At 30.6% G+C, this 115,343-nt stretch carries 122 protein-coding genes, 4 tRNA genes and 3 pseudogenes (1 of these 129 running past the window's edge); 77 read left to right on the top strand and 52 right to left on the bottom strand.

Annotation, left to right across the window (positions count from 1 at the left end; all coding sequences use genetic code 11):
• Window positions 1–265: the 3' portion of an Nre family DNA repair protein gene (locus CALAG_RS06540; protein WP_015232945.1), read on the top strand. The gene continues 974 nt to the left of window position 1, outside the view; 265 of the gene's 1,239 nt are visible here — the last part of the coding sequence; its start codon lies beyond the left edge, outside the window; it ends in the stop codon at window positions 263–265.
• A gap of 85 nt (window positions 266–350) precedes the next feature.
• Entirely contained in the window at window positions 351–581 is a 231-nt protein-coding gene (locus CALAG_RS06535) for a hypothetical protein (RefSeq protein ID WP_015232944.1), read from the top strand.
• A gap of 62 nt (window positions 582–643) precedes the next feature.
• Here CALAG_RS06535 and arcC read toward each other — a convergent pair whose 3' ends face one another.
• Window positions 644–1,564: a carbamate kinase gene (gene arcC, locus CALAG_RS06530; RefSeq protein WP_015232943.1), complete on the bottom strand. Its 921-nt coding sequence runs from the start codon at window positions 1,562–1,564 to the stop codon at window positions 644–646.
• Between the two features lie 340 nt (window positions 1,565–1,904).
• Here arcC and CALAG_RS06525 point away from each other — a divergent pair, with 340 nt between their 5' ends.
• The 3 genes from CALAG_RS06525 to CALAG_RS08095 all read left to right on the top strand — a co-directional run bounded on the left by CALAG_RS06525 (window position 1,905) and on the right by CALAG_RS08095 (window position 6,090).
• Window positions 1,905–4,319 carry an STT3 domain-containing protein gene (locus tag CALAG_RS06525; protein WP_015232942.1) on the top strand — a complete coding sequence of 805 codons (2,415 nt, stop codon included), beginning with the start codon at window positions 1,905–1,907 and terminating at the stop codon, window positions 4,317–4,319.
• Window positions 4,320–4,433: 114 nt separating this feature from the next.
• Complete coding sequence (gene serS, locus CALAG_RS06520) at window positions 4,434–5,807, top strand: serine--tRNA ligase (RefSeq protein ID WP_048816818.1); 1,374 nt, start codon at window positions 4,434–4,436, stop codon at window positions 5,805–5,807.
• A gap of 160 nt (window positions 5,808–5,967) precedes the next feature.
• Complete coding sequence (locus CALAG_RS08095) at window positions 5,968–6,090, top strand: hypothetical protein (RefSeq protein WP_281086579.1); 123 nt, start codon at window positions 5,968–5,970, stop codon at window positions 6,088–6,090.
• A 14-nt stretch (window positions 6,091–6,104) separates the two neighbouring features.
• Here CALAG_RS08095 and CALAG_RS06515 read toward each other — a convergent pair whose 3' ends face one another.
• Both CALAG_RS06515 and CALAG_RS06510 read right to left on the bottom strand, forming a co-directional pair.
• Window positions 6,105–7,310 (bottom strand): ABC transporter permease, encoded by a 1,206-nt coding sequence (locus CALAG_RS06515; RefSeq protein ID WP_245529232.1) that lies wholly within the window; start codon window positions 7,308–7,310, stop codon window positions 6,105–6,107.
• Window positions 7,300–8,079 (bottom strand): ABC transporter ATP-binding protein, encoded by a 780-nt coding sequence (locus tag CALAG_RS06510; protein WP_157463220.1) that lies wholly within the window; start codon window positions 8,077–8,079, stop codon window positions 7,300–7,302. Before CALAG_RS06510 ends, CALAG_RS06515 begins: the two co-directional genes overlap by 11 nt.
• 70 nt (window positions 8,080–8,149) lie before the next feature.
• On the opposite strand from CALAG_RS06510, the gene CALAG_RS06505 reads away from it, so the two are divergent.
• Window positions 8,150–8,794, top strand: a complete 645-nt coding sequence (locus tag CALAG_RS06505; protein ID WP_015232938.1) for a hypothetical protein — start codon at window positions 8,150–8,152, stop codon at window positions 8,792–8,794.
• On the opposite strand, the gene CALAG_RS06500 is transcribed toward CALAG_RS06505, so the two are convergent.
• From CALAG_RS06500 to rimI, 3 genes are all read right to left on the bottom strand, one after another.
• Complete coding sequence (locus CALAG_RS06500) at window positions 8,791–9,615, bottom strand: NAD+ synthase (RefSeq protein WP_015232937.1); 825 nt, start codon at window positions 9,613–9,615, stop codon at window positions 8,791–8,793. The two genes, CALAG_RS06505 and CALAG_RS06500, sit on opposite strands and share 4 nt — an antisense overlap.
• A complete protein-coding gene (coaBC, locus tag CALAG_RS06495; RefSeq protein ID WP_015232936.1) occupies window positions 9,616–10,860 on the bottom strand; it encodes a bifunctional phosphopantothenoylcysteine decarboxylase/phosphopantothenate--cysteine ligase CoaBC in 1,245 nt (414 codons plus the stop codon). It abuts the gene before it with no gap.
• Window positions 10,861–10,930: 70 nt separating this feature from the next.
• Window positions 10,931–11,500: a ribosomal protein S18-alanine N-acetyltransferase gene (rimI, locus tag CALAG_RS06490; protein WP_015232935.1), complete on the bottom strand. Its 570-nt coding sequence runs from the start codon at window positions 11,498–11,500 to the stop codon at window positions 10,931–10,933.
• A 190-nt stretch (window positions 11,501–11,690) separates the two neighbouring features.
• Between rimI and CALAG_RS06485 the strand changes: the two genes are divergently transcribed.
• The 3 genes and pseudogenes from CALAG_RS06485 to CALAG_RS08055 all read left to right on the top strand — a co-directional run bounded on the left by CALAG_RS06485 (window position 11,691) and on the right by CALAG_RS08055 (window position 12,658).
• Window positions 11,691–12,026 (top strand): NAD-binding protein, encoded by a 336-nt coding sequence (locus tag CALAG_RS06485; RefSeq protein WP_048816817.1) that lies wholly within the window; start codon window positions 11,691–11,693, stop codon window positions 12,024–12,026.
• Window positions 12,002–12,280, top strand: a pseudogene (locus CALAG_RS08125) (NAD-dependent epimerase/dehydratase family protein); the annotation flags it as partial. The gene CALAG_RS06485 and the pseudogene CALAG_RS08125, both read left to right, overlap by 25 nt.
• Before the next feature lie 45 nt (window positions 12,281–12,325).
• Entirely contained in the window at window positions 12,326–12,658 is a 333-nt protein-coding gene (locus CALAG_RS08055) for a hypothetical protein (RefSeq protein ID WP_048816816.1), read from the top strand.
• A gap of 1 nt (window position 12,659) precedes the next feature.
• Here the strand turns inward: CALAG_RS08055 and CALAG_RS06475 are convergent, their stop codons facing one another.
• Window positions 12,660–13,721 carry a TIGR04084 family radical SAM/SPASM domain-containing protein gene (locus CALAG_RS06475; protein WP_015232934.1) on the bottom strand — a complete coding sequence of 354 codons (1,062 nt, stop codon included), beginning with the start codon at window positions 13,719–13,721 and terminating at the stop codon, window positions 12,660–12,662.
• Window positions 13,722–14,062: 341 nt separating this feature from the next.
• Window positions 14,063–14,136, bottom strand: a tRNA-Ala gene (locus tag CALAG_RS06470).
• Between the two features lie 118 nt (window positions 14,137–14,254).
• Here CALAG_RS06470 and CALAG_RS06465 point away from each other — a divergent pair.
• From CALAG_RS06465 to CALAG_RS06440, 6 genes are all read left to right on the top strand, one after another.
• Complete coding sequence (locus tag CALAG_RS06465) at window positions 14,255–14,683, top strand: translation initiation factor IF-2 subunit beta (RefSeq protein WP_015232933.1); 429 nt, start codon at window positions 14,255–14,257, stop codon at window positions 14,681–14,683.
• 134 nt (window positions 14,684–14,817) lie between these two features.
• The gene (locus CALAG_RS06460) at window positions 14,818–16,128 is read left to right on the top strand and encodes an FAD-dependent oxidoreductase (RefSeq protein WP_015232932.1); all 1,311 of its coding nucleotides are present in this window, start codon (window positions 14,818–14,820) and stop codon (window positions 16,126–16,128) included.
• Window positions 16,125–16,436: a ferredoxin family protein gene (locus CALAG_RS06455; RefSeq protein ID WP_015232931.1), complete on the top strand. Its 312-nt coding sequence runs from the start codon at window positions 16,125–16,127 to the stop codon at window positions 16,434–16,436. Before CALAG_RS06460 ends, CALAG_RS06455 begins: the two co-directional genes overlap by 4 nt.
• Before the next feature lie 12 nt (window positions 16,437–16,448).
• Window positions 16,449–17,297 (top strand): electron transfer flavoprotein subunit beta/FixA family protein, encoded by an 849-nt coding sequence (locus CALAG_RS06450; RefSeq protein WP_015232930.1) that lies wholly within the window; start codon window positions 16,449–16,451, stop codon window positions 17,295–17,297.
• Window positions 17,297–18,355 carry an electron transfer flavoprotein subunit alpha/FixB family protein gene (locus CALAG_RS06445; RefSeq protein ID WP_015232929.1) on the top strand — a complete coding sequence of 353 codons (1,059 nt, stop codon included), beginning with the start codon at window positions 17,297–17,299 and terminating at the stop codon, window positions 18,353–18,355. The genes CALAG_RS06450 and CALAG_RS06445 overlap by 1 nt, the downstream gene beginning before the upstream one ends.
• Before the next feature lie 14 nt (window positions 18,356–18,369).
• On the top strand, window positions 18,370–19,086 hold the full coding sequence (locus CALAG_RS06440) for a formate dehydrogenase accessory protein FdhE domain-containing protein (protein WP_015232928.1): 717 nt from the start codon (window positions 18,370–18,372) through the stop codon (window positions 19,084–19,086).
• Here CALAG_RS06440 and CALAG_RS06435 read toward each other — a convergent pair whose 3' ends face one another.
• The 6 genes from CALAG_RS06435 to CALAG_RS06410 form a co-directional block, all read right to left on the bottom strand.
• Window positions 19,087–19,635 carry a hypothetical protein gene (locus CALAG_RS06435; RefSeq protein WP_015232927.1) on the bottom strand — a complete coding sequence of 183 codons (549 nt, stop codon included), beginning with the start codon at window positions 19,633–19,635 and terminating at the stop codon, window positions 19,087–19,089.
• A 42-nt stretch (window positions 19,636–19,677) separates the two neighbouring features.
• Complete coding sequence (locus CALAG_RS06430; protein ID WP_015232926.1) at window positions 19,678–20,661, bottom strand: MBL fold metallo-hydrolase; 984 nt, start codon at window positions 20,659–20,661, stop codon at window positions 19,678–19,680.
• Window positions 20,662–20,682: 21 nt separating this feature from the next.
• Complete coding sequence (gene udp / locus CALAG_RS06425) at window positions 20,683–21,522, bottom strand: uridine phosphorylase (RefSeq protein ID WP_015232925.1); 840 nt, start codon at window positions 21,520–21,522, stop codon at window positions 20,683–20,685.
• Window positions 21,523–21,628: 106 nt separating this feature from the next.
• Window positions 21,629–21,738: transfer RNA gene (locus tag CALAG_RS06420), tRNA-Tyr, on the bottom strand.
• Between the two features lie 32 nt (window positions 21,739–21,770).
• Entirely contained in the window at window positions 21,771–22,109 is a 339-nt protein-coding gene (locus tag CALAG_RS06415) for a hypothetical protein (protein ID WP_048816815.1), read from the bottom strand.
• A 17-nt stretch (window positions 22,110–22,126) separates the two neighbouring features.
• Window positions 22,127–22,387: a hypothetical protein gene (locus tag CALAG_RS06410; protein WP_015232923.1), complete on the bottom strand. Its 261-nt coding sequence runs from the start codon at window positions 22,385–22,387 to the stop codon at window positions 22,127–22,129.
• Window positions 22,388–22,512: 125 nt separating this feature from the next.
• Between CALAG_RS06410 and CALAG_RS06405 the strand changes: the two genes are divergently transcribed.
• Entirely contained in the window at window positions 22,513–23,283 is a 771-nt protein-coding gene (locus tag CALAG_RS06405) for a hypothetical protein (protein ID WP_015232922.1), read from the top strand.
• Here the strand turns inward: CALAG_RS06405 and CALAG_RS06400 are convergent.
• The 7 genes from CALAG_RS06400 to CALAG_RS06370 all read right to left on the bottom strand — a co-directional run bounded on the left by CALAG_RS06400 (window position 23,241) and on the right by CALAG_RS06370 (window position 28,545).
• Window positions 23,241–23,576 (bottom strand): hypothetical protein, encoded by a 336-nt coding sequence (locus CALAG_RS06400; protein WP_048816813.1) that lies wholly within the window; start codon window positions 23,574–23,576, stop codon window positions 23,241–23,243. The genes CALAG_RS06405 and CALAG_RS06400 overlap by 43 nt on opposite strands.
• 55 nt (window positions 23,577–23,631) lie before the next feature.
• Window positions 23,632–24,675, bottom strand: a complete 1,044-nt coding sequence (twy1, locus tag CALAG_RS06395) for a 4-demethylwyosine synthase TYW1 (protein ID WP_015232920.1) — start codon at window positions 24,673–24,675, stop codon at window positions 23,632–23,634.
• Between the two features lie 4 nt (window positions 24,676–24,679).
• Window positions 24,680–25,666: a thioredoxin-disulfide reductase gene (trxB, locus tag CALAG_RS06390; protein WP_048816812.1), complete on the bottom strand. Its 987-nt coding sequence runs from the start codon at window positions 25,664–25,666 to the stop codon at window positions 24,680–24,682.
• Between the two features lie 56 nt (window positions 25,667–25,722).
• The gene (locus CALAG_RS06385; RefSeq protein ID WP_015232918.1) at window positions 25,723–26,388 is read right to left on the bottom strand and encodes a GntR family transcriptional regulator; all 666 of its coding nucleotides are present in this window, start codon (window positions 26,386–26,388) and stop codon (window positions 25,723–25,725) included.
• 83 nt (window positions 26,389–26,471) lie between these two features.
• The gene (locus tag CALAG_RS06380; RefSeq protein ID WP_015232917.1) at window positions 26,472–26,870 is read right to left on the bottom strand and encodes a hypothetical protein; all 399 of its coding nucleotides are present in this window, start codon (window positions 26,868–26,870) and stop codon (window positions 26,472–26,474) included.
• Window positions 26,871–26,872: 2 nt separating this feature from the next.
• Entirely contained in the window at window positions 26,873–27,889 is a 1,017-nt protein-coding gene (locus tag CALAG_RS06375) for a 50S ribosomal protein L10 (RefSeq protein ID WP_015232916.1), read from the bottom strand.
• Window positions 27,890–27,894: 5 nt separating this feature from the next.
• Entirely contained in the window at window positions 27,895–28,545 is a 651-nt protein-coding gene (locus CALAG_RS06370; protein WP_157463217.1) for a 50S ribosomal protein L1, read from the bottom strand.
• Window positions 28,546–28,746: 201 nt separating this feature from the next.
• Between CALAG_RS06370 and CALAG_RS06365 the strand changes: the two genes are divergently transcribed.
• Window positions 28,747–28,824, top strand: a tRNA-Arg gene (locus CALAG_RS06365).
• Between the two features lie 43 nt (window positions 28,825–28,867).
• Here CALAG_RS06365 and CALAG_RS06360 read toward each other — a convergent pair.
• Window positions 28,868–29,269: a CBS domain-containing protein gene (locus tag CALAG_RS06360; RefSeq protein WP_015232914.1), complete on the bottom strand. Its 402-nt coding sequence runs from the start codon at window positions 29,267–29,269 to the stop codon at window positions 28,868–28,870.
• A 258-nt stretch (window positions 29,270–29,527) separates the two neighbouring features.
• Here CALAG_RS06360 and rpl12p point away from each other — a divergent pair, with 258 nt between their 5' ends.
• Entirely contained in the window at window positions 29,528–29,860 is a 333-nt protein-coding gene (gene rpl12p, locus CALAG_RS06355) for a 50S ribosomal protein L12 (protein ID WP_015232913.1), read from the top strand.
• A 61-nt stretch (window positions 29,861–29,921) separates the two neighbouring features.
• Window positions 29,922–32,642, top strand: coding sequence for an alanine--tRNA ligase (alaS, locus tag CALAG_RS06350; protein WP_015232912.1), 2,721 nt, complete (start codon window positions 29,922–29,924; stop codon window positions 32,640–32,642).
• Here the strand turns inward: alaS and CALAG_RS06345 are convergent, their stop codons facing one another.
• Entirely contained in the window at window positions 32,643–34,589 is a 1,947-nt protein-coding gene (locus CALAG_RS06345; protein ID WP_015232911.1) for an aldehyde ferredoxin oxidoreductase N-terminal domain-containing protein, read from the bottom strand.
• Window positions 34,590–34,691: 102 nt separating this feature from the next.
• Between CALAG_RS06345 and CALAG_RS06340 the strand changes: the two genes are divergently transcribed.
• The 5 genes from CALAG_RS06340 (at window position 34,692) to CALAG_RS06325 (ending at window position 37,472) form a co-directional block, all read left to right on the top strand.
• Complete coding sequence (locus CALAG_RS06340; protein WP_048816811.1) at window positions 34,692–35,081, top strand: CBS domain-containing protein; 390 nt, start codon at window positions 34,692–34,694, stop codon at window positions 35,079–35,081.
• Between the two features lie 184 nt (window positions 35,082–35,265).
• Window positions 35,266–35,400, top strand: a complete 135-nt coding sequence (locus CALAG_RS08090) for a hypothetical protein (protein WP_281086578.1) — start codon at window positions 35,266–35,268, stop codon at window positions 35,398–35,400.
• Between the two features lie 422 nt (window positions 35,401–35,822).
• The gene (locus CALAG_RS06335) at window positions 35,823–36,329 is read left to right on the top strand and encodes a 50S ribosomal protein L11 (protein ID WP_015232908.1); all 507 of its coding nucleotides are present in this window, start codon (window positions 35,823–35,825) and stop codon (window positions 36,327–36,329) included.
• Between the two features lie 5 nt (window positions 36,330–36,334).
• Window positions 36,335–36,910: a hypothetical protein gene (locus CALAG_RS06330; RefSeq protein WP_048816810.1), complete on the top strand. Its 576-nt coding sequence runs from the start codon at window positions 36,335–36,337 to the stop codon at window positions 36,908–36,910.
• A gap of 283 nt (window positions 36,911–37,193) precedes the next feature.
• Window positions 37,194–37,472, top strand: a complete 279-nt coding sequence (locus tag CALAG_RS06325) for a hypothetical protein (protein ID WP_015232906.1) — start codon at window positions 37,194–37,196, stop codon at window positions 37,470–37,472.
• A 442-nt stretch (window positions 37,473–37,914) separates the two neighbouring features.
• On the opposite strand, the gene CALAG_RS06320 is transcribed toward CALAG_RS06325, so the two are convergent.
• Complete coding sequence (locus CALAG_RS06320; protein WP_015232905.1) at window positions 37,915–38,160, bottom strand: hypothetical protein; 246 nt, start codon at window positions 38,158–38,160, stop codon at window positions 37,915–37,917.
• 137 nt (window positions 38,161–38,297) lie between these two features.
• Here CALAG_RS06320 and hsp20 point away from each other — a divergent pair, with 137 nt between their 5' ends.
• The 3 genes from hsp20 to CALAG_RS06305 all read left to right on the top strand — a co-directional run bounded on the left by hsp20 (window position 38,298) and on the right by CALAG_RS06305 (window position 40,778).
• The gene (hsp20, locus tag CALAG_RS06315; protein ID WP_015232904.1) at window positions 38,298–38,822 is read left to right on the top strand and encodes an archaeal heat shock protein Hsp20; all 525 of its coding nucleotides are present in this window, start codon (window positions 38,298–38,300) and stop codon (window positions 38,820–38,822) included.
• Window positions 38,823–38,835: 13 nt separating this feature from the next.
• Complete coding sequence (locus CALAG_RS06310; RefSeq protein WP_015232903.1) at window positions 38,836–39,177, top strand: hypothetical protein; 342 nt, start codon at window positions 38,836–38,838, stop codon at window positions 39,175–39,177.
• Window positions 39,178–39,410: 233 nt separating this feature from the next.
• Window positions 39,411–40,778 (top strand): digeranylgeranylglycerophospholipid reductase, encoded by a 1,368-nt coding sequence (locus tag CALAG_RS06305; protein ID WP_015232902.1) that lies wholly within the window; start codon window positions 39,411–39,413, stop codon window positions 40,776–40,778.
• On the opposite strand, the gene CALAG_RS06300 is transcribed toward CALAG_RS06305, so the two are convergent.
• Window positions 40,775–41,677 carry a prenyltransferase gene (locus CALAG_RS06300; protein WP_048816808.1) on the bottom strand — a complete coding sequence of 301 codons (903 nt, stop codon included), beginning with the start codon at window positions 41,675–41,677 and terminating at the stop codon, window positions 40,775–40,777. The genes CALAG_RS06305 and CALAG_RS06300 overlap by 4 nt on opposite strands.
• A 106-nt stretch (window positions 41,678–41,783) precedes the next feature.
• Between CALAG_RS06300 and cysS the strand changes: the two genes are divergently transcribed.
• From cysS to CALAG_RS06255, 9 genes are all read left to right on the top strand, one after another.
• Window positions 41,784–43,214, top strand: coding sequence for a cysteine--tRNA ligase (gene cysS, locus CALAG_RS06295; protein WP_015232900.1), 1,431 nt, complete (start codon window positions 41,784–41,786; stop codon window positions 43,212–43,214).
• A 186-nt stretch (window positions 43,215–43,400) separates the two neighbouring features.
• Window positions 43,401–43,637 carry a 30S ribosomal protein S17e gene (locus CALAG_RS06290; RefSeq protein WP_015232899.1) on the top strand — a complete coding sequence of 79 codons (237 nt, stop codon included), beginning with the start codon at window positions 43,401–43,403 and terminating at the stop codon, window positions 43,635–43,637.
• Window positions 43,638–43,652: 15 nt separating this feature from the next.
• Window positions 43,653–44,414, top strand: coding sequence for a phosphoribosyltransferase family protein (locus tag CALAG_RS06285; protein WP_015232898.1), 762 nt, complete (start codon window positions 43,653–43,655; stop codon window positions 44,412–44,414).
• Window positions 44,415–44,496: 82 nt separating this feature from the next.
• Complete coding sequence (locus CALAG_RS06280; RefSeq protein WP_015232897.1) at window positions 44,497–44,988, top strand: multiprotein bridging factor aMBF1; 492 nt, start codon at window positions 44,497–44,499, stop codon at window positions 44,986–44,988.
• Entirely contained in the window at window positions 44,989–46,071 is a 1,083-nt protein-coding gene (gene hflX / locus CALAG_RS06275; RefSeq protein ID WP_015232896.1) for a GTPase HflX, read from the top strand.
• Between the two features lie 24 nt (window positions 46,072–46,095).
• Complete coding sequence (locus tag CALAG_RS06270; protein ID WP_015232895.1) at window positions 46,096–46,656, top strand: hypothetical protein; 561 nt, start codon at window positions 46,096–46,098, stop codon at window positions 46,654–46,656.
• Window positions 46,643–47,239 carry a transcription initiation factor IIE subunit alpha gene (locus CALAG_RS06265; RefSeq protein WP_015232894.1) on the top strand — a complete coding sequence of 199 codons (597 nt, stop codon included), beginning with the start codon at window positions 46,643–46,645 and terminating at the stop codon, window positions 47,237–47,239. The genes CALAG_RS06270 and CALAG_RS06265 overlap by 14 nt, the downstream gene beginning before the upstream one ends.
• On the top strand, window positions 47,214–48,182 hold the full coding sequence (locus CALAG_RS06260; RefSeq protein WP_015232893.1) for a DNA cytosine methyltransferase: 969 nt from the start codon (window positions 47,214–47,216) through the stop codon (window positions 48,180–48,182). The genes CALAG_RS06265 and CALAG_RS06260 overlap by 26 nt, the downstream gene beginning before the upstream one ends.
• Window positions 48,183–48,383: 201 nt before the next feature.
• Window positions 48,384–49,550: a proteasome-activating nucleotidase gene (locus CALAG_RS06255; RefSeq protein WP_048816807.1), complete on the top strand. Its 1,167-nt coding sequence runs from the start codon at window positions 48,384–48,386 to the stop codon at window positions 49,548–49,550.
• 201 nt (window positions 49,551–49,751) lie between these two features.
• On the opposite strand, the gene CALAG_RS06250 is transcribed toward CALAG_RS06255, so the two are convergent.
• The 3 genes from CALAG_RS06250 to CALAG_RS06240 form a co-directional block, all read right to left on the bottom strand.
• Window positions 49,752–50,477 (bottom strand): hypothetical protein, encoded by a 726-nt coding sequence (locus tag CALAG_RS06250; RefSeq protein ID WP_015232891.1) that lies wholly within the window; start codon window positions 50,475–50,477, stop codon window positions 49,752–49,754.
• A 73-nt stretch (window positions 50,478–50,550) separates the two neighbouring features.
• A complete protein-coding gene (locus CALAG_RS06245; RefSeq protein ID WP_157463216.1) occupies window positions 50,551–51,195 on the bottom strand; it encodes a helix-turn-helix domain-containing protein in 645 nt (214 codons plus the stop codon).
• Window positions 51,119–51,421, bottom strand: a complete 303-nt coding sequence (locus tag CALAG_RS06240) for a hypothetical protein (protein WP_015232889.1) — start codon at window positions 51,419–51,421, stop codon at window positions 51,119–51,121. The genes CALAG_RS06245 and CALAG_RS06240 overlap by 77 nt, the downstream gene beginning before the upstream one ends.
• Window positions 51,422–51,587: 166 nt before the next feature.
• Between CALAG_RS06240 and CALAG_RS06235 the strand changes: the two genes are divergently transcribed.
• The 5 genes and pseudogenes from CALAG_RS06235 to prf1 all read left to right on the top strand — a co-directional run bounded on the left by CALAG_RS06235 (window position 51,588) and on the right by prf1 (window position 55,337).
• Window positions 51,588–51,956, top strand: coding sequence for a hypothetical protein (locus tag CALAG_RS06235; RefSeq protein WP_216475964.1), 369 nt, complete (start codon window positions 51,588–51,590; stop codon window positions 51,954–51,956).
• A 222-nt stretch (window positions 51,957–52,178) separates the two neighbouring features.
• On the top strand, window positions 52,179–52,388 hold the full coding sequence (locus CALAG_RS08110; protein ID WP_342662589.1) for a transposase: 210 nt from the start codon (window positions 52,179–52,181) through the stop codon (window positions 52,386–52,388).
• Window position 52,389: 1 nt separating this feature from the next.
• Window positions 52,390–53,594: pseudogene (locus CALAG_RS06230) on the top strand (RNA-guided endonuclease InsQ/TnpB family protein).
• Between the two features lie 49 nt (window positions 53,595–53,643).
• Entirely contained in the window at window positions 53,644–54,033 is a 390-nt protein-coding gene (locus tag CALAG_RS06225) for a hypothetical protein (protein ID WP_015232887.1), read from the top strand.
• Window positions 54,034–54,230: 197 nt separating this feature from the next.
• Window positions 54,231–55,337, top strand: coding sequence for a peptide chain release factor aRF-1 (gene prf1, locus CALAG_RS06220; protein ID WP_015232886.1), 1,107 nt, complete (start codon window positions 54,231–54,233; stop codon window positions 55,335–55,337).
• On the opposite strand, the gene CALAG_RS06215 is transcribed toward prf1, so the two are convergent.
• Window positions 55,334–55,858, bottom strand: coding sequence for a nicotinamide-nucleotide adenylyltransferase (locus CALAG_RS06215; RefSeq protein ID WP_245529229.1), 525 nt, complete (start codon window positions 55,856–55,858; stop codon window positions 55,334–55,336). The two genes, prf1 and CALAG_RS06215, sit on opposite strands and share 4 nt — an antisense overlap.
• Before the next feature lie 135 nt (window positions 55,859–55,993).
• Between CALAG_RS06215 and CALAG_RS06210 the strand changes: the two genes are divergently transcribed.
• The 4 genes from CALAG_RS06210 to CALAG_RS06195 all read left to right on the top strand — a co-directional run bounded on the left by CALAG_RS06210 (window position 55,994) and on the right by CALAG_RS06195 (window position 59,198).
• A complete protein-coding gene (locus tag CALAG_RS06210; protein ID WP_015232884.1) occupies window positions 55,994–56,581 on the top strand; it encodes a zinc metalloprotease in 588 nt (195 codons plus the stop codon).
• A 301-nt stretch (window positions 56,582–56,882) separates the two neighbouring features.
• Complete coding sequence (locus tag CALAG_RS06205; RefSeq protein ID WP_015232883.1) at window positions 56,883–57,176, top strand: hypothetical protein; 294 nt, start codon at window positions 56,883–56,885, stop codon at window positions 57,174–57,176.
• A 277-nt stretch (window positions 57,177–57,453) separates the two neighbouring features.
• A complete protein-coding gene (locus CALAG_RS06200; protein WP_015232882.1) occupies window positions 57,454–57,732 on the top strand; it encodes a hypothetical protein in 279 nt (92 codons plus the stop codon).
• Between the two features lie 143 nt (window positions 57,733–57,875).
• The gene (locus CALAG_RS06195; protein WP_015232881.1) at window positions 57,876–59,198 is read left to right on the top strand and encodes an RAD55 family ATPase; all 1,323 of its coding nucleotides are present in this window, start codon (window positions 57,876–57,878) and stop codon (window positions 59,196–59,198) included.
• A 255-nt stretch (window positions 59,199–59,453) separates the two neighbouring features.
• Here the strand turns inward: CALAG_RS06195 and argF are convergent, their stop codons facing one another.
• The gene (gene argF / locus CALAG_RS06190) at window positions 59,454–60,398 is read right to left on the bottom strand and encodes an ornithine carbamoyltransferase (protein WP_172633884.1); all 945 of its coding nucleotides are present in this window, start codon (window positions 60,396–60,398) and stop codon (window positions 59,454–59,456) included.
• A 68-nt stretch (window positions 60,399–60,466) separates the two neighbouring features.
• Between argF and CALAG_RS06185 the strand changes: the two genes are divergently transcribed.
• From CALAG_RS06185 to CALAG_RS06175, 3 genes are read left to right on the top strand one after another with little or no spacing between them, the layout of a single operon-like run.
• Window positions 60,467–61,093, top strand: a complete 627-nt coding sequence (locus CALAG_RS06185; protein ID WP_015232879.1) for an L-threonylcarbamoyladenylate synthase — start codon at window positions 60,467–60,469, stop codon at window positions 61,091–61,093.
• 2 nt (window positions 61,094–61,095) lie between these two features.
• Window positions 61,096–61,572 carry a PUA domain-containing protein gene (locus CALAG_RS06180; RefSeq protein ID WP_015232878.1) on the top strand — a complete coding sequence of 159 codons (477 nt, stop codon included), beginning with the start codon at window positions 61,096–61,098 and terminating at the stop codon, window positions 61,570–61,572.
• A complete protein-coding gene (locus tag CALAG_RS06175; RefSeq protein ID WP_015232877.1) occupies window positions 61,556–62,287 on the top strand; it encodes a proteasome assembly chaperone family protein in 732 nt (243 codons plus the stop codon). The genes CALAG_RS06180 and CALAG_RS06175 overlap by 17 nt, the downstream gene beginning before the upstream one ends.
• A gap of 343 nt (window positions 62,288–62,630) precedes the next feature.
• Here CALAG_RS06175 and CALAG_RS06170 read toward each other — a convergent pair whose 3' ends face one another.
• The 3 genes from CALAG_RS06170 to CALAG_RS06160 form a co-directional block, all read right to left on the bottom strand.
• Window positions 62,631–63,767 (bottom strand): hypothetical protein, encoded by a 1,137-nt coding sequence (locus CALAG_RS06170; protein WP_015232876.1) that lies wholly within the window; start codon window positions 63,765–63,767, stop codon window positions 62,631–62,633.
• Window positions 63,768–63,851: 84 nt separating this feature from the next.
• Entirely contained in the window at window positions 63,852–65,390 is a 1,539-nt protein-coding gene (gene gapN, locus CALAG_RS06165; RefSeq protein WP_048816806.1) for an NADP-dependent glyceraldehyde-3-phosphate dehydrogenase, read from the bottom strand.
• Window positions 65,391–65,457: 67 nt separating this feature from the next.
• Complete coding sequence (locus CALAG_RS06160) at window positions 65,458–66,459, bottom strand: molybdopterin-dependent oxidoreductase (protein ID WP_015232874.1); 1,002 nt, start codon at window positions 66,457–66,459, stop codon at window positions 65,458–65,460.
• Window positions 66,460–66,559: 100 nt separating this feature from the next.
• Here CALAG_RS06160 and CALAG_RS06155 point away from each other — a divergent pair.
• Window positions 66,560–68,011: pseudogene (locus CALAG_RS06155) on the top strand (ATP-binding protein); the annotation flags it as partial.
• A gap of 18 nt (window positions 68,012–68,029) precedes the next feature.
• Here the strand turns inward: CALAG_RS06155 and CALAG_RS08050 are convergent.
• From CALAG_RS08050 to CALAG_RS06140, 4 genes are read right to left on the bottom strand one after another with little or no spacing between them, the layout of a single operon-like run.
• Window positions 68,030–68,641: an adenylate kinase family protein gene (locus CALAG_RS08050; protein WP_015232872.1), complete on the bottom strand. Its 612-nt coding sequence runs from the start codon at window positions 68,639–68,641 to the stop codon at window positions 68,030–68,032.
• The gene (locus tag CALAG_RS06150; RefSeq protein ID WP_015232871.1) at window positions 68,634–69,659 is read right to left on the bottom strand and encodes an AIR synthase family protein; all 1,026 of its coding nucleotides are present in this window, start codon (window positions 69,657–69,659) and stop codon (window positions 68,634–68,636) included. The genes CALAG_RS08050 and CALAG_RS06150 overlap by 8 nt, the downstream gene beginning before the upstream one ends.
• A 10-nt stretch (window positions 69,660–69,669) precedes the next feature.
• Window positions 69,670–70,662, bottom strand: a complete 993-nt coding sequence (locus CALAG_RS06145; protein ID WP_015232870.1) for a methionine synthase — start codon at window positions 70,660–70,662, stop codon at window positions 69,670–69,672.
• Entirely contained in the window at window positions 70,662–71,681 is a 1,020-nt protein-coding gene (locus tag CALAG_RS06140; protein ID WP_015232869.1) for a uroporphyrinogen decarboxylase/cobalamine-independent methonine synthase family protein, read from the bottom strand. The genes CALAG_RS06145 and CALAG_RS06140 overlap by 1 nt, the downstream gene beginning before the upstream one ends.
• A 125-nt stretch (window positions 71,682–71,806) precedes the next feature.
• Between CALAG_RS06140 and CALAG_RS06135 the strand changes: the two genes are divergently transcribed.
• From CALAG_RS06135 to CALAG_RS06105, 7 genes are all read left to right on the top strand, one after another.
• Window positions 71,807–72,997: a thiolase family protein gene (locus tag CALAG_RS06135; protein ID WP_015232868.1), complete on the top strand. Its 1,191-nt coding sequence runs from the start codon at window positions 71,807–71,809 to the stop codon at window positions 72,995–72,997.
• A 276-nt stretch (window positions 72,998–73,273) separates the two neighbouring features.
• Complete coding sequence (locus tag CALAG_RS06130) at window positions 73,274–73,579, top strand: hypothetical protein (RefSeq protein WP_048816805.1); 306 nt, start codon at window positions 73,274–73,276, stop codon at window positions 73,577–73,579.
• A 41-nt stretch (window positions 73,580–73,620) separates the two neighbouring features.
• A complete protein-coding gene (locus tag CALAG_RS06125; protein WP_048816804.1) occupies window positions 73,621–74,871 on the top strand; it encodes a type II/IV secretion system ATPase subunit in 1,251 nt (416 codons plus the stop codon).
• A gap of 100 nt (window positions 74,872–74,971) precedes the next feature.
• Window positions 74,972–75,790 carry a type II secretion system F family protein gene (locus CALAG_RS06120; protein WP_245529228.1) on the top strand — a complete coding sequence of 273 codons (819 nt, stop codon included), beginning with the start codon at window positions 74,972–74,974 and terminating at the stop codon, window positions 75,788–75,790.
• 9 nt (window positions 75,791–75,799) lie between these two features.
• Complete coding sequence (locus CALAG_RS06115) at window positions 75,800–76,702, top strand: type II secretion system F family protein (RefSeq protein WP_015232866.1); 903 nt, start codon at window positions 75,800–75,802, stop codon at window positions 76,700–76,702.
• A 439-nt stretch (window positions 76,703–77,141) separates the two neighbouring features.
• Window positions 77,142–77,582, top strand: coding sequence for a hypothetical protein (locus CALAG_RS06110; RefSeq protein WP_015232865.1), 441 nt, complete (start codon window positions 77,142–77,144; stop codon window positions 77,580–77,582).
• Window positions 77,583–77,730: 148 nt separating this feature from the next.
• Window positions 77,731–78,522 carry a hypothetical protein gene (locus tag CALAG_RS06105; RefSeq protein ID WP_048816802.1) on the top strand — a complete coding sequence of 264 codons (792 nt, stop codon included), beginning with the start codon at window positions 77,731–77,733 and terminating at the stop codon, window positions 78,520–78,522.
• 117 nt (window positions 78,523–78,639) lie between these two features.
• Here CALAG_RS06105 and CALAG_RS06100 read toward each other — a convergent pair whose 3' ends face one another.
• Complete coding sequence (locus CALAG_RS06100) at window positions 78,640–79,062, bottom strand: acyl-CoA thioesterase (RefSeq protein ID WP_015232863.1); 423 nt, start codon at window positions 79,060–79,062, stop codon at window positions 78,640–78,642.
• 101 nt (window positions 79,063–79,163) lie between these two features.
• Here CALAG_RS06100 and CALAG_RS06095 point away from each other — a divergent pair, with 101 nt between their 5' ends.
• Window positions 79,164–79,610: an Lsm family RNA-binding protein gene (locus CALAG_RS06095; RefSeq protein ID WP_015232862.1), complete on the top strand. Its 447-nt coding sequence runs from the start codon at window positions 79,164–79,166 to the stop codon at window positions 79,608–79,610.
• Window positions 79,611–79,624: 14 nt separating this feature from the next.
• Window positions 79,625–81,100 carry a tRNA guanosine(15) transglycosylase TgtA gene (gene tgtA / locus CALAG_RS06090; RefSeq protein WP_157463213.1) on the top strand — a complete coding sequence of 492 codons (1,476 nt, stop codon included), beginning with the start codon at window positions 79,625–79,627 and terminating at the stop codon, window positions 81,098–81,100.
• Here the strand turns inward: tgtA and CALAG_RS06085 are convergent.
• The 5 genes from CALAG_RS06085 to CALAG_RS06065 all read right to left on the bottom strand — a co-directional run bounded on the left by CALAG_RS06085 (window position 81,097) and on the right by CALAG_RS06065 (window position 87,407).
• A complete protein-coding gene (locus tag CALAG_RS06085) occupies window positions 81,097–82,107 on the bottom strand; it encodes an acyl-CoA thioesterase (RefSeq protein WP_015232860.1) in 1,011 nt (336 codons plus the stop codon). The genes tgtA and CALAG_RS06085 overlap by 4 nt on opposite strands.
• Window positions 82,108–82,153: 46 nt before the next feature.
• A complete protein-coding gene (locus tag CALAG_RS06080; protein WP_015232859.1) occupies window positions 82,154–82,579 on the bottom strand; it encodes a Fur family transcriptional regulator in 426 nt (141 codons plus the stop codon).
• Between the two features lie 70 nt (window positions 82,580–82,649).
• On the bottom strand, window positions 82,650–83,576 hold the full coding sequence (locus tag CALAG_RS06075; RefSeq protein ID WP_015232858.1) for a malate dehydrogenase: 927 nt from the start codon (window positions 83,574–83,576) through the stop codon (window positions 82,650–82,652).
• A gap of 84 nt (window positions 83,577–83,660) precedes the next feature.
• Window positions 83,661–84,971, bottom strand: coding sequence for a dihydrolipoyl dehydrogenase (gene lpdA / locus CALAG_RS06070; RefSeq protein WP_015232857.1), 1,311 nt, complete (start codon window positions 84,969–84,971; stop codon window positions 83,661–83,663).
• Window positions 84,972–87,407: a valine--tRNA ligase gene (locus CALAG_RS06065; RefSeq protein WP_015232856.1), complete on the bottom strand. Its 2,436-nt coding sequence runs from the start codon at window positions 87,405–87,407 to the stop codon at window positions 84,972–84,974.
• 136 nt (window positions 87,408–87,543) lie between these two features.
• Here CALAG_RS06065 and CALAG_RS08085 point away from each other — a divergent pair, with 136 nt between their 5' ends.
• Together CALAG_RS08085 and CALAG_RS06060 are read left to right on the top strand one after the other, a co-directional pair.
• Window positions 87,544–87,672, top strand: a complete 129-nt coding sequence (locus tag CALAG_RS08085; RefSeq protein WP_015232855.1) for an archaellin/type IV pilin N-terminal domain-containing protein — start codon at window positions 87,544–87,546, stop codon at window positions 87,670–87,672.
• A gap of 111 nt (window positions 87,673–87,783) precedes the next feature.
• On the top strand, window positions 87,784–88,032 hold the full coding sequence (locus CALAG_RS06060) for a hypothetical protein (RefSeq protein WP_015232854.1): 249 nt from the start codon (window positions 87,784–87,786) through the stop codon (window positions 88,030–88,032).
• Between the two features lie 371 nt (window positions 88,033–88,403).
• On the opposite strand, the gene CALAG_RS06055 is transcribed toward CALAG_RS06060, so the two are convergent.
• A complete protein-coding gene (locus tag CALAG_RS06055; RefSeq protein WP_015232853.1) occupies window positions 88,404–89,792 on the bottom strand; it encodes an aminoacyl--tRNA ligase-related protein in 1,389 nt (462 codons plus the stop codon).
• A gap of 420 nt (window positions 89,793–90,212) precedes the next feature.
• The gene (locus tag CALAG_RS06050) at window positions 90,213–90,776 is read right to left on the bottom strand and encodes a hypothetical protein (RefSeq protein WP_015232852.1); all 564 of its coding nucleotides are present in this window, start codon (window positions 90,774–90,776) and stop codon (window positions 90,213–90,215) included.
• Window positions 90,777–90,889: 113 nt separating this feature from the next.
• Here CALAG_RS06050 and CALAG_RS06045 point away from each other — a divergent pair, with 113 nt between their 5' ends.
• The gene (locus CALAG_RS06045; protein WP_015232851.1) at window positions 90,890–91,348 is read left to right on the top strand and encodes a RecB-family nuclease; all 459 of its coding nucleotides are present in this window, start codon (window positions 90,890–90,892) and stop codon (window positions 91,346–91,348) included.
• Here CALAG_RS06045 and CALAG_RS06040 read toward each other — a convergent pair.
• The gene (locus CALAG_RS06040; RefSeq protein WP_015232850.1) at window positions 91,330–91,773 is read right to left on the bottom strand and encodes a hypothetical protein; all 444 of its coding nucleotides are present in this window, start codon (window positions 91,771–91,773) and stop codon (window positions 91,330–91,332) included. The two genes, CALAG_RS06045 and CALAG_RS06040, sit on opposite strands and share 19 nt — an antisense overlap.
• Window positions 91,774–91,928: 155 nt before the next feature.
• Between CALAG_RS06040 and CALAG_RS06035 the strand changes: the two genes are divergently transcribed.
• Genes CALAG_RS06035 through CALAG_RS06020 form a run of 4 tightly spaced genes read left to right on the top strand, consistent with a single transcriptional unit; the run spans window position 91,929 to window position 95,940 of the window.
• Complete coding sequence (locus CALAG_RS06035; RefSeq protein WP_015232849.1) at window positions 91,929–93,371, top strand: tetratricopeptide repeat protein; 1,443 nt, start codon at window positions 91,929–91,931, stop codon at window positions 93,369–93,371.
• Between the two features lie 13 nt (window positions 93,372–93,384).
• On the top strand, window positions 93,385–94,077 hold the full coding sequence (locus CALAG_RS06030; RefSeq protein WP_015232848.1) for a hypothetical protein: 693 nt from the start codon (window positions 93,385–93,387) through the stop codon (window positions 94,075–94,077).
• 57 nt (window positions 94,078–94,134) lie between these two features.
• Window positions 94,135–94,719: a class I SAM-dependent methyltransferase gene (locus tag CALAG_RS06025; protein ID WP_015232847.1), complete on the top strand. Its 585-nt coding sequence runs from the start codon at window positions 94,135–94,137 to the stop codon at window positions 94,717–94,719.
• Window positions 94,720–94,746: 27 nt separating this feature from the next.
• Window positions 94,747–95,940 carry a M24 family metallopeptidase gene (locus tag CALAG_RS06020; RefSeq protein WP_216475961.1) on the top strand — a complete coding sequence of 398 codons (1,194 nt, stop codon included), beginning with the start codon at window positions 94,747–94,749 and terminating at the stop codon, window positions 95,938–95,940.
• A 3-nt stretch (window positions 95,941–95,943) separates the two neighbouring features.
• Here the strand turns inward: CALAG_RS06020 and CALAG_RS06015 are convergent, their stop codons facing one another.
• The gene (locus CALAG_RS06015) at window positions 95,944–96,375 is read right to left on the bottom strand and encodes a DoxX family protein (protein WP_015232845.1); all 432 of its coding nucleotides are present in this window, start codon (window positions 96,373–96,375) and stop codon (window positions 95,944–95,946) included.
• A 103-nt stretch (window positions 96,376–96,478) separates the two neighbouring features.
• Here CALAG_RS06015 and CALAG_RS06010 point away from each other — a divergent pair, with 103 nt between their 5' ends.
• The 10 genes from CALAG_RS06010 (at window position 96,479) to CALAG_RS05970 (ending at window position 107,336) form a co-directional block, all read left to right on the top strand.
• On the top strand, window positions 96,479–96,817 hold the full coding sequence (locus tag CALAG_RS06010; RefSeq protein WP_015232844.1) for a winged helix-turn-helix transcriptional regulator: 339 nt from the start codon (window positions 96,479–96,481) through the stop codon (window positions 96,815–96,817).
• Window positions 96,818–96,858: 41 nt separating this feature from the next.
• Window positions 96,859–97,212, top strand: a complete 354-nt coding sequence (locus CALAG_RS06005) for a hypothetical protein (protein WP_015232843.1) — start codon at window positions 96,859–96,861, stop codon at window positions 97,210–97,212.
• 4 nt (window positions 97,213–97,216) lie between these two features.
• Entirely contained in the window at window positions 97,217–98,305 is a 1,089-nt protein-coding gene (locus CALAG_RS06000) for an MFS transporter (RefSeq protein WP_015232842.1), read from the top strand.
• Between the two features lie 24 nt (window positions 98,306–98,329).
• Window positions 98,330–99,388 (top strand): single-stranded-DNA-specific exonuclease RecJ family protein, encoded by a 1,059-nt coding sequence (locus CALAG_RS05995; protein ID WP_015232841.1) that lies wholly within the window; start codon window positions 98,330–98,332, stop codon window positions 99,386–99,388.
• Between the two features lie 328 nt (window positions 99,389–99,716).
• Window positions 99,717–101,384, top strand: coding sequence for a thermosome subunit alpha (gene thsA, locus CALAG_RS05990; protein ID WP_015232840.1), 1,668 nt, complete (start codon window positions 99,717–99,719; stop codon window positions 101,382–101,384).
• A gap of 74 nt (window positions 101,385–101,458) precedes the next feature.
• Window positions 101,459–104,284, top strand: coding sequence for a DEAD/DEAH box helicase (locus CALAG_RS05985; RefSeq protein WP_015232839.1), 2,826 nt, complete (start codon window positions 101,459–101,461; stop codon window positions 104,282–104,284).
• 40 nt (window positions 104,285–104,324) lie between these two features.
• Window positions 104,325–104,399, top strand: a tRNA-Glu gene (locus CALAG_RS05980).
• A gap of 627 nt (window positions 104,400–105,026) precedes the next feature.
• The gene (locus CALAG_RS08120; protein WP_083859985.1) at window positions 105,027–105,203 is read left to right on the top strand and encodes a hypothetical protein; all 177 of its coding nucleotides are present in this window, start codon (window positions 105,027–105,029) and stop codon (window positions 105,201–105,203) included.
• A gap of 71 nt (window positions 105,204–105,274) precedes the next feature.
• Entirely contained in the window at window positions 105,275–106,453 is a 1,179-nt protein-coding gene (locus tag CALAG_RS05975; RefSeq protein WP_015232838.1) for a hypothetical protein, read from the top strand.
• 85 nt (window positions 106,454–106,538) lie between these two features.
• Window positions 106,539–107,336, top strand: coding sequence for a hypothetical protein (locus CALAG_RS05970; RefSeq protein ID WP_015232837.1), 798 nt, complete (start codon window positions 106,539–106,541; stop codon window positions 107,334–107,336).
• Here the strand turns inward: CALAG_RS05970 and CALAG_RS05965 are convergent.
• Entirely contained in the window at window positions 107,319–108,167 is an 849-nt protein-coding gene (locus CALAG_RS05965) for a hypothetical protein (protein ID WP_015232836.1), read from the bottom strand. The two genes, CALAG_RS05970 and CALAG_RS05965, sit on opposite strands and share 18 nt — an antisense overlap.
• 284 nt (window positions 108,168–108,451) lie before the next feature.
• Here CALAG_RS05965 and CALAG_RS05960 point away from each other — a divergent pair, with 284 nt between their 5' ends.
• Window positions 108,452–111,448 (top strand): adenosylcobalamin-dependent ribonucleoside-diphosphate reductase, encoded by a 2,997-nt coding sequence (locus CALAG_RS05960; protein WP_015232835.1) that lies wholly within the window; start codon window positions 108,452–108,454, stop codon window positions 111,446–111,448.
• 40 nt (window positions 111,449–111,488) lie between these two features.
• Window positions 111,489–112,001 (top strand): signal peptidase I, encoded by a 513-nt coding sequence (locus tag CALAG_RS05955; protein WP_015232834.1) that lies wholly within the window; start codon window positions 111,489–111,491, stop codon window positions 111,999–112,001.
• Here the strand turns inward: CALAG_RS05955 and CALAG_RS05950 are convergent.
• The 4 genes from CALAG_RS05950 to CALAG_RS05935 form a co-directional block, all read right to left on the bottom strand.
• A complete protein-coding gene (locus CALAG_RS05950) occupies window positions 111,998–114,067 on the bottom strand; it encodes a DNA topoisomerase I (RefSeq protein WP_015232833.1) in 2,070 nt (689 codons plus the stop codon). The genes CALAG_RS05955 and CALAG_RS05950 overlap by 4 nt on opposite strands.
• A 31-nt stretch (window positions 114,068–114,098) precedes the next feature.
• On the bottom strand, window positions 114,099–114,458 hold the full coding sequence (locus tag CALAG_RS05945; protein WP_015232832.1) for a hypothetical protein: 360 nt from the start codon (window positions 114,456–114,458) through the stop codon (window positions 114,099–114,101).
• 12 nt (window positions 114,459–114,470) lie between these two features.
• Complete coding sequence (locus tag CALAG_RS05940; protein WP_015232831.1) at window positions 114,471–114,782, bottom strand: 50S ribosomal protein L21e; 312 nt, start codon at window positions 114,780–114,782, stop codon at window positions 114,471–114,473.
• A 185-nt stretch (window positions 114,783–114,967) separates the two neighbouring features.
• On the bottom strand, window positions 114,968–115,255 hold the full coding sequence (locus CALAG_RS05935) for a DNA-directed RNA polymerase subunit K (RefSeq protein WP_015232830.1): 288 nt from the start codon (window positions 115,253–115,255) through the stop codon (window positions 114,968–114,970).
• Between the last annotated feature and the right edge of the window lie 88 nt (window positions 115,256–115,343).

Here is a 115,343-nt window from a genome sequence, read left to right as displayed (position 1 = left end):
TTTGTATAAAATTAAAAGAAAGGCTAATGTAATTATACTAAGAGAAATATTGCCCACATATTATGCGCCAGTAGGAAATTGGCATATTAGAGAAACAGTTAAGAACTCATTGTTAAAAGATCCTATCATTAAAACTAATGATATAAGAGAAATAATTTTGTATATAAGAAATTGGGTCAGAGCTAATCCAAATGATGTTATAGAAAAAAGTGAATTATTGAATTTAAAAAAGAGAAAATTAACAGAGTTTATGAATAATGATTAATTTATATTAAATTACTTATATTTTATAGAGAAGGTAGGATAACTAGTTATAACTTTTCCAACTTATATTATTATGGGGGAAAGGCTTGTCAAAAGAGTCTATAGAAAAAATAGTTTTTCCAGAAATACATGCTGTTACATATAAACCCAAATCGGAATGTGAATTCTTTAGCGTAATAGAAAAAGAAGGATCGTATTATGCAAAATGTAAGTTTCTAGATTCGATGATAACGAAGAGCAAAATAAGTAAATGCGAAAAAGATTATAAAACATGTCCATATAGAAAACTCGGTTTAAAAACCCTAGAAAATCAATAATAATTTACAACATCAATTTTATCTTTTATTGTAAAGAAATTAATAGTAAATTTAGTAAATTATTAATCTTTATAAATCATGGTTCCAGATTTTTCTTCATATACTTCTCTAGCATTATCTAGGCTTCCTATTATTGCTTTATTACCAGTTGATTCTACGAACTTAATAGCTGCTAGTATCTTTGGTCCCATAGACCCTTCAGGAAACTCATTTTTCTTATATAAATCCTTTAATTCGTCTACACTTATTTTATCAAGCCACTTTTCGTCTTTCTTACCATAATTTATTGCAACCCCTTTTACATCAGTTAATATTATAAACTTATCTGCCTTGATCTTTGTTGCTAATAAGGAACTTGCCAAATCTTTATCTATAACAGCTTCAACTGGAACATAATTATTTCCTTTTTTAATAACTGGAATTCCTCCTCCTCCAACTGATATGACTATATATTTATCTTTTATTAATTTTTCAATTACATCAATTTCTATAATGTCTACTGGCATCGGGCTTGGTACTACTCTCCTGAATCCACCCCTTGGATCTTCTTTAAAAACCCAACCATATTTCTTTGATAAAATTTCTGCTTGATCTTTAGTAAAATAGCTACCTACAAACTTTGTTGGGTGTGAAAATGCCTCATCATTTTCTAATACTAACGTTCTAGTTAAAACTGGAACTGCTTTTCTATCTGGTAAATATAATGAAAATGCATTTTGAAGCATATAGCCTATCCAACCCTCAGTCATTGCATCTGCAATATCAATAGTTAGAGCTTTCTCAGGATTTGATGCTTGCATTACCTCCAATAAATATCCAACCTGAGGACCATTACCATGAGTTAAAATTAGTTCATCATTTTCTTTTATAATACTTGATATTATTTCAGCTGCATCTTTTATATTTCTCCATTGTTCATCTACGGTTCCCTTATCACCTTTCTTTAATATTGCATTGCCTCCTAATGCTATCAGTAGCCTCATTTAATTTCCACCTAATCCTGCTGAAGACGTGATATATCATTTACAGCAGAGTATTAAATTTTTACCAAAACAATTACATCCCACATTAAAGGAAAGTCTTTATATATTATAAGTTATAGTTTAATAAATCAACTTAACATAACTATTTCTTTGTATTATAATATACTCTAATCATTAAATATTAAATATATATCTTTAAGATATTAAAAATTAATAATTTCTTTATATTAATCTAAAAAATATTTTAAATACTTATAATAATATATATAAAAATTAATTTAAATACTTATAACCTGATAGAGTATAATATACTACAAAGAATTAGTAAGTGGGGATAAGGGTGAGTAAAGTTAATAGGAAAAGTGAGCAAGGAAAGGGATCAAAAAATTTTAATATGAAAAATCTTATGGAAATTTTAAATAATAAATTTGGAACTATTATAGCTATAATTTTAGCTGTAGTAATCACAGCAGTAACTGTTTACATTAGGCTAATTCCTGCAAAGCTGTATGGTATAAATGTATTAAATGGAAACGATCCATGGATATTATATTGGCTATCAAACTATTTCTATCATAATGGATTCAATTTGGCAGGACTTAAAGATGTGAAGCTATTCTGGTATCCAGAAGGAAGAAACTTTTTAAGAACAGAATATTTAGGAGGAGCAATGATAATAGCTTTTGTAACGAAATACTTTACCAGTAAATTTGGTCTTACTGTTATTCAAACATTATCTCTTCAGCCAGTTTTTATGGCTGGCTTGAGTACTATTGCCCTATTCTTTGCGATATGGAAATTAACAAATTCAAGGATAGCAGGATTAGTATCTTCATTTGCATTTGCATTCTATCCAGGTGCTTTTTTGTTTAAAGCCTTCGCAGACTATCCGGGAAAAACAAATGCAGGTCTTGCCTTCTTCTCATTATCCTTTTTATTTTTAGCATTAGGATATAAATCTTTCAAAAGAATAAGATCATTGGTCTACTTATTTGTTGGAGGATTAATAGCTGGAGCCGTATCATGGATTTGGGGAGGATATGATTATATAACGCTTTTGATATCTCTAATTTTGGTATTAGACCCCTTCATATCAAAGCCTAATTTTAACAATTGGCTTAAACATCTCTTTTTATCTATAGGATTTGCTATACCAGTCATTTTATCTCCAGCAGCAGGATTACATTATTTTATAAAAAGTCTAGGCCTTGCTATACCAATACTGCTTATAGTTTATTTAATAGAAGCGTATATGGATAAATTGCCATTAAACAAGCTAGGTATAACTAAGAATTTTAGCTATAAAGTTCATATATGGGTTATTATAGCTGGAATTGCAATAATTGGGGCAGCAATTTATTCAGATATCCTATCATTCCCCTCTAGAGTGTTGCTTGCATTAGGAGTTACACCTACTTCATCTGTGGTTGCACTTACTGTTGCTGAGTATTCAGGTACAACTCTATCTTCTATATTTCAATCATATGGACCTGTTATTTTTGTCTCTATAATAGGTTTGTTTGTATTAATTTATTATTTAATTAAAAAGAAAATAGGAATAGCAAGTGAAACACTTATAGTTGCGTTTTTCATAGCAGCGTTCCTATTTTTATATGGTAATGTCAATGAATCTTATTTCTTAGCGTCTGCAAATTATTTCTTTGATATAACAGCAGGAATAACTATTGGTTTGTTATTAGCATTCAAAAAAGAAACCAGTGTTAGAAAAGGAAAACAAATCAAGACTAGTAACGAAATAGATACAACAGCATTAATAATAGCAGTATTTTTGGGAATAATTATCTTAGGTTTTGGGGTCTATTATGCATACCAAGATTATGCATCTATGCAATATATGGCTCCGGCACTGAGCACAGGTTGGATGCAGCCATTTACATTGCAAACAGCTTCTGGAACAAAAATTGTCGTACCTATAAACAATGCATGGGATATGGCATTGAATTACTTAAAGCAAAATACGAGTAATAATTCGCTTGTAATAAGTTGGTGGGATTATGGTTATTGGATAACAGTGAATTCTAATAGAACCACAGTTGCTGATGGTGCTACATTAAATGGTACACAAATACAAGTTTTGGCAAGTATATTAACTGGTAATGAAGATGAGGCATCTGCACTATTAAATTACTTACATGCAAAGCCTAACAATACTTACCTTTTGACATACGATGTATTTGTGGGCATGTATCAAAACTCCACAGGGCAAGTTGTTATGTTTCCATACCCAAATATAATAACTCTTAGCTCAACTTCACAATTCTATGCAATTACATATGGTATGGGAGATATAGCAAAATCTTATCAAATGTTAAGAATTGCATATAAAGTTAATCCATTTTTGTCTTCACCATTATTTACAAACTATACTTCGGAAACAACATATCAAGGTGCAACATTTATTCAATTCCCAGGATTTATAGGAAGTCCTTCCCAAAATGTTACAAATGTATTGAATACATTAATTTATAGCATGATGCTAAATGGAATTGTTGACTTAAAACAATATGGGGTATTTGGACAAGGTGCAGGATTTCTAGAAAATGCAACCAACTTTACTCCTACAGCTATTGCATATGCAACTTCATCAGGCTTTGTTCCACAGCCTATAACTCCAACCCCATTACATCAATTCGCTCCTGTAGCAATTTTTGTTTCAAACCCAGTTAACATAAATAATGGAAACTCTGTTTATTTCTATAGTGTTATAGTATTCTTATACAAATGGATAGGATAATCTTTTCCATCTGATAAATTTTTTCTTTTTTAAGATATTTTTCATTAAGAGAATAATTTATTTCTTTAGATAAACAAAAATAGTACTATTTTTTACATTTCTTTGGTGTGTAAAATGCCCTGGTCAATATTGGAATTACTTAGAAATGATCCAGATAAACTAAAAGAAAGCATTAAAAAAAGGCAAATGGATACAAAAATAATTGATGAAGCATTAGAACTTGATAATAAGTGGAGAAGAGTTTTGACAGAAATCAATGAGTTAAGACATAAACATAACCAGGTAAGCAGTTCAATAGCGAAAGCAAAAAATGATGAAAAAAAGAAGCTTCTTGAAGAAGCAAAAGAATTAAGAAATCAATTGGAAAATGCCGAGAAAGAACTTAATGAAATAGAGGAAAAAAGAGATAAGATGCTGAGAAATCTACCCAATATCGTTTTAGACGATGTCCCTATAGGAGGAGAAGAGGCAACAGTACCAATAAGATTTTGGGGCAGAGCAAAAGTTTACAAAGAATATTTAGATCAATTTAAAGAACAAACTGAAAAATATGGGTTTAAGCCTGATTATGAAATAATCGATTATAAACCTATAGGCCATGCTGATGTTCTTGAAAACGTTTTAAAATTAGGAGATACATTAAAGGCAGGGGAAGTTTCTGGTTCAAGGTTCTATTATCTATTTGATGATATAGTATGGCTTGATTTTGCATTATTGTTTTATGCAATAGATAGGCTCACATCTAAGGGATATACATTAGTATTACCACCTTATATGCTAAGATATGATATAATTAACTCAGTAATAGATTTAGCTACTTTCCAGGATGCTATATATAAAATTGATAACGAAGATTTATACATGATCGCAACTGCTGAACATCCAATAGCAGCTCTATACTATAATGAGGAATTGTATGATGACGAGTTACCTAAAAAATATGTTGGATTTAGTCCAGCATTTAGAAAAGAAGCAGGAGCTGGAAATAGAGATTTAAAAGGTATATTTAGGGTACATCAATTCCATAAAGTTGAACAATTCATATATTCACTTCCAGAAGACAGCAAAAAATATCATGAAGAACTAATTATGAACTCTGAAGAAATCTTCCAAGGATTAGGATTACCATATAGAGTTGTTAACATAGCTTCTGGAGACTTAGGAGCTTGTGCTGTAAAGAAATATGACCTAGAAGTATGGATGCCAGGACAAGGGAAATATAGGGAAATGGTTAGCGGGAGTAATTGTACAGATTGGCAGGCTTATAGACTCAATATTAGGCTTATTAGAAGAAAAGGCATGATTAGAGATTATGTTCATACGCTAAATAGTACCGGCATTGCATCAACAAGAGCTATAACAGCTATCTTAGAGAATTACCAGCAACCTGATGGATCTGTGATAATACCAAAAGTTCTTAGGAAATATTTAGAACCTTTTGAAAAGGCTCCTAAAGACGTTATTATACCTAGAAATAAAAGACCTTAACATTTAATAGTTATTTAATTATTTCTTTATACCCCAAATAAAAATTAATTTATATTTTAATTTTAAATTATTCTAAATTAATACAATAGACAGAAGTCTAACTTTACTAGGGCTCCTCTTTATAAGGCTTAGTCGCATATATATTAAACGGGTGAAAGAAGTGAGCCAAGAAATATATACTGGAAAAGAGTTCAAGAAAAATAAAATAGAATTCAAAATAACCAAAGATGATGAAATAAAACTCGATTGGTATACCGTATCAGTCTTTGCAGAAGGAGCATAAAATAATTTTTAATGCTATTTAGATAAGATTAATCTTTCGCTATCAAAAGTCTTTATGGAAATATATATACCTAGCAATGTAAAACCTATCATAACTAGGAAATTTATACCCATATTTAGATATTGTCCTAACACAAAATTTGAAACAGCAAGCGCTGCATGAGTGAAAGGAATTACTAGCAATATATCCTCTATATAATAAGGTAGTCTTTGGATATCAACAAATAAAGTACTAAAGTAAATACCCAATGCCACCATCATAATTAAATAAGACATAGCCTGTGCAGATCTTACAGAAGAGCTCCTTAACACTATTGGTGTTATTATAGCAGCAGTCATTACTACTAACAATGCACTTACGGAAAAAGTCACCAATATTAAGCCAGCAGTTAATTTCAATTCTCCTTGTGCTATCATTGATAAATAAATAATAACTCCTAAACTATCTGCTATTGCAGTAATTAAGCCTATTATTACTGATGCAATCATTTTACCAATTATTAAACTGGTCTTTGAAGAAGGTGTTGAAATTAGGGTCTCTAAAGTTTTTCTTTCTTTTTCTCCAAGAATACTATCACCCATAAAAACAATAGCTGGATTTGCTACAAAAAACAAAGAAAACTCTAGTAATCTTGCTGAAAGACTTAGCTCTACTTGAGCTGCACTAGCAGGCTTTCCTGATGGCAAATAATAACCTGTAAATATATTGATAGGGTTTAGGAAATTATTTGTATTTATTTTTATTCCTGATATATTTGATAATTTTTGTACCCTATTTGTGACAATATTATTTTCTAATTGAGTTATTATAGATTCTATTATAGATTCAACTTCGCTACTTTGAAGGCTTCCTACTAAACTTTTCAAATAAACTGTGCCTACTCCGTCAATACTTGATATATTTTCATAGAAACCCTTAGGAATAATTAATAACAAGTTATAAACACTACTGGGCGTTTCATTTGAAATTGTAACATTAACTCTTAATCCATTAATCTTAGAATATTGAATCAATTGATATGAAATATATTTAGCAATATTGTTTGAATTGTTATCCAATACTTCTATATAAACTGTTGTTGTTTGAGTTTGTGTTAATCCACTAGCTAGCAAAGCTATTGCTGGTAATCCTATAAATGGTATTAATATCATTGCTGCAAGAGTCTTTCTATCCCTGCTCAAATCTAAGAGTTCCTTCCAAATTATTGCCTTAGATTTCATATTTTTCACCAACAGCTTTAATAAACGCTTCTTCAAGATTTACGGATTTAAATTCCTCAATGGCCGCTTTTACTGATCCTGAATATAGAACAGTTCCATATGCAATAAAGCTCACGTTATCTGCTAACATCTCTGCCTCAGACATGTTATGAGTGGCTATAACAAATGTCGTTCCACTATTAGACATGGTTTTAATCAGTTTTCTTACTTTATATGCAGAAAAAACATCTAAACCATTGGTAGGTTCATCAAGCAAAACAAGCTTAGGATCATGCATCATTGCCCTTGCTATTAACAACCTTTTTTTCATACCATTACTATATTCACTAGCTTTTCTTGATAAATCTTCATAGCTTAATTCAGAAATTTCAGCTCCATGTTTAATATATTTTTCAGCTAAACTCTCATTTCCATTGCTATATATTAAGGCGAATAACTTTAAGTTTTCAAAGCCAGTTAGTCTATCATAAGGAGAGGAGTCTTCTGGAACATAACCTAAATACTTTCTAATTTCATTCTGATTTTTTGATGGATCGAAACCCATTACCAATAATTTTCCTGAGTCATATTTTAATAATCCTGCAAGTATTCTAAAAAGAGTTGTCTTTCCTGCTCCATTATGCCCAGCTATTACATGAATCTCTCCTTTCCTTATTTTTAGATCAATTCCTTTTAATACTTCTTTTTTACCTATTTTTTTATATAATTTTTCTGCAATTATTGAATATTGGGTATTATTGTCTATAGGAACCTCAACTGTTTTACTCATTATGTAATTCACTAATATACTCTGAGAAACCTGAAAATTATTAGTATTAATGAAACAAAGGTGCTATATATTGGAAGGGGAGGGAACCAATTTAAAAGAGTTCTTAGCAAAATATGGAGAAAGAGGGTATTACGTATTAAAGTCCCTCCTCGATGCCTCAAAAACTTATAAAAAAGCAAAATTAGGTGATTTTGATCTAAGGGATGTAAAAGATTTCCTTATAAAATATGGCCTAGATTATAACCCAGTTCCTCTATTAGCAAAACTTGAAAAAGAATATGAAATAATAAGAACTACATATAAATCTGGATCTCAGCACTGGTGGAACATAATAGATAAACAATCTTTAGAAGATGCTTTATATAGCTATGATGGTACATCAACTAATAACGAAGATCCAAAACTTAAGTTGCTTAAAATACAGTTCTACAGCCTAGATCCTGAAAGAATTTTGAACATATTAGAAAAGATGTCAAAAAGAAAAAAGATAACAGAAGATGAAAAAAAGGAGCTTAGAAAAATAGCATTTAATGACCTACCTAGAATTGTTGAATTTCTAACTAAAGCAAAGTCGGAGTATGAAGACGAGCTTATAAGCGAAATTGATATTGCTGAAAAGATAATTGATATTGCTGAAGGCTTAATAATAGGATCAAATAAAAGCTCTGTAAAGAAAAATGTGTTTAAAGAAATAGAATTTGAAAATGAAGGCTAGCTTAAATATTTTATTACCTCATTTGTGCTTAATGATTTGGGGAAAGTTCTTTTATGTTCACTATTTTTATTCATATCAAAAACTTTTTGTATTATGTCTAAACTAATTCCAGTCATTTCTGATGCTTCTTTTAAAGAATACCCCTTATCAATAACTGAATATATTATCAAATCTATCTGATCGTATGAAATACCTAATTCTTTTTCTGCAAGCTGACCAACCCATAATCTAGGACTGCTAGGTTTTAATGCAACATTATCTGGTACTCCTAGTTTTTGGGCTAATTTTCTTACTTGAGATTTAAGCAAAGAAGATATTGGTAATAAATCAACTCCTCCATCTCCATATTTAGTAAAATAACCAACAAAGCTCTCGCTCCTATCTCCAGTACCTAAAACTAACATTGACATTTTGTTAGCATAATAATAAAGTAGAGTCATCCTTATTCTAGCTCTAACATTACCTAATGGTATGTTATCTTCTTCCTGATAAATAGGTATAGTTGATTTGTAAACTTCTACTATCGGAGAAATATCTATAACATTCATTTGACCTTTAAGCCTTTTAACTAAATCCTTAGCATCGTTTACATCTTCCTTAGGAGTAGTAGTTGTATCAGGCATTATTAATGCAAACACTTTCTCTATACCCACAGCCTCAGCTGCCAAGTAATAAGTAAGTGCAGAATCTACTCCCCCGCTAAGTCCTACAACATAACCATTTTTTCTTGAAGATTCTAGTTCATTTTTTATGAATTTTTCTATATTTTTTCTGGCATATTCATAATCAATGTTGGTAACATCATTTATAGTTATTTTCAATTAAATTCCCCCTTTAATTAGACTTAAAGCACTATCTAATATAATTCTAGCTAGGTTTTCTTTTAAAGTTTTCTCAACATCAATTATTTTTCCATTATTAAATATTAGAATCGCTCTATCATAGAGACTTGAAAAACCTATTCCAGATAAATTGGCTGGATTTGCAACAACTATGTCTGAGTTATATTTAGCTATCTTTTCTCTAGCTTTTTCTATTAATTCTTGGTCATTTTTTATTGATTCTGCTGCAAACGATATCAATACCTTGGGCCTTTTAGATATCGATTTTAATGCTTTTTTAGCTGGTACCAAATTTATTTGATAATTAAGTTCACTTTTCATTTTACCCTCATATTTTTCAACATTAAAGTCAACAGGGGCTGCAGCTCCTATTATTATATCATAATCATATTTAGATGTTAACTCACTTATTTTATTTGCCATTTCATTTGTTGTATCTACATGATAAGAATTTACTGTATGTGGAACCTGTACTTCTGTATGGCCATAAACTAGATCTACTGTTGCACCTCTAGAATATGATTCGATGGATAACTCAATGCCCATTCTACCAGAGCTAGGATTTGTTATAAATCTTACATCATCTATCCATGACCTTGTTGCACCTGCAGTTATTAAAATTCTCAATCCTTTCATATCATAACCTCTTAATGTATGAGAAGCGGTAACCCTTGCAACAAATTGAGGATCAGGATATTTTGCAACTTCTTCTGCAACATAAGGACTTATTATGAAAATATTGCTTTGTTTTAGCCTTTTTTCTATTTCTTCGTATTGTATTGTATTTTCCATTTTTTCGTGCATTGCAGGTACCAAAACAATAGGTTTGTTGTATCCCATAGCAGTTATCACTGTTAAGGAAACTGGGTTATCAGTTATTCCATATGCGATTTTTGACATAGTTGAAAAGGTTGCTGGGGCTATTAGCATAGAATCACATTCTTTTGCTAAAGCAACATGTTCTGTTGCACCAGTTAACTTTACAATAGGCTTATTACCGGTTGCCCAATAAAACATATCAGGACTTATTAGATTTGATGCCTCTTCAGTCATTATTACCTTTACCTTAGCACCTCTTCTTAGTAACCATCTTGCTGTATCTAATGATCGGTAAAGGGAAATACTTGCAGTTACAGCTAAAATTATGCACTTATCATAAAGATTATCACTATAACTTTTTATAATAGCAGATGATGGATGAAACTTAGATTCTTCGATATCCAAACCCAAACACCTATTATACCTTTATTTAAAAGATTTAAAAACTAAGCTTTTATATCAAAATGCATTGATTTTATAATATTTTTACCATTACGTATGCATCTTCTCCATCCCTATAATATTCTTTTATAATTCTAACCTCTTCAAATCCCATCTTTTTATATAAACTTATAGCATCATTATTCGATACTCTAACTTCTAAATAAACAGATTCTGCATTATAATTATCTTTCATCCTAGAGATTGCCTCTTTTAATAAAGCAGTTCCAATACCTTTTTTCCTATATTCCGGAAGAACAGCTATTGATATTACATGACCTACTTTATGAGATTCGGAAAAAACATTTTTTAAAGAGGACATTATGTTATCAAAACTTTTTTTCTTTTCCTTATTATGGGAAAGCTCATTTTCTTTGCCTAATAATACTGGATCTCTAGTATCTTCAATTCTATTCATTATATACCCTATAATTTTTCCATTTAGTTCCGCAATTAGAAATATATCACCCCATCTATCTAATACGAACTTATAAAAACCATACCAATAGTTTTCAGGTAAAGTCCTTAGATTTACTTCCATTACTTCTGGTATATCATCTTCATTTGCTACCCTTATTATGAAATCGTTTGAATTGTATTTCAAATTTCCACCTGTCTAGGTATTTTTAAAAAACGAAGAAATATAAAACCCTATATTCAAAACAAATTCTAAATATTCAAAAAGAAACAATTTAGTAATGTTAAGGGATGTATTAAAACTATCTCATTAATTTATTTAATATAAATAAATACTTAAAAAATTAGTTTTCTATAAAATAAATTGTGGATATGATATGAGCAAAAATGCTATAATAGGGGGCGTTGGTTTTGTTGGAGTAAACATCGCAGAAGAATTATCTAAAGATAGTAATGTGGTTATTGTTACCAGAAAATCTTCAATAGAAAAGAGGCCTAATATAACTAAAAGATTAAAAGAATTGGGGGCAGAATTCATTGTTTTAGATAAAATTGATTATAATGGTTTAAAGAATCTAGATGCAGATAATTTTATTTACACAATAGGAATAATTTCAGGGAATCTAAAAGAAATGATGGTTGCCCATGTAAATATTTTAGAAGATGTAATTAAGGTCGCTAAAGAAATATCATCAAGAGTTATATATATATAAGTAGTGTTGGTTCAATAGGTGAAGCTAAGATCAAAGAAGGATCAATTTTATTTGAAGAAGATGATCATTTAAATAAAGAAATTTTCAATCAAAAGTTTCCATACGAAATTTCAAAGGCTGAAGGTGAAAAATTATTAATAAAAAATAAAGATGATCTAAAAAATAAATTTGTAATATTAAGGCCAACTACAGTTTTTGGTCCATATGCGTATGAAACGCAATGGAAATATATTTATAATTTAGCTAAAAGAAATATAAAAATAAAAATTGGGGGAGAAAATCTTGTTTATTCAAAAGATTTGGCTAAAGTAGTAGATATATCAACCAATGGGAAGTTCGATGGTAAATGGATCTATGTTAACTGGCCAGAAAAAATTGATCTTGAAAAGGTCTCTTCTAGAATTTGCGATTATTTTAAAAAGAAAAGATGCATTACCATACCCTTAAGTGGGTTGATCAAATTTTTATATCATATAACTCCATATACTTCACCTGTAAAAATGATTTATAGATCTATTAAAGGATCTTATATTTTCAAAAGTAGATATTTAGAAGATTTTAAGTTTACCCCTTTTGAAGATGCATTTAATGATTTTATAAGTTATGCAGAAAATAGTAATTTCAAGCCATAATCTATGGGATTACTTCTGTTGAATCAAGAGTTGGGTCATAATATAGGCTATCTAAACTTATAATACCATTTTTAATCAAATTATCTACCTCAGGTATTATTGATAAAACCATTTTAATGTATTTTTTATTAATATTATCAACGCTTATAAATCCTTCTTTGCCCCAATAAGGTTCCATATGCATGTATAAACATCTACCGCCGCAATACCTTTTTAAATCACAATTTTTACAATAATCAGGCAAGGGGTCTTTTATTAAATTAAAACCTTTATTTACATAACCAAGAACCGACCAATTTTCTCTTACAGCTATTGGACATGATAAAATTCTTCCATCACTAGAAACTGTTACAGATTTATATCCAGCCCCACATGGATATCCTATAAATCCTTGATGATAATGAGCGCTTAATATACCAAGAAAAGGAATAATTTTTATCAATCTTCCATTTCTTAAACCATCTAAAAAATATTCCATTAATTTCTTAAGACCAGGAAGATAGCTGTTCTCAGCCCATGAATTAAAGTCCCATTTTTCATCCCATATTACATCAAGCTGCCAATGTATTTTATCAAATAATTTTAGTTTTATTAAATGCATAACCTCCTCATATATATCAGAATCCTTTGTTACAGTCATTCTAGCAATTGTCTCTATATTAGGATTTATTTCCTTTAAGTATTTTACAGCATTAATAACTTTATTGTAGGCCCCTTTTCCTCTATGTTTATCATTTATTTCTTCTCTTCCATCTATGGATAACAATGCAACATTAATTCTTTTCCAATATTCTTCTGGTAAAAGTTTAACTAAAAGACCATTTGTTTGTATTCCAAATCTTGCTTTTTTTATGTTATCCATAACATTCATTATATATTTATAATTTAATAACGGTTCTCCTCCATAAAATATAACAGTAGGGAAATTATCCTTTAAAATCAACTCTTTTAATTTTTCTATATCGTATTTTATATTCCAAGGTACAAATTTATTTGGATAAGATCCTCCGCAATAATCACATTTTAAATTGCATTTACCGGTTGTTATTATCAGCCACAGCACCATTAGTTCATCCCTGCATATTCTTCTAATTATACTCATTCTAGCATAGAGTTTAGCTCGTAACTATCCATTTAGATAATCCATTCATCTCATCCAGCTTGGTAAACAACCTTAACATACCTTACTCTTACGCCCTTTTTAACTAGATGGGGGTTAAGTGGACTTTTGCCCCCTTCCATGAGGGCAGGGTAGTTCACCTTGCCAATGTTGGAGATTTTTCGTCAATAATCAACAAAAGCTAAAATTAGGTATAAAAATGTTTCTACTAACATGAGAAAGATAATGCTATACTTCATTTATATTATTTCGTCTAATTACCTCAATAACTTTTTTAATAAAAATGGACCGGCCGGGATTTGAACCCGGGGCCTCTCGGGTGCAAGCCGAGCGCTCTTCCAGTCTGAGCTACCGGCCCACGCGATAATTATCGTTATTCCTAGGATTTAAAAATGATTATAAGAGTTTTCACATTATCTTATTAAAATTGATAATAATTAATAACCTCTGCATTTACAGGAGCATAGGGATAGAGCATGCAAGATGATAAATTATTGCAAGATTATGATAAATTATTAGAAAGGGTCTACAAAAAAATACCTCCAAAAAGCGGTACATCTGATTTACAATTACCAGAACCGCAATTAATAAGAGTTGGAACACAAAGCATAATAAAGAATTTTAGAGACATCTCGCAAAAATTGAAGAGAGATCCTACATTAGTTTCTAGATATTTGTTAAAAGAATTAGCTTCAGCTGGTTCTTATGAAGAAGTATCAGGTCAATTAGTTTTAAACGTTAAGGTTTCTAGAAAAGTTATAGAACAGTTATTAGATATTTTCATAAAATCCTATGTAAAATGTCCAACTTGTGGAAGTATTGATACCAGAATTGAGCATCGTGGCAAAATATGGATTTTAAGATGTGAAGCTTGCGGTGCAGAACAGCCAATAAAGGCTTTTTAAATTAATTATTTCTATATAAAAGCAAAGATTAAATAGAATAATAAATATTCATATAGTTTACGTTTATTATAAGTATTTTAAATTAGTTTTTAACCACTTATTAATAATTTGCTATATTGGAAATATAGATTTGGGTGAATGATTTGCCTGATATACCTACTAAGTTTGATGTTATTATAGTTGGAGCTGGGCCATCGGGGTCTGCGGCTGCGTACATACTAGCAAAAAAAGGGTTTAAAGTTCTTCTTATAGAAAGAGGCAGGGGATTAGGAGACAAAAATCTTTATGGAGGAAGAGTCTATGCACCTCCAATAAGAGAGGTATGGCCAGAACTAGATAAAGAAGCACCAATACAAAGATGGGTAACAAAAGAAAGAATAAGTATGGTTCAAGGTGAAAAAGTCATAACTGTTGAATATAAGGCTGAGAAGAAGATCAGCTTTGTTTCGTATTTAACACAATTAACTCAATGGATGTCAAAAAAGGCTGAGGATGCCGGCGCTTTATTTGTAACTGAAGTTACAATAGATGAAATAGTAATGAAAGATGGAAAAGCTGTTGGAGTGAGAAGCGGTCCGGATTTTATTGAGGCTGATGTAGTAATTGATGCCGAAGGTGTTAATAGACTTTTATTAGAAAGGTTAGGGATTGTTGAAAGATTAAAACCTGATAACATAGCCTTAGGAGTTAAGGAGATTCTAAAAACAGGGGCAAGCAATATAGAATCGAGTTTTAATGTTGGCCCAAATGAAGGGGTTGCATGGGTTATTATGGGAGATATAACTAAAGGAGTTCCAGGTGGAGGATTTATATATACAAACAAAGATTCAATTAGTATGGGGCTTGTATTCCATTTAAAACATGCCATAAACTTTATTGAAAATGGGCAATTAGATGAGCATGTTTCTAAACTAATCGAAGACTTTAGATTCCATCCATATTTTAGACCTTATTGGAAGGATGCAATAATATCAGAATATGGAGCGCATTTAACTATTGAAGGAGCGACACATTTTATGCCAAATAAATTCGCATATCCAGGCTTATTAATTGTAGGCGATGCAGCAGGCCTTCTATTATCTACTGGTTATACGTTTAGAGGAGTAGATTATGCAGTTTACAGTGGAAAACTTGCGGCAGAAGCTGTAGAATATGCTAGAAATAATGGAGGCTTTACATATGAAAACCTAGAGATATATGATAAAAACATCAGAAGAAGCTTTATGTATAATGAGTTGTTTAAGCATAGGGGGGCTGAGATGTTAATGAATAGCCCATTAATGTCAAAGTATCCATCAATACTAATGAAGGTTATGGAAAAAATGTTTGAAGGGGAGTTTACACAAGAAACTATATATGATGCCTTAATGCAGGCATTAAAGGAAGAGAAAGTAGGACCTTTTGATTTAATTTCTCAAGCTTTTGGGATGGTGAAAACTCTATGAGCTCAACTCAAGTAACTGAGAAGAAAGAGGAAAAACCAATGAAATTGGAAGATATTTTACAAAGCGATATATGGAATGTTGATGAAGATCCACACATAATTGTTGATTATAATAAATGCAAAAACTGTCCAGACAAGCCTTGCGTTTACCTATGCCCAGCAGGGTGTTACGTATTATCAGATAATGGCATAGTATTTAGCTATGAAGGTTGTGTAGAATGCGGAACATGCAGAGTCATTTGCCCGATGGAAGCAATAACTTGGAATTATCCAAAAAGTGGAAAGGGTATTTTCTATAGGTTTACATAAGGGGTGATATAAGTGAGAATTGTAGTCGGTATGAAATGGGTTCCTGGAACAACATCAGTTAGGATTGATCCTAAGACAGGTACATTAATTAGAGAAGGCGTACCTAGCATAGTTAATCCTCATGACATGCCAGCAGTAGAATTGGCACTTCAATTAAAAGATGCGTATGGAGGGGAAGTAATAGCATTAACAATGTCTCCTCCTCCAGCCATTAGAGGATTAGAATATTTAATTGGAATGGGAGTAGATAGAGCTATTTTGGTCTCAGATAGAGTCTATGCGGGTGCGGATACATTAGCAACGAGCTATGTATTAGCAAAAGCAATAGAAAAAATTGATAAAGAAATAGGTAAAGTAGATTTAGCAATATTTGGTCAAGAAACAATAGATTCAAGTACTGCACATATAGGTGCACAAACAGCGAGTTGGCTAGATTGGCCTTATATTTATTATGCCCATAGCGTCAAATTGATTGATAACAACAAGGTTTTGGTAGAAAGAGTATTAGAAAATGCCATTGAAGATTGGGAAGTAGAAATGCCTGCAGTTATTGGGACACATATGAAAGCTTTGAAGCCTAGACCCGTTAGACTTATAAATAAAATACGCTATAAGGTTGAGAAGCCAATTGTAACATGGACAAATAATGAAATGAAGCTAGATCCCAGATGCACAGGATTAAAAGGCTCACCAACAATAGTAGCTAAAACAGTTGATGTTCCGGAGGTTCCAAGGAAAAAGATAGTTTACAAACCAAAAGATGGTGAAGATGCAGCAAAATGGCTAATAAAAACACTACTTGAAGATGAAAAAGCTTCTAAGGCTATAATTAAAGCGTTAAAAGAGGGGGGTGGCAAATAATGAGTTCTGAACCTAAAAAAGATTGTAACATATGCCCGGAATGGGATTGCCAAAACGTTAATGATTTCAAAAATGTATGGGTAGTAGGAGAAGTAGATGAAAATGGAATATCTGAGCCTAGTTTACAAATGCTAACTCCAGCAAATAAAATAGCATCAAAATTAAATACCAAAATAGTTGGATTGTTAGTTGGTTATAATGTAAAGAAATATGCAAAAGAGTTTATAGAATATGGAGCTGATGAAGTTATAGTACTAGACGATGAAAGGCTTTCCATGTATTCTCCTCATATCTATGCAAGGACTATAGCTGAGTTAGCCAAAAAATATAAACCTGCTGTTATTTTTATTTCAGCAACAATGAAAGGAAGAGAACTAGGACCTTATGTAGCAAATACTTTAAGAGCAGGAATAACTGCAGACTGTACAGATTTCGATGTCGATGAGAAGACAAAGGATGTACTATTAATAAGACCTCCATTTGGAGCTGTATTGCTAGCTTATATAAAAACACCAACAAGAAGGCCTCAAATAGGAACTGCAAGACCAAATGTTTTCAAATTACCTCCAAGAGATCCTAATAGAAATGGGGAGATCATAGAAGAAAAGATTGATTATATACCAAAACCAAAGGCAAGATTAGTCTCAAGAAAATTATTGCCTATAAATGAAGTTCCAATAGAAAAAGCTGATCTTATAGTAAGTGGAGGAAAAGGTTTAGGAAATGTTGAAGGATTTAAGTTATTAGAAGAATTGGCATCAAAAATGAATGCAGCAGTAGCCGGTAGCAGAAAAGCTGTTGATATGGGATGGATACCACATGAGAAACAGGTAGGCCAAACAGGGAAGTCAGTAAAACCAATATTATACTTAGCTGTAGGAATAAGTGGGGCCGCACAACACATGTTCGGCATTAGAGAGGCTGAGGTTGTTGTAGCAATAAATAATGATCCAAATGCTCCAATATTCTCTCAAGCAGACTATGGAATAGTTGCAGATTATAAACAAGTAATTCCAGCTCTAATAAAAGAAATTGAATCTCTTAAAAAACAATTATAAGGAGCCTGATTTTTTTGAATAATATTGAAGAATTTGTTTCTTCGATAAGAAGGTATGGCCATTTAGCTGGGTTTAAGATAGATATTGAAATAGCAAGAAAAATAGAAGAAATACAGCTCAACATAATTAACGATATAAATAAAATGATTAGCAATTTGCAATATGATGACCTTAATAGCTTTGTCTCATCATTATCACAACAAGGCACATTGCAAGAATTGATAAAAGAAACCTCTAAATCATTGGGGGAAGAGATTGAGAAAAAAGATGCAGACAATGCATTAAAAGAAGCATTAGAAGGAAATATGGATTTTAAAGGAGCTAAGACTTCACTAATAGTTTTACAAGCATTATCAAGACTTTATGCGGAAAAATTTGAGGAAAAAAATGGAAATATATCAAACCAAAGTCCTTATTGCCCAGTATGTGGTTCTGAAAGCAAAACAATGATAAAAACAAATAATGAATATAAAATGGTATGTCACTTTTGTGGCTATACTTGGAAGGTTTCCGATAAAAAAATTGTATGTCCATATTGTGGAAATGATGAAGAATTTAGCCTAGGAATCTTTAGTGATAAAGAGGGAAGGATCGGATTAGTATTCTGTCAAAAATGCAAATCTAGTTGGAGAATTATACTTGATGAATCTATAAAAGCACCATCAATAGTTTTGCCTTTAATAGCATTGGGAGGAGAAAAATTTAAAGGAGCATTACCTAAGGATATCTAATTAAGCATTAACATAAGTATTAGCAATAGATAAGTTATTTATTGCATTATTTATTATCTTAATAACATTTACTCCACTACATGCCTGATAAATGGATAAACCATATCCAAATGTTATTAAAGATAATATTGGATTATCAAAAATGCATTTTTTCTTATCTTCTGTTGACATATATAACTTTTTTAAAATACCAGATTCATAGTAATGAACTAATGGCATTCCAATTACTATAAAATATAACATCATTAAAACTGCTATTATTACTATACTTAATGCAAGGCTTTGATTTGTATTCAACAATACCTTTTCCATTCTTTTCAATATAAGCAAATAAGTTATCTCCATAGCTGACCCCGCAAAAGCAATTGTTATAGCGGCCATAATCAATGATAAAGAAATAAATTGATATGATTGAAGGATATTAGCAATTATACCTATTATGATTCCTGAGCTCATTAGTATTGGAGGTAAAATAGTTTCATAGGATCCAAAATAATTCATAGATGATTTGAGTAGTTTTAATTTTTTCATCTGTTGATTATTTTCCACTTAGCCCACCATCATCTATAAAATTTTGCAAATATTATATTTTTAACTAAATATTGGCTGTACATCAACTTTCAAATTCAATACTTTAGATAAATATTTTGCAATATACCATGGATCTTGACTTCTAGACCCATCTATTATAACTCTTTTTGGGTTTGATTCCTTTATATATTCTATTATTTCCTTAAATGTTGCATGATCACTAAATGAAACATTAAATTGATTCTCATCAACTTTCACTGCAACACCTCTTAGTTCCCATCCAGTTAGCAAAACATGAACTCCTTCCAGTTTATTGAAATTTTGATATCTAGTTGAATGAATAAAAATTATGGAGTCGACATCAACCAATTCTTTATTATATATAGAAGCATTTCCTAAGTTGATTCCATAATAGTTTGAAGCTATTTGTGCCATTTTTAGTGTCTTTTCATCAGCCAAAAACCTATTGTTTACCCCCCTTTCTCTTAACATCACCATTATTTCTTGAAGTTTTCCATTATATCCATATATATAAATAGGCCCTTTATTAGAATATTCATTTATTAAATTCATTAATGCAGCAAGCGCGTCCCAATCAGCCCATCCTCTTTGATATTTTAAATTTCCATAAGTAGCATCTACAACTAATGTATCTAAGTCTTTTAAAGGCTCAGTTCCAGGTAATTTAAAATCCCCTGTATATCCAACTATGGCATTATTTGTTTCAACAACTACTTGGGCGCTACCAGCTATATGCCTAGACTTCTTTAGTGTAATTTTTTCGTCCATTATATCTATGGTCTTATCATAATCTAATTTTATTATTTTCTCATTAGGTATATGATAACCTAATATGTTTAAGAATTCATGAGTTATTGGCGTTGCGACAATAAAAATGCTATCCTTTATACTTCTCCTTAACCCCTTCATATGATCTTCATGCGCATGTGTAACAACCCTTATTGATCTATTACTATATCCATCTATAGTAAAATTTTTTCCTAATAATATTGCTCCGCTTTTCTCTATAACTACATCATCCATACTTTTTCACTTTGTCTCTAATTATAGCTTAATTAGGCCCGGATAAAACCATTTCTTATTATATTTTTCTTTAATTCCATCCCACTCATATAAAATTTTTGTTGCCTCTAAAGCAACTTTAGATGCATCATCTATTCCTGCATTAACAACAAACTCATCCTTAATTCTATTTGCTACAGCAGAACAAACACACCCTGCTCTTGCCTTGAATATTTGAGATAAAGTAAATAAGGTTGAAGATTCCATTTCAAATGCTAAAACATTTAATTTCATAAGATCTTCAACGATGTTTTCCTTATTTTTTGGCAAATAATTATTAAATCCAGGCCTTCCTTGACCTACATAAAATGTGTCTGTGCTAGCAATGATCCCTACATGGTATCTAACATTTAAGCTTTCTGCAGCCTGTATCAAAGCATTAACTATTTCATAATTTGCTGTTGCAGGATATCCCCTTTCAACATAATCATTACTTGCACCATCTAATCTAAAAGAAGACGTTCCAATTATTAGATCTCCAACATTTATAAACGGTTGTAAAGCACCAGATGTGCCAATCCTAATAAAAGTATTTGCACCTGCTCTCAAAAGTTCTTCTAATGCTATTGAAATTGATGGACCCCCAATTCCAGTACTAGTTATAGAAATATCAATTCCCTTATATTTGCCATTTGCTGTCTTATATTCTCTACGCGATGAAATTATTTTATATGAATCCATAAATGATGCTATTATTTCTACCCTATCAGGATCTCCTGGCAATAGAACATATTTTGATACTTCCCCATAAGAAAGATTTATATGGTATTGTCTGCCATCTTTGCTCTCAGGCCTATTAGCGCTTAATAGCTTTTCATTCATAATTAATTCACCAAAGCATTATATTTTTATTCTAATTCTAAAATATTTTCCTCAATTAAGCAAAATTAGATGAAGTAAAATTAAATGGCTCCTCAGTTAGAGGGGATGGTCCCGCCGCGGGGAATTGAACCCCGGACCACCCGGTATCGGCTAAGATAAGGCCGATACAGCCCTGTCCCACTACAGCCGGGCGCTCTACCGCTGAGCTACGGCGGGCCGGCTTCACATATAATTTAGTAACTAAGGATTTAAGGGTTTTGCTCTTTTTTATAATTTAGTTTAAAATTATTTATTAATTCTAAACATCTGGTATAAATTTCTTTATCGCTTATTTTATTATATTCCTCTTTATCCATAAAATACCTAAGAGAAATGATTTCTATAAAATCAGAGCTCTTTACCATTAATCCTTTACACCTTTCATTTATATTAAAATAGCAAAGTTCCAAATTGTTTATAGAAACCTTTTTTATACATTCAGGTTCAAAATCTATTTTTTCATAATAATCTATGGAATAAAAAGCTTCATTATCAGTTAATACTTTTATACCCCTTTGGTTTCCATCTAAAAGAAATTCTTCTATCAATACATACACCAAAGAGGTTATCCTTCAATTAATGGAGATACAACTGTTAATTGAGAGCCACAATAAGGACAGTGATATCTAAGCCTCTTTGCATCAGCTGCGCAGAAATAAACGTTTAGCGTTTTTGCGCACTTAGGGCATGCATATACTACTTCTTCATGCCTTGCGTTTGGTTTTTGACCAGATAAATCCAAGTACCTTCCACATATGCGGCATCTTACAGTTATCCAACCTACATGACCCATCGAATTTGCTCCTTTTGCTAAGCCGATCGTCACTTCTCTGCACCTTAACTTTTATCTATGGTTCAGATTTAAAATGTTTTTTAAGGCCTTTAAATTTCTATATGATTAAAAAGTAGGTTTAATAATCCTATACTGCATAAGGTAAAGGGGGAATAAATATGGTCTCTAGAGCAACAACAATAATGATAGTATTATTTGCAGCAACATTAATTTCATCTGGAATTGGACTTTATACTTATAGTAGTTATTCAAAGCCTTTAACACATATTTATCCTCAACCATCTTTATACCAAATTATGAATAAGATCTCTTATTTGAAATATCAAATCTATTCACCAATATATGGATATTCTTATGTAGAGCTCTTCAATAACATAACATACCAAAATGGAACAGCATTGCTTTATAATGCTACAACAAATACAGTTGCAGAAAAAATTGTTTATAAATACAACCAAACAGGACTAACATTTTTAGGAGTAGTTGTTGGAAATACAACAATACCTCTAAATTCAACTTATTATTATACATTCTATACTAGTTCATATTACTTTACTAATCCATTTACAGGTTCTTCATCTTTAATGCCATTCCCAGGAATAGGTCCTCTATATGCTATTTATTATGTTGGTCAATTATACAAGGTAGATTGGCAAGCCATATCATTGGGCCAAGCACAACCTCCAAATTCGTATGCAACTGTTAACTTGGGATTTACAGATATTCCAGTTTTCAATAAGAAATATCCAGGTATAGAAATATCTATATCACCAGCTTCTACATCTGTTATACCCTCAAGCTACCCAGTTAGTTTTGCAGCAACAATAGTTTACATAAATGGTGTTTCCATTTCTTCCCAAATGACAATAGGTGTAAGTTCAGCTGATTATTTGTCATTTAACTTGACATCTTTAAATACGGTATCGTAATAAATTTCATTAAATGCACTAATTTTAATTATATTATCCACATCTTTTATAAAATGTCTTGCAAAATCTAATATATTTTCTAACGTAGGATTTCTGAAAGATTTTTTATATGAATTAACGATATCTTTTTGGTCTATTAAATATAAATAATAAGATATTCTCTTATAGAGCCTTATACCATCGCTATTTAATCTTTCATCATTATTAAAAAATTTATTATAATTTTCTAATAATATTTCTAATATTCTTTTTATTTCTTTAATAGCGTCAGCCCCCTCAGAGCTTGCACCCATGATAATCACATCAAAAATTTTCGATCAAAGACCGTTCAATCATCGGGAGCATTATTTATGGTTCGTCCTCTTCATATTCTCCAGGACTTTCTTCTTCTATACTATTCCATCCCATGGGCATTCCATTTCCATATCTTATTGGTTTATCCATATTGCTTAATAATACAACTCTACTTGGCTTACTCTCGCTAACAATGGGATATCCACATGCTTTACTTAACTTTTGTGCAACTTCTTTTACTTCCTCATAGTTGGGCATATTATCTCTTGTGAGTCTTCCCTTACTTGCTCCAACAAACATATAGGCCTTTACTTCTACATAATTGGGCATTCCTAATTTAATTAACTTTGCAAATCCATTAATAGCTTCTTCACTATCATTAAATCCCTTAACAACTGTAATTCTATAAACTGTTGTTGATGAGAAACTTGGTAGCATTTCTAGTGTTTCCATAGTTAGCTCCCAGCCCCTGGGAACTAATGGTTTATTAAACAAATTATAGGAATCCTTATCCCATGCTTCTAAACTTATATATATTTGAGAAGGTTCTTCTTCTAAATTAGCCAATATATCTGGTCTTATACCTCTTGTTACAAGAAAAGTTGATATACCTCTACTATGAAATTCTTTTATTAATTCTCCAAGCCTTGGATATAAAGTTGCTTCACCCGTTAAGCTTATAGCAACATGCTTTGGATTCATAGCTTCTTCATACATCTTTATATCAGTCCCTGGTCTTCCTTTATATCCGCTCATAATTCTTCTATACTCTTTTATTGCGTTATCTACAATAAACTTAGGATCATCGTTATAAGGCATGTTCGTTTCATTCCATTCCAAACCTACATCTTGTGGTCTTAGTCTCCAACAATGAGTACATGCATTCCAACACCAATGATTTGAAACGCTTAATTGAATACATCTATGACTTTCTATACCGTAAAACTTCGATTTATAGCAAAATCTATTTTCTGTAATAGCTTTATGATTCCAATAACACTTCTTAACAGAACTATGGTTTCCAATTAAATGATAACCTTGTTTTTTAAGTATCTCATTTAATGCTTCATATGTATCCTGCATTTTTACTTTTTCCATATTATCACCTCTTAGAGGATTTTTCAGTCAAATAAGTATATGCACTATAAGCGGCTATAGATCCAGATGCAGCAGCTGTTACAATTTGTCTAAAACCTTTCCACTTACTTGTTGCATCCCCTGCAGCAAATACTCCTTCTATATTAGTTCTCATCCAATCATCTACTTTAATATAACCTGCTTCATCTGTTTCAAGGCCTAAAGATTGATACCAATCCTTTGGAGGCTCAAATCCTATTTCGATGAAAATTCCATCTATATTTATTTCTCTTTCATTATTATTTTCTTTGTTTAATACTACTGCACTTTTTACAAAATTATCTCCTTTTATTTCCTTAACAACACTATTATATAAAATTTCAATATTTTTCTTGTTTAGTACTTGATTTACATAAAATGGCTTAGCCCTAAACTGATCTCTTCTATGGACCAAATAAACTTTCTTCACATAGCCACTTAATAAAAGTGCACCTTCTAAAGCTGCATCTCCTCCTCCAACTACGACAACGCTATCCTTACCTTTATATAAAGGAGCATCGCATATACTACAATAGCTTACTCCCTTGCCTGTAAAGGTATCTTCTCCAGGCACGTTTAATTTTCTTCTTTTCGATCCAACTGCCAAAATTATTGTCTTTGAATATACATCAAGACCATTACTACCAGTTATATGAAATTCATCGTCTACTTTATCAAATTTCTTAACGCTAATGAATTCATATACAGGTACCTTGAATAATTTCTCAGCATGATCTCTGAATCTAGATACAAGTTCTGATGCTTTAATAGATAGTGTTCCTGGATAATCGTCTACAACATCAGTTAAATTTAATTGACCTCCAATATCTTCTGAAACTACTGCTGATTTGAGTAAAAATCTAGATGCATAAACTGCTGCTGAAAATCCTGCTGGTCCTCCGCCTACTATTAATACATCATAAAGCTCGCCTTTAGGTGGTCTTGATATCTTAGTGCCTAATCTTAGCGACAAATTTTTCACCAAAAATATCATAGAACCAAATGCTTAAAAGCTATAGTATTAAAAAATTATATTAATAGGCCTCCAATCATTTTTTTGGATTTAATAAACTCTATTAAATTGTTTTGATGTTCTAATGCGGCCTTTCTCGCTTCTTGAGGATCACCTTTTTCTATGGCTTGATAAATTTTCCAATGTTCTTCTATCTCTTGATCAATCCTGCTTGTAGAGGCAAACAAATCTATTCTAACTATTGCTAATTTATTTCTTATATCCTTCAATATATCTCTTAAATATTCGTTTCCACTAAGATCAGCTATAATATCATGAAAATTAGCATTAGCATGAGCAGCTGCTAATGGATCATTTTTATTTATCTTTTTAAATTCTTCTGCTGCATCTCTTAATTTCTTTAATAGCTCTGGATCCCTATTCATAGCTGCTTTTTCAGCTGCTAATCCTTCCAATATTGATCTAACTTCAAATAATTTTAGAATCTGTTCTTTGGTCAAAAAACTTACATGATAACCATCTGATAACTTAACAACCAAACCTTCTTTTTCTAATTTATGTAAAGCCTCTCTAACAGGTGTCCTACTAACATTATATAACTTTGATAAAGCTGTTTCACTTAACTTATCTTTAGGCTCGAATCTCCTATTTAATATATCTTTCTTCAATAAATCATAAACGATATCTGAATACTTTGATTGCTTATCTTCGTTTTCTGACATTTTTTGTCCCCAGCTTCTGTATACAGTTCAAAATTTATATTTATTTTCTTTAGTTATATTAAATATATAAAATATTTTCAAACTTATTTTATTAGCCTTTCTACAAAACTTTTTAAAATATCAACCAGAATTAAAGTTTTTTCATAATTTTTATCATAAACATTGTATTCCTTAGCTTCTTGCATAATATCCCTTCTTAATTCATTTAAAAGCTTTAGTAATTCTTTGAAATATCCTTCTAAACTCTTTAAATCGTCTTCTTCCATCAAAATATCAATAATTTGATCTAATGTAGTATAAATAAATGCCTGAACAATTAAATAAAAACGCAAATAGAGAGGAATATCAAAAAAGCCCTTATAATTTTTAAAGAAATTATCTAATAATCGATTATAATGTTTTAAAGAAATTATACCGTCATTTTTTAATCCATTTCTTACGCATTCCCAAATATAATTATAATATTGTTCGCTTATGCTCATATTTACATTCCAAATAATCCGCTAAGTCCTTCGCTTACATCTACTTCTTTATTTTCTTCTTCCTTCTTCTCCTCTTTCTTTTCTTCCTTCTTCTTTTCTTGCTGCTGTACTACTGGTTTTGTTATTTCAATGCCTAATTCCTTAGCTTTATCTCCCAAAGATGATGATATAGCTTCTTCTTCAACATATGCTTTCTTTACGCTTAATTCTGCTGTTTCCTTATCTAAGGCAAGACCTGCTTCTTGAATTAATGCATTTGCTTCTCTTTCTGCTGTTAGCAATATTGAGTTTACTGCATCTGGCACGTCTAGATATGCTGCTTCTACTGCTAATCCTATTGCTTCTTTTTCTGCAGTAATTACATCAGACTTTATTGCTTCTAGATCTACATGCAATACATCGCTGGGTATTATAGTACTCTTATCCCATGCAATTATTAAATTAAGTCCTATCTCAAATGGTTGTATACCTAATTGTTGTAAAAGGCTTGCCAATTCTTGAGAAATAACGTCTCCTTTTTTAGCAACAACAGTATCACTTTTTATATAAATAGTTCCCTTTCTAACTTCATAAGGTATCTTTAGCTTACCGAATACACTTACCATTGGACCAGGTCTAATATTGGTGTCTCCTTCTGGAACTACTATTTCTTTTGGTGATTGTGCCCCTGCTTTAGCTGGTGCAGGCATTTTTAGTTTATCCAGCATCATTGATACTTTAAATGGATTTGTATCAGTTAATATAACTAAAACTCCCTTCTTTAAATAGGGTTCTATTTTTTCTTTATTTAATCCTAGTCTCTCTAATGCCATTAAAACTAATCTTTTCTTTGATACCCTAAATATCGCTTCATTTCTTAATTCTTTCTTAATTAACTGAAGTTGCTTTGTTGGCATAGATTCTAAATCGGCGAAAATTACATACTTTTTGCTTTTCATTAATTCAATTAACATCTCGAGCTCTTTTCTTTTATTTTCAGGCGGTTCTTTCCTCCCCTTTTTCTGAACTATAACTGACATATTAATCACCTTAAGGCTATCTCAACAGGAAATCCCATAGTCTTCTTTACGTATACTCTAGCTATTTTTGCTATACCTATTTTAGATTCTATTGTATTAAATACCGCGTTTATATTATCTATGATTTCCTCATTTTTCATATCTTCAGTTCCAACTTTACATTGTATTTGAGGTTCATTCCTTATCCTAGCCCAAACAGCTCTTTTATAATTATTAACAACATCGCTTATATTTGATTTAGGTGAAATTGCTATAGGTACTTTACCTCTTGGACCAAGAGCTGGACCTAAAATACTACCAACCAAACTCATTAAGTCTGACGATACAAGTATCCAATCGCAACTATTACCAATATTTCTTGCAGCTTTTTTATTACCTTTCATAGCGCTTAACTCTTCTCTAGAAATGGTCCTTAGCCCTAGCTTTTTCGCTTCTAGCAACAAATCTCCTGATGCTATTACACATATATTTGGTTCTTTTGACGGGGCGTGAGGCAGGTAAACAACTTCTCTAAACTTTCCTTCATTGCCTTTCAAATTAATATCCTTTAATGCTACTATTAGCTCAACTGTTTGCTTAAACTTCCTTTGCTTTCCAAGCATTTTTGCTTTCTCTACTGCTCCCTTTATTATTTCATTGTCTAAAGGCAATTTCATGCACCCTATTATTTTTTCCCTCTTCTACATCTCTATCATATTTTACTGCATTTTTAAGCACTTTCGTTAGTTTTTAAAGTTAAACTATTTTATTCCTATTTAATATAAGAAAGAAAAACATATAACCCAATTTATCCTAAATTTTAAAGGCGAGGCAAAGGGGTCCTAAAAGCCTTGAGCCTAAAACAAGGCGGGCCATGTGGACCCGTGGCTCAGCCAGGATAGAGCGTCGGCCCTCTAAGCCGAATGTCGGGGGTTCAAATCCCCCCGGGTCCGCCACATAAAAATTATTTAAATTAATGTTTATTCTAAAAATTAATGTTTATTCTAAGGATGTTAATTTATTTAATATACTTGTTAGATCCCTTACAGAAATTATTCCCTTAATTTTTCCTTCGTTATCAACAACAGGTAAATGTCTTACATTTTTTTCATACATAAGTGATATTGCTTTGCTTAATCCTTCTGATTGAGTTATTAAAACTGGGTTTTTGGTCATAACATCTCCAACATGTTTATCTAGAGGAACACCTTCAGCAACAACCCTCGTTAAGTCTCTTTCGGTAAAAATTCCTAAGACCTTATCATCTGGGGATGTAATAACGACACTACCAATTCTATTTTCATACATAATTTTAGCTATCTCAGCTATTGTGACGTTAGGAAAAGTTGTTATCGCTTTTTTCATAAAATCCGATACCTTCATACTTAAAACGCTCGACATTTTTCCACCCGCATTGTTAGTAAAACTCCTGATATAAATGGGTTTCTTGTGGGAAATACAATATAATATTTACTTTGTATTTAAAAGATTAGATGTTTTTAAAGCTATTTCACTTAGTTTTTTATGAGAACATTTCTATTAAAAAGTATTATGCTTAATATTAAACATATAGATTTTAATTTCCTCTTGAAAAAGATAAGCAACGCTTTTATAGGCTGTACTAACACACTTAAAACTGCAAGCTAGAGGTTGATAAAAATGCCCCAAGAAGGAAAAGCATATGTACATGCAGCACTTGCATTGTATTATGCAGGTGCTCAACTAAATGAGGATAACCTTAAAAAGGTAGTTGAGTCACTCGGTCTTCAAGCAGATGATGCAAAAGTAAAAATGTTAGTTGCTAGCCTATCTGAGCTAAAATTAGATGAAGTCTTAAAGAGCGCAGCAGTTGCAGTTTCAGCACCAGTATCTGCTCCAGTTTCAGCACCTGCTGAGGCTGAGAAGAAGGAAGAAAAGAAAGAGGAGAAGAAGGAAGAAGAAAATAAAGAAGTAGATGTAAGCGAAGGACTTAGCGGATTATTTGGAATGTAATCTAAAATATTTTAAAAAACTTTATTATTTCTCAATGCATTTTCATTCAAGGTGTTAATAAGTGGTAAGACTAAACCCAGAAGATTATAGACTTGAATTTTTCAAAGAAAATGGATTTCAAAGGAAAAAATGCAAAATTGGTAAAGAAGATTTTTGGACTTTAAATCAAGAATTCGATACGTGTCAAGATGCGCCAGATACAGAATATTGGTTTGATAAGATAAGCTCAATAAATGGTTTAAGCGTTAGGGAAGCAAGAGAAAAATTTATAAAATTCTTTGAGAAAAATGGCCATACACCAATAAAGCCTAGGCCTGTTGTTGCAAGGTGGAGGGAGGATTTATATTTAACTATAGCAAGTATAGTTGATTTTCAACCCCATGTTACAAGCGGCTTAGTTCCTCCTCCTGCTAATCCTTTGGTTGTAAGCCAACCTAGCATTAGGTTAGAAGATATAGACAATGTGGGATTAACTATTGGAAGGCATTTAACGACTTTTGAAATGGCTGCTCATCATGCATTTAATTATCCTGATAAAAAAATTTATTGGAAAGATGAAACTGTTAGATATGCATATGAATTCTTTACAAAGGAATTAAAGATTCCAGGAGATTTGCTTGTATTTAAAGAATCTTGGTGGGAAGGAGGAGGAAATGCTGGTCCTTGTTTTGAAGTAACCGTTGGAGGCTTAGAATTAGCAACATTGGTATTTATGATGTATAAGGTAGACAACGGCAATTATATAGAATTACCATTAAAAATTGTTGATACAGGTTACGGAGTAGAAAGGATGGCATGGTTTACGCAAAAAACTCCAACAGCATTTAAGGCAATTTTTGGAAATATATTGGATGAATATAGAAAAATCCTAGACGTTAAGGAACCCCCTGAAAAAATACTTTGGGAGGCATTTAGAGCTGCTGGTAGACTAGAGCCAGAAAATCCAGAAAGCGTTAAAGAGTTCTACGAAAGAATATCAAAAAATACTGGATTCACATTTGACGAAGTAAAGAATTATATGGAATTGGACGCCCGTTTATATAGCCTTTTAGATCATTCAAGAACTATTTCTCTTATGCTCGGTGATGGTATTGTGCCAAGCAATACTGGGGAAGGTTACTTAGCTAGGCTCGTTATAAGAAGAGCATTAAAGCAATTGATGTTTATAAAAGAAAACGTAAGCCTTGCAGATCTTGTTGATCTACAGATAAAGCTATGGGGAGTAGATTTTCCACAGCTAATTGATAACAAATCTTATATAATAGATGTAATAATAGACGAGGAGAAGAAGTTTAAAGAAACATTAAACAGAGGGATCAAATTAACATCTAAAAGCTTGAAATCAGGTACAATTAGCTTAGATGATTTAATTAAGTTCTATGATAGCTATGGAATTCCTCCAGAAATAATTGCTAGCGAAGCTAAAAAGAGAAATGTAAATGTTGAAATTCCAATTAATTTCTATTCAATAATTGCATCTAGACATAAAGCCCCATCTACTGTTAGAAAAATAGAAGAAAAAAGTAGGCTTCCAGAAGAAATTGTTTCTTGGGCAAAGACATTTAAACAAACAAACCTTCTATTTCATCAAAATCCATATGCAAAAAGCTTTACAGCAAAGATATTAGGAACAAAGGGTAAATATCTCATATTAGATTCAACCTTGTTTTATCCAACGGGGGGAGGACAAATAAATGATATGGGAAAGGTTTCTATATGCGATAAAGAATACAAAGTAGTAAATGTGGAAAAAGTTGATAATGTTGTTGTTCATGAAGTAGATAAGGAAATTGAAGATAATTGTGAAGATGTCTATGGGGAAATAGATTGGGAGAGAAGATATAGACTTATGAGACATCATACTGGAACACATTTGCTTATGGGAGCTTTAAGGAAGGTTTTAGGAGATCATGTATGGCAAGCTGGAGCAGAAAAAACTCCTGAAAAGGGTAGATTAGATGTAACTCATTATAAGTTACCCAGCAAAGAAGAGATTAAAGAAATTGAAAGGCTAGCAAACAAAGTGATCGACGAAAGAAGACCTATCAATCATTTATACATGAATAGAACTGATGCAGAAAATAAATATGGATTCAGATTATATCAAGGAGGCGTACCAATGACTCCTACAATTAGAATTATAGATATAGAAAATTGGGATTCGGAAGCATGCTTTGGAACACATTTAACAAACACAGGAGAAATAGGGGGATTTAAGATAACTAATGTTGAAAAGATCCAAGATGGTATAGTGAGGTTTGAATTTGTTGCAGGGACTAGGGTACCTGAAGAAATGGAAAAAGAGGAAAACAAAATAGAAGAATTAGGAAAAATCTTAGGATCAAAACAAGGAGAAGAATTACAAAGGGCAAAGGCTTTAATGGAAGAAAATGAAGAATTAAACAATAAAATAAAGTCTTATAGAAAAATATGGGAAGAAGAGGTTGAAAATTCTATAAATAATGCCCCAATCGTAAAAAATGTTAGAATAACATTTATCAAACTATTGGAAAATGATATAAGCTATGCAAGGGAACTTCTAAAGAAGTTAACTAGTAAATATGATGATCTTTTAATAGGTGTAATAATAGAAAATGATAATAAAACGCAAATAGAAATTGCTTCAGGGAAAAATGTAAAGGTTGAATTGGGAAAATTATCTAAGATAATATCAAATAAATTTAATGGTTCAGGTGGTGGAAAAGGATCTTACGCAAGTCTAATTATTAATGAGAAAATAAATGGAGAAGAGTTATTAAATACAATAAAAGACCTTTTATAACTATTTATTAAGTTCTTGGTTAAGTTTATTATAAAATCTTTCCCACCAATTCTTTAATTTTTCTCTATGATACATAGTATCCTCCCAACCTGTTATTCCTGTTTCTGCTGCAAGAGATGCAACAATATCCATTACCTTTTTAGATTCCCAATATTCTGGTTCTGCTCCCGATCTTAATTGATAATCTGCTATCATCTTATACATCTTTAATCCATGAGAATAGAGATCTTTATTAACATTTAGCATCTCTTTATACATATATGACATCAATTCTTCTGCCCATCCTCTATGAAATCTACAAAAGCCAGCATTAGCAACAATATATTCAAATATTGCTCTCTTTAAGCTTAAAGAGGCATAATCTTCTGGTTCCTTAAATGATGGAGAATAATCTGTCCAATATTTCCCTAATACATACATTGGTGCCAAAACTCCTGGACTCCAATAATAATTAGGGGTCATGTATCCTTCTTTTCCAAAGGGTGCGTATACCAACAAATCTTCATATTTAATACCTATTTTACTAACTCTTTCTTTATAAATATCATCAAACTCCTTCGCAGCAGCCCTAAGCCCTCTTTCAGATATTATTTTTAATATCTTATTGTTTTCATCAAATACTATGTATTCTATTAGTTTCCTTGCTAAATTGGCATTTTTTATGCTTGTTTCTTTAGAAAGGCGTTCTGGGTCAAAAACTGGATAATCATCTAATCCAACCTCTTCTGGATTTAATAGACCCTTATCTATCAAATCAAAAATCCAAGATATTAAATGACCTGCTTCTATAGCATCTAATCCTAGATCATCTAACAAATTAACTAAATTAGCTGATTCATCCATAGTTATTATACCACTTATTGGACCTACTCCATGAGCTGGCTCATAATCAATTTTTGTCCCTTTATATATCTTTTTGCATGAAACAGAGCAAGGCTCTCCGCAATTTTTGGATGCATCAGTAAGTTTACCTCCATCAAAAACGTTTTCTTGAAAAGGCTTCCAATAATTCTCAATAATCTTATCATGTAAAATTAATCTAACGCCCCTACTATAATAAATATTGTTATAACCTAAATATGGTACAAGCTCTTTATAATGCACATAATTTACTCCAAATGTACCTCCAGTTTTCATATTAGGATCAAAACGATATTTGACAGTTTTATCTAAAAGTGTTGGCATGTATTGCTTTTTATAAATGTTTTGGGATATTTCATTCATTATTTTTATATTCCCTAAATTTGGATTATTTCTTCTTAATGTTCCTCCAACTACTATTCCAACAACATTATGACCCTTAGCTAATACAGTACCTCCTCCACCTCTTGATGCCGAGTCTGAAACTGATGTTATCTTTGCATTATGTTCATCTAATACATAACTAAAAATACCTGCAAACCTCGTCTTAAAAGCGCTAGGACCTACAACAATAACTCTTGCTCTATTCTTTATTATATTTTCTTTGTCTTTTAAAATTATATATTGAGTAAGGGCTCTTGTACCTTTATAACCTTCATAATTATTATATATGTTATTAAGCTCCTCTTCTTTAATATGTTCTATTTTTACATAATCTCCTTTATCCCCTGAATATATTGTTATAATGCTAGGATCCTTTGATTTTCCTTCTATAACAACTCCATCTAAACCTGTTCTGAAAAAGGCAAATCCTGCCCCTCCTAGTTCGCTTACATGAATACCCATCGATACGGGACTTTTGAAAATAAATACTATCCTATGACTTCCAATAACTATGCCTCCTGCAAAGGGGCCTATACCAAATACCATTGGATTACTTGGATCTAATGGGTCAATTGAATAACTTTTATTTTTAATATGAACTTTAATTCCATAATCAATTATACCCAAAATATCTTCATCGTCTTCCTCATTATAATTGTAAGAATCTTTGGACACATCAACGTGTAGTGATCTGAATTTCATTATTATATCACTTCACATTTATTATATCAAAATATTAGTAACAAAATAGAGTTAAATATATAAATGCTGTATATTAAATAAGTGAAATATGGGGAGCGGAGGTTGGTATCCTTGAAAGACATATTAACAAAAGAAAAGGCTATTACAATTAATTATAATACACCAATAAGCGATGTTGCAAAGATTATGAAAGAGAAAGGGGTTGATAGTGTATTAATTATGAAAGAAGATAAGATCATTGGTATATTTACCGAAAAGGATCTAGTTAGAGCTATTGCAGATAATGCTTCTTTAAATACTCCAGTAAGCAATTATATGAGTTCTAAATTAATAACTGCTAAAATTGATGAACCTATTGTTGCAATTGCTTACAAAATGGTTGAAAGCAATATAAGACATATACCCATAACAAATGATCAGGGCACTTTATTAGGTGTTGCAAATATAAAGGATGTATTAAGCCTAGTATTGGCATCGGGTGCTTGGCCTTAATTTTAAATCATAAGGATAAATGGGACTACAAACCTTATCCTTTTAAGCGGGGTAAAAATTTTTTAAAGTTTCTTTTCACAAATTTATTTGCGGTATTATGTCTGGTCAATCTACTAAGATGTGGAGTGAAAGCCAAATACTCTAACTATACGGTACCGCGCTATATCAGTTCGTCTTCTACCAAATGGTCCAAAAGAAAGGAATGAGAAGGTGTGCAGATGCATCTTTTCTATTTAACGAGATAAACTACGAAAGAAGACAACAATTCTTCAAAGGTAGATTTCAAGGGAACGAGGAACAAATATTACGAAAAATATAAGGATATACTCAAAACGAACGCCAGTTATACAAAAGAACAACGAAGCATGGTAATCATTCTTCTTCCTCTTGAAAGATAGTGCGAAACCTCCAGAGTATTGGAAAAAGGAAGGAAAAAGAAAATCAATCCTAGTAGTTAGACAAGACAGATACTACGTAAATACAGAAATTACATGCTAGTGTTAAAGGAATTTTAATTTAGAGATTCAATTCTTTGGAGAAGAAAGTAGTGAAGAACATAGTAAGTGAAGTGAAAAAACCTTATCTTTCTTTGTGGTACAGATTAGCTCCCATAAAGGGGAGTAACGCTAAGACCTCAGTAGAACCTTCACCCTTTAGGGCGGAAAAGAGGTCAGATTTTTAATTTAATCCTTAAAAGCTAGATTCTACAGGTTATAGAGAGGAGATAGAAGGTAGATAAACATGCCCCAAGAAAAGGTATTAACAATACAAGTTGAAGGTGGAGCTGCAAAACCTGGTCCGCCATTAGGACCAACTCTCTCTTCTTTAGGATTAAATGTAAAAAAAGTAGTTGATGAAATCAATGAAAAAACAAAGGATTTCAAAGGAATGACAATACCTGTTAAAATAACTATTAACATGTCAACAAAAGAATACAAAATAGAGGTAGGTATTCCAACTATTACAACCTTACTTTTAAGAGAAGCAGGAGCATCAGAGCCTAGTGGTGATCCTGAACATAAAAAAGTGGGAGACTTAAAATTAGAAAAGGTAGTAGAAATAGCAGTAAGATCAAGACCAAAATTATTATCTAAAAACTTAGAAAATGCAGTTAAATCTATTTTGGGATCTGCTAAAAGCATAGGTTTAACAGTTGAGGGTAAAAATCCAAAAGATGTAATTAAAGAGATTGAAGATGGAAAGCATAAAGAACTTTTGGAAAAATATGAGAATGAATATTTAAGATGAAGTTTATGGAAGATAACACAAAAAATATTATTAAAGAGTATTTTAATAAATCCTTTAATTTTATATTTATTGACTTAATTATTGATATATTCTTATTACTTTTTTCATTATATTTTGTTTCTTCATATCTAATAAAAATTACAATATATGCATTAATAATAGCATCTACAGTTTTTTTAATTACTATTTTATATTATAGTTATAATAATTTCAAAAATAAGATTGCTATTTTAAAAGAATGTTGCAATGGAGAAATTTCTTATAATAAAAAGAGAAACTTATTAACATGCAGCTATTCAAACAACTTAAAAATATGTTTATCTTTAGACTATGATAGAGTTTATATAAATAAAATAGATAAATATATTAAAGATACTGAAGATACGAGAGATTTTTATTGTGTTAGATTTGAAGATGGTAAAATTGAAAGAAATGAAGAATATATGAAAACGTTTCAGGGAATATTTAGATTGATTGATAAAGATAATATAGCCCTTTTTCAAGGCAAAACAATAATTATAGACAAAATTGACAAAACGCGTATAAAATATGGTATAGAGAGATTAGTAAATCAAGAGTAAAAGATCCCTTTCAGGGACTGTTAGAGAAGAAATAACAAGCTTAAAGTGGCTTACTACATGACATTGTTATGATTAACAAAAAGAGATGAACAAGCCAAAATTGGATATAAATTGGGAGAATATAGAAAAAATTATAGTTATATTAAGTTTCATAAAAACTTAAAAGGTATACCTACCATTTAAATATTTAAATCCTTATATTTCTTACCCCGGGGTGAACTTATTTAAAACCTTATAAAGTTAATATTTAAATGACGTGTTTAATTTATTGAGGGTGTTCACTTTGGAGTATGAAAACAATGTAATAGTATTGAATGTTAAACCAACTAATGATATAACAATTAGTTCTAAGATATCATCTTATGAATTAAATTTAATTAATATGATAACTGAAAAATGCGGGATATCGAGAAGTTCGTTTATTAGATTTTCAATACACCTTGCCCTTTCTACCTTATTTTCTGAAAAAGAAATAAATGATGAATGGAAGCCCATTATAGATCAGTATAAGATAGAATTTGAGAATATAATTAAAAAATGCAAGAATAATGGGAATTATTAATTTATTTGTACCCCGCATTACCGTTTGCCTTTCATCTTCATTCCTCTATACGAGGTCTCTGGCAACGTGAGACAGCGGGGCAATTATAAATTAGTGTTTACAAAGGTAAATAGTTTTAATAAAAGTTTTTATTTTAAAGATTTTTAATGAGATAAATCATACACCCTATGAATTAGTATTACATAACAATAAAATTTAATATTCTTAAGCGATCAGGATCATAAAAGAGATTTTATCAATGAAAATCTTTTGTAATCAATATAAAAAGAATATTATTTAATGCTTATCTTTAGGCTTATATTTCATCTTATATTTAAAGTATTTGTTTATATAAAAATTTATACAATTGTTTATCCTAAAAATAAGAGCTATCTTTTCTTAAGGAAAATTGTTTATTTAACCTACATTGTTTAAATATTATTTATTCCAGTTTATTTAAATATTATTTATTCCAGTTTATGTATTTTGACCAATTCCTTAAGTATAAATTCATAACCATTGTTAATCTATTAGCTGCATCAGGCTCTATGCACGCAGTTTCTATCTCTCTACCATCAAATGCTATTGCGTGGATCTTTTTATAGCCCTTTGGTTTTTCACAATCAATTACATTAAAACTTTTTATTAGGCCATCCATTGCAAGACCTTCTACTTCTATTACATTTAGTGAATCATCTTGTTTGCTCATATTTCCTCCCAATTGTATGTATTTACTCCAAGATTAAAAATAAGAGTATTTAAATCAAAATAAATTTTATTTAACTGACTTAAGAATTTTGAGTTTAGTTTAAAAGGTTCTAAACGCATATTAAAATTGGTGAGAAAATGAGCAATAATCCAAAGAAAAGAAAATCTATATTTGATATTTTTGATGATATTATGAGAGAAATGGAAGAAGAAATGAGAGAATTTGAAGAAAGCTTTGAAGACCTAATGAAGCAACAAAACGTTAAAGGAGAAAATCCATATTATTATGGAGTAAGAATTTTTGTTGGCCCAGATGGCGTGCCTAAAGTAGAAGAATTTGGTAACATAAAGAAAGGAAAATATGGGAAACCTATTATTAGCGATGAAATAGAGCCCATAGTTGATGTAATAGATCATAATGATGAGATATGGATTGTTGCAGATTTACCGGGAGTTGCAAAAGAGAACATAAAAGTTAATGCAACAGAAGATAAAATATATATAAAGGCAAACAGTGATATAAGAAAGTATTCTAAAGAAATTGATTTGCCCTCAAAAATAGATCCGGATAGCGTTAAGGCATCATATAAAAACGGGGTATTAGAAATAAAGGTTAAGAAGAAAAATGAAGAACCCAAAGGAAAAGAAATAAAAATAGAATAATTGGGGAAAGCTTTTGTTTAAAGAAATCGCAGAAGATATAATAAATTCTATAAATTCAGATCTTAATGGTTATATCATAGATAAAAGAGAAATAAATGTAATGGATTTAAATAAATTAATTAACATGTCAGGTATTGAAAAATTAGTAAAAAGAGTTGATATGGATAAAATAATAGTTTTATACATAAATGAGGACTTGATATTAAATAAATGTTTATATGATGGCTGTTCAAAAATACAAGATACAATACAAAAAAAGGCATGCGCTAAAGAGTGTTTTAAAGAACAATTAAAAATATTTAAAGAAGAAATTATAAAAAATCTAAGAGAAACTGCTAAAAATTTGGATAAATAAGAATGCATATTGTTAACCCCCCAGTTAACAATGGTAAAACTTTTTTATTTATAATAATATTTTTTATTTGGCCCGATGAAGAATGGTATTACCACTGATATTGATGAGAAGGCTGAACCGAGGGTAGGGATTTATAAATTTAAATATATAATTTTATTATTTTTATAATTTTTTGTAAATACCTAGATTTTTCTTTTTAAACTTTATCAGATAAATTAAAGATGGGGACTAATTTGACGAAGAATTACAAATTCGATGTAGTAATAGTTGGTTTGGGACCTGCAGGATCAACTCTAGCATATTTTTTAAAAAATAGTGGATTAAATGTTGCCGGTATCGATATGGTTGATGAAGATGGTTTATGGGGAAAACCATGTGGGGATGCTATAGGCAAGCATCACTTCGAAGAAACAGGACTTCCATTCCCTGAAGGAAAAGAACTAAGCCAAAAAGTTGATGGTATTGATATAATAAGTCCTAAAAAAGATATAGTTTTAAGGGTTCAAGGAGAAGGCTTTGTAATAAATAGAAATCAGTATGGAAGAAAATTGGTAAAAGAAGCAGAGAAATCAGGTATTTCTATATTTTTAAAAACAAGGGTTACTTCTCCAAAAATACAAGATAATAAGCTAATAGGAGTTTCTGCAATATTGCCAAATGGAGAAAATGCTTTGTTTGAAGGAAATATAATTGTTGATGCAACTGGTAATGGAGGACTATTAAGAAGATTATTACCAAAAGAATGGCCCCCTAACGAACCTTTAAATCCATTAGACACAAACATTGCATATAGAGAAATAAGAGATCTAAACTATGATATAGAAGAACCAAGTTATTTAAGGATATACTTAGATCAAGAAATTTCTCCTGGAGGATATTGGTGGTATTTCCCAGAAGGCAAAAATAGGGCAAATATTGGTTTGGGAGTTCAAGGAGGGATGAATTATCCAACACCAAATACCATATTTAAAACAAGGCTTGAACAAATAGATATAGTTAAAAACCATACAGATGTTATAAATGCTTCAGGTTCTAAGGTTCCAACAAGAAGACCTGCAAACACGTTAGTTTGGAACAATTTCATAGGAATAGGAGATAATGGATTTACCGTAAATCCTGTTCATGGGGGAGGTATGGGATACGCTTTTGTTTCTTCATATTATTCATCTCAAACAATAATAAATGCTTTTCAAAACAAAGATTTTTCAGCTAAAAGTTTGTGGGAAGCTAACTTAAAATATGTGAAAGCCATAGGAAAGAGACAAGCAGCTTTAGATATATTTAGAATATTCTTACAAAGATTATCAAATGATGATATAGAATATGGATTAAAACATGGTGTAATGAAGGCCCAAGATGCTTATGAAACAAGTGTAACAGGTGAATTAAAAGCAAACATGGGTTTATTAGAAAAGGCAACGCTTGCATTAAAGATGCTAGGAAGACCTTCACTTCTATCAAAGCTTGTTATAGTTGATGATTATATGAAAAAGGTCCAAAAAGTCTACGACGTATATCCCCAAAGTCCATTAGAACTTAATGATTGGGTTTCATACGTTACTTCATTATATAAAGAATATAAAGCAAAGCTTGGTATCTAAATTATTTTTATTATAATATATATTATTAAAGATATAACAAATAAGATTCCAAAATTTGAAACAAGCTTCGCATTTTTTACATCTAGAAAATCAAAGTTATTATTTAATGCATCTTTAATTATATTTATTGCTTGAGGTAATGTTAAAACCTCTATCAATACATATATTGGATATATTTTAAATATAATTAAAAAGGCTAGAATTGTATAAGATAAAATAATAAATGAAATATAAAGATATTTAGATTTATTATATCCCAAAATTATTGATAATGTTTTAGCTCCAGATGTTTTATCTCTATTTATATCTCTTATATTATTTGCCATAAGAACATCATCAATTAAAAGGGATATAGGTAAACCTATTAAAATGCCAACGATTGATATTTTTCCAGTATACATATAGAAGCCAGCTAAAGTTAATAGAAGCATTGATATAATAACTGAAAAATCTCCTAACGCATAATATTTTAAATATAATGGAGGAGCGCTATATTCTAAACCTAATAGAAATCCTATGAAACCTAATAGAAGCGCCCATGGCCTACCCATAATTGCAATAAATATACCAATTAAAAGACCAATTATACCTAAAATTAATGAAATGTTTTTAACATCTTTAGGATCTAAATTGCTATTTAAAATCAAATGATATCTCTTAGTGTTGTTTGCTTTATCGATTCCTTTTATATAATCATAATAATCATTAATTATGTTTGTCATCATATGAATTAAAAGTTCTCCTACAGCTCCTATTATTATAAGCAACACTAAATATAATCCGAATAGTTTATAATAATAAAACCCAGTAAATACTCCAATAGAATATGTTGCTATAAACATTGGCAAGGCCCAAGGTCTTGAACCCATTACTATTTGTTTTATCCTTACTTTGCTCATATTAACCACTTTTCAGTGATCAATATTTATTATTGAGATTCTCCTTTATAAATCTTAGCAAACCTTATTTTTTATGCGTATAAAAATATCTGGGTGGTAATCTATTGTGTTGCGTATACAAAACACATACGGAAAAAAGGTTGAAATATTCAATCCGTGGAATGAGTCTATAGTAAATATGTACGTCTGCGGCCCAACAGTTTATGATTATACTCATATAGGTCATGCAAGGACTTTTGTAGTATTTGATGCAATTAAAAGGTATTTGTCATTAAAGGGATATAATATTGTTTATGTCCAAAACATTACTGATATAGATGATAAAATAATAAACAGGGCAAAAGAAAAAAATGTACCTTGGCAAGAAATAGCAAATACATATGCTATTGATTATCTCAATAATCTAAACAAACTCAATATAAAAATAGATATACATCCTAGGGTTACAAATCATATAAATGAAATCATAAATTTTATTCAGAATTTAATAGATAAGGGATATGCTTATGTTTCACAGAGTGGAAGTGTTTATTTTAGTGTTGATAAATATCCAAATTATGGAAGATTAAGCAATAATTTCAATAAAGCGTATTGGAACCAAGGTGAAGGAATAGTTTCTGAAAAGAAGAACCCTTATGATTTTGCACTGTGGAAATCATATAAAGAAGGGGAGCCATATTGGGAAAGCCCATGGGGAAAAGGAAGGCCTGGATGGCATATTGAATGCAGCGTAATGAGTTCTAGGTATTTGGGAAATAAAATAGACATACATGGAGGAGGTTCAGATTTAATATTTCCTCATCATGAAAATGAAATAGCACAGAGCGAAGCGTATTTTGGCTCATCACCTTGGGTTAAATATTGGCTACATACTAGCATGCTAACAATAAAAGGGGAAAAGATGAGTAAAAGCCTTGGAAATATTATATCATTAAATGACGCAATAAATACATGGGGAAGTAATGTATTAAGATTATGGTTATTAAGCTCTCATTATAGAGCAATAATAGAATATTCTGAACAAAGTCTAAACCAAGCAAAGAGGCTTTATGAAAGATTAAATGCACTTTCTCAAGAAATAGTAAAAAGATTAAAGAAAGAAGAATATACGAGTTATATGAATAATGATGATCTGGAAGCTTTTAATAATTTAAAAGAACTAATATCAAAATGGCATGATGCCATGGATAATGATTTCAATATGAGTGAAGCAATAAGATATGTTTGGGATTTAACAGATTTATATTATAAGAAAATTCAGAATTCAGAATCATATGCATTAATTTCTTATACATACAAGGTTTTACAAGATATGAATAAAGTTTATGGTGTATTAGATGATGTCTTAACTTTAGATCTTCACATTGAGAAAAATCTAACACCTGAACTTATAGATTTAATATTAGAGGTTAGAAAACAGTTAAGAGAAAACAAGCTATATGATTTAGCCGATCAAATTAGATCCAAGCTTTCATCTATAGGAGTTAAAATTATTGATAAGGGTAATAAATCAGATTATTTAATTACAAATGAATGAAAGCTTTGATAGAGGCGAGATGTGAGACAAGATTTTATTAATAATTGATATCATATATGAAATTGCTAACTAATAATTATTTAATCCCCTAAAGATCTACTCTTTCGTTTGTTGTAAAAAAGATCTTTAAGATGGATATCTAAATTTAAATTCTCTAGCCTTAACAAGTTAATTTAGGTGAAATGCTTGGGCAAGGTAAGGACTTTAATGATAAAGCGTTTAGCAAGAGAACTATTAAAAGATCATCCAGATCTGTTTACAGAAGACTTTAATATGAATAAGCAGGTAGTTGGAAAGATTACAAATTATAAATCTAAGAGGCTTAGAAACCAAGTTGCTGGTTATGTAACAAGTTTAGTTAAGTTAAGCAAGAAAAAACAGAAAATTATGGAAGAAAATATTGGTAGTGCCCAGCAACAGTGAGCTGGGAGATATGCTTTGAATATTAAAATTAAACTTCTTGCAGCATTAAAGTATAGGGCCAATGGTAATGAAGTTATTGATATTGATGCAAATTCTTGGAAAGATGCCTTAAAAAAACTTGTTAATATATACCCAGAATTATCAATAGCAATTGAATCAGATGGAACTCCTAAAGCTGGATTTATGGTTTTTGTTGATGGAGTTGACTATAGAATAAAGGATGAAAATGAGGAGGCAAAAGAAATTTATTTATTACCAGTAAACCATGGTGGAATTGAAGCATTGTTATTATTATGGGAAGATATTGAAAAAGAAGTAGACACAATAGCAGATAAAATAATAAAATCAGATTACAAACCTGATGTAATAATATCTATATTAAGAGGGGGAGTAATTCCGGGAAGATTATTAGCAGATAGACTAGATATTAGCGATATTGGATCTATGGAAATAAAGCTATACATAGCAGCAGGCCAAAAGGGGGAGAGACCTTATATGAGACAACCTGTTACTTTACCAATAAAAGATAAAAGGGTATTGCTTGTAGATGATGTTAGTGATTCAGGGTTAACTCTAAATTTTGCAATACAAGCAATTTCATTATACATGCCATTGGAAATTAAAACTGCTACCCTTTATGTCAAACCATGGACTAGATTAGTTCCTGATTTTTATTCTAAAGAGGTAGATAAATGGGTTGTATTCCCATGGGAGAAAAAAGAGTTTGAAAAAGAAGCTAAATCTATGCACGACTTAATTATAAAAAGTTCTAAATAATATATTATAAACAAAAATATCTGAGAAAAATTATATAACTAATAAGCCTTTTTCTTACATTATATTTATGTGGCGAAACAGCGTGGGGGAAGAATTATATTGCGAAATGTGCGGCACGCTAATAAGAGGAAAACCATTTAAAGCGTTGGTTGATGGAGCAGAGATGATTTTATGTGCTACCTGTTATAACAAATTAATGAAAAGCGGAAGGGCTCTTCCAGCTCCAGAGAGAAAAATAGAACCCAAAAAGGTTGAGAAAGTTAAGAAAACAAGTAAACCTATAGATCAACTTGAAATAATTGAAGGCTTTGGAGAAGAAATAAGAAAGGGAAGAGAGGCTAAAGGATGGACGCAAGCAGTTCTTGCACAAAAGCTAAGAATTAGCGAAGCGATGCTCAAAAAGATTGAAAGCGAAAAGATAAAACCTTCCTTAGACTTGGCAAAAAGGATAGAACAAATATTAAAAATCAAGATACTTCAACCTGTTGAGTTTGATGAAGGGGAGGAAAAAGGATCATCAATTGATAACGTAACATTTGGAGATGTTGTATTTGTAAGAAGGGATGAAGATTAATTGGAATTAAATAAAACTAAAAATGCTTTTTTAATTTTATCAAGCAAATTTTATAATCATTTTGAAGAAGCTCTTATTCTTGCTAATACAGCAGGCTATGAAATAGTTGGCACAAAAAGGTTTAGAGGGGGTAAAAGGATAACAGATGGATTAATAGAAATCGTTAAAAACAATAAAAAAGAATTGGATTTTGATACAGTAATTTATTATGGGGATATAGAACCTTCTTCAGTTTTTAAGCTTGAAAAAGAAACAAAAATAAGAGTATTAGATAGAGTTCAATTAATTTTAGAAATTTTTGCCTTGCATGCTGGTAGTAAAGAGGCACTATTGCAAATAGAAATGGCACGAATTAGGCATGATTTACCTATAATTAGGGAATATATAAGGAGAACCAAATTAGGAGAACTCCCAGGCTTTTTAGGCCCAGGTAGATATGGAATTGATACATATAAAAAACAGCTTACATCGAGACTTTCTAAAATTAAGAGAGATCTTGAAGACTTGAGAATAACTGAGCAAGAAAGGTTAAAGAGAAGAAAAGAGCTTGGCATGATAAACATTCCAATAGTTGGCTATGCATCAGCAGGAAAAACTTCTCTATTTAATATAATAACAGGAGAGTCAAAACCTGTTGGGCCTGAATATTTTACAACACTATTTCCAAAGCATAAAACCATCAATTATAATGGTTTGAAGTTGGCCTTTGTAGATACTGTTGGATTTATAAGAGATGTCCCACCAGAGGTTATTGAGGCATTTTATTCAACGTTGGAAGAAGTAACTATATCAGATATAATTGTTTTTGTTATAGATATAACAGAAAATGAAAATGATATAAAAGAAAAAATACTTGCTGGAACTGATATTTTAAAGAAATTAAATGCATTAAATAAACCAATAATTTTTGCATTAAATAAAATAGATGAAATCGATAAAATAAAAATCTATGATAAAATAGAATTTGTTAAGAAAACTTTTCCAAACGATAAAATGGTATTAATTTCTGCTAAGAAAAACATCGGTATTGATGCATTATTAAATGAAATAATTAATATAACCAAAAATCTTAATATATATTAACATTTTAATAAATTAGGAAACAAAATGAAAGGTTTAGAAGATTTATCAAAAATCTATGAAAAAGTTTATGTTCTAAGGCTTGGCCATAGACCTGAAAGAGATAAAAGAATAACAACTCATGTAGCATTAGTTTCTAGGGCATTTGGGGCTAACGGGTTTGTTTTAGAAGGTATATGTGATGATAAAGTAAGAGATTCATTATTAAAAGCTTCAAAAAGCTGGGGTGGAAAAATAGATTATATATGTAATGTTGATGGAAAGGAATATGTAAAAAAGTGGAGAGAAGAAGGAGGAGAGGTTATTAATTTAACAATGTATGGAATAAATGTTGAAGATGTTATTGACAAGATAATTATTTCTCCAAAGAAAAAACTAATAATAGTTGGTGCGGAAAAAGTTGAAAGATTTTATTATGACAATTCTGATTATAATGTAGCAATAGGTTGGCAACCTCATAGTGAAGTGGCTGCTTTAGCAATATTTTTAGATAGATTATTTAAAGGCAGAGAGTTATTTTATAATTATAGGGACGCACCCTATAAAATAATTCCATCTGAAAGAGGGAAAAAGGTTGAAAGAAAATAATAATAAGGAAGATAGCAATAGTGAAAGTCAAGTGAATTATATAAATCAATTAAGGGAGTTTGTTAGGTTGCTTGCCTTAAAAGCAGAAACCGATGATAAAATGTCTTCTGAAATTCTTGATATTTTACTTAAAACAGATCCAGAAAGAGGGATCAGTGATGAAGAAATTGAAGGTATAACAGGATATAGACAAAGTGATGTAAGAAAAGTCTTAAGGTTGCTATATGATGCAAGACTAGCAACATATAGAAGGGGTAAACATCCAGAAACTGGAGCAACGAGATATTATTGGTATATAGATATGAGAAGTGTTGGTTTAGCCATAATAAGAAGGAAAAAGGCTGTTTTGGAAAAACTAAAATCAAGGCTTATATATGAAAATAATAACGAATTCTATAAATGTCCTAAAGACAACACAAGATATACATTTGATGATGCCTTTGAATATGATTTTATTTGTCCAAAATGTGGAAGTATGCTTGAATTAGATACAAATGAGCAATATATTGATATATTAAAAAGGAGGATTTCATTATTAGAGGAGGAAATAAAACAGGATGAAAACAAAGTTTTCGGTTCTTGATATTTTTTCAGGAGGAGGGGGCTTTTCAAGAGGATTTAAGGAGGCCGGATTTAATATATTAGTTTCAATCGAAAATGATCCCCCAGTTGCAAAAACATATAAAGCAAATTTTCCTGAAACGATGCTTATAGCTGATGATGCAAAAGAAATTGATTATAATGTATTTAAATCATTTGGATATCAAAGAAATGATTTTGACGTAATAATTGCCTCCCCTCCTTGTGAACCATTTACTCCAACTAATAAAAAAAGAAAAGAAGTTCCTATAGACAGGCTTTACTGTGATCCTATAGGCCAGCTATATTTACATGCTATTAGACTAATAAATGAGATGAGACCAAGATTTTTTGTAATAGAAAACGTAGCTGGTATATTGCATGATGATATTAAGGCATCAATAACTAAAGAACTTAAAAAAGCAGGCTATAATGAGGTTTATTTTAATGTATTATATGCAGAATATCATGGAGTGCCTAGTATAAGAACTCGTGTTTTTGTTTCTAATCTTTACCTTAATTTAAAAAAGCAGAAAATAATAAGCGTTGAGGAGGCATTAAAAGATCTCCCAAATCCAGGTACATATTATCCTCCAAATCATGAAGAACCACAACCTCTAACAAAAAAGTTGAGAAAAAGGGTTTCAAGCGCTAAATGGGGTAGGGCAATGATAGAATTTGAGGGGGCTGAGAACAAAAGGTTTAGGAATTTCATAAGATTGAATCCATATAGGCCAGCACCTACAATTATGGGATCCTCAAGATTTATTCACCCATTTGAAGATAGGCTCTTAACTGTTAGAGAGCAAGCAAGATTAATGGGATTTCCAGACTATCATGTTTTTCTTGGAGGTAGGGATTCGCAATATAACATGGTTGGGGAAGCAGTACCCCCTCCATTAGCTAAAGAAATAGCAAATTATATTATTAATTATTTAAAAGAATGACATTGTTAACCGGGGGGTTAACAATGAAAGTTTTTATTTTCTTTAACTAATAAAAATAATGACAATGATGAGTGGCGACGTTGCTGAAATTGATGAGAAGGACACTCTGAGTTTCTATATCAAAAAATTTAAGCTCTCTCAACACTTAGCCTACCGGGTTAAAAAGTAACAATTTCAATAAGATTATAGGTGATTATTAATTTGTCATTAAGCGATACAAATAAAAGATCAAACCAAGAAGATGAAGAAGAAGATATTTCCTACTTAAAAGAAAGAATAAGATATTTAACACAAATGAAAATATCATTAGAAAGGGATTTAGAATATTACCGGCAAGAGATGACCAAGCTATTAGAACCTCCTTATATTGAGGCAATGCTTTTAGAAGTCTTAAATGATGGGAGGGCTATTGTAAAAAGTTCAACAGGTCCAAACTTGGTTGTTAAGATAAGTAATAATATTGATAACACAAAATTAAGACCTGGAATATCAGTTGCTTTAAACAATAAAGGGTCAACTATTGTTGAGGTTTTACCAAATATTTATGATCCATTTGTTGAAGCAATGGAAATTGAAGATAATCCTGGATTTACATTTAAAGATGTTGGAGGGCTTCAAAATCAAATAAGGGAAATATATGAAGTTGTTGGCCTACCAATAGTTAAACCTGAATTATTTAAATCTCTTGGAATTGACCCCCCTAAAGGTGTTTTATTATATGGCCCTCCAGGAACAGGAAAGACTTTACTTGCTAGATCTTTAGCTGGTGAAGTTAAGGCAACATTTATTAGGGTTGTTGCAAGCCAATTTGTTAATAAATTTATTGGGGAAGGGGCGAGGATTGTTAGAGAAGTCTTTAAATTAGCTAGGGAAAAGAAACCTACAATAATTTTCATAGACGAATTAGATGCTATAGGATCAAGAAGGATTGAGATGGGCACAAGTGGGGATAGAGAAGTACAAAGAACAATGCTTCAGCTATTAGCAGAAATTGATGGTTTTGATCCATTAGATAGTGTTAAAATAATAGCGGCAACAAACAGAATTGACTTGTTAGACCCAGCCTTATTAAGGCCAGGTAGGTTTGATAGAATTATTGAGGTCCCATTACCTGATAAAGGTGCTAGATTAGAAATACTTAAGATACACACAAAGAATATGAAACTAAAAGATGTTAATCTAGATTATATTGCTCAAATTACTGAAGGACTTTCTGGAGCTGAATTAAAGGCAATTACTACAGAAGCGGGATTTTTTGCTATAAGAGAGAAGGCCGATTATGTTTATCAAGATCATTTCATAAAGGCCGTTGAGAAGGTTAAGAAAAGGTTGGAGGAAAAGAAGCAAATATTAGGAATTCATATCTAATTTTCTTTATTATATCTACTACTACAAATTCTAAAAATTGCTTTTAATCCTTCTTTATTACTCTTTCCTAATTATATTTTATTATTAAGGACAATAATACAAATACCATTATACAAACAGTAATATTAATAATGGCCTCTAGAAATGTGTGAAAACTATTTTTGAAACTATAATATCGCAGAAGAAGTAGTATTAGTAATATTAGCAATTTTTCAACATATCTTTAAGGTTCCTAGTTAAACCAACTCTAATTCCAAGCCTTGGGTCTGTATAAATATACAAAATACCTTTGCTTTGTAAATTTCTTAACCTCTTTAATAACCAACCATAGTCTGCATTTAACTTTTCCATCATTTGATCTAAATAAACATAGGTAACTCCATACTTGGCATAATGGGTTAGCAAAAATGAAGTAATTTCCATTTCTTCTTCATCTATGCTATCTTTTAGCTGTTGTAAAACACAAGCAACCTGAGAAACCCTGTTTTGTCTTTTATTGTCTGCTGAATTAGTTCTATTCGCAATAAACGACAAAGAACCCTTAGTTTTACCTCTCTCCCCCATGTTGTCTTTGTCTTTTATTGTCTGCTTAACTAATTCGCCAGCCACCTTTTGTGCCAAAGCAACAAACTCGTTAAATTTTTCATTAGAAGCATTAGAAATTAGTTCTCTAGCAAAGTCCTCTCCTTTAGGGGTTAAATACCATAATCCCATATCATACTCAACAAAACCTCTCTCTTTCCAATATGATAAATAACTTGAGATGTATTTTGTTTCCTTGTTTAAATATTGGGAAATCTCGCTAGATCTCATAGGCCTTGATGCTAGTAAAATAAGAATTGCATCAACTAGCTTACTTCTTGGCCCTCCAATTTCATTATTTTTAATTCTATTTATTAGTTTGTCTATGTCATTAGGATCACTCATTTTTACCCCCTTTTTTGTATTTTATTGTAAGAATTTTACAGAATCCTTCTTAGTATTACTATCCTTATAATAATTATTTAAATAAACAACATTGGCTCATTATGTTTATGTAAAAAGAATATAAGCTTTGCATACAATATCTTGGGGTAATAATGTTAACCCCCCGGTTAACAATGTAAGAATACTTCTTAGAGCAATTAATGAGCTCATTTTGTAAATAATCCGGCAAACCTGGAAAACCTAAATTTTTGTTATCTATAAAACCTACAACTGCTATTTTGCAACTACTTGATATTATTTGATCCCTTATTTTATATATAGATGTTAAATCCTTTGGAGGATTCATTTCTAATACCAAAATTAAACAATCTTCTAATCCCTCTATATTTAATTTAGATTCAAAAATATTTAATTTAGATTCAAAAAATTTTAAAACCATTTCCCCATTTTTTGTTAATTTATTATGTTTTCCTATTTGTATTATTAAATTATTTTCTTTAAGCCTTTTTAACATTGTTTTTACAGAAGCTTCACCAAGATTGAGATACTTTGAAAGGAAAGGCCTACCAGCATCTTTATTTTTTAAGAACTTTAGAGTTTCAATAACATGATACGCATTGAATCCAGGGACTCCTCCTTTTTTAGGTGTTATTATGTTTATTATTAGATTTATTACTTCGCAATCCTCCTGTTGGCAATACATGCCAAGCTCCTTCATCTACTTCAACCCCTTGATCTATCATAAACACTGCAATATCATTTGGAGTTATCTCACTATTATTTAGTACTGCTCTCCTTAAATTTTCCCACGAACTCTTTATTTTTATTCCAAAGTCTTCATAAAGCCACTCTACTGCTTCATCTATATCTATCTTGTTTTTCATTTGACTTAGTAAAGCTTCCTTTACAGCTTTTTCATAGATTTTTTGTTTTATTCCAGCCATTATATATCCCCTTATTTTTTAAAAAATAAAAGTTAAAAAGCAATATCGTATTAAAAATTAATTGAAATTTTTAAAATGTTCATAATAAAAATTTTGATATTATAAAATAGAAAAACAATATTATTTATAGGTTTTGCCTGAAACTAATAAAAGCCTGGTGATAAATGTGTCTGATGGTAAAAGTGTTGAGGAAGTTGAAGAAGAAAAAGTAATATCGGATAACCTCTCAGTTATATATGAGGACACGGATTTAGTTGTTTATACAGCCCCGAATGAAGAAGAATTAAAGGATATTTTGTTGGATTTGTTAAGGAAAAACGGAAAGATGAGTATTAAGGATTTCCATAGATATTTATCGGGATTAGCAAGTGAAGATAAGATTAGATATGCATTAAATGAACTACTAAAGGATGAAGCAGTAATTATTGACCGCCAAGGCTACTTCTATTCGATGGAATTGTTAAATAATGGGGAGTATTCTCCTGAAGAAGTAGAAGAATTAATGGATAATCAACCTGATGGAGAAGATATTTAAATTCCTTTGATTTTCTTAACATAAAAGGTTTAACTTTATAGGGGTTAAGGGGGCGAAAGTCCCCTCCCGTGAGGGAGGAGATGAATAGTCCCCTTATAGAAAGAATTTTATAGTTTAGCTAAAACAGATATAACTATGTAGTACAGATTGGACAGAGGTGCGCATTCAGTTTACGTACTTTATTATCACTATGTCCAAGCTGTTGACAAGGATCACTTCCGCATGCTGTTCAAGGCCAAGCCAACCCTTAATATACCTAGATATATAAACATGATAAAGACAATAACATCAAGGGGATACAGAGGAAGTTTCCACAAGTTAAGGAGAAGTTATGGAAAGGACGCATCTGATCTCCGTCGTTTTTTGGCAACTAGCGGTCAAGTTACATTGGAGGTACTGAAGAACTATGTAGAGAGCCAAGGAAAAGAGTGATGTGATACAACTATCCTTCAAGTATAGGATTTATCCGTCAAAGGAAGTAGTGGAAAAACTCCTCAAGGTAATGTAAATTGAAGCAAAAGTTTACAACATGCTGTTAGATGCCATCACGAAAGCAAGAAGAGAGGGGAAGAAGATAACTCCAAAAGATACGCAAGCAATGATTAAGGAATTGAAAGTTGAAGGAAAGGATCTAGTGTACTCAAAGGCTCTCCAAATGATAAACAATACTCTGTGGTATAACATTGGAGCACTTCATGAACTCAAGAAGAAAGGAAAGAGGGTGGGGAGGCTAAGGTACAGGAAGATCCTCAAGTTTACAAACTACAACCAATCTGGTTTCAAGGTTGAGGGAGATAAGCTGATTCTTTCAAAGATAGGTTCCATGAAGGTCCTCTTTCACAGACCTTTAGAAGGGAGAGTGAAGGGAGTGCTTATAGTAAAAAATTCCACAGGCTGGTATGCTATATTTCAAACTGAAGTTGAAAAGAAACCATTACCAAGTAACGGTAAAAGAATTGGTATTGATCTTGGTATAGAGAAACTAGTTACAACATCAGATGGTATTGTTATAGAAAATCCAAAGGTGTTTGACAAGGTTGAGAAGAAAATACGTCTTGTGCAGCGTGTCTTATCTAGGAAAAAGAAAGGTTCTAAAAATTATGAGAAGGTTAGGATTAAACTAGCAAAACTCTATGAGTATGCAAAGAATGTTATGAATGATTATGTGCACAAAATAACTACATGGTTAGTAGAACAATATGACGAGATTTATATTGAAGACCTGGAGACCAAGCAAATGGTAGAGAGATCAAAAAACAATACCTTTAGGAAGCATATCTTACATTCTATCTCCCTCTTCCTCCACCACCTCTTCTACAAGGCTGATAGAGCTGGTAGGAAGGTGGTGAAGGTAAATCCAAAGAATACGTCAAAGACATGTGCTCGATGTGGTTATGTAAAAAAACGATCTAACACTTGAGGATCGAGTATTTGTCCTAAATGTGGTTGGAAAAGCAATCGTGATTATAATGCGTCTCTAAACATTCTCCGTGCGGGGTCGGGACTGCCCTTAGTGCCTGTGGACAGGAAACCTCTACTATACATTCCCTTCTCAGAGGGTGTTATAGCAAGTTTCCTAGAAGAAGCAGGAAATTCCCATCGAGAGGTGGTGATGCCCCGCCCTCGCGGACGGGGTAGCTCACCTCTCTATAAGGCTATTTTTATAATATAGATAAAGGGGAGGGCCTTGTCACTTGATGAACTAGCTGCTATTGAAATGGAACTAATAAAATACATAGAAGGCCTGGACAAATCAGAAAAGAAAATATTAGATAATACTAAAAATCCAAATAGCAATAGTTTAATAATGATTAGGCAGTGGAAGGTTATTTTACAAGGTTTTGTGGGAGAGATCCAAAAAATAATATATGATAATAAAAATGGACATAATTTGGTTAAAGAAGTAGAAGCATGTATTTTATCTGATAAGGCAAAAACAATAATGAGAAACTCTAGCTTAAATGATCCAATTTATATAAATGTGAGGCCCTTAATTTCAGCTATATCAGCTATATCATCAATTATATGTGAAAAAAAGGCGATGACTGTTTCTCATGCTGATGGTAAATCTACTTAATAATTCTTTACAAATCTCTTTTCAAAAGGAAAGTATACCTAATGCCATGAAAAATGAAGATAAAGCTAGTATTAAGTAGTGTACTTGTTACAGATTTAAACTTAATATAAAACATTTTTAACTTTGGTTTCACATTTTAATTGTATTCATGATCAAAAATAAAGCGTGAATAGAACTCAAAAATAGAGGGGGTAAATATGTCAAACTTAGAAGAGAAGCTATTGATAAATAAGAAACAGCTTGCCCAGGTATTGAAAGAACTAAAAGAGTGGAGCGCCCCAGCTACTGTTTTGCTTAGCCTATACGTTCCTCCCGGTAGACCTATTGGGGATGTATTGCAACTATTAAGAGATGAGCTATCTATAAGCGATAACATTAAGCTTAAGCGAACAAGACAAGCTGTTAAAAGGGCTGTATCTGCAGCCATGGATAGGGTATCTATGCTACAAAAGATACCACAAAATGGATTGGTGGCTTTTTGTGGAGAAAATATGGATACAGGGGAATTTATATGTGATATGTTTAGTCCCCCTGAAAAAGTACCAGTATTTTATTATAGAACTGATAAGAAATTTGTTTTAGAAATTTTAGAAGAAATGATACAAAGTGAAGATGTTGTTGGAATAGTAATAGTTGAAAGGGATCAAGCAACTATTGGAATACTTAAGGGTAGTAGGCTTGAGGTTTTGGATGAAGTAGAAGATTATATACCTGGAAAACATATGATGGGTGGGCAAAGTCAGCGAAGAATTGATAGAATTATAGAGCAAATGGTTGATGAATTTTTAAAGAGGTTAGGTGAAAGGGTAAACAATTATTTCTTGCCATATTTAGAAATGGGAAAGCTTAAAGCAATTATAATTGCAGGCCCTGGCTATGCAAAAGAAGACTTTGTAAAATCAGGTTATTTGGATTATAGATTACAACAATTAGTTAACAAGGAGTTAATAGATGTTGCGTATCAAGGTGAACAAGGTTTAAGAGAAGTTGTAATGAAGGCTCAAGATGTTGTCCAATTTGCAATGTATAGAGAAGCAAGCGATGCATTGGAAACATTTAAAGGACATCTAGCAAGAAATACAGGTCTAGTCGTTTATGGAGAAGATGATGTTAAAAGAGCATTAGAAATGGGAATGGTTTCAATACTTCTTTTACATGAGGATGTAAATATTGAAAGATGGAAAGAAGAAGCTGAAAAGTCTGGAGCAAAAGTAATAGTTATACCTAATAGCTTACCAGAATCTGATTGGTTCTATAAAACTTTTGGCGGGGTAGCTGGTATATTAAGATACAAAATAGGCTAATCCTCGGAATTTATTTTTCTAACCCTTTCTATTCCATTTATTTCTTCAATATAACTAACTACAGAAGGCGTTACATAATTCTTCCATTTACTATCATTTTTTGCCATCAATTCTCTTATATATTGTCCTCTCCACTCATTTCTATTAAAAATAGGGGGAGTTATTACTTCAATACCTGCATCTGCAAATGCTTTACTTATAACAGGGTTTCTTGTTAATATTGCCTTAACCTTAGGTATGTAAGATAATACATAATATGCACAGCCTATGCTTATTTCTAGGGTTGGAATTGTTGCTGTTATAACTTTATCTAATGGTATTCCACTGTCTTTTAAAGATAACCTGGCCATCTCGATCCTTTCTCCTGCTGTGAAAGGATTTCTAGGGGTGTAGTTTTCTGATGCCATCCCAACAAGTATAGCAACTTCATCAAATCCTTGCTCAAATGACCACTTTACTAGGCTTAGGTGCCCTAAATGAAATGGTTGAAATCTTCCATATATTAGTGCTCTCTCAACCAAATTAATACACCCAATAAATAATAACATCCTCAAGTTAAAAATACAAATATTATTTAAAAATTAATATCCCTTATTTAATACTAATTATTTTTAATTCTTTGTAAATACAAAAATAAGAGATCAAGGGGAAAAAATTTGGAAAGAAGGTCTTGGAGAGAGGTAGTGTTTGCAGAAATCAGTGAGCCTTTATCATGGATATTGGGTATATTATCTATAACAGTTGCTTTGGGAGGTAGCCAAATAAGCAATTTGTATTTCTATATTTCACCAATATTTATAGGAATTATTGTAGGTTTTGTCTCTCATGAATATATGCATAGGTATTTATCTAGGAAATATCATATGGTATCAAGATATACAGCTAATGTTTTAGGGGTTTTGATAACCCTTGTATCGGCTTTATTACCTATAAAGCTTTTGATGCCAGGTTATGTTAAAACATGGGCTTTAGGACCAACATCTAGAAAGGGTATATTATATTCTGTTGCTGGTGGACCTATAACAAATATTGTTATAGCGTTAGCCTTATTTGTTGCATCTTTTGCCTTCTCATCTACCTTTTATTTTAACTTTTTAAGAACTGTAGGTTGGGTAAATGCATATATATCTCTTTTTAATTTAATACCTATACCACCATTGGATGGAGATAAGATAATAAGGCTTGATATAGTTTTATGGGCAATTTTGTTTATAATATCTCTTGCCTTAGTTTTTATTATTTAAATTCTCATAGAATAATTTTTAATCAAAACTTCTTTTTACAACAAATGAAGGCTCATCTTTAGAGGAGAAAAGAAGTAAAATCCTTCTCCATGGATATATAGGATCTCTCTGATGAGATTGTTCTCTGAACTTCTTTATTCTATTATATTAAGTGTAATCGGAATTATGAGGAGAATGATTAATTATCTAAAGGAAAACCCTTAGGGTTTAAAGAAATCATACCATTTAATAATGCTGATATTATAAAATTTTCTAATCAAGTTATTATTCTCTAACTAATAAATATGTCTTGGTGAAAGAAGTGAGCGAGCCGAAACAAACAAACGATCAAGATGTAAGGAAAAAATGGATAACTAAAATGATAAAAAGCGCTAAAAATCAATATAAACTGTGTCCTTATTTTGACAAAAAAACTGTACAATGCTTCTTAATGCTAACCATGAAAAACAAACATGCAAAATGCGATAGAGATGGTAGGTTTGATAATTGTCCTTTGTTCTTAGAGTATTTAGATCAGGTATATGAAAATATTAGTAAAAACAAGAAAACATTACCAAATAACTTCCAAGATATATTAACTTCTTACCTGCCTTAAATAGCGTCTTCTTACGATTCTTATTACATCTCTCATATGAGAGTGAACAAGAGGCTTAAAGGTCCTCCTATAAAGATTCTAATTGCTATAACATCTCTATATGGAAAGATTTTTATTAGATTATAAAAATTAATTTAAATTTTAAAACAAATAAATATTTAAATTTAATACTATGGTATACCATAGTATTAAATTTAAATATTGGAAAACAAATATAACAATTCTGGAGGGTTGTTGAACTGAGAAAATTATATAAAAAATTCGAAAGGTGAATTTATTGGGCAAGGATACGAATGATTTAGCTGAGCTAGTCGATGAAACAATAAAAAAAGTTGCTTTAGGTCTATATGTAAATATGAATTATTATTCTTATGCAAAATATCAAAAACCCATTAAAATTTTGATATTAGAAGAGCCTATACATGCATTTGATTTGATAAAGAATATTTCATCAATTAATACTGCAAGACTTTTATTTAAGATAATTATGAGAGCTTTAAACTTTGATTTAGCCAATATAGATTCTATAATTAGATTCTTTAGAAAAAGGGGATGATAAACCTTATAAGGATGCCCTCTTCTCAATAAAATATTCTCAATAATGCATAAAATTTATATTTCAGAATTTTTAACACCATAAAGGGATGGAGCTGAAGTGGTTAAGATTGTCTTTAACAAAGATTGGTATCAAAGGACTCGATGAAATTTTCAGCAAAATATACAGAGGCTCAAATAATATTAATAGCAGGAAATCCAGGAACAGGTAAAACAACTCTTGGATCTAAATTTCTTTATGAAGGTTTAAAAAATGATGAAAATTCAATTTATTTAAATTTTACAGAAACAAAAAAGGATTTTTATAGGAACATGTTAAATTTAGGAATAGATTTTGAATATTATGAAAAACAAGGTAAATTTAAATATATTGAAGCAATAACAATCACAGATATTAATGCATTATCTGACTTATTGCAAGAATTGCTAAATTTAATTGATAAAATGAATGCAAAAAGGTTGGTTATAGATTCAATTAGCGCTATAATGCAATTGGGTGAACAAAATTTAGGTAAAATAAGGGAATTATTACATAACTTCTTTTATTTAGGCCCTAAATTAAAAGAAGTTACAACATTTTTGATTGCTGAATTACCATATGGTAAGAAAAGCGTTGGATATGGTGTTGAGGAATTCATTGTTGATGGTGTTATTATTTTAAAAATTAAAATTGTTAAGAGAAAAATCATTAGATTAATGGAAATAAGGAAGATGAGGGGGAATGAAATAAGCATTGGAGAAGTACCATTTGTAATTGAATATCCAGATGTCATATCATTTAGGGTTCCTCCTACTCTTAATATTATACCTTCCGGAATAAATCCATCAAAAGGATTTATAGAAATAAAAGTTGGAAATAATAAGCTTACTTTTGCATCTGGAACTCAAAACATTTTTATAGTAAATCCTAGCGTAGATTCCCTACCATTTTTATCATTTATTATACCTCAACTTTTAGTTAAAGGTAACAGAATCGTTTACAGAAGCTATATTCATAGCGAAAGTACAATAAAAGATAAGATGACTAAATGCTTAGAATATTATCCAAATAATAAGGAATTAATTAATAACTTGCTTGTTAGGAATTTGAATCCCTCATCAAAATCAATAATTGAATTAGAATTAAATGCAGAAAAAATAGATAATATTGAGAAACCTAATATAGTAATTGTTGAAGGGCTTAGTACTTATATTGACATAGTTTCAGATTTGGATACTTATAAAGAAGAACACTACAATAATTTAATAAGAAGGGCTGGCAATAATATAACAGGTTTTTATTTTATAAATGAATTCGAAGAAAATATGTCGAAGATCCCTTTGATAAGTGTTTATGACAATGTTTTCTATTTAACTATTAAAGATAAAAATATACTTTTAAAATCAATAAGAAATCATTTAAAAGCTGTACCATTAGACCCTATAGAAATAGATGCAAGAAGTATAGAATCCTGCATTGCAGGTTAAAAATATAACTTATAGCAAGGCAATTATAGTATTAATATATTTTTAAGCAAGTTTAATAAAATCTTAACATAAGAAAAGCATAAATAAGATAATTATTTCTGCTCAAATTAATTTCTTGAAATCAAAGGGTTTAATTTTTATTATCATTAAGATTATTCTAGTTCCTGAAGTGCAGGTAATCTATTATAAGAAATCTTTATTAATTTTTATATAAAAATTTAAATTATTTTTATAATTTAAAGGAAGTTTTAGAAATCATGGTATAAGAGAAGTTAAAATTGCCTTTTCGCTATGTAATCTATTTTCCGCTTCATCCCATACTGCTGACCAAGGACCTTCTATAACTTCTTCTGTTACTTCTTCTCCTCTATGGGCTGGTAGACAATGTAAGAATATTGCTTTATTATCAGCTCTTTCCATAAGTTTTGTGTTAACTTGATAAGGTCTTAGTATTTTCTTCTTAGCCTCAGCAATATCTTCTTGTCCCATGCTTACAAAAACATCTGTATAAACTACGTCAGCCTTATCTACAGCCTCAAAGGGATCTTCAGTAAATACTATTTTTGATCCACTTATTTCAGCAAATTTCTTTGCAGCATTTAATATTTCTTCGTTTGGCTTGAGATCTTTTGGAGACCCAACATAAAAGTCTACCCCTAATTGAGAAGATATAATCATTAAGCTATGTACCATGTTATCGCTTCCATCGCCTACAAATGCAAACTTTAATCCCTTAAATTTACCTTTCTTTTCATATATTGTCATATAATCTGCTATTACCTGCATTGGATGGGATAGATCGCTTAAAGCATTTATAATAGGAACACTAGCATATTTGGCCATTTCAATTAAATCATTATGATTCCTTACTCTAGCTGTTATTCCATTAACAAACCTTGATAAGACTCTAGCAGTATCTTTTATAGGCTCGCCTCTTCCTAATTGAAGTTCATTCCATCCTAATACAATAGGTTGTGCACCTAGTTGATATGCTGCAACCTCTAAGCTCACCCTTGTTCTTGTTGAAGGCTTTTCAAAAATCATAGCAATGCTTCTCCCATTTAATGTATTTAAAATCCTTTCTCCAGCATGATATCTTCTTTTTAAGTCCAAACCTAAATCAATTAAATACCTTACCTGCTCAGGGCTGAAATCTTTTAAACACAGCATATCTTTTCCTTTTAATTCATTAATTGACATTATTATCGCCATGATCCAATAATAAATTAAAAAGGTATAAAAGGATATATGGAGAAAAGGGAGAGAATTTGATTATAAAAATAAATATTGATTGTCCAGATAAAGAAGCAATAAAAGAAGTAGCTAAAGTCATAAAAAATGGTGGAGTAGTTGTTATACCTACAGATACAGTATATGGATTAACAGCAGATCCATTTAATGAAAAAGCTATGAGAAAAGTATATGAAGTTAAGGGGAGAGAAGAGGGGAAGCCTTTACCAATACTTTTAGGGGAAAGCCATGATGCATTTTCATTGGTAAAGCCTAGCGAAACTTTTTGGAAGCTAGCTAGAGCATTTTGGCCTGGCAGCTTAACAATTGTTGAAAATTTATCTGAAAAAGTTCCATCCCATTTATCTATATGGGGCAGCATAGGAGTTAGGCTCCCTAATTGTTATTTTTGTAGGGCATTGGCTAGAGAAGTTGGAGGGGCAATCATTGGAACAAGCGCAAACATTTCTCATATGAAATCACCTGTAAATGTTGAGGAAGCCTATAATATGTTAAAAGATAAGGTAGACCTTTATGTAGATGGGGGCCAAGCAAGGATAGGTATTTCTAGCACAGTTGTGAGCATAATAAATAAAGAAATTAAGATATTGAGAGAAGGGGCAATTAAAGAAGAAGATATAAAAAGGGTATTGGAAAGTGAATAAAAATGAAAATAATTGAGCCTGATGAAGATCAAATAAGAATTATTAGATCAATTTTATCATATCAATTTGATGAAAGGGTAGCTGAGGCTTTTATAAAATTACCTTTAAAAATATCAATGAGGTTAGGTAAAATAAGGTATGTTTATCTTAATGGAAACAGAATAATGACATTAAGACCAACAGATTTTGGATTTACTTTAAGTATCGAGGCTGGGAAAATAATTTTAGAAAATTCTGATTATCCAAAATATAGAGTTGTTGTTAGGGATGATGTAGAATATATGGGGGATGTAATGGGAATAGATGTTATAGATTCGGATCAATCAATAAAACCAGGAGATGAGGTGGTCATAATAAGTAATAAAGGAGAAATAATAGGTATAGGAAAGGCTAAGGTGCCCGGATTCATGATGAAATCTATGGGTAAGGGTGAGGTTGTGAGATTTAGGAAGGTGTTAAGAAATGAGAAGAAAAGTTGAAATAATTTTAAATGTAAATGAAGAAATATTTAAAGATAATGTAATAATAACTGGTTTCCCAGGTTTTGGGAGAGTAGGTTATACTGCTCCAAAATACTTATCTCTTGCTTTGCAAATGAAAAAAGTTGGATATATTATGACTGAAAGGATGCCCTCAGTTATTTTGGTAGAGGATGATGGAGTAGGCTTACCGTTTGAAATATATCAAAATAATAATGTAACAGTTTTAATGAATAGGGCAATTCCAGAAATAATTGATCAAAACGCGTTTAGTAAGTCCATTTCTGATTGGATTAAAAATATGGGATTTAAATATGTAGTATTGATAGGGGGACTTAGCAGAGAATTTATGAGCGAAAATGAGACTTATTGGTATAGATGGATTAGCAATACATATTATAATGGGCCTAAACTAGAAGCCCCGATGATGGAAAAAGGCTTAGGTGTTGTAGGACCTCTAGCTCTTCTCTATATTTATTTGGAAAGATTAAAAATACCAACAGTAATGGTTTTACCTTATTCTATAATTGAAGGAGTGGACTATGATGCAGCATTCGTTGGAGTAAAGGCAATACTTAAGAATTTATTAAATATGGAAACGGCAGTGCCAGAACTTGAGCAACTTGCAACTAAACAAAGAGAAGAAATAGATAAAATAGTTAAGATGATTCAGGCAGAGTCACAAAAAGTGGGAACATCAAACATTTATATGTGAGGTCATTGTTAACCGGGGGGTTAACAATGATATCTAATTATAATTTTTGTTATAATTAAATAATTTAAACAAGTAGATGATTTTAATTAAACAACATTTTCATAAATAGAATTATATAAGATAGCATAATTCTTACTTTCTGCATTAATGGTTGCTTTCATTATGTTAAAAGAGGTTATGAATTGGGAAATGCTAAAAGATTTTTATTAAAACTATAATTATAGCAAATAGTAATTAACGTTATGAATTCTTTAAGACTTTTCTATTATGTGAACTTAATTACAAGGAATTCTTATGGAATTAATTAAGCAAACAATGATATTTTTAAAAAAAATTTAGATTATTAAGATTTAAGGGGTTCTAATATCAATATTTCATTATTGCATGATGGGTAAGCTATTGCCTTATCTTTAATAATGGCAGATAATTCATACGGATCCCTTAAGAAAATTTTTGAGATATTAAAAGACTTTTCTGGATTATTTATGCAACAAAATACTATACCTGAACTTTTTGCTTTAAATTTAGGCATAATATCTTTATCAACAATTTCATCTAATTCAATTATTATATTATTCTTATTAGATAAATTTTTAATAGAATTTAGAATTTCATCATTTATTAACAAATCCTTATTAATTTTTATTAACAAATCCTTATCTTCATTTAGATTATTTAAATAATTAATAATGTTATATAGGTTTTCATTGCTTAAATCAACACAATTTTCTTTATCACATTTAGGTTTTTCTCCAATTCCAATCTCTATATAATCTTTTAAATTCAATAAATCACGGCTATTGTAAATCCATAGAACAAATGGTTTTTCTAATTTTAATTTTATCTTATCTTCCTCAGCGCATACGAGATCCTTGTTTCCTAAAGATGTTAAAAGTAATTTCCCTCTTAACTCAATACCTTCACAATCATTAATATAAACAGGTTTATTTATTATATAAGAACTTGTTATAAAAAATCCAATGGGGCCTAAAGAAGATGAAATACCTAATAAAATAGATCTTAAGAATTTTTGTTCACTAGATGAAATAAAGGAGCTTAATAATGAAAATATAAAATATGATAAAAGAAACCTATAATTAAAATCTACAGTCCCATTTAATATCAATATTAATGATAATGAAAAAGCAGTTATAGCTAAGGGTATTGGATTTTCTGGTTTATTCAAAATAATTTTTTTCTTAGATTTTATAAAGAAATAAACAATGAAAGATACAAAGATTCCAAAAATAATATAAATTAATAATAAATAATCCATAAATGTATTTGAAAGAAATAAAAATGGTATAATGGATATGGCAATTCCTGGTAAATAATTTTTGTTATATATTGTAGAAATTGCAGAAAAAATAGAAACTATTATTGGTAAAACAGTTAAATATAATATAAAGCTGATTCCATAAATTGTAAGGTTAAATGATGTTAAATACCTTAATATGAATATAAATAAAATTAATATCACAATGTTAATTATTATGTCGTATTTTTTGCATATCGTTTCTTACACCATATTTTTAAAAGAAAAAGTTTGCTTAAAAATTTCTAATTAAATATATTCCCAAACTCTTTTACCCTTATAATTATACACTATAGATTTCATGGCTGTAACTTGTCCAATACTATATCCTATACCTTCTCTACCAATACCAGAATCCTTTCTTCCTCCAAAGGGATAATAGTTAATTCCATGTTTTGGCATATCATTAATATATATCGCTCCTACTTCAAGAAGTCTAATCAATTTTCTAATGGTATTAACATCATTACCAAATATTGATGCATCTAGGCCATACCTTCTTCCATTTGCCAATTCTATTGCTTGGTTTAAATCATCAAACTTTGTTATTATTGCTATTGATGAAAATATTTCTTCTTTATATGCAATGAGATCCTTAACCTTATCTTGGTCACACTCAATTAATGCAGGTGTTATAAAAGTTTCATTAATCCTTTTTCCTCCAAATATTATTTTACATCCTTTCTTTTCAGCATCTTTTACTGCTTCTTCCCACTCATCAGCACTAGACTTATCTATTAATGGTCCCATAGAAACACTTTTATCTCTTGGATCTCCTACCTTAACTTTTGATAATTCATTTAATAATTTGTTTTTAAGTTCATCATATATTTTATTTTCTGCTAAAATTAATTTAATCGAATCACATCTTTGTCCGCTATAGCTGGTTATTGCTAATGAAATCCTTTCTGAAGCTAAATTTATATCAGCATCGCTTAATACTATAGCAGGATCTCCTCCCCCTAATTCCATTATAAACTGTTTAATTCCAGCTTCTTTCATAACTTCTATACCAGTTTTTGTGCTACCAGTTAAGTTAATTATGCTTATTTTACTATTAGATACTACTTTAGACATAGACCTTCCAGGTATAGTAATTAAGGCAATGCTCTCTTTAGGAAATCCTGCATCTAAGGCTGCTTTTACTAAAAATAGAGAAGGTATTGGATCAGAGCTCGGCGGCTTTAAAATTAATGCATTCCCTGGTAACATCGTGTAGGTTATTTTGTTTGCTGAATCAAATAAAGGATAATTGAATGGAATAATTATTAAAGAAATTCCATAGGGTTCTCTTCTAATTAATGCCTCTGTTTCAAGTGCTTCAGAGCTCCAATCTCCAGGTATTAGGTCTCCAATAATTTCTCTCAAATCTAAAGGTGCTTTTTTAAGTCTTTCTATAGTTGCAGAAACCTCTCCTTTTGCTGAATTATAAGTTTTACCAGCATTTATAATGAGGGAATCAATTATAGCATCTTGATGCTTTTCAATTAAATCAGCCATTCTTTCAATTATCTTAAGCCTTTGATCTCCAGGCATATCCCTTATTTTCCATCTACCAACTTTGTAAATGTTGTCAATAGCATTTTCAACCTCAGTTTCGCTTGGTCTTGAGATATATGCTATTGTATTGTTATCAATGGGGGAAACTATTTTTGCCTTATCATAACTACTTTTCCATTCTCCATTTACAAAATATTTGAAAACAGGGATCCCATCTTCAATGTTATACAAATCCTTAAAATAAGGGTCATCTAAATTAAGCTTAGTCTTTTCATTAATCAATCTCATCACCATATTAATAATTGTTTTAGATAGTATTAAGTCTGAGTATATCTATAAGAAATATATTTTTACATTAGCATAAATCAACTACATCGGGATTTCTTATCTTAAATCTTTCATTAGAATTTGCTTTACCTCTTTCATGATATGATAATGCTTCCCAATAACCATCTATGTATTTATCACTTATATATAATGAGCTTAAATATTTCGCTCCCTTCCAACCAAACAATTCTGGAGAATAAATTCTAGCAGGAAATCCTGATTCTGGACTTAATTTCTTGTTATCCATTTCTATAACAACAAACGTATTTTCTAGCAATTCTTTATCCATAGGTATTGTTGAAGAATATCCAGTTAGACTTTTTGCTAATATCCATTTAGATTCGCTTTTTATTCCAGAAAGTTTTAATAATTCCCAAACGCTTATCCCTTTCCATTTTCTCCCTTTAACGCTCCAACCAGTAACACAATGAAAATCTTTTTCTCCAATATCTTTTGAAATTTCTTCCAATTCATTATAGCTTAATTCTATTTCTTTTGGTACATTTCCTTTAATGCTTAGTTTGTAATTGTTTATATCAATGCTTGGAATGTAATTTTCTGCAATATAAATTACGAATTTAGGTATTTCCTTTTGTCCAACTGGAATTTCTGATGAGCAGGACTTATCTAAAAATATTGGTTCAAGCTTTTCTCCAAATTCTAATGTTTTCCCTTTAATTAAATTGCCTGCGATATTTTCATTAAATTTATTTAAAACTGAAGAAAAAATAACGCCGCTGCTGTTTAAAAAATATCCATTCTTTTCGACAATTCTTAATATTCCATCTAACGCATTTATCTTAAATTTGTGCAAATTGAAGCTTCTACCAATAAGTTCTCTTTCTATGTAATCTCCCAATTCAAAGCTATAATCAAAAAGTTCATTTAATGTTTTTATTGTATTTAAAGCAACATTTTTTATATCATTAAATCCTTTTATTTTTATTGATCCTCCACATTCAAAAACTATTGGTATATCTAAAGCCTCTAGCTCTTTATTATAATATGCTTTGCAGCCTTGTATTTCCATTTATCTCCCTATAATTTATAAGGGATGCATATTTTTTAATTTTAACATATATTATCGCGTAACCCTCTCTTTTTAATTTTAAAATATAATAGAGGGGAACATGATAATAGACAAGGTACCAAGGTATTTAAGACCATTAATAGGTTTAATAGGAATTTTAATTATTTTGATGGAAATACATTTTAACATTTATAAATACATTTTTTACATAATATACATTTTACCATTAATTGGTATTCCAATAATTCTAAGATTAAGCAAAATTAAAAAGGCAAATAACTTAAAGGGGAGCTATGATGTAATAGAGATAGAGTTTAATGGCAGTAAAGAAGAGAAGGAAGAAATGAGCAAGGCTATATCAAATATTGTTAAGGATAGGTCAAAGGATAACAATGTAAAATATGGTTCTTTTTCAATATCCTCTGGAGGATATACTAGGTCATTCATAGCAATAGGTTCTAAAGAAAAGAATTATGTAGAAATTGAAAGGGAAGTATTGAAAACGTTAATTTCTACTACGCTAAAAAACGTTAAAATAAAGGATCCAAATGAACAAGAAAAAGAAAATATAATAAAAGCAATAGAATCGATAAGCCCAATAGGAAAAGGCGAAATATTTTTAATTCCTACAGATAAAGGCATATCATTAAACGAAGGGATTTATTTAGGGAAAACATTTGATGGGGCTTATGTAAAAGATGTATATCTTAGTAAAAAAGATTTAGAATCTCATATAGCTATCTTTGGCTCTACTGGCTCTGGGAAATCAACAACTGCTGCAACAATTGCATATAGGGCATCCAGCTATTATGATGTTTTAATATTAGATTGGACAGGAGAGTTTTCTGATATTATAAAAGAATCTAATGTAATATTACCAAAAGATTTTAATATAGATCCATTTAAATTAGAGGAATTTAATAAAAGAATTGATATTTTAATAGATTCATTAAGTAATGGTTTGGGTTTAACTCAGCCCCAACAATATCTTTTGATGAAGGTTATACAAGAAGAAAAACCAAAGTCTATAAGCGATTTGATAGATAAGATAGAGAAATATGGAGAAGAAGCTAGATGGGATAGAGATGTTAAGAGGGGTTTATTAAGAAAAGTAGAAAATTTAAGGAATATTGTTAAGAATGAAAATAATAAAAAATTAGAATTAAAAAATGGCATAAATATTTTAAGGCTTAGCGATATTGATGGACTAAATTCAAGAAAATCATATGCCTTGTTATTTTTAGCTATGGTATACCTTAATAGGAAAAGAGAAGATAAAAATCTTTTAATAGTTATAGATGAGGTTCAAAATTACTTTGATATAGAAGGAAGCTCATTAATTGAGCAGATGATGGCTCAATCAAGAAAATACGGTTTAAGCCTAATTGTATCAACTCAATCCCCTGCATTAATACCTAATAGCTTATTGCTTAATGCAAATACTAAAATAATACATGCATTAAGAAGTGCCAGAGATAAAGAAATAATTTATTTGTCTATGAATTTAAATCATGAATTAAATAATCAGCTAGATAAGTTAGAAGTTGGTGAGGCTTTAATACAATCCCCCTCAATCACTGATCCTATCATTATTAAAGTTGACATCATCAACAAGGGAAGAGATAAAATCAATAAGAGTTTCATTGAGAAGCCAGTTTATTCTAATTCCAAAGTCAAGAGTATTAATTTTATTAAAGACGATATCTAGTAAATTATTTGGGTTTTCATTACTTGTATCAATTTCAATAACGATGTCTTTATAATCATAGATATCTTCAGCTATTGTATTAAATGCTTCTGCTAAAACATTTTCTTTAACCTTCTTTTCATCCCATCCTTTTTTATTAAGCCTATCCATTAAAATTTTTGGATTTGTTCTAAGCAAAATTAAAAACAATGTATTTAAATAAAACCTGTCATCATCTAAAAAAACATCTGGATAATGGGTAACAAGAATTGTTAATCCCTTCCCTTTTTCTTTTAATATTTCTTCTTTTAGTTCATCTTCTTTAATTACATAAGTATCTCTACCAGTTTCATCTGGAATAACTAAATTTTTCTTTACTGCAAAATCTGAAACCTCTATATAATTACAATTCAATTCTTCAGATATTAGTTTTGCTAAAGTGCTCTTACCAGTTCCTGGGGTACCTGAAATAAATATGAATCCTTCTTCATTCATTTTTTTCAGCCCAAAGCCTTGATATCTCATCTTGGGGAGGTGAATTTATTATATTTATTTTATCTCCCTTTTTTACAAAAACTTTTGGATTATCGCTTGGATTTAATACTCTTCCTATAATAGAATATTTAACGTTTAAGTTTTTCAAAACATTTTCTGCCTCATCTCTTTTGTTTATTGGTATTGAGGCTAAAATGGAACCACTGCTTATTAACTTTAAATAATCTATATTCATTTTTTCAGATATAATTTTTGTTTCCTCCTCAACGAACACCTTTTCTTCATATATTTCTATATCATGATTTGAAGAATATGCTATCTCATATATCCCTCCTAATAACCCCCCTTCTGTTGGATCATGCATGCTATTAACAAGCTTTCTATCTGAAAGTTCTAATGCCTCTTTCATTATGCTTATCCTTTTTACAAAATCAGCTGCACTTTCTATTATATTTAAAGGAACCCCTGCCTTTATTGCCTTTTCTCTGAAATCTGTTGCAATTATAGAGCTCCCTTCTAGACCTGCAGGTTTTATTTGAAATATTAAATCCCCTTCTTTTGCATTCCTTGTTGGTACATAACAGTCCCTACAAGAGCAGCCAATTGCTGTTCCAATAATAATAGGGGAAACTAGGCCTGGAGTAGATTCTGTATGTCCTCCAACTATTTCAACATTTAGATTTTTTGCTTCTTTAACAGCGCTCTCCATAATGCTGTTTAATGAAGAATACAAAGACTTTTCTGGCATTAAAATATCTAAAATAAGCCATCTAGGCCTAACTCCTGTTACAGCTAAATCATTTGTAACTATATCAACCGCTAAAGATCCTGCATAATATCTAGCTTCTGTTATAGGATCTGAATGAATTGCTAATATGCATGAGCCTAAATCTATTAAAGCTGCATCCTCTCCAATTTCAGAGCCAATTATTGTTGAGGCCTTTTTAAATGAGTTTGCATTATCTAATACAATTTCTTTTAATATTTCTGAAGGTAATTTACCGATCCATTTAGACAAAATTAAACCCCTAGTATTGTTCTCTTGCTATTTTTGCAGCTTTAACCATATTTATTAGTTTTTCTTTAGCTATATCCCTAGGTAAGAGCTTTAATCCGCAATCAGGATCTATATAAACTTTTTCTGGACCAATGATATCTAATTTCATTAGCTTATCAATCGCTTCTTTTATTTCATTAACGCTCTCTACTTGCAATGAATGCACATCAACAACCCCATATCCAAGCTCTTTATTATATCCATATTCTTTTAGATATGGCAATAACCTGAAATTGCTGTTTTTGAATTCTAAATCAAATTGATCAACTGGGTAATCCAATATATAAGGCAAAAGCCTCTCAAGCTTACCATAGCAAATATGTACAATCCTTTTTGCATCAATACCTTTAAATATATAATCTAATGCCTCCTTTAATAGATCAGCCTCTTCTTTCCAAGGTCTTGTAGATAAAGCTGGTTCATCAACTTGCACATATTTTGCCCCATTTCTTATTCCTTCTAGGATTTCTTCTCTTATTATTTTAGCAAAATCCATTATGATTTCTCTTCTATCTCCATAGAACAGATCGAAGCTCCATTCAAGCATTGTATAAGGTCCCGTTATAATTAATTTAACGGGTCTACCATTGCTTATTTTGTTTGTATATAACCAATCTGTAATAATCATTTCCTTAATCCTTTCCAATTTCCCAACAATAACAGGTTTTCTGAAGTAAACGTTATCAAATATCCTAACCCAATCTCCTTCGTTATACCCCTTTAGTCTTTGAGCAAAATATACTACCATATCTTCCCTTGATTGTTCTCCATCGCTTATTATATCAATTCCAGCATCTAAGTAATCCTTTACTACTTCATTTATTGAATCCCTTATTTTTTCATGGAATTCTCCTTCGCTTATTTCATTTCTATCCCTTTTCTTTATTATTTCGCTTGCATTACCAAGTTTTGGATAGCTTCCTACTACAGTTGTTGGGAATTTTTTGGGAACTTCATAGCTCATTATTTCTCAACCTCCTTTATAGGATTTATAATTTCAGCATTTAATTCATTTCCCAATTTTTCTAAGCAATACCCAAGCAAATAGGTCTTCCTAATTGCAAAATTATATGGAATTACATCAAACCAAGTTGTTGTTGTTATCCCAATTTCTTCTTTTTCTAAATTTAAAACATTACTTATAATTTCCTTTATTTTATCACAATTATCATCATAAATTCTTCTTGAATCTATCAAACCCAATATTGGTTTTTTATCAGAAAAGCCTTTGCTTTTTATTAATTCTAACCCTCTTGAAGGGGAATCCATTATATCTAGGCTTATGTAATTTACTTTTGTATCAATTATTTTTTCATAAACTTCCTTTTTAGGTATATCAAAATAAATGGATAGGGTTGTTGGTATCTTAACTCTTTTTGCAATATTTGATATAAGTTCTTTAGCTAGTTCAGCATCTTCTTCACTTATTTCATGATCTGATAATATTGGTTCATCTATTTGTATCATACCAGCACCGGCTTTTTCAGCCTTTTCTGCTTCCATGGATAATATTGATGAAATGCTATTCGCTAAGTCTTCTTTAGATAAGTTGCTATGATTTTCCCCCATTAATGTCAAGCTTAAAGGTCCTGGGATAACTGCCTTTAATAATGAAGGATATGCAACCTTTTTATAAAATCTTATCCTTTGAGGCCAAACGAATTTTTCAACATCTGGCTCACCAGTAAATATTGGTATTCTGTAGAAAAAGTTATTGTCAAAATACCTTAATAGACCTGCTATGGAAACATTTCTCCAAGATTCTAAAAAAGGTCTAAATATATCATGAAAATCAAGCATTCCATCAGTAACATATTTTAATCCAGAAGAAACTTGAGCTCCTATAACAGAACTTGAGGAAATTGCTATAAGAATTTCATGATCTAAGTAAATTGAATCTCCCCTTTCTAAATCTCTCATTTCATGTCTAACATCTATTGATCTAGGGTATCCCCCAAGGACTGCCCCCCATAGTTTGACCACATTTTTCACCTATGTTTTCTAAAAAGTAAAAAATAATAAACTTTAAAGGAATTATCCAAACTTTATTAATAAATTATTTTGCAAGTATTTTAAATTCCTATTAAGATAGCTAATATGGTGGAAAAATGCCCAAAATTAAGGGAAACATTTACATAGTAGATGGTCTAAGAACGCCTGTTGGAAGATTTGGAGGAAGCCTAAAAGATATCCATCCAACAGATTTAGCATCATATACATTAAAATCTTTAATAAATAGAGTAGGAATCTCACCAAAGGATTTAGATATGCTTGTTTATGGTCATGTTATTAGAGCAGGAACTGGTATGGATACTGCAAGACAAGTTGCATTGAAAGCAGGTGTTCCTGAATATATAGATTCTATGACTGTAGACATGGTATGTGCAAGCGGTATGAATGCTATAATAACTGCTGCAAATTATATTCAAGCAGGCTCTTATAATTTAATAGCTGCAGGCGGTATGGAATCTATGAGCTATGCCCCATTTATATTAAAGCAAAACATTAGATGGGGGGTAAAGCATTTAATAGGAAATGAAATGAAAGTATTGGATGCAATGGTATATGATGGATTATGGGATGTGTTTCAAAATAAAATAATGGGAGAAGAAGCAGATATGACTGCAAAAGAATATAATGCTGATAGGGATTCGCTAGATAAAATTTCATATGAATCACATATGAGAGCGGCTAAGGCATGGGATTCTGGTTTAATGAAAGATTTCGTTATACCATTTGAACAAAATGGTAAAACACTTTTAGAGCAAGATGAGGGCATAAGGAGGGATACTAGCATAGAAAAATTAAAAATGCTAAAACCAGCATTTAGTGGAGGTTATCATACAGCAGGTAGCAGCAGTCAAATAAGTGATGGTGCTGCTTCCTTATTAATTGCTAGCGAAGATAAGGTTAAAGAATTAGGTTTAAAGCCTTTGGCAAAAATAGTAGGCTTTTCATTTCACGGAGTTGAAACATGGAAGTTTCCAGCAGCACCTGTTGGAGCGATAACTAAGCTCTTAGACTCTATTAAATGGAACATAAATGATGTGGATTATTTCGAAAATAATGAGGCATTTGCAGTAAATAGCTTTATATTACATAAAGAATTGGGGATTCCTTATGAGAAGCTTAATGTGCATGGTGGTGCTATAGCTATAGGTCATCCTTTAGGAATGAGTGGGGCAAGAATAACTTTGGAATTAATTAACGTGCTTAAAAAGCATGGAGGAAAGAGGGGTATCGCATCTATTTGCCATGGATTAGGAGGGGCATCTGCAATAGCAATAGAATTAGTTTAATAAATTAAAATAATTAAAATTTAAAAATATAATAAGAGGAAAGCCTAAGCCGATAAATAGAAAATTTGTTATACTATTCTAAACATGAATTCGTTAAGCTTTTTCAGCATGTAATCTTATTAATGATAAAAAATCCTTAATTTTGTAAAGGATTATAGAATTGTAATTTTATTATCTATAATATTATTCCCACTTAAAATATAACAAATTATTCCATAACATTTAAATATTTTAACCCTTGTTTTTTGATAATATAAAAAGGTAGGGGTAGCCTTATTGAGCGTTGATGATAAAATAGATGATAAAATAGAAGAAGAGAAGAAAATAAACATATTAGATGAATATGGTGTAGTAGGCTACCCCAAAGTATTAATAAGGATTTATGAAGACCAAGAAAAAAGAAGACTTTATAATGTAATTGAGCCTCCTTTAGATGATATTTCTTCAAAGATATACAAAGAATTGGTAGATATGATTTCAAAAGATGTAGATTTATCTAGAAAACTCTCTGAAAAACGTACATTGGAAGAAGGTATCACTATTTTATTAGAAAAAGCAAAAAAATTAGCATCAAAAAGATAATAAAAGGATTTCATTTTAGGAAAGATGGAAAGTTTAGTGATTTGCAGAAAAAGATAGATGAGATAGCTTTAATATCATCTTATTATGTTTCTAGAGATTTAATTGGCTATGGAAAGCTTGAACCTCTAATAAGGGATCCATATATTGAGGATATATCATGCAATGGCTTACATATACCTGTTTTTGTTTATCATACAAAATATGAATGGCTAACAACAAATATCATATTTAATGAACAAGAGGAGTTAGATTCTATAATATCAAAATTGGGAGTAAGAAGTAATAAAGAACCATCTATAGCCTCGCCTATAATAGAAGGTGTTTTAAAGCCTGAAGGATATAGAGTAAATATAGTTTTAGATATAGTATCTAGGAGAGGTCATAGTTTCACTATAAGAAAATTCAGAACAGAACCCTTTACATTAATTGAATTAATGAAATCAAGGACCTTAGACCCCTTAGTTGCTGCATTAATTTGGATGGGAGTAGAAAATAAACAGGGTATAATATTTTATGGTCCAACTGGTAGTGGGAAGACAACGTTGCTTAATGTATCAACTATGTTATTACCAACAGAATATAAAATAGTTACAATTGAAGATACACCAGAAGTTTATTTACCATTTCATGAAAATTGGGGAGCTATGATGACAAGATTATCATCCGATTCTAGAATTGAAAGCATAACAATGCAATCTCAAATAGAAGCTGCATTAAGACAAAGGCCTGATGATATAATAGTTGGGGAAATAAGATCTAGAGAGGCTTATGCATTTTTCCAAGCATTAGCAACAGGTCATGGAGGGTTAACAACTATCCATGCGGAATCTGCTGATGTTTTAATTAAGAGATTAATGTCCCCTCCAATGAACGTTCCTCCCAGCTTAATATCCGCAGCTAGGTTATTTATTAACATTTTAAGATTAGAGGAAGGAGGAAATGTTTTTAGGAAGGTTATGAAAATTGATGAATCATGGGGTTATGATATAGAAACTAATAGCGTTATACTAAAAGAGAAGGTTTTATGGGATAGATATAAGGATAAATGGTATATGAAAGGAAAAGAAAGCTATCTCCTAAAATCTATAGCTTCCCTTAATTTAATAAGCTATGATGAAGCATTTGAAGATCTTAAGAGAAGGGCAACAGTATTAAATTGGTTAATAAATCAAAACGCAGATATTGCTATGATTAACAAAGTTCTTAGATTATATAAAAGAGATCCAATAAGTCTATATAATAAAGCCAGAGAAGAAAGCGGTGAATTCAATATAGAAATAAGGGGTGATTAGAATTAAATTAGAAATTGATTTTAAAGAAATTCTTTTAAAAATAAATAAAATTTTATATCAATTTTATAATAATATTAAACCATGTAATTTAATTAGAAAATTGAGTCCTAACATAGATTATATGATATTAGGCTCTGGGGTCAGTGATAGTTTTGATAACTATTGCAAAAAATTAGTTACCTTAATTTTTCTATTTATTCCCACTTTACTATGGGAATTTATTTACATATATATGAGTTATTCAGGCAAATATACCTTGGAAAATATTATAGTTGCATCTATTTTAATCGTTATTTTAGGCTATCTTTTATCTGCTGGAATAAGCGTTTTGATACCTTCTTTTAGATATTCATCTAGAAAAGATGATTTGGAGGCAAAGTTTCACGTATTTGCATCAACTTTAACCTCATTATTAGCTGGAGGAGAAGGTATATCTCAAGCTCTATCTACTTTTTCTGAAAAATATGCTGATGAACTAAAGGAATTTAATGTTGAAATGACATATATAAAAACATCTACCAAATTAAATGAAAGTCCAACAGATATATTGCTAGGTTTGTCTAAAATAACCCCTTCTCCAAGCTTAAAGCTTTTGGCTCAATCATTGGCAAGAGGAATAACAGCGGGGGCAGATTTAGTTCAAATAGCCCAAGATTCCATATCATCATATTTGAATTATTATTATTCTCTAGTTGAAAGAATATCTACATCTATAGGAACTCTTCTAGAATCATTTTTGGTTGTAGGTATAGTAGGCCCAGTTTTAGTAGGTGTAATGGGAATGCTCTTTACTGTATATCCAGTTACAACTCTTAGCTTTTCCTCATTAATAATCTTAGTTATATTTATATTAATTCCTATAGTCTCCTTGATTACAGCTGTTTTGGCTGATAATCAAACATCTAAGTTAAAACTTTAGGTGATAATATTGAGGACTGTAGGCCCACCAAAATCATTAAAGTATTTGATTATAATGCCTATTACAGGTTTATTATCTCTTTTGATTTTTTATTATTTGTTTAAAATGGCTTTTCCTACACAATTTCCTGAGTTTACCTCTTTTTCAGGCATACCTGTACCTTCAAATTTAATAACAATTGTTTATATTGATGTATTTTTTATTTTTTTATTATTGCCATATGCTCTTTATTCTAGGAAATATAGCAATTACATGTTAGAATTGAAAAGGCAAGCAAGGTCTTTTTTAGAAATATACCCTAGCATTGCAAGTTCTTTACCTTCTGTTTCTCAGGCTATATTGGCATCTGTTGAATTAGTTGAACCCCCCTTAAGGGATTATTTAGCTGCCTTCGGTTCTTTATATAAAATGACAGGAGATTTAGAAGGATCTTTTATGAAAATATTTTCTTCTTCACCAAGAGATGTTAGACTCTTGTTAACATCTATATTAACAACAGCTAAGAGTGGGGGAAGAGCAAGTGATATATTGAATATAACTAGTAGGTATGCAGCAGAATTGCAGAGAATGGAGTTTTACTTAAGGAATAGGTTGCAATCTTATTCATCTGTAATATTTTTAGGAATAGCAGTTTACGGATTTTCTGTTGGTATGACAATAGTTATGCTTGAGGTTTTGAAAAGAAACGCAACATTTGGTTTATCAGGTGTTGCAACACAAGCAATAAATATTGCTGGTATTTTAGGTATATTTTTCTATTCTCTTTTAATTGTTTCAGCAGCTTCATCTTATATTATAGCAAAGGTTATATCTGATTTTGCCCCAAGGAGTAGTGAATACTTTATTTATTTAATATCAATAGGTACAATGACTATGGCTATAGCATTAAGTTTAGCAATTCATATTATATAATTTTATTCTTAATGTAGAATCCTTTTAGTGTAAAAATAAGAGGTTAAGACTTCTACAATTTAATTGGCAATAATAGAAGAGAGGTGTATAATATTGTTTTGATACATCTTTTCATAATTTTAAAAATTTTTTAAATTTAATATATTATTTTTGTCATGAAGGAAAAGCTTTCTTCTAATCCCATCAAAGGTAATGATTTAAAATTATTTAAATACATGGAATTCCAGAAAACAGCTATATTATAGAAAAATTAAAGCTAGCAATCAATTTAGCATATGTTCTATACACTTAGCCTTAGAGGTTTATAAGTAATGAAAACCTCACCCTTATGCTAAAAAGAAGCAAAAAGCAAAATGTTAAAAGAAACCCCATTTTATTTAAATAAAATGAGGTTAAATGTTAATAAGCTTTAAATAAAATAAAAAATATGGGTTAGAATTTGAGGAAAAATAGAGCTGTTAGTAATATAGTTGCAGAGATAATGATGATTTTGATTACTTTAGCTATTGGTTTCACATTAATAGTCTATTTATCATCTGCTGCTGGTGGTTTTATCAGCTTAACAAATAGCAATAACAATCAAGCCCAAATTTCATTGCAACAATACATTGTTCCAATGGGTTCATATATAAGTAATGGAAATTTATATTTTATATTTAACAGTGGTCCTATGGGGGCTCAAATCAATAGCGTTTACATTAATAATACATTAATTAATTCATGTTCCATTTTATTCAATAAAACTTCATATAGCTTACCTCATTACATACCTCCTGATGCTGTTGCAATTATTAAATGTACAAATGTTAAATCTTTGCCATCAATAATAACAGTAGCATATAGTGGAGGTGAAGTATATGCCATGGCAAACCCATCATAAAAGGTCACAATCAGCTATAGTAGGAACTATAATATTTATTATAGCAGCATTTATTATAGCATGAGTTATATTTAGTTTAATAAACTATAATCAGAATGTTATTACTATTCAAAAGAATTCTATACAAGTACAACAAATGGCAAGCTTGATGGAAAAGGATATACTTGCATATTATAACTATACCAATAATAACATCTATATAAATGTTTCTGGCATGGCTTATCCTTATAGTTATTACATATCTGGCATCTCAATTATATTAAAAAATGGCAGTTACATAGTTTATGATTCATACTCAGGAGGGAGTAATTCCTTACAAATAATAGTTAAAGGAGCTAATAATAGGATAACGACTTATAATTCATTACCAGTATCTCTTACCCCCAATTCATCTGCTTTAATAATTGTAAGTAATATTAAAAGTAATCCTATAGGAATTTCTATAAGTGTTGTTAATGGAAAATCTATAGCTTCAATACCTGTTGAGAATGTACAACAAATTATTTCAGCGCTTAAAACAAGCGGTGTTGTATATATAGTTCCACCAGTAACAAAAATAATAACAAATAAATACTTTAATGTAACCTTCAATATTAATTTTATTAATTCTACCTCAGTTCATGTAATAGGGAATGGTCAAGTAAAAGGGGATGATTATAATTGGAGCGTTTCCTTTGATGAACAAACTAAGAGCAATATAGGATATGTGTATAAAAAGGGTACTAATGATAATACTATTAATTTTTCTAATGGCACTAATATTACGTTTACTTCAGTTCCTTCAGGCTACTACTATTACTATAATATTTCGGATTTATATTTTTATAATAATACTCAAATAGACTATATTTGTTATCCTAATCCTTCTAGTGGAATTTTGTTTGTTAACCAGAATACGAATGTAAGCATAACTTATACTTGCCCTAAGCCTCATGATTAATTAGCTAATACTATATTTATAATAAGAATATAAATAATTTAAATTTTTATTTAATAAAATTTATTAATATAGAAACCTTTCTAAATTATTTAATGTTTCTATTATAATTATAAAAATTTATTGTTCTTTAGCCCCTACTTCTATTAGTTTTTTCCTTATTTCTTGAGGTATTTCCATCGATTTATTGTTTATTTCATCATATATTACAGAAACAATTTTACATATCGCTGATAATTGATTACTGCTCTCATTATATATTTCATAAGTATACCTTATGCTACTTTTCCCTAATAGTATCTCTGTTATATTAACGCTATATAAATCTCCAGGCCTTAGCGGATTTTTGTAATCGCATTCAGCATGAACCCTAGGCATTAATAATCTCTTACCTATTTCACCTTTTTGTGAAATATTTAGGGATGCAAAAAATTCCTCCTCTGTCCTTTCGCAAACTCTAAAAAAGTTAGAGAAGTGCATCATTATTGCAGCATCAGTTTCACTCCAATAAACTCTATATTTTAATGTAAATATAGGTTTCACGCAAATCACCAATAGTTAAAAAATAAAAGTAAATTAAAACTTTTGCTATTAAATAGAAAAACCTAATATTTAGGAAAACAGGAAAAAGATAGGTGTAAAAAATGTCAGCATCGCCAGAGCCAGCAAGGAGATTTGTTTCACGTTTAAATTCGTTGCTAGATAGAAATGTTACAATAAAATTAATAAATGGCAGGACTTATACTGGTAAATTAACAGGTTATGATCCAACAACTTATAGCATTATGCTAGAATCAGCTAAAGATAATGAAGGTAATATATGGCCCTTATCAATAATATACGGTAATAATATAAGCGAAATATTAATGGGGGAAAGCGAAATATTTAATGCAAAGGAATTCTCAGAGTTTTTATCAAGGTTTGGTAATATAGAAAAGCACTTAATAAAGGTGTACGATGATATAAATGTTGTTGAAGTAGGTAAGAGCATAAAGGTTTCTAAAGATGGTGTTGAAGGATCAGGCCCATTAGCCCAAAAAATATATAGCATTTATAGGGAATATTTAAGAACTAAGGGTATTAATCAATAACGGTGCTTTTATTAATGTTTAACATAAAGGATTTTGATTTAGCAGCCAGAATAGGCATATTAAAAACGAAGAGCTATAAAATAGAAACACCAGCTTTTTTTCCTGTTGTAGATCCATTAAAGCAAGATGTTAGTGTTAAGGAAATAGAAGAAATAGGTTTTAACCAAATCATAACAAATGCTTATTTATCATACAAGAGATTTGGAGAAAAGGTAATTGATGAAGGGATACATAAGGTTTTGGGTTTTGATAAGGTAATAATGACAGATAGTGGGGCATACCAAGTTTTAAAATATGGTAATATAGATGTTAATCAAGAAACTGTTATGAATTTTGAAAAAGCCATTGGAAGCGATATTGCAGTTATTTTAGATAAACCAACAGGAGATACGGATTATGATAAAGCTGAAAAAAGTGTTGAAGAAACTTTAAAAAATGCACATGAAGCAATAAATTTAAAAGATGATAAAACAATATGGGTTCTGCCTATTCAAGGGGGTAAATATTTAGATTTAGTAGAAAGAAGCGCTAAAGAATCTTCTAAACTACCTTTTGAAATGTTTGCTATAGGAAGTCCAACCGTTTTTTTGGAAAAATATCAATACAATGTAATAATAGACATGATAGCAATGGCTAAAAAATACCTGCCTCCTGAAAAACCTGTTCATTTGTTTGGTGGAGGTCATCCTTTAATTTTTCCATATGCAATTGCTTTAGGTATTGATTCTTTTGATTCCGCATCTTATGAGCTTTATGCAAAAGATGATAGATATATAACAGATTATGGAACGGAAAAAATTGAAGATCTTGAATATTTTCCATGTAATTGTCCAGTATGCTCGAGATATACTCCAAAAGATTTAATTCAAATGGATGTAAAAGAAAGAAGGAGGCTATTAGCTATACATAATTTATATGCAATAAAGAAATCGATGGATAGGACAAAGCAAGCTATAAGAGAAGGAAGGCTTTGGGAATTATTAGTAGAGATCTCAAGATATAGGCCAGAAATGCAAAGCACATTAAGATCTATAACCAAATATTTGAAATATATGGATAGATTTAATCCAAGATATAAAAGTTATTCAAGGGGGTTAAAGTTTTATGGAATAGAAAATTCTTGGAATCCAAGAATAATTAATTACAAAACATGGATCTTAACAAAGTATGAAATAAAAGATAATAAAACAATTTTATTAAAACCATATAATTGCAAAAAGGAAGATAATGAAGAATTTCACGTTATTTATTATGTCCCATATTTGTTGTTAATACCTTATGAGATTTGTGGATTATATCCAACAGCTCAATTCCATTTTTCAAACCCTATACCAAAAGAAGTTGAAAATGAGTTAGTAAACATGATAAGGGTATTTATAATAAAAAATAAAAGCAAGAAAATTGATGTTATAGCAAATAAAAACATTTCATATAGTTATGCTGTAGGTAAAGAAGCGGAAAGGTTAGGTTTAACTGTTTCTTGGGTTTAAATAACTATTTGCCTAAACTTTTCAGCATTTGCTTTAAATGAAGAAAGCATTTCAAGTCTTTCAGCTCTTCTTTTTTCAGATTCTTCAATAATTTGTTTTTGCCATTCTTCAGTAACCTTGAATTCTGGTAAAGGCTCGCTTCTCCCTGTTGGACCAACATGAACTAATGTGAAGTAGCTTGTTGTAGTATGTTTTTCTTCACCAGTTATTTCATCCCTTTTAACAACTTTTGCTATAACTTCCATGCTGCTTTTTCCTATGTTTGTTAATGTGCTATATATTATAAGAGTTTCTCCTACCATAACTGGAGAATAGAAATCTGTTGTATCTACCGATGCAGTAACAACAGGCCCTCTTGCATATCTAGTTCCAACTAGAGCAGTAGATTCATCTAAAAGCCTCATCAATTTTCCAGCAAATAATGTATTTAATGCCATAGCATCTTCAGGCATAACTACTTTATAATTTGTTATGGTAAATCTATCATCTAAACCTTTAGGGGGCAATGAATCTAATGCCTTTGTCCTTCTATCCTTTATCCTATTTTCTCTACTTTTCCTCCTCTTTAAAGCCTCTTGATATATTTCTTCCTCTTCCTTTGTTTTAGGCTCAATACATACATCTAAAGGAACAGGTCTAAGATCTTTTCCTACAGCAACGTAAGTCATGTGAGCTAATGTTGTTAACCTTTTTTCATTAAGTATTGGATTCTCTGCCTCTACCAATAATCCAATATCAATGCTAGTGTTTCCAACATAATCAACCCAAGCAGTTATGTTTGCATTTTCACCAACTAACACTGGGGAAATAAAAAATATGCTATCCATACCTGCTAATAATGTAGGTCTTTTAGCTATTCTAGTTGCTTCCATATTAGATACTTGTATCATCCAATCCTCCATAACTCCTCCAAATAACATGCCTAAAGGATTTGCATGCATTGGCATTACTTGAAATAAGGTTGTTAACTTCGTTTCAAATGGAGTTAATTTTCTCTTGCATGCCACAATTTTTCCCTAGAGAAATATTATGTTTTAAAATTAAATAGGCTTTTTAAGAATCAATACATTTTCCATCTATTAGAATCTTTTTTATATTCATATTAACTCCATATTTTGCTAATATTTTGGTAATTTCTTCCATAGCATTTTCATCAAGATCTATTATTTTATCTTCATTTCTGCAATAGATATTTATATGAGGGAAAGTTTGATCAATTCTCATCTTACCATCAACATCAAACGTATCAATTATTTTTAATGCCTCAAGCATTTTTATTGTATTATAAACAGTTGACATACCAACCCTTGGTAAAACTTTTTGTGTCTCATCATATATTTCTTTTAAAGAAGAATGATTCTTAACCATGCTTAATATTGTCTTTGATATAAGTATCCTTTGAGGTGTCATCCTTAGCTCTTTTTCGCTTAATTTTTCTAATACATTTTTCATTTCTTCGTCAAAATTTGTCTCTGCCATTTTTATCTCCGTAAATCTTATAAAAAGAAAGGTTTTAACTTTTTCTTATAAAAAATTTCTGATTAATAAATCATTTATATTCAGGAGGTAATGAATTTAAAAGGGCTCTAACTGCATCTATGCTCTTCATAAATCCTTGGCGTTCTTCATCGTTTAATGGTACCTCTAATACTTTTTCTACCCCATTTTTACCTAGAATTACTGGTACTTCTGCAACAACATCATTAACTCCATATTCTCCTTGTAATATAACGCTTGCAATTATAGCTCTCTTCTGATCGTTTTTAATTGCCTCTGCCATTAATGTTAAACCTGCTGCTGGTGCCCAGTTACTGCTATAACCTCTTAGTTTGATTACTTCTGCACCAGCGCTAACTGTTTTCTTAACTATATCATCGATTTGATCTTTTGTCATCAATTCACTTAATGGAACTCCTCCAACCATTGATAACCTAGGAACAGGGAACATGTTTTCTCCATGCATTCCTAATACTATTGGTAAAATTGATGCTGGGCTTATGCCTAATTTTTGGGATGCATAATAAGAAAGTCTAGGAGCATCTAGCAAACCACTAAAACCTATAACTTGGCTTCTTGGTGCCTTTAATCTCTTATATACAACATAGGTCATTGCATCTGATGGATTTGTTAATACCAATACCTTAGCCTTTGGAGCATATTCCTTAATGGCATCAGAAACCTCTGCCATAACTTTAGCATTTATTGCTAAAAGTTCTTCCCTAGTCTGCCCCGCTTTTCTTGGAAAACCGGCTGTTATAATTACAATATCCGAACCTGCCATATCTTTATAATCATTTGAACCAATAACCTTTCTGCTAGACCCAATAGCTGAAGCCATATGACCTAGATCTAAGGCTTCTCCTTGGGGCTTATCCTTTAATATATCAATTAAAACTACATCATCAACATCTCTCATTAAAAGGAAAGCACCAGTGGTTGCTCCTACCTTACCAGCACCACCAACTACTGTAATCAAGTCTCTCAACCTCTCATATATATAGTTATAAAAACCTGTAATTAGGTTTATAATAATAGGACGTATTGAATTTTTGCTATATGGTTAAATTTTAGTATAATGAATTGGTCTATTTAAGGCTAATTCTGCAACCTCTTTTAATGCTTCAGACATTGTTGGGTGAGGAGGCATGCTAAAAGATAAATCCTCTAGGCTTGCTTTTAGCTTTACTGCAAGAGTTGCTGATAACGCTATCTCAGATGCATGATCTGCTATAGCATGAACCCCTATTATTCTATTAGAAGAATCATAAACAATTTTTATTAAACCTATTTCCTCTTTTTCTATAACAGACCTGGCAAGACCTCCTAATGGGAGCTTTGTTTCTCTTGCATTTAATCCTAAAGAATTTGCTTGATTTAATGTATATCCAACAGAAAAGATTTCTGGGTTTGAAAACACAACGCTTGGAATTATATTATAATCTATTTCTTTTAGCATGTTTAAAATACCTTCTGCAGCAACAACTCCTTGTACAAAGGCCTTATGGGCAAGCATTGGATTACCAGTTATATCTCCCGCTGCAAAAACATTTGGATTTGATGTTCTCAAGTATTTATCAGTTTTTATAAATGATTTTTCATCTCTTTCTACCTTTATATTAGGTAAAACAGGTTTCCTTCCTATTGATATTAATACAGAATCGAATTCCATATCTTCATTATTTATGTTTATTTTTATATAATTTTCCCTTATTTCTTTTACTTCTTTTATAGTTGTATTTTTATATATTTTAATTCCCTTATTTCTTAATGATCTTTCAGCAAGTCTCGATATATCTGGATCTAAGTTTGGTAATATTCTGGGCATTGCTTCAATTAAGGTAACTTTAGAGTCAAGCTTTGAAAATGCATTTGCAAATTCAACCCCAACATAACCGGCTCCTATTATTAATAGGCTTGAAGGTTTTTCCTTTAAATTCAATATTGTTCTATTATTATGGATTAATTTCCCATCAACTTTCAAATTAGGTAAATCAATGGGCTCAGTTCCAGTTGCTATAATTAATTTTTTTGATTTTATATTATTATTTTCTTCTATAAACATTTCATTATTTTCTTCTATTTTTGCTTCATTATAAAAAACATCTACTTTATTGTTTTTTAATAGAAATGAAATACCTTCTCTTACCTTATCTGATGCGCTTATTGCTTCTTCAATTGCATCTTTAAAATCTTTATTTTCATAGGAGCTTTTTATTAATGCTTTAGTGGGTATACATCCATAATTTGTACATTCCCCTCCAAGCTTGTTTTTTTCTATTAATGCAACTCTTAGGCCTAATTGGGATGCTCTAATTGCTGCTGGATAACCAGCTGGACCTCCCCCAATTACAATTAAATCGTAAAGCTCCATTTACTTCACCAAATAAATTTTACCTATTTTTTCTCCTTTAGCTTCTTTGCTTGTTATAAATTCCGTTTTATGCAATGATCTCAAGTCTTTAACATATTTAGATAAGCTCTCATCTATGATGATTTTACCTTCTATAGGTTTATTTAAGCTAATATTATGAGATTTCTTATAAGCCCATATTTCCTTATTTATTTCTATTATTTCCAAAGCATCTTTCATAAGTTTTTGTTTTTCTTCTTCATTAAACCAAGGCTTAGGTATGTTTTCTTCATTTATGTTTTTATTATAAAGTATCTTATAAGAATAATATGTTATGAAAGGCATTATAGGGGAAAGCATTATTAAAGATGACTTAAACATCTCATGCAATCCCCTCCAAGAAGAAATTTGTTCTTCTTTACTAAATTCATTTTCTTTATTATATGCCCTGTTTTTAACCAATTCAACATAATTAGATGCAAATATATCCCATATTAATTCATATAATAAGCTTATAGGCTCAAACATGTCAAGGGTTTGATAGCCTTTATCGATTTTTTCTATATAGTCTTGAGTTAATGCTAAGAAAGCCTTTTCAGTATCTCTATATTCCCCTTCTAAATATGGAAATGAAGATATAAATCTTGTTAAATTCCATATCTTTGTTGCAAAGTTCCTTCCAGTTATTATTTTATTTTCATCAAATCTATAATCATAGCCTAATTTTGCAGAAATAGCAGCCCAAAATCTAAATGAATCAGCACCATATTTGCTTATTATGGGATCAGGATCAATTACATTTCCCAATGATTTGTGCATTGGCCTACCTTTAGGATCAAGGCCCATACCTGTTATTCTTATGTATTTAAAGGCAGGCCTTTTGGTTAATTGATAAACTCTTAATAAAGAATAGTATAGCCAAGACCTTATTATATCTTCCCCTTGAGGTCTTAAAGTGTTTTGTATAGCCTTTTCAAAAAACTCCTTGTTTTCATTCCATTTTGTTACATATAAAACTGAAATACTTGAATCAAACCATGTATCAAAAACCCTCTTTTCTCCAACAATTTTTTCTTTTGGGGCATTGCAAACTGGGCATTTATCAAAAGGTATTTCATCTTTCCATGGCCTATAATATTTGTTTTCTTCTGGCGGAATAAGTATTGAATTGCAATTTGTACACCTCCAAACAGGTATTTCTGTCCCATAAAATCTATCCCTTGATATTGGCCAATCCATAGATATGCTATCTATCCAATCTAATAGCTTCTTCTTATGCATTTCAGGCCTTATATCTATTTTATTTATGATTTCTTTCAGCTCATCTTTAAATGACAATTGCTTTAAGAAAAATTCCCTTCTATTTATTATTTGCAAAGGTGTTTTACATCTCCAACAAACCGGTATACTATGCCTAATTTTTTCTTTTTTTACTAATAATTTTTTCTTATCAAGCTCTTCTGCAATTTTTTCTCTTGCCTTATTTACTGTTAATCCAGATAAAATACCTGAATTTGGTAGCATCGTTCCTATTGGTCCTATTAAAACCTTTGGTTTTAAATTCAATTCCTTAAAAAGCCTTACATCATTTTCATCTCCATAAGAGCATACCATCATTAGCCCTGTTCCAAAGCTCATATCAACACTTGGATGCTCAAATATTTCTAATTCATTTTCATACAAAGGAGATATTGCTTTCTTTCCTTTGAGATCTTTATATCTTTCATCTTTAGGATTGTAAATCAATGCAGCACAAGAAGCTAATAATTCTGGCCTCGTTGTTGCAACAGTTACATATCTTTCTTCTCCCTTTATTTTAAAGTTTATGTAATATAAGTAACCTTCTTCTTCATCATATTCTATTTCCGCCTCAGCTAAAGTTGTCCCACATCTGGGACACCATCTAACAGGTCTTTCATCCTCATATATTAACCCTTTTTTATAAAGTTCTGTAAAAGTTTTCTGCGTCATTTTTCTATATTTTTCACTATCAGTCCCTTCTTTCCAATAATCAAAGCTGCAACCAAGCCTCTTCCATACATTAACTATTTCTTTTTCGGCATTATCTAAAAAATTTTTACATAAATTTAGAAATTTTTCCCTCCCTTCTGGGGTTGACGCAAACTCATTTGCCTTTATGTTATATGCCTTCTCTACTTGAACTTCAACAGGTAATCCATTTCTATCAGCATAAAATGGTGTGATAACTTTAAAACCCTTTAATTTATAATACCTTGATATCATATCAATTTGAGAATAATGAGCTGCACCTCCTACATGCCACTTCCCACTTGCATATGGTGGGGGGGTATCTATAACGAGGAGTTTGTTATCTAAATTTTCCTCCTCTTTTTCTTTTTCCTCCTCCTCTTTTTCTTTTTCCCATTCTTCAATTATTTTCAATTCTAAAGATGGATCCCATTTTGTTTCATTGGTTTTGGGCTTTAACGCTTCCATTTTAATTACCTTATTTATTAAGAAAACATTAAATTTAAAACGTTTTTTAATCTATTTAGGTTATTAATACTGAGTAGAAAAATTTAAAAATATTAAAAATTAAATATTGTAAGTAGTAAAATTAGAGGTGTGAATAATGCATTATACAATTAAGGGAGTTGGTAATGGTAAAGGAAAAAAGAATAGCAAAACAATATCAGATATAGTTGCAGTTGTAATGCTTATATTAATAGCAATAGCTGCTGCTGTTTTAATTTATCTATGACTCTCAGGTTTAGTTGGATCAGTACATTCATCAAATCCTGCTTTATATGAAAAAATTAGTATAAATGCTGTTCAAATTAAAACAGGTAGTAGTTATAATGTTACAGCTTATGTGTTAAACTCTGGTAGTAGTCCTGTTACAATAGATGCTATATATGTAATTAATGCTAGTGGAGTGACATTATTTGGTGGAACTCCGAACACTCCGGCCCCGGGTCCTGTTACAATAGGACCTAATAGCATTGGAGCTGTTTCATATACTAATACTAGTAAGATCCCTATCACTCCTGGTACACCAATTACTGTTGAAGTAGTAACAACAAATGGAGTTCAGGCAACTTATCAAACAACATGGCCCTAATCTTATAATTTAAAAACATTTTTATTTTTTATAGAAATAAAGCCAATTCTTTTTAAGCAAGGTAAGAGAGCTTAGAGCTAAGATAGTCCTCATATAAAGATTCTTAAGAAAAATGATAAAAATAAGCATTGGTTGAAAGAGCTATCATAAATCTTAGAACTGATATCTTAAGCCTATTAGGGTTATCTTCATAGCCTTTCCATATTGATCATCAAAACACTTCTGCTCAATGGAATTCTCTTGGTAAAAAGGAATGAGATTTATTGAGAAGCAATAATTATTATGATAGAAAAAAGGCAAACCCCACCATTCAGAGCGGGAGGTCAGATATGTACTCTATTAGAGTGAGGTGCTCATTGGATTTTATAGATTTATATTAAATAGCTTAGATCTCCAGGTATTTTAGGTATTTCTCCAGCAATGCTTATAACATCTTTTTCCAAATCGTTAACAATTTCTTCAATTTTTTCATTGATTTTATTTAATTCAACCTTTTTTTCAACTCTTTTTTGATAAAATATTGAAACAGTTATCATATTGCTTTCAACTTCTTTTTTACCAACATATATTATTATGGGAGGCTTTGCCGTTGTTTCTATTAACCTAACATCTCCTGATAAGCTAGTCCTACTGGTTTCTTTATAACCTGATCTAAATCCATTCTTTATTAACTCTTTATGTAAACCTTTAGCAACATCCTCAACCTTGCTATCGCTTTCATCTCCTGCCTTAATAGCTAATACTGCAAATTGCAAGGGGGAAATTGAAAATGGTAACCTACCTTTATAGTTTTCTAAATAAACACCCAAAAATCTCTCAATGGATCCAAGCAATGCTCTATGTATAACATAAACGTTTATATCCCCAAAAACTTCCTTAACCATATCATATATCTTAAACCTTCTAGCTAAATTAAAGTCAAATTGTATCGTTCCAAGTTGCCATTCCTTGTTGTCTTCCATCTTTACAATAACATCTATTTTTGGTCCATAAAAAGCAGCTTCCCCAATGCCTTTTATAAATGAAATTCCATATTCTTCATCAATTTTCTTAGCAGCTTTTTCTAAAAATTCTTCGGCTCTTTCCCATTCTTCTAAAGTTCCCATAAATTCAGTCCCTATTTTACTTCTATCAGAAACGCTTAATCTTATTTTAATGGTTTCAGGAGAAACCTTTATTCTAAATAAATTGGAATATATAGTTATCATTTCCTCAAAAACATCAGTAATAACTTTTACTGCATCCTTTTCAAAAGTTATTATGTGTGCATCATCTTGAGTAAATGCCCTTGCTCTTAAAAGGCCATAAACACTTCCGCTATTCTCTAGCCTATGAACCCTTCCCAATTCAAATATCTTAAAAGGTAATTGTATCTTATTCCTATATTTTCCAAGTTCATTTAAGAAAATCATTAAATGGAATGGGCAATTCATTGGTTTAACAGCATAATCTCTATCTTCTAGATGAAAAACATACATGTTTTGCTTATAATAACCTAAATGGCCTGAAACATCAAATAACGCTGCGCTACTAATAACAGGGGTTTCTGCTATATAATAACCCCTTCTTGCATGGAAATTAGTTAAGATTTGATAAAGTGAAGCTCTTAGATAACCCCCTCCTATGCTAAATAAGGGAATTCCCAAACCAATATAATAACCATATTCTCTATCTAATTTCGGTACATTGGTTTCAGGTTTTATTGCTATATCTAAATCATGGGCATAATCCATGTGGTTCTTTTCAATTTTTTCGCTCATAATTCCACCACATTTACGTTTATTTCTTTAAAATTTAAATGTTCTATTTTAACCTTATGGGGTTAAGGGGCGAAAATCCCTTTCCGCGAGGGATACCCCTTTATAGAATTTTTATTCAAGAAAAACAATGAATATAAAGCCTCGGCTGAAAGTGCTAGGCCAATACTCTTGGGATTAGAGATTTATACTATGGAGGGCAAATTTTCTTACCCCTTTACCATAAGGCATAACGAAACAGTTTCGTTCAATAGAATACTTTGGGTGTAGGGGGATCGAGGTTTCTTTATAAAAGGAAATCTTCACAACGAGATGTGATACCCCATTCATGAGGGCGGGGTAGTTCACTTCTTCTTTTTATTTATGAGATTATATATACTAGACCTCTTCTTTAGAATAATGGATGCCTTTTTATATTAAATGCTATGGAAGGCCTAAATATTTTACATATATTCCATCAGAATTTATGTTAACTGATGCGGAAGAGTTCTTGCTAGGATTATAAAAGACTATAACGTAATCAACATTAGGATTAGCATTGAAATTAATTGTTGATTTGTTGCTATTAGAGAACCATAGGGAATGCAATAAATATGAGATGTTTTCTCCATGAGAAGCCCAAGAATTAAATTGAGAAAAACTCATTATTGCAACATAAATGCTTCCACTTGTATTATAAGAACCATATATGTGCTCGTAAAATGTAATAAAGGGGATGCGTATATCATTGTATGAACTGGGGCCAACACTAACATAACTGTAACCATTTGGATAAAGGTATATAACATTATTTGGATAAACCAAATATTTAATGTGGTATGGTTTAATAAAAACAAAGTAAACAATTCCATATATATCACCAGCAAGAATAATAATTATTAGGATTGAAATAATTATCATAAAACCCTTACTGTTTTTACCTTGATTTGATTTATTTGTTTTTTTATTATTAATAGAATTATTAATAATTTTAAATAATTTATTCATTTTTAATCCCAGATTTTTTAATAGCAACAAAATTTAAATTTTTATATTAAATATGGATAATAAAACATTAGAACTTTTTTAATTCTTTTCAATGTTAATAAATGGGAGATAAAATGGATGCAAAGATAATTCCGGTTATCCATAATGTAAGCAGTGTGCAAAAATTAATAGATATGGCAAAACTTAGCTTTGGTTTTGGATATAAGATGATAATTATAAGTAAAGCTTATGGAAGCGCTGCGCAAAATGGTATTGCTGAAGTTTTTAAGATTGCATTAAAGGAAGGAAAGGGAGTAGTAGTTTTGCCTGATCTAAAAGATGCTTTAGAGCTTTATAATCCAAAAAAAGTAATTTTAATAGATAAAGATAATGCTAAAGAAGAAATAGACATTGTTAACCCCCCGGTTAACAATGAGACTCTTATAGTATTTAATGGCTCAGATTCTTCATTTTCTCCAAATGAATTAACTTTAGGGGAACCATATTATATAAAAGGTATTAAATCAAGGATTGGTAGTGTTGCAGAGGCAGCCTTAATTTTATATTCGTTTTCTCAAGGCCATGTTGTTTGATAAGTTGCCTTAACTCCATTTGCTGTTATAACCTCAATTATAACAGGAGATCCTGATGGAACTTTTACTTTTGTATTATTAGATGCATAAACAAGACCTACACTATTTGGTTTTATATTTAGATCTCCGGATGGTGTATTGTTGAAGTATATTAAGGAGTTGTTATAATATAAAACTACAACACTACTTATCGTTACTGGTGAGCCAGAATTTTGAACATATGCATATGCAGTATAATTACCATTACTTGTCTTCGTAATATTTCCAGCACTTATACTTATCTTTTCATATAAAGCTGGATTATTATAATGCATTGTTCCTATAACACTATTTAGCCAAATATAAAGCAAAGTAGAGGCAGAAATTGCTACAATAATTAACATAACAACAGCAACAATTTCAGATACTGATCTCTTTTTGCTCAATTTTTCACCATTCTTATATTGGAAACTTCAATTTAAAAATTTATAATAATAGAGAAGCAAATATAACTGATTCCCTAGAGTTTCCCTACAATTCCCAGGGGTTCCCTAATAAGGTTGAGAAATACATTAATACATAGAAGAAAAAGGTGGTAGTCGTGAGGAAATATTGGATTAAGGTAACATCGTTTGTATTGGCCTTACTTGTTTTAGCTGGAGTCATTTTGCCATTTGCTAATGCTCAAAGCAGTTCTCAAAGCAATCAAAATCAAAGTAATGTAAATTCAACATCAATTTTAATTAATATAACAGAAAAAGCAATAAATTTTGCTAAAAGCAAAGGTATAAACACTTCTCTAGCGGAAAGCTATTATCAACAAGCATTATCATATTATAAACAAGGGAACTATACAGGAGCTCAAATTTATTTGCATTTAGCTATGAAAGTTCTAGCCAAAGAAATGGAATCAAAGCCAACAACGCCTATTCCTAATGCAATAGGAATAAAGATGCAATTGATATTAATAGAAAAATATGTTAATTCAAGCAAGATATTTAACAATACCTTTAAAGAAATGATAATAAATCAAGTAAATGATTCATTAAATTACTTAAATCAAGGTAATGTACCAAAAGCTGCTCAGATGCTTGCATTAATAAAGAAAGAATTAATGCAGGTCTCAATAAGTATATCAAATATAGCAAAACAAAGGGTTTCTCATAGTATAATAAAGAAGGTTCATCATGATGTAAATCAATTAAATAACATATTTATGACAGAGTTAGGAAATGCAACCTCAGAGTTTAACTATAATTTAAATGAAACACCCATATTAACCTTAGTTGAGAGAAGTTTGGAAAATAATACAAACATAAGTGTTGAAACATATGCTCATTTGCTCATTGCATTAAATAACTTAGAAAACATTATGGCAAATAAAAACATTTCATTTGTTTTTAACTTTACTGGGAGGAGTAAAGAACTATGGCCATTATTATTCCAACTAAATAGAATAAATGATACTTTAAACGCAATATCACTTGCAACAAGCAACACAAACATAAGTAAAGCAGTAAGCCTAATGAAAGAATCAATAAATGAAACTTGGTATTCAATTAAGGAATGGTATGTTGGTAATGATACAATAGCCTTAAATCTTATAAATGAATCAATACAAAATGATATGATGGCTCAAAGCTATTTAACAAATGATATGATGGGTAATGGATTACTAGGAATCTCAAATAGGATATATCATCTAGACCTGATGGTCTATAACGTAATAAACAGTAGCATAATAATAGGTAAAAAAGTAGAAATAATAGGATTTGTAATATGGAATATATCATCAAACAGTTACTTAATAGTTGGTCATATAATATCCCTCGGTAATTATAGAGGGTTTATGCCAGTAGAGGAGCACATGTGGCAATTAATGATAGTTAATACAACAAATTCAACCCAAATAAACGGTACAATTTATCCAAATTCACTTGTTAAGATAAATGGTATAATATCAGGGAAATACTATTCAATATATATAGTTAATGCATCTCAAATAATTGTTTTAAATGAATTTATGCAAAATATAACAAGTTAAAATGGTGTAAGAAATGAATAATAAAAAATACTATCTAGCAATATTTTTGTTTTCTTTAATTTTTTTATCACCAATTATTAGCCATGCATCTCAATTAAGCCAAATTAACATAGATCAATATGGAAACATAATGGGTTATTATATAATAAATGTACAAAACGCTCCAACAGTTTTAACAATAACCATACCTGGAAACATAACTGGTTATGAGGCTATTAGCTTAAATAATAATTCTGCATTACCTGTTAGCATTTCTAATAATAATATAAGTGTATTGGTTGAAAATAACAGTTTGGTAAATATATCCTTTGTATCATTAAGTGGCGCAATACAAAAAGGGGAAGTGTTTATATTGAATTTAAATTTGCCTGTTGAAACAAACATTGTTTTACCCAAAAATTCTGTTATAATTTATACCAATGCGTCAATAAATGATATTAATTCAAACATAATAAATGTAAATCCTGGAAATATAGAAATTGAATATTCTTTGCAAAACGTAACATCTACTTTAACAACTTCAACAACAACTTCAACAACATTTACATCCTTTACATCAACACCAACATCTACTTCATCTTCAACATCAACACCATCTCAAACTTCACCAAAACCTACAAAGGTTTCATCAACTTTATATGGAATTGCAGCTGTTGTTTTAATAGTTATAATTATATTAGCAGTAATTCTTTTAAGAAGAAAATAACCTTTTTTAATACAAAACTTTATATTCCCTATACATAAATTATTTACTGGTGAAAAAATGTTTGCAGAGAATTTTTGGAGGCATCATTCAGGAATGCATTATTTTAATAATGATGAAATGATAAAAGATGTTTTAGGAAAAATTCAAATAAATGAAGGATCTTATATAGCAGATTTAGGATCAGGAATTGGAAGATTTACAATACCTATCGCTAAAATAGTTGGGGATAAAGGGAAAGTATTTGCAATAGATCTTTCCAAAGAATCCTTGATGATATTAAAAGAAAATGCTGAAAAAGAAAACTTAAACAACATAGAAATTATTTATGGAGATATATCAAAAAAGATCCCACTCAATGATAAGTATATAGATATAGCATTTATGGCAAACGTATTTCATGATATAATTTATGAAGGGAATGAAATGAATGTTTTTAATGAAATAAAAAGAATTTTAAAAGATAATGGTAAATGGATTATTTTAGAATTCAAAAAGACGCATGGACCACCTGGACCACCATTTATGATGAGAATCTCTTATGAAGAGCTGTCTAAAATGTTATCAAATAATGGCTTTTCAGTTAAATATCTAGGAGAAATAGGAAAATATCATTATTTGGTTGAGGCTAAACCAATAATATAAATATTTTTGTTTTTAATGAATTATTAGGTGGTAAAAATTCTCAAGATAAGTAGAGGGGAATTATTAAAGAGGATTAGTTTCTTGCTTGATAAAATAAAGGAAAATTATGATGCAGTTTATTTAACTAACCCAACCAATATTTTTTATTTAACCAATGTCTCAATAATATCTACAGAAAGACCATTTGCTTTAATAATACCAGTAAATGGTTCACCAATAGCTTTTTCTCCATCTGTTGAGAAAAATCACATTGAATATAGAAATTCAATGGGAGGCGGTATAATATCAAACTTTTATTATTACTTTGATTATCCAGGTGAAGTTCATCCTTTGAATAAGGTTGTTGATTTAATAAAAGAGCTTAAAATAAAAAGTATTGCATTAGATAATCCTTTGGGAGCAAATCCTATATGGGGGTATAAAGGCCCAAATCTATCTGAATTATTAAAAAAGGAGGGAATTAATGTTGGGAAGGTTGAAGATTTAATAAATGAAATGAGGCTAATAAAAAGTGAAGAAGAGATAGAATTAATAAGGGAAAGCGGAAAGTGGGCATCTAGAGCTATAAGAGTAGCTATGGATTTAATTCAAGAAAATAAGTGGGACTGGGAAATAGCTATTGATGCCAGTAAACAAGTATTGCATGAAATGAACAAAAACTTCTCACCTTATTTACCATTAAGGGAATCAATAGGTTTAATTGTAGGTTTTAGGGGGCAAGTAGGAGAATTTTCTTCATATCCCCATGCATTGGTAAGCGAAAGGGCTATAAGGAAAGGGGATGTTTTAGGTATAGGTTCTGGTCCAGAAATAGGAGGCTATTATTCAGAGCTAGAAAGAACTCTTATATATGGGAAGCCAAGCGAGAAAGTATTAAATTATTTCAATAAGATGCTAGAGCTAAGAAAAGAAGCTTTTGATACATTAAGACCTAATATAAAAGCATCAGATGTAGATAAAGCTGTTATGGAAAAAGCAAAGAAATTAAAGGTTGAAGAATTTATAAGACATCATACAGGTCATGGATTAGGCCTCGAAGGTCATGAACCTCCTTTTTTAGATGTTGGTTATGATGTTATTCTAAAACCAGGAATGGTTGTTAGTATAGAGCCTGGTATATACAATGATTATGGAGGGTTTAGGCATAGCGATACGGTTTTAATAACAAAAAATGGTAATGAGCTTTTAACTAATTTCCCTGATGAGGATCTTATAATTTAATTTTTATAATAACCCATTTAATAGATAATTTTTCAATAAGTAATCTACTGAATAAATGCCTGGACCTGATATTAGCAATGCCAGAGATATTATCATATAAATTGTATCGATTTCAGCTGCAGCTGGATTCGTTATCATTAGATATGGTGATTTCATTCTTGTTATTTTAACATATAATATTATTATTAAGAACTGCAAAAAGAACAAAAGAGAAGCTAGCCTTGTTAAGAACCCAAGAACTAAAGCGATTCCTCCAACTAATTCTAAAAGGGCTGTCGCATATGTTAATCCTTCAGGAACTCCTGCACCTTTCATATATTTAGCTGTACCTTTAAGATCTTTGAATTTAACTGAACCATGACCAATCATATTTATACCCATAATTAATCTAACTAATAATATGCCAATGGAAGCCTCAAACAGATATGTGATCATTTTATCACCTAATTGTTTTTAGATATTTATAATTAAAATACTAAATATATACTAGCAACTATTACTGTAGGTAGTAGCTTTTTTGTAGTGAAGTGACTAAAAAATGAGCCAGGATAAATGTGAGTTAACTCAAAATTTATGGGAGAAACTAGCAAAGAAATGGACTTTGGCTGTTGTTTATAATTTAGGTAAATCAAATGGAAGTGGTTTTAATGAGCTTAAAAATAATATAGGAAATATAAGCCCATCGAGCCTTGTTGAAAGGCTAACAGAACTAGAAAGTATGGGTATAATAAAGAGGGAAGTTATACCTAATAAACCTCCAAGGGTTTTATATAAACTAACTAAAAAGGGAGAGGAATTATATAATATATTAGATCAGCTTGTTTCGTGGTATTTGAAAAACTCAGAAGTAATTATAGGGAATAAAGAAATAGCATAAATTTTTATTTTTAATCCATTAGACATTTTTTGGAGCTAAAATTGGAAAAAGAACTTAGAATAATGATGATAATATTAGTTTCATTAGGAATAATGACAGGCTTGATACTAGGTATAACAGGTATACCTATGATAGATGGGTTAACTGTAACAATAGGATTTATTTTATACATAGTTTTCGGCTTAATATATCCAAAATCTAGGTTTATTTTCCTAGGAGTTATGGTAGGAGGAGATGTTGGGGCAATAATAACCCTTTTTTCCCATCCTTTGGTATTGCCATTTGTTATAATAGAAAGAGGTAGGGGTCATAGTTCCATTGACATAGACTTTGTCCAGATAATAGTTTTCATAGAAGTAATATATTATATAATAACGAAGAAAATTAAAAGGTGAACTTATGAGACAAGAGCTATCAATTTATTTTTCAAGGATTATTTATGCAGCTCAATGGTATATATTAGCTCCAGCAACTCTAGCTATAGCAGAATCAGATAAGATTAGCCAAGGTCTAATCGGTTTTTTACCTTTTGCTTTTATCATAGGCGCAGCTACAACTCAAATACCAGCTGCATATTTATCATCTAAAATAGGTCCTAAAAAGACGTTTTTAATAGGACTTTTTATATTGTCATTATCTGATATAGTAGTTTCATTTACAAATACATTTTTAGAAGCATTTTCCTTAAGGATCTTGGCAGGCCTTGGTGCAGGTCTTTATTTTTCTCCAGCTGCAGCAGTTTTGGTTTCATCAAACAAAGAGAGGTCAGCAACTCTCATGGGTTTATATAATGCTGCATTTAGCATAGGAGGTTTGATAGGATTATCTTGGGGAATATTAGATGCAATACTTGGTTGGAGGATTGCTACATTTATTGGAGGTTTATTAGGTTTAATAGCTTTTTCAGAGAACCTATTTTTAGTTAAAGATGTTAAGTTAATAACCCAAAGCAAATTAGTTTTTGATAAGAAACTAGTAATCTTAGGAATAGCAACATCTGGTATTTGGGGGAGCAGCTATGCTGTTGGCACATTAATTCCTTCATTTGCGTCGGAATTGTATAAAATAAGTCCCTATAAGGTTAGCCCTCTTGTTTCCTTATACTTTTTGGGTAATATTATAGGAGGATCTATAACTTATTTATTTGAGAAAAGAAATAAATTTAGAGCAATAATTTTTATGTCTATCTTAACTGCTTTGACTTATCCTTTATATGGAATTATAGGAATTTATTTTATGGCAATAGCGGCTTTATTAAATGGAATTTTTATTAATGTTGCAACAAGCATTTATTATGCATTAGCTGTAGATGAACTTAATTCAATAAATGAATCCTTATCTTTATCAATAATAAATCTTATTAATATGGTAATAGGTGTATGGGTCTCACCACTTTTTTCATTTACAATGGCAATTAATTTGAAGTTATCTTTATATATATTGCTTGCTGTAACTATTATACCGGTAGTATTAATTAAAAAATTATAAAAAATATAAAAGGTTGTGGAAGTAATGGAAGAAAGCAAAGAAACAATAGCAATAATAGCTGATTGGGATGCTGATGGAGTAATTGCTGCCGCAGAAATAGTATATTCCCAAGAAAAATTGGGCATCTTTCCAGTTAAAGGTAAGAAAAAGGTTGAATTAATTCCATCAGGTCCAAGGGAAATTGAGCATTCATTAAAAAATAAATGCTGGGATATTTTAATAATATTAGATATACCATTTTCTCAAGAGGTAAGCAAGGCATTAGATGATTTGTATGCAAGGGGTTGTAAACCAAAGATATATTATTTTGATCATCACCCAGTTACTCTTGAAAACATGAGCAATATAGAAAGCAAGTATAATGCATTAGCAATTTTAGGTAAAAGCCCTACAGCAATATTAGTTAGAAGGTTTTTAGATGGACTTAATATAAAATTAACCCCAAGACTTCTTAATTTAATAGACGCAATAGGAACATTAGAGGGGGGAGGGTATTTAAGGAATAAACAACAAGTCCCCGAAGGTATAGTAAAATTAGCAGCATCTATTTCTAAAGCTTTAAATCAAAACAAAGATAAAAGTATATGGGCAAAATATGTTGAATGGGCCTCAAATCCATTACCTTTTGAACCTTCATTATTAAAAGGAGAGGAGGATTTCAAAGATGTTATAGAATTAGGATTTGAGGTATCTAAAGAAAGCGATAAAGAAATTAAGGAAAAGGCAATGGAATTAGCAATGTCAGCAAAAAACTTAGGATATATAAAATTTATTGATGCAAGAGATAAATGGAATAAAAGCGGAGCATCTGCATTAACATCTGCAATATTTAAGATATTAAAAGTAACAACTGCTTTATTAACAGAAAAGAAGGAAGATAATGTTAGACTTTTAATAATAAGGAGCAGCAAAGGTGAGGCATTGAAAATAATGAAAAATCTCTTTGCAATGGGTATAACAGAAGATGTGGGAGGCCATGGGAATATTGCAGTAGCTAAAATAAAACCTGAAATAACTGTTAGGAACTTAGAGGAAGCATTAAGAAAGGCCTCTTTGCAATCTTTCCAAGAAGGGGAAACTTAAGAATCATATATCATTCCAACAAATATTTTTCAATCTTCTTAGAGCAACCTAGATCCTCTTTAATTAGCATAGAGGTTCCATTAGAGGCCATTTTAGGGATTAATAAGAAAGCCATGAATGTTTGATCTTCTTAAGATTTCTTAAATGCATAAACATTTGCCAGAATATTTATTGCTTATCATATTCCTTGATTTTTATATAGATGTTATCTTAATAGAAGGGGCTTTGTTCTTTAACTTTTATTAAATTAAAATAGAAAAGTTTATATAGAAGCGATCTCACGAATATTTTACTGGAGCTAAAATTAGTTAGTGAATAGGTGATAAATATGGCAAGTGGTGCGGGAAGTAATATACCTGTATTAATACTTAAAGAAGGAACTCAAAGGTCTTATGGTAGGGAAGCATTAAAGAATAACATACTTGCTGCAAAGGTATTATCTGAGTTATTAAAAACAAGTTTAGGGCCTCGTGGCCTTGATAAGATGTTAATAGATTCTTTTGGAGACATTACTATAACAAATGATGGTGCAACAATTGTTAAAGAAATGGAAATACAACACCCAGCAGCTAAGCTATTGGTAGAGATAGCAAAAGCTCAAGATAGCGAAGTTGGTGATGGTACAACAAGCGTTGTAGTATTAGCAGGTAGCTTATTAGAAAAAGCTGAGAAGCTTTTAGATGATAATATACATCCATCTATTATAATTGATGGTTACTCAAAGGCAATGAATAAAGCACTAGAGGCATTAGATAGTATTGGTAAAATAGTAGATATAAATGACGATTCGACACTTAGAAAAATAGTAGATACAACAATATCAAGCAAATATACTGGCCAAGGTCCAGAAAAGGAAAAAATAATAAACATAGTTGTAGATGCTATAAAAGCAGTTGCTGAAAAAAGAGAAGACGGTTCCTATTATGTTGATTTAGATAATGTAAAAATTGAGAAGAAGAAAGGAGAAAGCTTAATGGACACATCATTAATTAAAGGAATTGTTATTGATAAGGAAGTTGTTCACCCTGGGATGCCAAAATTAGTTAAAGATGCAAAAATAGCTGTTTTAGATGCTGCTTTAGAAATACAAAAGCCTGATATATCAACAAAGATAAGAGTAACAGATGTAGACCAATTAGATAACTTCTTAGAAGAAGAAACAAAGATATTAAGAGAAATGGTTGATCAAATAGCTGCAACAGGAGCAAATGTTGTTATTACACAAAAAGGAATTGATGATGTTGCTCAACACTTCTTAGCTAAGAAAGGTATACTAGCAGCTAGAAGAGTAAAGAGAAGTGATATAGAAAAGATTGCAAAGGCAACTGGAGCAAAGATTGTAACAAGCATTAAAGACCTCAAACCAGAAAGCTTAGGCTATGCAGGATTAGTTGAGGAAAGAAAAGTAGGAAATGATAAGATGATATTTATAGAAGGAGCAAAGAATCCAAAGAGCGTAACAATATTAATAAGGGGAGCAAATGATATGCTATTAGACGAAGCTGAAAGAAACATAAATGATGCCTTACATTCATTAAGAAATCTGCTAAGAGAACCAAAGATAGTTGGTGGAGGAGGAGCAACAGAAACAGAAATAGCTATGGCAATTAGGAATTATGCAAGAACAATTGGAGGAAAAGAACAATTAGCTATTGAAGCATTTGCAGATGCATTAGAAGTAATTCCAACAGTTTTGGCTGAAAGCAGCGGTATGGATCCACTAGATGCATTAATGGAACTAAGATCTTATCATGGAAAGAACATGAAGTTTGCAGGAATTAATGCAATAGATGGTAAGATAGTAGATGATGTAACAAAACATGATATATATGAGCCAATACTTGTTAAGAAACAGGTAATAAAAGGTGCTTCTGAGGCAGCAATATCATTATTAAAGATAGATGATCTAATTGCTGCTTCCGCACCAAAATCTGAAGGTAAAGGAGGATCTGAAGGACAACAGCAAGGAATGCCTTCAGGCATGCCTCCAATGTAAACTAATTTATTTTCTTATATTAAAGCTTAATTATTTCTCGTATTACCAATTTTTCTTAGGAGTGCAAATAAATAATGGCAATGGAATTACTCAATCCAATGCTTAAAGATGTAATAAATAGCTTAGGCTATAAAAAACTCTTGCCTATACAAGAAAAGGCTATACCAGTAATATTAAGAGGAAATCATACATTAATCATATCACCTACAGGCTCAGGAAAGACCGAGGCTGCTTTTTTGCCCGTTGTTTCATTAATTTTGGATAAAAATCATGAAAAGGGGATAAAGGCTATATACGTAACGCCATTAAGGGCATTAAATAGAGATATATCTTATAGGATTGATAAAATAGTTACGGGCGTTGGATTATCCCTACTTTTAAGACATGGCGATACAAGTCAATCTCAAAGGAAGAAGTTTTTGGAAAACCCTCCAGATGTTATGGTAACAACTCCTGAAAGCTTAAATTTGCTTTTAACGGTGAGAAAAAACTTATGGAATAATGTTTCTTATGTTATAATAGATGAAATACATGAATTGCTCGATAATAAAAGAGGAGTTGAGCTTTCATTAATTTTGGAAAGGTTGGATGAATTTTCAAGAAATAGAATACAAAGGATAGGTTTATCAGCAACATTGTCTGAAAAATCAAAAAAAGAGGCAATGGGCCTATTGGCTTATAATAGAAAAGTGGAAATTGTTGAGGACTATTCAATGAAAAAATATGATATATCTGTAATGATAACAAATGGTAAAGATGAAAAATGGGATAATATGATTAAAGGAATAACTAATATAATAAAAGAAAACAAAGGTTCAATATTAATATTTACTAATACAAGATCAGTTGCAGAAAAGCTTTCAAAGGATTTATCAAAATATATGGAAAATGAAATAGGAGTTCATCATGGAAGCTTATCTAAAGATGTTAGAGAAAAAGCAGAGATGATGTTCAGAGAGGGAAAAATTAAAACGTTGGTTGCAACATCTTCAATGGAATTGGGTATTGATATAGGTAAAATAGATACTGTTATTCAATTTATGTCCCCTAGGCAAATAATAACAATGTTGCAAAGAGCTGGTAGATCTGGGCATAGAATAGGGGATGTTAGCAAAGGAATTATAATAACAATGAATAATTTGTTTGAAATTATGGAATCAGGAGTTATAGCATTAAGAACTGAAAGGGGAGAAATTGAAGATTTAATTTTGCCAAAAAGATCAATGGATGCATTAGCTCACCAATTGGTTGCAATGATAGTTGAAGGTACATCTAATGATATAGATCAATTGTTAAGCATTGTTAATAGGGCATATCCATTTTCAACAATAACATATGAAGATATGAAAAGGGTGTTGGATCATTTAGATAGCATTAAAATAATAAAATTCAATGAAGAAACAAAAACAATAACCCAATCCAGGAGGACTAGGAAGTACTTATATACTGTCTCAATGATACCAGATGAAGTAAACTTCAACGTTTATGATATTTCATCTAACTCAAAAATAGGAGAAGTTAGCGAAAGATTTGTTGAAACAGCCGTTTTGGAGGAAGGAAAAGAAAACTTTAGGTTTACCTTAGCTGGCAAGGTATGGGAAGTTATTTCAATTGACTATGAAGAAGAAAAAATTGAAGCAAAACCTATTGCTATAGATGAAGGGGCAATACCAGTTTGGGAAGGGGAGTTAATACCAGTATCTTATAATGTTGCAAGAGAAGTTTGCTCATTAATCAGCCTAGGTATGGTTGACAGCAAAGGTTTAGAAGAATTGTTAAAAAAGAGGAAAATACCAGATGAAGCAATTTTGAAGGTTAAAGAAGTTCTAAATAATACTAAAAAAGCATGGGGCGTTGATATTAGTCCTCAAAATTTGGTTATAGAAGAAGTAAATGGAGGTTCTATTTTATATGTGTGCTTAGGAAGTAAAGGTAACTTCCTTCTCGCTTTGATATTGTCAAAATTGTTAGAAAAATATATAAAAGTTCAAATAGATTACATACCTTATGCAATAATCTTTACTTCTCAATTAAAGGTTTCGGCAGAATTGATTAGGGAAGCATTGATGGAATTAAAGAACATGGACCCTCCAGAAATTATGGCATTATCTCAAGATGCAGTAAAAAGCTCAAGAGCTTACATCTCGAGGTTTTTACAAATTGCAAAAAGATTGGGCGTTGTTGATACAGATGTTAAAATACCTTTAGAATTTGGAAAGAAATTGATTGATGCATATAAAAACACCGTTGTTGATGAAGAAACTATAAGGGAAATAATTTATGATATGTTTGATCTTGAATCTTTATTAAAATTTAAAGAAGAGTTTAGTAAGGTAAACATAATTAAGCTTCCTGAGCCAACCCCCTTGGCTAAGGAAGTGTTATCAAATCCTTACCTTAGGAAGGATTTAGGGACTAATTTGAAATCCTTAGCTATTGATTATATAATAGAGGGGCTTAGAAAAAATGCATTAAATAAGGAAGCTGCTTTTGTTTGCGTTGCATGCGGAGAGAGTTGGGTAAGTAAAGTTAAGGATTTGAATAATACAGTTAGATGTCCTAAGTGTAAAGCAATGATGGTAGCTCCAATGCCCAATAGCGATTGGGGAAATAATGCTATAAGTTTATTTAAGCAATGGAAAAAAGGAGAATTAAAAAGGTTAACCCAAGAGCAGAAGAAAATCATTAATGAGATTAAAGATAGGGCAGCCTTATATATTAATTATGCATCTCAAGGCTTAGGAAGATATGTTATTGAAGCTCTTATGACCCAAGGTGTTGGTCCAAAAGCTACTAGAAGGGTTATTGATGCATACATAAGGGGAGGGGAAAAGGAATTTTATAAAGCACTACTCAAGGCTAAGGAAGATTACATTTCATATAAAAAATATTGGGATTAGCAACAATTTTATAAAACCCCTCTTTATATATGATTTTGGTGCCGCGGTAGTATAGTCCGGTCCAGTATGCGGGCCTCTCGAGCCCGTGACCCGGGTTCAAATCCCGGCCGCGGCATATAATTTATAATTTTTATGTTTAAAAATCATAAAATTTATTTTTGTTAAATAATTAAAATTATTATTTTTAAAATTTTATAAATAAATTTTTAGAATATTTAATTTATTTAGAAAAATGAAATATTTCTATTAGATTTCTATTAGAAAAGCTTATAGACTCTATTTAACAGTTTTAAATTGAGAATCATGACAATTAAAAAGAATTTTTAAAATTGCTTAAAGAGGATGAAGAATTTCGTTTCACAGTAGCAGGTATTTTAGGATTTGATAGCATATTTAAGGGAACTAAAAACACTCAGAGAAGACTTCAACAGATTTGTTGAACTCGAGAACAAAAGATGGAAAGAAGCCAATAAGAGATTTTAATCCATTGAAAATGAATTGAAAAAGTTAAGAGCTGATTTTATGGAAGCTTATAGATCATTAAATAGGTAATTAAAATCCTTAGGAGTTGGATGAGGGACCTATTCAGAACAAGCCTTTAGAGATGATATGAATAGAGTTGAAAAATTATTAGGTGTTGGAAAAGTTGAAAAGTGACATATAGAGATAATCTGGTGAAGTCTATGGATATCCAAGTGATATAGAAGTAGACATATTGATAAGGAACTAAGAACATCTATTAATAGAAATCAAATCTAGCATTTCTAGAGGAGATGTAGCAATATTTTGGAAAAAAGGCAAACTTTATGAAAAAGTAACTAGTATTAAACCCAAGTTAGTTATAATATCACCCTTTGTAGACGAGAGGGCATTAGAAGGTATAAACAAATTAGGGATTTTACTTTATAGGGAAACATAATAAAATGTAATATATTAAAGAGTTTACCCCCTTATGAATTCTTATTCCTTTAGCTTAATATGGGAAAAAGAATGAGTAAAGAAACATGGTTTGCCATATCTATGGTATTCATCGCTCTATTATCGTCTCTAGATATAGGAATTTATTCTTATATTGGTTATAGAACTAATGTTACCCCTTTTCAATATGGATTAATAAGTGCTTTATGGAGCTTGGTTTTTATTGTTTCTAATTTTGCCTTAGGTAAGATATCTAATAATGGAAACAATAAATTGCTAATTGCTGTATCATTTATATCAATTTTAGCAACTGGAGTACTATTTGAGTTTCATACTTTGGTTTCATTGGCATTAGCTTATATGTTTCATGCCTTAGGAGTGGCATCCTCTAACTTGGCAATTTCCATAACAATATTTGAACTAAAGAGCAGCGATAAATGGAATTATTATATAGAATTACAAAAATTTTCTTTCTATTTTATAAGAGGTTTAGGGCTTCTTTCTTTCTATTTTATACAAGGAGTTCCATTTGACTATTTCATTTACTTTACAATAATGATTGGGTTTATTACATTTTTATCATTACCTAGGATAAATCTAAGCATTGAGAGATCTCTTCATTCATTTACAAAGAACTTAGATTCAATAAGTAGCCATATAAAAATATTTTCATATTTAGCATACGATAATGTAGGTTCATTTCCTAATGCAATAAAAAATGGGTATGTATCGCATAGAAGAATATCAATAAAAAGAATATCAATGTCTTTATTTTTTGCAACCTTAACAGGAGACTACATTTTTGCTATACTTCCATTATTAGTTAAATCTGATTTGAGTTTGAATTTATTATGGCTGTCATATGGGATAACTGGCCTTTTAATAGGAATTTCTTTGATCTTGCTTTCCCTATTTGGGACAACTAGCAATAAAAGGATAGCTTTTCTATCAATATTGCTTAGAGGTATTTGGCTAGTTACAGCTATATCATTTATTAACAATTTGTTAGATTTGATAGCATATATAACAATATCGTCCATCTTGTTTAGCATAATTGATATAATCCTATACAATTTGTTCTCAGAAGGTTCAAGCGGTTATAGCTCACACATTTATTATAATTCAAGAGAATTAGGTACGTTAACAGGTTCATTATTGGTTGGTATAGCTTTTAGCCTTGGTAAGGAAATATTTATAACAATACCAATAATATCCACCATATTATCTCTAATAATGGTTGTCTTAGCATAATACGACATTGTTAACCGGGGAGTTAACAATGTACAGATTTAATATTTAAGGTTAGTTTTAAATTATTTATCTTGGATCGATAAAAATGCCAAGAAAGAAGAGTAATAAAAAAGATGAAAATAAAATTAAAGATCCAAACAACGAAATCTCAAAAACAAAGAAGAAATCTCAAAAACAAGCTAAGCTTAGCAATGATGAGTTTAATTCCTTTGTTAATGATATATCAAGAGAAATTATAGACAAGTTTGGTTTAGATTTGATTAATTTAAAGCCAGATGATATAAAGGATTTAGTAGAAGAAATAATAAATTCCATAGTTGAATCTAGAGTGACAAAACCGTCTGAAGAATCATTATTAAAAAAATTCATAAATTCGAAGGATCAGTTTATGAAGGGAATTGCAGGGAGATTAATAGAAAGAGATGAAGTAAATTCTAGAGAAAGATTAGAACTTATAATTGCATATGCTCCAGAAATTGCTGGTAGAGCTTCACCAAGGCTTTATAAAATTGCTAAGCAATTAAACGCTATAGATTTAATTGATAACTTAAGACAGCTTTGGAATCGATATGGTTTATCAACACCTATTAGATGTCCAGTTTGTGGATTTAATTCTGTTATGCCAGACATGTCTTGCATTGTTTGTGGATCCTTACTTGATGAAAAAGATATAAAAAAGGAGATAAATTTAAGGGAACAGCTATCAAAACTAAAAAATGTTTATAATGATAAATTAATAAGAGAAATTATAGATTCTGGCTATGTAGTTTTTGATGGAGAAATAAAACCCCCAAGCTTAAAGGAAAAAGATAAGATAAGCATATCTTTACATTTAAATAAGGATGAAAAAGATATTTTATTAAAGTTATTGAGCAAAGCTTAACTTAACATCTAATTCCTTTAGATTTAGCTTATTGCATGTATCGCATATTTCTTTATCTGAAAATCCAGCGCAGATTTTACATTTTCCTAGTTTATCTAAAAAATTACCTAATTTATCCAAAAGTCTTTCGCTACCAAAATCCAGTTCTGGTCTATTACCAGCTATTGAATAAAATACATTTTTTGATTTTATATTTGTTAAACATAATGGTTTAACATTTATGCCTGATAAAAATTCATATGAAACAAGTGTTTCTCCTTCTATTCCAGAAAACGGATAGAGGAACTTTATTCCATTATATTCAATAAATTCAAGGGATTCTGAAAGTAGATTTGCTTTTCCATTTATTAAAGAATCAATGACAATTAGGGATATATCAGTTCTGCTTACCGGTAAAAATACAAATTCATATCCTAAAATCTTTGCAGCCCTCATTGACCATACTCTTTCAAATCTAATACATTCTTGTAAAGATAGCCTTTCTGGAGGTTTAATGTTAATTTCTGCAATAAATAAGTCAGATTTGTTTTCTAAAAAATTTTTGATTTCTTCAATATTATAATCTTTGGGAATTACTATAGCAATTCTAGACTTATACCGTTTTTCAATTCTATAAATTAGATTTGATAATGCAATAGATGAGCTTGGGGAAAAGTACGTTATAGGTATAACAATTTTGCTATCAATGCTTAGAGATTTAGTCTTATTAATTTCTTTCTTTACATTTTTTTCCATAACATTATTTAGACATTTAGCGCAAATATATTCACCACTATAAGCTCTATAATAAATAGCTTGTCTTTTTTTGCATATTGAGCATATTTTATCCATTTCTATCCATGATTATCCTATATAAGAACATAAAAAATTTTTGCATAATAGATGCAAGAAAAGATTTAACAATAGTAGTATTCTCTCATTTTATGATGTAAAAGTTTAGTTAATCAATTTTTTTCTGGCTAAGTCTATAGTAAGATAGATAAGGTAATACTGATAATATATAAATATTGTAGGTAGGTTGTGTAAGGCTATGCGTAGAGAAATATCTACTCTGGCAGGCATTTGTATAACTACGCAGTATTTAATAGAATATAATTAGGGAGAGGTGTTAATAGATGACTACTAATGAGGCAAAACAGTTAGAACTAATAAAAGAATCTACATTTAAGCCCGAAATAGAAATAGAGGCTAGAAAACTTTTATTAAAGGAAATTTATGAAGGAGTTTTAAAGGAATATAATAAAAGGGCTCCTAATGGAGGTTTGTTAGCAGATCTTCCTCAATGTGTTAAAGATTATATTGAAGGGAAAAGAGAAGAGCCATGCGATGATGATATGAAATTTACATATAATGCGATTAAAGTTTTGCAATCAAGATACATGGTTAAGAGTCAACTAATGAATCCCTTAGAAACACCTTCTATGGTTATGAGAAGGGTTGCGGAAGGTTTTTCTTCTAGATCTGATAAAGAAAAATTATATGATTTGTTAATAAATGGTAAATTCATGTTTAATTCTCCAACATTGTTCAATATGTTTTCAGATGGTGCAAAAGGAGCTTTAAGCGCTTGTTATGTTACCCCAGTATTCGATAGTATGGAAGGTATATTAGATGGTGTTAAGGTTCAGGCCTTAACATTTAAATATGGAGGAGGTCAAGGATTCAGCTTTTCAGAACTAAGGCCTAGAGGAGATATTGTTGCTGGGACTAGCGGGGTAGCAAGTGGACCATTAAGTTTTATGAGGCTTTATGATGTTGCAACAGATGTTGTTAAACAAGGAGGTAAGAGAAGAGGAGCAAATATGGGAATTCTTCATGTATGGCATCCTGATATATATAATCCAAAGTATGATTCATGGCAAGCCTTATCTAATACATTGCCTCCTCAAATAAGGGCCTTTATAAAAGCAGTCAAAGATGCATTTGATCAAATAGAAAAAGATGATTTGTATGAGATAAACCCAATATTAAAAGAAATGGCAGAGAGACTATCTAAAGAAGGATATTATATGCCTGAAGATGCAGGCTTTATACAATCTAAGAAGAGTCCCATGCAAGATACATTTTTAACAAACTTTAATATTAGTGTTGGTGTTAATGATGCATTTATGAATAGTGTTTTAAATAATGAAGATTGGTGGATGGTTAATCCTAAATATAGTTCTGATAGTAATGATATTTATAGAATTCATTATAGTGTTAGCATGAAAACCGGTTTAGGAAGATTGGGAAAGCTTATTGAAGAAAACAAATGGCTATTAGATAACCCATATTTGAACATATATGAGGATGTGTTTGAAAAAAGCAAATCATTAGCATTAAGAGATTTAGAAGAAGCAATGAAGCTATCAAATAAGAAATTGGATTTAAATGAAAGAAATACAAAAACATGGAAGATTAACTCAAGAATTTTATGGGAGGAAATAATTAAATCTGCATGGGAAGGAGGAGATCCAGGCTTAATTTTTGTAGATAATCATAATAAATATAATCCAACTCCATGGCTAGGTGTAGTAACGGCAACAAATCCATGCGGAGAACAGCATTTATATCCATTTGAAAGCTGCAATTTAGGTTCAATAGATCTAAACAAATATGTTGATGAAAACAATAAATTTGATTTGAGAAGTTTCTTCAATGATATACACATAATTGTTGATTCAATGGATGCTGTAATTGATTTAAACAAACACCCTGATAAAAGACAAACTTTAATAAATTCCATAACTAGAAAAATAGGTTTAGGTATAATGGGTTTAGCTAATGCTTTAGCTAAATTGAATTATCCATATGATAGTGATGAGGCCGTAGCATTTACACTAATCATATCCTCAGCTATAGAAGTATTTGCATGGAAGAGAAGTTGGGAATTGGGGGCAAAATTAGGTTCTGCTCCTGTATTTGAATGTAAAAGATGGGATTGGAAAGAAATGAAATGCATTGAAAAAGCAGATGTTAATGAGACAATAAAATTGCATACCCCTGCACTATTGAAGGCAAACGAAGTTATGAGTATTAAAGATGGATTTATAAAAGTAAAGTATCATGATGTAAAAATACCTGCTGATGTATCAAAGAGGATGGTAGGAGAAACTGCTAAAAGAGTTGAAGAAGATGGTACAATAAACTTGATAAAGGAAGACGCATTTTATAAGGTATTAAATGACGTGTTTGGAATATCAAAAGAGGATATTAATAATTATTTAGAAAACTTCTCAATAAATAATGAAAAGAGCCTGCTTATAAATGCATTATTTAAACCTGCAGAGACGTGGAATAAACTAATTGAATATGGAAAATCTATTGGTGCAAAAGCCCCAAGAAATAGTGTTGTAAATACCGTTGCCCCAACAGGTACTATTAGCATTATCTCAGGAACAAGCTCTGGAATAGAGCCTTACTTTGCTTTAGTATACTTGAGGAGAGTTGCTATAGGCGAATTTTGGGAGACGATATCTATATTTAGAGATAAAGTATTAGAAATAGCAAAGAAATATAACCTATCATTTGATTTCTTAGATAACTTATTTAAGATAATATCATCTCATAAAGGTAGTATAAGGTGGGCCTTAAACGATATAGAAAATTATATAGTTAGTATGAGCACTGAAGAGAAGGAAGGTAATAAGATAATAACTAAAAATAATTATAAAGAATTATTAGAAGAGATAAGGGAGCTTGCAAAGCTCTTCCCAACAAGCATGGACTTCGATTTATGGTATCATTTATCACATCAAATAGCCTCTCAAATATATACAGATCAAGCCATAAGTAAAACAATAAATCTCCCAAGTGATGCAAAAATAGATGATGTTTATACAACATACTTTGTTGCATGGCTAGGTGGCCTAAAGGGAGTTACAATTTATAGAGATGAGAGCAAAGGAATACAAGTAATATACTTTGGAGGGGAAGCAAAAAATATATTGATTGAGCCAATAAAGAAAAAGACAAAGTCAAGAATGGCAATAGTAAAGAAAGAGATGAAGGTAACTGATGTTGAATCTGATAGAAAGATATCGCAATTATTTGGTATATCAAAAGATAGTACAAAAGGTGTTGTAAGTTTAAGGCCAGATGAAAACAGCACATGTAAAACATGCGATCTTTAATATTTTTTAATTCTTTTTGTCTAGTATTTCTTGAGGAAAAATGAGTAAAAAAACAGGTAAAGGAAATAAAAACGTTTTAAGTAAAGGAGATATATTATTTATATCTGTTATTATAATTATAATTGCATTAGGTTTATATGCATATTACTTCTATGGTTTCTCATTAGTTATAGTTGATGGAATAAGCATGAAACCCACTTTACATACAGGAGATATAGCTATTTTATATAAGGAGCCTTATCAAGATATAAAAATTGGTAATATTGTTGTTTATAATTATGATGGTATATTGATTATACATAGAGTTATAGGAATATATTATCATAATGGGGTTGAATGCTTTATAACAAAAGGAGATAATAATCCAGTACCAGACCCAGGTTATCCACAATATTGTGGTTATCATACAGTTGATGGATTTACTTCAGGAGGAATTCCATATTATGAAATAAAAGGAGTTATATTGACTTATAATGGAAATACACCAATTATTATACCATATATAGGGTCGTTTGCCTTAGCCATAAGAGGTACAGGTAGCGATACTTTTTAAACTTTTAAATTTTGTATTTTAATATCATTATTAATTAAAAACTTACTTGTCTCTCTAATCCATAAGCCTATAGATTTATTTTCTGAAAGTTCTTTTAATATATTTACATCATTATCTTCTAATATGTTAACCAAATCCGCTATATTCTCTTTTATTTTACTTAATGCCATAAAATGAAAATCACATAAACTGTAGTTTAAAACTTTGTGTTTGGCCTCCCTTTTACAGATATAACACATTTCTTCCGGCTTTTCTATACCTAAAGCAATTGCTAAACTTTTTCCAATGCTTTTATCATTTAATTTTTCTTTTATTATTTTAGTTAGAAATTCCTTTGCTTCATTCACTATCTCATCCTTTGTATATTTTCCTTTTGATATTAGATCCAGCTTTTCTTCAAAATTTCTTGTTAATTCAGGAGAAATTAACTCCTTAGAGACAAGCTCAATGGCCTTATAAACTGCATATCCTAAATTAGTTATTTCTGTATTTCTTCCTTTGTTTATTAAATACTTTCTTTTATATAATAGTTCAATAATTCTAGCTCTAGTTGCTTCTGTTCCAATATTAACTCTTTCCATCCATCTTAATAATGAAGTTCTACTAAGGGATACATTTATTTTGGGCCATATGGTTTTCAAATCAACTTTTATTATTTTTACCTTATCATTTTTCCTTAAAACTGGTATTTCGTTGATTTTTGGATATGAAAATGTGTAATATTTTAACCATCCTTCTTCCATTACAACTAAACCTTCAGCCTTATACTTTCTATTCTCATTATCGCTTAACGTAACATAGCTTTTTCCTAGAATAGCTTCTTTTGAAAATGCTGACAAAAACCTTCTGACTATAAGATCATATATTTTTAAATAATCTCCGTATATTTTTTTAGGAACTTCACCTGTTGGATATATTGCAGGATGTGCTGGATCATCTTCTCTTCCCTGAACAGGATTTAGTTTGCCTTGTGTTTCTTTTAATAACGTATCAATTAAATTTTTATAGCTTTGTTTAGATAGGTCATTGATTATTTGCTTATAATTTATTGTTTTAGGCAGTTTTTGGCTATTTGTTCTAGGATAACTAATTAATGTTTCTAAATAAAGCTCTTCTGCAATACTTTGGGTTTTAAATGGGGAAAATCCATAAATTCTTGAGGACTCTTTTTGGAGATCTCCTAAATTAAATGCTGGGGGAGGAGGAACTTTCTCTTTACTTTCTTGGTAGTCGTCAACATTTAAAACTGGGTTCTTTTCTAGGAATTTCTTTATTTCTTTTGCTTCAGAAATTGTTTTTGGAGACCAATTTTTAGGTGTTATTAGAAACCTTTTGCCATCATATTCCCCTAATATTAATATTGATAAAAAAGGTTTTGGTAAATAGAGGTTTATTTCTATCCATCTTCTTATTGCCTCAGCAAGAGTAGGGCTTTGAACTCTTCCTGCGCTTAATGAGATACTTTTGTTTGTTTCATTTTTAAATGATTTCATAAGAAGTCTTGATACATTTATACCCCATAACCAATCTAACTCATGCCTTGCATAACCAGCGTTAACATTCTCTAAATCCAATGGTGATAATTTATTAAATGCATCAATAATGTCATTTTTTGTTAAGGTTGAGTATTTCATTCTCTTTGCTTTTTTCACATCTCCAAAGCTTTCTATTATTTTATAGCCTATAACACTTCCTTCAATATCAAAGTCGCAAGCATTTATATAGGAACCAGCATTTGGTAAAATAGATGACATCATCATATAGTATGTTTTAGTATAATATGCAGCTTTGTCAAATTCCCATAATGGTTTCCATACTATTTTTACTATAGGAACTCCTCTTCCTGTTGTTGAGGGGCCAAATAAATGGCCAGCACTTGGTAGAATTAAAATAGTCCTACCATCACTTCTAATTACATAATATGGAACTTTATAATATCTACACTTCTCTAATTTTCCATAGCTTCCTAGCGCTAATGCTATCTTTTCAGCTGCTTTTGGCTTTTCTGCTATTAATGCTATAAAATCTTTATAGGAATAACAATTTCTGCTAGTATTTTTGCTCATAGCTCTCCAACTATTTTATATACAAAGAGGTTTAACTTTTTTTGTTAGCACAGAAATTATTTATTATTTCAAAAATTTTCTTTGATTTTTCCTCATCAATTTTTGTTGATTCTTCTTCAGGTAATGAAGAAATTATGGAAAGAATAAAAGAATAGTTATCAGAACAAATATTTAGCAGCATGATTGCCGTTGTATCCTTTAGACCCATTTCCATAAGATCTTTTATTGCTTTGCTTGCTTTTTCAGAATCTCCATCACCAAAAGTTTTTAAATAATCCCAAGACTTCTCCTGTAAAGAATTTATTTGAGGAGAATCTTCTATTCTTCTTTCCATAAAATATTTAGCTTCATAATAAGAAATATATCGTCTTTCTTCTATTCTTCTTTCCATAATATAGGACCCCTACTGGGTGTTTTGTTGGGTAAAAGGTTTAAGGTGAACTGCATATGTTATTATTGTCTTTGTTTTATCACCTAAGTTGACTTTTATTACATAGGCTTTTCCTCTTTTATCTACAATAGTCCCAGTTAAACCATGGAATCTCCTATGAGGCATTCCATCATGAAAAGAAGAGTTTATATAAATTACAACTTTATCTCCTATATTATAAGGATATAAAGCCTTGCTAAGCCTTGGAACTCCTCCTCTTTCTCTAATATGTTTTCTTAGCATATTTCTTGTCTTGCTTCTATAACCTGTTGATGCTTTTACCATTTCTTTCACCTTACTTTTGAAGACCTCGACAATTATAGGTATAGGTAGGTTTATAAATTTTCAATGGAAATCCTTTTCTTTAGGAAGTAAAGTGATAATTTATCCAATTTGGGATGCCTTTAGTAAAATTGATATTTGCATATAAATTTCTTTAATGAACAAAATTTTAAGCTAAATATTCATTATTATATTGTGCTTTCCAGTAACAATTTTAATGGAATAACTTGTTTTAATCCAGATTGAGTGTATCTGATTATGGAAACTGGTAATATACCATTTTCAACCTCATATTTTGCAATACTAACCGGATCAGAGGATTTTACAACATCAAGTTTAATTAAAGGAGGAGCATTTTTTGTTAGTTGTAAAGATCTTATTCCAATTATTTTTGCTTTTTCATATTTAGTCAGATAGGGAGGTCCTATTATTATATCTTCTCTAATTTTTGGATATGCCATATACGAGCCTGACATTTTTCCACCTCTAATTATTGTAAAAAATAGGGATTAAAAATTAAGTGTTAACATTTATCATTTAAATTAAAATATTATTGTATATAAT

The sequence above is a fragment of the Caldisphaera lagunensis DSM 15908 genome (genome assembly GCF_000317795.1).
Lineage (GTDB): Archaea > Thermoproteota > Thermoprotei_A > Sulfolobales > Acidilobaceae > Caldisphaera > Caldisphaera lagunensis.
Note: the sequence above shows the minus strand (reverse complement) of the source record. Positions and strands in the feature narration are given on the sequence as shown.

What these genes read in the sequence shown, in the direction of transcription:
- CALAG_RS06375 (WP_015232916.1), bottom strand. Translation starts at nt 27,889, where the DNA reads ATGTCAGTTATAGTTCAGAAAAAGGGGAGGAAAGAACCGCCTGAAAAT.
- CALAG_RS08110 (WP_342662589.1), top strand. Translation starts at nt 52,179, where the DNA reads ATGCTGTTCAAGGCCAAGCCAACCCTTAATATACCTAGATATATAAAC.
- CALAG_RS05950 (WP_015232833.1), bottom strand. Translation starts at nt 114,067, where the DNA reads ATGAGCAAAAATACTAGCAGAAATTGTTATTCCTATAAAGATTTTATA.
- CALAG_RS05945 (WP_015232832.1), bottom strand. Translation starts at nt 114,458, where the DNA reads ATGGAAAGAAGAATAGAAGAAAGACGATATATTTCTTATTATGAAGCT.
- CALAG_RS06465 (WP_015232933.1), top strand. Translation starts at nt 14,255, where the DNA reads ATGCAAGATGATAAATTATTGCAAGATTATGATAAATTATTAGAAAGG.
- CALAG_RS05935 (WP_015232830.1), bottom strand. Translation starts at nt 115,255, where the DNA reads ATGTCAGGCTCGTATATGGCATATCCAAAAATTAGAGAAGATATAATA.
- tgtA (WP_157463213.1), top strand. Translation starts at nt 79,625, where the DNA reads ATGTTTAACATAAAGGATTTTGATTTAGCAGCCAGAATAGGCATATTA.
- argF (WP_172633884.1), bottom strand. Translation starts at nt 60,398, where the DNA reads ATGTCAATTAATGAATTAAAAGGAAAAGATATGCTGTGTTTAAAAGAT.
- CALAG_RS06445 (WP_015232929.1), top strand. Translation starts at nt 17,297, where the DNA reads ATGAGTTCTGAACCTAAAAAAGATTGTAACATATGCCCGGAATGGGAT.
- gapN (WP_048816806.1), bottom strand. Translation starts at nt 65,390, where the DNA reads ATGAGATTGATTAATGAAAAGACTAAGCTTAATTTAGATGACCCTTAT.
- hsp20 (WP_015232904.1), top strand. Translation starts at nt 38,298, where the DNA reads ATGAGCAATAATCCAAAGAAAAGAAAATCTATATTTGATATTTTTGAT.
- CALAG_RS06385 (WP_015232918.1), bottom strand. Translation starts at nt 26,388, where the DNA reads ATGTCAGAAAACGAAGATAAGCAATCAAAGTATTCAGATATCGTTTAT.
- CALAG_RS06245 (WP_157463216.1), bottom strand. Translation starts at nt 51,195, where the DNA reads ATGAAGGAGCTTGGCATGTATTGCCAACAGGAGGATTGCGAAGTAATA.
- CALAG_RS06055 (WP_015232853.1), bottom strand. Translation starts at nt 89,792, where the DNA reads ATGAGCGAAAAAATTGAAAAGAACCACATGGATTATGCCCATGATTTA.
- CALAG_RS06030 (WP_015232848.1), top strand. Translation starts at nt 93,385, where the DNA reads ATGAATAATAAAAAATACTATCTAGCAATATTTTTGTTTTCTTTAATT.
- CALAG_RS06335 (WP_015232908.1), top strand. Translation starts at nt 35,823, where the DNA reads ATGCCCCAAGAAAAGGTATTAACAATACAAGTTGAAGGTGGAGCTGCA.
- CALAG_RS06515 (WP_245529232.1), bottom strand. Translation starts at nt 7,310, where the DNA reads ATGAAATCTAAGGCAATAATTTGGAAGGAACTCTTAGATTTGAGCAGG.
- CALAG_RS06000 (WP_015232842.1), top strand. Translation starts at nt 97,217, where the DNA reads ATGAGACAAGAGCTATCAATTTATTTTTCAAGGATTATTTATGCAGCT.
- udp (WP_015232925.1), bottom strand. Translation starts at nt 21,522, where the DNA reads ATGAATGAAAAGCTATTAAGCGCTAATAGGCCTGAGAGCAAAGATGGC.
- CALAG_RS05960 (WP_015232835.1), top strand. Translation starts at nt 108,452, where the DNA reads ATGACTACTAATGAGGCAAAACAGTTAGAACTAATAAAAGAATCTACA.
- CALAG_RS06080 (WP_015232859.1), bottom strand. Translation starts at nt 82,579, where the DNA reads ATGGCAGAGACAAATTTTGACGAAGAAATGAAAAATGTATTAGAAAAA.
- CALAG_RS06105 (WP_048816802.1), top strand. Translation starts at nt 77,731, where the DNA reads ATGGAAAAGGATATACTTGCATATTATAACTATACCAATAATAACATC.
- CALAG_RS06135 (WP_015232868.1), top strand. Translation starts at nt 71,807, where the DNA reads ATGCCCAAAATTAAGGGAAACATTTACATAGTAGATGGTCTAAGAACG.
- CALAG_RS08085 (WP_015232855.1), top strand. Translation starts at nt 87,544, where the DNA reads ATGCATTATACAATTAAGGGAGTTGGTAATGGTAAAGGAAAAAAGAAT.
- CALAG_RS06145 (WP_015232870.1), bottom strand. Translation starts at nt 70,662, where the DNA reads ATGAGCTATGAAGTTCCCAAAAAATTCCCAACAACTGTAGTAGGAAGC.
- twy1 (WP_015232920.1), bottom strand. Translation starts at nt 24,675, where the DNA reads ATGGAAAAAGTAAAAATGCAGGATACATATGAAGCATTAAATGAGATA.
- CALAG_RS05970 (WP_015232837.1), top strand. Translation starts at nt 106,539, where the DNA reads ATGCCAAGAAAGAAGAGTAATAAAAAAGATGAAAATAAAATTAAAGAT.
- thsA (WP_015232840.1), top strand. Translation starts at nt 99,717, where the DNA reads ATGGCAAGTGGTGCGGGAAGTAATATACCTGTATTAATACTTAAAGAA.
- CALAG_RS05975 (WP_015232838.1), top strand. Translation starts at nt 105,275, where the DNA reads ATGAGTAAAGAAACATGGTTTGCCATATCTATGGTATTCATCGCTCTA.
- CALAG_RS06485 (WP_048816817.1), top strand. Translation starts at nt 11,691, where the DNA reads ATGAGCAAAAATGCTATAATAGGGGGCGTTGGTTTTGTTGGAGTAAAC.
- CALAG_RS06180 (WP_015232878.1), top strand. Translation starts at nt 61,096, where the DNA reads ATGAAAATAATTGAGCCTGATGAAGATCAAATAAGAATTATTAGATCA.
- prf1 (WP_015232886.1), top strand. Translation starts at nt 54,231, where the DNA reads ATGTCAAACTTAGAAGAGAAGCTATTGATAAATAAGAAACAGCTTGCC.
- CALAG_RS06400 (WP_048816813.1), bottom strand. Translation starts at nt 23,576, where the DNA reads ATGGGTGCAAGCTCTGAGGGGGCTGACGCTATTAAAGAAATAAAAAGA.
- CALAG_RS06270 (WP_015232895.1), top strand. Translation starts at nt 46,096, where the DNA reads ATGAAAGGTTTAGAAGATTTATCAAAAATCTATGAAAAAGTTTATGTT.
- CALAG_RS06370 (WP_157463217.1), bottom strand. Translation starts at nt 28,545, where the DNA reads ATGAAATTGCCTTTAGACAATGAAATAATAAAGGGAGCAGTAGAGAAA.
- CALAG_RS06025 (WP_015232847.1), top strand. Translation starts at nt 94,135, where the DNA reads ATGTTTGCAGAGAATTTTTGGAGGCATCATTCAGGAATGCATTATTTT.
- CALAG_RS06095 (WP_015232862.1), top strand. Translation starts at nt 79,164, where the DNA reads ATGTCAGCATCGCCAGAGCCAGCAAGGAGATTTGTTTCACGTTTAAAT.
- CALAG_RS06405 (WP_015232922.1), top strand. Translation starts at nt 22,513, where the DNA reads ATGGTCTCTAGAGCAACAACAATAATGATAGTATTATTTGCAGCAACA.
- CALAG_RS06015 (WP_015232845.1), bottom strand. Translation starts at nt 96,375, where the DNA reads ATGATCACATATCTGTTTGAGGCTTCCATTGGCATATTATTAGTTAGA.
- CALAG_RS06320 (WP_015232905.1), bottom strand. Translation starts at nt 38,160, where the DNA reads ATGAGCAAACAAGATGATTCACTAAATGTAATAGAAGTAGAAGGTCTT.
- CALAG_RS06250 (WP_015232891.1), bottom strand. Translation starts at nt 50,477, where the DNA reads ATGAGTGATCCTAATGACATAGACAAACTAATAAATAGAATTAAAAAT.
- CALAG_RS06345 (WP_015232911.1), bottom strand. Translation starts at nt 34,589, where the DNA reads ATGAAATTCAGATCACTACACGTTGATGTGTCCAAAGATTCTTACAAT.
- arcC (WP_015232943.1), bottom strand. Translation starts at nt 1,564, where the DNA reads ATGAGGCTACTGATAGCATTAGGAGGCAATGCAATATTAAAGAAAGGT.
- CALAG_RS05995 (WP_015232841.1), top strand. Translation starts at nt 98,330, where the DNA reads ATGGAAGAAAGCAAAGAAACAATAGCAATAATAGCTGATTGGGATGCT.
- CALAG_RS06195 (WP_015232881.1), top strand. Translation starts at nt 57,876, where the DNA reads ATGAAATTTTCAGCAAAATATACAGAGGCTCAAATAATATTAATAGCA.
- CALAG_RS06065 (WP_015232856.1), bottom strand. Translation starts at nt 87,407, where the DNA reads ATGGAAGCGTTAAAGCCCAAAACCAATGAAACAAAATGGGATCCATCT.
- rpl12p (WP_015232913.1), top strand. Translation starts at nt 29,528, where the DNA reads ATGCCCCAAGAAGGAAAAGCATATGTACATGCAGCACTTGCATTGTAT.
- CALAG_RS05940 (WP_015232831.1), bottom strand. Translation starts at nt 114,782, where the DNA reads ATGGTAAAAGCATCAACAGGTTATAGAAGCAAGACAAGAAATATGCTA.
- CALAG_RS06330 (WP_048816810.1), top strand. Translation starts at nt 36,335, where the DNA reads ATGGAAGATAACACAAAAAATATTATTAAAGAGTATTTTAATAAATCC.
- CALAG_RS06050 (WP_015232852.1), bottom strand. Translation starts at nt 90,776, where the DNA reads ATGAATAAATTATTTAAAATTATTAATAATTCTATTAATAATAAAAAA.
- serS (WP_048816818.1), top strand. Translation starts at nt 4,434, where the DNA reads ATGCCCTGGTCAATATTGGAATTACTTAGAAATGATCCAGATAAACTA.
- CALAG_RS06430 (WP_015232926.1), bottom strand. Translation starts at nt 20,661, where the DNA reads ATGGATGATGTAGTTATAGAGAAAAGCGGAGCAATATTATTAGGAAAA.
- CALAG_RS08090 (WP_281086578.1), top strand. Translation starts at nt 35,266, where the DNA reads ATGGTCCAAAAGAAAGGAATGAGAAGGTGTGCAGATGCATCTTTTCTA.
- lpdA (WP_015232857.1), bottom strand. Translation starts at nt 84,971, where the DNA reads ATGGAGCTTTACGATTTAATTGTAATTGGGGGAGGTCCAGCTGGTTAT.
- CALAG_RS05965 (WP_015232836.1), bottom strand. Translation starts at nt 108,167, where the DNA reads ATGGATAAAATATGCTCAATATGCAAAAAAAGACAAGCTATTTATTAT.
- CALAG_RS06175 (WP_015232877.1), top strand. Translation starts at nt 61,556, where the DNA reads ATGAGAAGAAAAGTTGAAATAATTTTAAATGTAAATGAAGAAATATTT.
- CALAG_RS06360 (WP_015232914.1), bottom strand. Translation starts at nt 29,269, where the DNA reads ATGTCGAGCGTTTTAAGTATGAAGGTATCGGATTTTATGAAAAAAGCG.
- CALAG_RS06300 (WP_048816808.1), bottom strand. Translation starts at nt 41,677, where the DNA reads ATGAGCAAAGTAAGGATAAAACAAATAGTAATGGGTTCAAGACCTTGG.
- CALAG_RS06160 (WP_015232874.1), bottom strand. Translation starts at nt 66,459, where the DNA reads ATGGAAATACAAGGCTGCAAAGCATATTATAATAAAGAGCTAGAGGCT.
- CALAG_RS05985 (WP_015232839.1), top strand. Translation starts at nt 101,459, where the DNA reads ATGGCAATGGAATTACTCAATCCAATGCTTAAAGATGTAATAAATAGC.
- CALAG_RS06045 (WP_015232851.1), top strand. Translation starts at nt 90,890, where the DNA reads ATGGATGCAAAGATAATTCCGGTTATCCATAATGTAAGCAGTGTGCAA.
- CALAG_RS06260 (WP_015232893.1), top strand. Translation starts at nt 47,214, where the DNA reads ATGAAAACAAAGTTTTCGGTTCTTGATATTTTTTCAGGAGGAGGGGGC.
- CALAG_RS08050 (WP_015232872.1), bottom strand. Translation starts at nt 68,641, where the DNA reads ATGAATGAAGAAGGATTCATATTTATTTCAGGTACCCCAGGAACTGGT.
- CALAG_RS06455 (WP_015232931.1), top strand. Translation starts at nt 16,125, where the DNA reads ATGAGCTCAACTCAAGTAACTGAGAAGAAAGAGGAAAAACCAATGAAA.
- CALAG_RS06010 (WP_015232844.1), top strand. Translation starts at nt 96,479, where the DNA reads ATGAGCCAGGATAAATGTGAGTTAACTCAAAATTTATGGGAGAAACTA.
- CALAG_RS06380 (WP_015232917.1), bottom strand. Translation starts at nt 26,870, where the DNA reads ATGAGCATAAGCGAACAATATTATAATTATATTTGGGAATGCGTAAGA.
- CALAG_RS06510 (WP_157463220.1), bottom strand. Translation starts at nt 8,079, where the DNA reads ATGAGTAAAACAGTTGAGGTTCCTATAGACAATAATACCCAATATTCA.
- CALAG_RS06240 (WP_015232889.1), bottom strand. Translation starts at nt 51,421, where the DNA reads ATGGCTGGAATAAAACAAAAAATCTATGAAAAAGCTGTAAAGGAAGCT.
- CALAG_RS05955 (WP_015232834.1), top strand. Translation starts at nt 111,489, where the DNA reads ATGAGTAAAAAAACAGGTAAAGGAAATAAAAACGTTTTAAGTAAAGGA.